95 protein-coding genes, 1 tRNA gene and 5 pseudogenes (1 of these 101 running past the window's edge) are annotated in these 115,343 nt (G+C 58.8%); 58 read left to right on the top strand and 43 right to left on the bottom strand.

Annotated elements, in window-relative coordinates:
- Both Q5Y75_RS15220 and Q5Y75_RS15215 read left to right on the top strand, forming a co-directional pair.
- Positions 1 to 1,043, top strand: the 3' portion of a protein-coding gene (locus Q5Y75_RS15220) for a 2Fe-2S iron-sulfur cluster-binding protein (protein WP_306198951.1). 31 nt of this gene lie to the left of the window's left edge; 1,043 of the gene's 1,074 nt are visible here — the last part of the coding sequence; the start codon falls outside the window, past its left edge; its stop codon occupies positions 1,041 to 1,043.
- A gap of 11 nt (positions 1,044 to 1,054) precedes the next feature.
- On the top strand, positions 1,055 to 1,813 hold the full coding sequence (locus Q5Y75_RS15215; protein WP_306198949.1) for a Phenylacetic acid catabolic protein: 759 nt from the start codon (positions 1,055 to 1,057) through the stop codon (positions 1,811 to 1,813).
- 61 nt (positions 1,814 to 1,874) lie between these two features.
- On the opposite strand, the gene Q5Y75_RS15210 is transcribed toward Q5Y75_RS15215, so the two are convergent.
- The 4 genes from Q5Y75_RS15210 to paaG are packed head-to-tail and all read right to left on the bottom strand — an operon-like array spanning position 1,875 to position 5,018.
- A complete protein-coding gene (locus Q5Y75_RS15210) occupies positions 1,875 to 2,471 on the bottom strand; it encodes a TetR/AcrR family transcriptional regulator (RefSeq protein WP_306198947.1) in 597 nt (198 codons plus the stop codon).
- Between the two features lie 4 nt (positions 2,472 to 2,475).
- Positions 2,476 to 3,786 carry a phenylacetate--CoA ligase PaaK gene (paaK, locus tag Q5Y75_RS15205; protein ID WP_306198945.1) on the bottom strand — a complete coding sequence of 437 codons (1,311 nt, stop codon included), beginning with the start codon at positions 3,784 to 3,786 and terminating at the stop codon, positions 2,476 to 2,478.
- A 15-nt stretch (positions 3,787 to 3,801) separates the two neighbouring features.
- Positions 3,802 to 4,230, bottom strand: coding sequence for a hydroxyphenylacetyl-CoA thioesterase PaaI (paaI, locus tag Q5Y75_RS15200; RefSeq protein ID WP_306198944.1), 429 nt, complete (start codon positions 4,228 to 4,230; stop codon positions 3,802 to 3,804).
- Positions 4,231 to 4,232: 2 nt separating this feature from the next.
- The gene (paaG, locus tag Q5Y75_RS15195) at positions 4,233 to 5,018 is read right to left on the bottom strand and encodes a 2-(1,2-epoxy-1,2-dihydrophenyl)acetyl-CoA isomerase PaaG (RefSeq protein ID WP_306198942.1); all 786 of its coding nucleotides are present in this window, start codon (positions 5,016 to 5,018) and stop codon (positions 4,233 to 4,235) included.
- A gap of 182 nt (positions 5,019 to 5,200) precedes the next feature.
- Here paaG and Q5Y75_RS15190 point away from each other — a divergent pair, with 182 nt between their 5' ends.
- The 8 genes from Q5Y75_RS15190 to Q5Y75_RS15155 all read left to right on the top strand — a co-directional run bounded on the left by Q5Y75_RS15190 (position 5,201) and on the right by Q5Y75_RS15155 (position 12,975).
- Positions 5,201 to 6,223, top strand: a complete 1,023-nt coding sequence (locus Q5Y75_RS15190; protein ID WP_306198939.1) for a TRAP transporter substrate-binding protein — start codon at positions 5,201 to 5,203, stop codon at positions 6,221 to 6,223.
- A 58-nt stretch (positions 6,224 to 6,281) separates the two neighbouring features.
- On the top strand, positions 6,282 to 6,788 hold the full coding sequence (locus tag Q5Y75_RS15185) for a TRAP transporter small permease (protein WP_306198938.1): 507 nt from the start codon (positions 6,282 to 6,284) through the stop codon (positions 6,786 to 6,788).
- Positions 6,785 to 8,137, top strand: a complete 1,353-nt coding sequence (locus Q5Y75_RS15180) for a TRAP transporter large permease (RefSeq protein WP_306198936.1) — start codon at positions 6,785 to 6,787, stop codon at positions 8,135 to 8,137. Before Q5Y75_RS15185 ends, Q5Y75_RS15180 begins: the two co-directional genes overlap by 4 nt.
- Before the next feature lie 46 nt (positions 8,138 to 8,183).
- On the top strand, positions 8,184 to 10,199 hold the full coding sequence (gene paaZ / locus Q5Y75_RS15175) for a phenylacetic acid degradation bifunctional protein PaaZ (RefSeq protein WP_306198934.1): 2,016 nt from the start codon (positions 8,184 to 8,186) through the stop codon (positions 10,197 to 10,199).
- An 80-nt stretch (positions 10,200 to 10,279) separates the two neighbouring features.
- A complete protein-coding gene (locus Q5Y75_RS15170) occupies positions 10,280 to 11,083 on the top strand; it encodes a PaaX family transcriptional regulator C-terminal domain-containing protein (protein ID WP_306198933.1) in 804 nt (267 codons plus the stop codon).
- 80 nt (positions 11,084 to 11,163) lie between these two features.
- Positions 11,164 to 12,135 carry an alpha/beta fold hydrolase gene (locus tag Q5Y75_RS15165; protein WP_306198932.1) on the top strand — a complete coding sequence of 324 codons (972 nt, stop codon included), beginning with the start codon at positions 11,164 to 11,166 and terminating at the stop codon, positions 12,133 to 12,135.
- A 90-nt stretch (positions 12,136 to 12,225) separates the two neighbouring features.
- Positions 12,226 to 12,302 (top strand) — tRNA-Met (locus Q5Y75_RS15160).
- Between the two features lie 238 nt (positions 12,303 to 12,540).
- A complete protein-coding gene (locus Q5Y75_RS15155; RefSeq protein ID WP_306198930.1) occupies positions 12,541 to 12,975 on the top strand; it encodes an EamA family transporter in 435 nt (144 codons plus the stop codon).
- Positions 12,976 to 13,195: 220 nt separating this feature from the next.
- Here Q5Y75_RS15155 and Q5Y75_RS15150 read toward each other — a convergent pair whose 3' ends face one another.
- Positions 13,196 to 13,429, bottom strand: a complete 234-nt coding sequence (locus tag Q5Y75_RS15150; RefSeq protein ID WP_306198928.1) for a hypothetical protein — start codon at positions 13,427 to 13,429, stop codon at positions 13,196 to 13,198.
- Positions 13,430 to 13,497: 68 nt separating this feature from the next.
- Here Q5Y75_RS15150 and Q5Y75_RS15145 point away from each other — a divergent pair, with 68 nt between their 5' ends.
- The gene (locus Q5Y75_RS15145) at positions 13,498 to 13,836 is read left to right on the top strand and encodes a hypothetical protein (RefSeq protein WP_306198926.1); all 339 of its coding nucleotides are present in this window, start codon (positions 13,498 to 13,500) and stop codon (positions 13,834 to 13,836) included.
- A 743-nt stretch (positions 13,837 to 14,579) separates the two neighbouring features.
- On the opposite strand, the gene Q5Y75_RS15140 is transcribed toward Q5Y75_RS15145, so the two are convergent.
- The gene (locus tag Q5Y75_RS15140; RefSeq protein WP_306198924.1) at positions 14,580 to 15,563 is read right to left on the bottom strand and encodes a helix-turn-helix domain-containing protein; all 984 of its coding nucleotides are present in this window, start codon (positions 15,561 to 15,563) and stop codon (positions 14,580 to 14,582) included.
- 111 nt (positions 15,564 to 15,674) lie between these two features.
- Here Q5Y75_RS15140 and Q5Y75_RS15135 point away from each other — a divergent pair, with 111 nt between their 5' ends.
- Positions 15,675 to 16,229: a hypothetical protein gene (locus Q5Y75_RS15135; RefSeq protein ID WP_306198922.1), complete on the top strand. Its 555-nt coding sequence runs from the start codon at positions 15,675 to 15,677 to the stop codon at positions 16,227 to 16,229.
- 82 nt (positions 16,230 to 16,311) lie between these two features.
- Positions 16,312 to 16,461, top strand: a complete 150-nt coding sequence (locus tag Q5Y75_RS15130) for a hypothetical protein (protein WP_306198920.1) — start codon at positions 16,312 to 16,314, stop codon at positions 16,459 to 16,461.
- Here the strand turns inward: Q5Y75_RS15130 and Q5Y75_RS15125 are convergent.
- Positions 16,458 to 16,811 (bottom strand): hypothetical protein, encoded by a 354-nt coding sequence (locus Q5Y75_RS15125; protein ID WP_306199218.1) that lies wholly within the window; start codon positions 16,809 to 16,811, stop codon positions 16,458 to 16,460. The genes Q5Y75_RS15130 and Q5Y75_RS15125 overlap by 4 nt on opposite strands.
- On the opposite strand from Q5Y75_RS15125, the gene Q5Y75_RS15120 reads away from it, so the two are divergent.
- From Q5Y75_RS15120 to Q5Y75_RS15100, 5 genes are all read left to right on the top strand, one after another.
- A complete protein-coding gene (locus tag Q5Y75_RS15120) occupies positions 16,729 to 17,505 on the top strand; it encodes an IS3 family transposase (protein ID WP_306198918.1) in 777 nt (258 codons plus the stop codon). The genes Q5Y75_RS15125 and Q5Y75_RS15120 overlap by 83 nt on opposite strands.
- A 398-nt stretch (positions 17,506 to 17,903) precedes the next feature.
- Complete coding sequence (locus tag Q5Y75_RS15115; protein WP_306198916.1) at positions 17,904 to 19,787, top strand: SLC13 family permease; 1,884 nt, start codon at positions 17,904 to 17,906, stop codon at positions 19,785 to 19,787.
- 388 nt (positions 19,788 to 20,175) lie between these two features.
- Complete coding sequence (locus Q5Y75_RS15110; RefSeq protein WP_306198913.1) at positions 20,176 to 23,628, top strand: thioesterase domain-containing protein; 3,453 nt, start codon at positions 20,176 to 20,178, stop codon at positions 23,626 to 23,628.
- A 14-nt stretch (positions 23,629 to 23,642) separates the two neighbouring features.
- A complete protein-coding gene (locus Q5Y75_RS15105; protein WP_306198911.1) occupies positions 23,643 to 26,504 on the top strand; it encodes a phospholipase D-like domain-containing protein in 2,862 nt (953 codons plus the stop codon).
- Positions 26,501 to 32,527, top strand: a complete 6,027-nt coding sequence (locus Q5Y75_RS15100) for a hypothetical protein (RefSeq protein ID WP_306198909.1) — start codon at positions 26,501 to 26,503, stop codon at positions 32,525 to 32,527. The genes Q5Y75_RS15105 and Q5Y75_RS15100 overlap by 4 nt, the downstream gene beginning before the upstream one ends.
- Positions 32,528 to 32,643: 116 nt before the next feature.
- Here Q5Y75_RS15100 and Q5Y75_RS15095 read toward each other — a convergent pair whose 3' ends face one another.
- The 4 genes from Q5Y75_RS15095 to Q5Y75_RS28520 all read right to left on the bottom strand — a co-directional run bounded on the left by Q5Y75_RS15095 (position 32,644) and on the right by Q5Y75_RS28520 (position 36,952).
- The gene (locus tag Q5Y75_RS15095; RefSeq protein WP_306198907.1) at positions 32,644 to 33,582 is read right to left on the bottom strand and encodes a HEAT repeat domain-containing protein; all 939 of its coding nucleotides are present in this window, start codon (positions 33,580 to 33,582) and stop codon (positions 32,644 to 32,646) included.
- A gap of 55 nt (positions 33,583 to 33,637) precedes the next feature.
- Complete coding sequence (locus Q5Y75_RS15090; protein ID WP_306198905.1) at positions 33,638 to 34,348, bottom strand: hypothetical protein; 711 nt, start codon at positions 34,346 to 34,348, stop codon at positions 33,638 to 33,640.
- 12 nt (positions 34,349 to 34,360) lie between these two features.
- Complete coding sequence (locus Q5Y75_RS15085; protein WP_306198903.1) at positions 34,361 to 35,752, bottom strand: hypothetical protein; 1,392 nt, start codon at positions 35,750 to 35,752, stop codon at positions 34,361 to 34,363.
- 783 nt (positions 35,753 to 36,535) lie between these two features.
- The gene (locus Q5Y75_RS28520; protein ID WP_371933272.1) at positions 36,536 to 36,952 is read right to left on the bottom strand and encodes a GFA family protein; all 417 of its coding nucleotides are present in this window, start codon (positions 36,950 to 36,952) and stop codon (positions 36,536 to 36,538) included.
- Positions 36,953 to 37,288: 336 nt separating this feature from the next.
- On the opposite strand from Q5Y75_RS28520, the gene Q5Y75_RS15080 reads away from it, so the two are divergent.
- The 3 genes from Q5Y75_RS15080 to Q5Y75_RS15070 all read left to right on the top strand — a co-directional run bounded on the left by Q5Y75_RS15080 (position 37,289) and on the right by Q5Y75_RS15070 (position 39,447).
- Entirely contained in the window at positions 37,289 to 37,501 is a 213-nt protein-coding gene (locus Q5Y75_RS15080) for a hypothetical protein (protein ID WP_306198900.1), read from the top strand.
- 260 nt (positions 37,502 to 37,761) lie between these two features.
- Positions 37,762 to 37,959 carry a hypothetical protein gene (locus Q5Y75_RS15075; protein ID WP_306198898.1) on the top strand — a complete coding sequence of 66 codons (198 nt, stop codon included), beginning with the start codon at positions 37,762 to 37,764 and terminating at the stop codon, positions 37,957 to 37,959.
- Positions 37,960 to 38,868: 909 nt separating this feature from the next.
- Complete coding sequence (locus Q5Y75_RS15070; RefSeq protein ID WP_306198897.1) at positions 38,869 to 39,447, top strand: XRE family transcriptional regulator; 579 nt, start codon at positions 38,869 to 38,871, stop codon at positions 39,445 to 39,447.
- A gap of 66 nt (positions 39,448 to 39,513) precedes the next feature.
- Here the strand turns inward: Q5Y75_RS15070 and Q5Y75_RS15065 are convergent, their stop codons facing one another.
- From Q5Y75_RS15065 to Q5Y75_RS15040, 6 genes are all read right to left on the bottom strand, one after another.
- On the bottom strand, positions 39,514 to 40,023 hold the full coding sequence (locus Q5Y75_RS15065) for an aminomethyltransferase family protein (protein ID WP_306198895.1): 510 nt from the start codon (positions 40,021 to 40,023) through the stop codon (positions 39,514 to 39,516).
- A gap of 1 nt (position 40,024) precedes the next feature.
- Complete coding sequence (locus Q5Y75_RS15060) at positions 40,025 to 42,895, bottom strand: 2Fe-2S iron-sulfur cluster-binding protein (RefSeq protein WP_306198894.1); 2,871 nt, start codon at positions 42,893 to 42,895, stop codon at positions 40,025 to 40,027.
- Positions 42,882 to 43,139, bottom strand: coding sequence for a sarcosine oxidase subunit delta (locus tag Q5Y75_RS15055; RefSeq protein WP_306198893.1), 258 nt, complete (start codon positions 43,137 to 43,139; stop codon positions 42,882 to 42,884). Before Q5Y75_RS15055 ends, Q5Y75_RS15060 begins: the two co-directional genes overlap by 14 nt.
- Before the next feature lie 13 nt (positions 43,140 to 43,152).
- A complete protein-coding gene (locus Q5Y75_RS15050; protein WP_306198891.1) occupies positions 43,153 to 44,403 on the bottom strand; it encodes an FAD-dependent oxidoreductase in 1,251 nt (416 codons plus the stop codon).
- A 171-nt stretch (positions 44,404 to 44,574) separates the two neighbouring features.
- A complete protein-coding gene (locus tag Q5Y75_RS15045; protein WP_306198890.1) occupies positions 44,575 to 45,624 on the bottom strand; it encodes an aromatic ring-hydroxylating dioxygenase subunit alpha in 1,050 nt (349 codons plus the stop codon).
- 97 nt (positions 45,625 to 45,721) lie between these two features.
- On the bottom strand, positions 45,722 to 46,651 hold the full coding sequence (locus tag Q5Y75_RS15040) for a LysR substrate-binding domain-containing protein (RefSeq protein WP_306198888.1): 930 nt from the start codon (positions 46,649 to 46,651) through the stop codon (positions 45,722 to 45,724).
- A 94-nt stretch (positions 46,652 to 46,745) separates the two neighbouring features.
- Between Q5Y75_RS15040 and Q5Y75_RS15035 the strand changes: the two genes are divergently transcribed.
- The 3 genes from Q5Y75_RS15035 (at position 46,746) to Q5Y75_RS15025 (ending at position 49,249) form a co-directional block, all read left to right on the top strand.
- Positions 46,746 to 47,831 (top strand): hypothetical protein, encoded by a 1,086-nt coding sequence (locus Q5Y75_RS15035; protein WP_306198886.1) that lies wholly within the window; start codon positions 46,746 to 46,748, stop codon positions 47,829 to 47,831.
- A gap of 152 nt (positions 47,832 to 47,983) precedes the next feature.
- Complete coding sequence (locus Q5Y75_RS15030) at positions 47,984 to 48,928, top strand: fatty acid desaturase family protein (protein WP_306198883.1); 945 nt, start codon at positions 47,984 to 47,986, stop codon at positions 48,926 to 48,928.
- Between the two features lie 3 nt (positions 48,929 to 48,931).
- Positions 48,932 to 49,249, top strand: coding sequence for a non-heme iron oxygenase ferredoxin subunit (locus tag Q5Y75_RS15025; RefSeq protein ID WP_306198881.1), 318 nt, complete (start codon positions 48,932 to 48,934; stop codon positions 49,247 to 49,249).
- Between the two features lie 3 nt (positions 49,250 to 49,252).
- Here Q5Y75_RS15025 and Q5Y75_RS15020 read toward each other — a convergent pair whose 3' ends face one another.
- The 4 genes from Q5Y75_RS15020 to Q5Y75_RS15005 are packed head-to-tail and all read right to left on the bottom strand — an operon-like array spanning position 49,253 to position 52,651.
- Positions 49,253 to 50,134, bottom strand: coding sequence for an amino acid ABC transporter permease (locus Q5Y75_RS15020; RefSeq protein ID WP_306198879.1), 882 nt, complete (start codon positions 50,132 to 50,134; stop codon positions 49,253 to 49,255).
- A gap of 56 nt (positions 50,135 to 50,190) precedes the next feature.
- Positions 50,191 to 51,024: a transporter substrate-binding domain-containing protein gene (locus Q5Y75_RS15015; protein ID WP_306198877.1), complete on the bottom strand. Its 834-nt coding sequence runs from the start codon at positions 51,022 to 51,024 to the stop codon at positions 50,191 to 50,193.
- A gap of 36 nt (positions 51,025 to 51,060) precedes the next feature.
- Entirely contained in the window at positions 51,061 to 51,903 is an 843-nt protein-coding gene (locus tag Q5Y75_RS15010; RefSeq protein WP_306198875.1) for an amino acid ABC transporter permease, read from the bottom strand.
- Between the two features lies 1 nt (position 51,904).
- Positions 51,905 to 52,651: an amino acid ABC transporter ATP-binding protein gene (locus Q5Y75_RS15005; protein ID WP_306198873.1), complete on the bottom strand. Its 747-nt coding sequence runs from the start codon at positions 52,649 to 52,651 to the stop codon at positions 51,905 to 51,907.
- 272 nt (positions 52,652 to 52,923) lie between these two features.
- Between Q5Y75_RS15005 and Q5Y75_RS15000 the strand changes: the two genes are divergently transcribed.
- The 9 genes and pseudogenes from Q5Y75_RS15000 to Q5Y75_RS14960 all read left to right on the top strand — a co-directional run bounded on the left by Q5Y75_RS15000 (position 52,924) and on the right by Q5Y75_RS14960 (position 64,033).
- Complete coding sequence (locus Q5Y75_RS15000; RefSeq protein WP_306198871.1) at positions 52,924 to 53,502, top strand: carboxymuconolactone decarboxylase family protein; 579 nt, start codon at positions 52,924 to 52,926, stop codon at positions 53,500 to 53,502.
- A gap of 11 nt (positions 53,503 to 53,513) precedes the next feature.
- On the top strand, positions 53,514 to 54,101 hold the full coding sequence (locus Q5Y75_RS14995) for a helix-turn-helix domain-containing protein (RefSeq protein WP_306198869.1): 588 nt from the start codon (positions 53,514 to 53,516) through the stop codon (positions 54,099 to 54,101).
- 12 nt (positions 54,102 to 54,113) lie between these two features.
- Entirely contained in the window at positions 54,114 to 55,496 is a 1,383-nt protein-coding gene (locus tag Q5Y75_RS14990) for an MATE family efflux transporter (protein WP_306198867.1), read from the top strand.
- A gap of 201 nt (positions 55,497 to 55,697) precedes the next feature.
- Complete coding sequence (locus Q5Y75_RS14985) at positions 55,698 to 55,940, top strand: hypothetical protein (RefSeq protein ID WP_306198865.1); 243 nt, start codon at positions 55,698 to 55,700, stop codon at positions 55,938 to 55,940.
- A gap of 73 nt (positions 55,941 to 56,013) precedes the next feature.
- Entirely contained in the window at positions 56,014 to 56,595 is a 582-nt protein-coding gene (locus Q5Y75_RS14980) for an ImuA family protein (RefSeq protein WP_306198863.1), read from the top strand.
- Positions 56,510 to 57,988, top strand: coding sequence for a Y-family DNA polymerase (locus Q5Y75_RS14975; RefSeq protein WP_306198861.1), 1,479 nt, complete (start codon positions 56,510 to 56,512; stop codon positions 57,986 to 57,988). The genes Q5Y75_RS14980 and Q5Y75_RS14975 overlap by 86 nt, the downstream gene beginning before the upstream one ends.
- On the top strand, positions 57,985 to 61,329 hold the full coding sequence (locus Q5Y75_RS14970) for an error-prone DNA polymerase (protein ID WP_306198859.1): 3,345 nt from the start codon (positions 57,985 to 57,987) through the stop codon (positions 61,327 to 61,329). The genes Q5Y75_RS14975 and Q5Y75_RS14970 overlap by 4 nt, the downstream gene beginning before the upstream one ends.
- A gap of 289 nt (positions 61,330 to 61,618) precedes the next feature.
- On the top strand, positions 61,619 to 62,941 hold the full coding sequence (locus Q5Y75_RS14965; protein ID WP_306199212.1) for a transposase: 1,323 nt from the start codon (positions 61,619 to 61,621) through the stop codon (positions 62,939 to 62,941).
- Positions 62,942 to 63,322: 381 nt separating this feature from the next.
- Positions 63,323 to 64,033: pseudogene (locus Q5Y75_RS14960) on the top strand (IS6 family transposase).
- 36 nt (positions 64,034 to 64,069) lie between these two features.
- Here Q5Y75_RS14960 and Q5Y75_RS28515 read toward each other — a convergent pair.
- From Q5Y75_RS28515 to Q5Y75_RS14925, 8 genes are all read right to left on the bottom strand, one after another.
- Complete coding sequence (locus Q5Y75_RS28515; RefSeq protein WP_371933271.1) at positions 64,070 to 64,306, bottom strand: cytochrome b; 237 nt, start codon at positions 64,304 to 64,306, stop codon at positions 64,070 to 64,072.
- Between the two features lie 619 nt (positions 64,307 to 64,925).
- Positions 64,926 to 66,182 carry an MSMEG_0569 family flavin-dependent oxidoreductase gene (locus Q5Y75_RS14955; RefSeq protein ID WP_306198857.1) on the bottom strand — a complete coding sequence of 419 codons (1,257 nt, stop codon included), beginning with the start codon at positions 66,180 to 66,182 and terminating at the stop codon, positions 64,926 to 64,928.
- Between the two features lie 10 nt (positions 66,183 to 66,192).
- Positions 66,193 to 66,471, bottom strand: a complete 279-nt coding sequence (locus Q5Y75_RS14950; protein WP_306198855.1) for an MSMEG_0570 family nitrogen starvation response protein — start codon at positions 66,469 to 66,471, stop codon at positions 66,193 to 66,195.
- Complete coding sequence (locus tag Q5Y75_RS14945) at positions 66,464 to 67,447, bottom strand: sll0787 family AIR synthase-like protein (protein ID WP_306198853.1); 984 nt, start codon at positions 67,445 to 67,447, stop codon at positions 66,464 to 66,466. The genes Q5Y75_RS14950 and Q5Y75_RS14945 overlap by 8 nt, the downstream gene beginning before the upstream one ends.
- A 14-nt stretch (positions 67,448 to 67,461) precedes the next feature.
- Entirely contained in the window at positions 67,462 to 68,031 is a 570-nt protein-coding gene (locus Q5Y75_RS14940) for an MSMEG_0567/Sll0786 family nitrogen starvation N-acetyltransferase (RefSeq protein WP_306198851.1), read from the bottom strand.
- Positions 68,028 to 69,128, bottom strand: coding sequence for an MSMEG_0568 family radical SAM protein (locus tag Q5Y75_RS14935; protein ID WP_306198849.1), 1,101 nt, complete (start codon positions 69,126 to 69,128; stop codon positions 68,028 to 68,030). Before Q5Y75_RS14935 ends, Q5Y75_RS14940 begins: the two co-directional genes overlap by 4 nt.
- Positions 69,121 to 70,101, bottom strand: a complete 981-nt coding sequence (locus Q5Y75_RS14930) for a Nit6803 family nitrilase (protein WP_306198847.1) — start codon at positions 70,099 to 70,101, stop codon at positions 69,121 to 69,123. The genes Q5Y75_RS14935 and Q5Y75_RS14930 overlap by 8 nt, the downstream gene beginning before the upstream one ends.
- A gap of 104 nt (positions 70,102 to 70,205) precedes the next feature.
- Complete coding sequence (locus Q5Y75_RS14925; RefSeq protein ID WP_306198845.1) at positions 70,206 to 70,688, bottom strand: MSMEG_0572/Sll0783 family nitrogen starvation response protein; 483 nt, start codon at positions 70,686 to 70,688, stop codon at positions 70,206 to 70,208.
- A 266-nt stretch (positions 70,689 to 70,954) separates the two neighbouring features.
- Between Q5Y75_RS14925 and Q5Y75_RS14920 the strand changes: the two genes are divergently transcribed.
- Entirely contained in the window at positions 70,955 to 72,325 is a 1,371-nt protein-coding gene (locus Q5Y75_RS14920; RefSeq protein ID WP_306198843.1) for an aminotransferase-like domain-containing protein, read from the top strand.
- 254 nt (positions 72,326 to 72,579) lie between these two features.
- On the opposite strand, the gene Q5Y75_RS14915 is transcribed toward Q5Y75_RS14920, so the two are convergent.
- The 3 genes from Q5Y75_RS14915 to Q5Y75_RS14905 form a co-directional block, all read right to left on the bottom strand.
- Positions 72,580 to 73,206, bottom strand: coding sequence for a ferric reductase-like transmembrane domain-containing protein (locus tag Q5Y75_RS14915; protein ID WP_306198841.1), 627 nt, complete (start codon positions 73,204 to 73,206; stop codon positions 72,580 to 72,582).
- Between the two features lie 2 nt (positions 73,207 to 73,208).
- Positions 73,209 to 73,697, bottom strand: coding sequence for a peptidase associated/transthyretin-like domain-containing protein (locus Q5Y75_RS14910; RefSeq protein ID WP_306198839.1), 489 nt, complete (start codon positions 73,695 to 73,697; stop codon positions 73,209 to 73,211).
- A 507-nt stretch (positions 73,698 to 74,204) separates the two neighbouring features.
- The gene (locus tag Q5Y75_RS14905) at positions 74,205 to 75,281 is read right to left on the bottom strand and encodes a LysR family transcriptional regulator (RefSeq protein WP_306198837.1); all 1,077 of its coding nucleotides are present in this window, start codon (positions 75,279 to 75,281) and stop codon (positions 74,205 to 74,207) included.
- Between Q5Y75_RS14905 and Q5Y75_RS14900 the strand changes: the two genes are divergently transcribed.
- Together Q5Y75_RS14900 and Q5Y75_RS14895 are read left to right on the top strand one after the other, a co-directional pair.
- Positions 75,255 to 76,091 (top strand): SDR family NAD(P)-dependent oxidoreductase, encoded by an 837-nt coding sequence (locus Q5Y75_RS14900; RefSeq protein WP_306198835.1) that lies wholly within the window; start codon positions 75,255 to 75,257, stop codon positions 76,089 to 76,091. The genes Q5Y75_RS14905 and Q5Y75_RS14900 overlap by 27 nt on opposite strands.
- 69 nt (positions 76,092 to 76,160) lie before the next feature.
- Positions 76,161 to 77,000, top strand: a complete 840-nt coding sequence (locus Q5Y75_RS14895; protein ID WP_306198832.1) for an SDR family NAD(P)-dependent oxidoreductase — start codon at positions 76,161 to 76,163, stop codon at positions 76,998 to 77,000.
- A gap of 352 nt (positions 77,001 to 77,352) precedes the next feature.
- Here the strand turns inward: Q5Y75_RS14895 and Q5Y75_RS14890 are convergent.
- Both Q5Y75_RS14890 and Q5Y75_RS14885 read right to left on the bottom strand, forming a co-directional pair.
- Positions 77,353 to 77,613 (bottom strand): annotated as a pseudogene (locus Q5Y75_RS14890) (ribonucleotide-diphosphate reductase subunit beta); the annotation flags it as partial.
- A gap of 11 nt (positions 77,614 to 77,624) precedes the next feature.
- Positions 77,625 to 77,795 (bottom strand): annotated as a pseudogene (locus Q5Y75_RS14885) (ribonucleotide reductase barrel domain-containing protein); the annotation flags it as partial.
- Between the two features lie 225 nt (positions 77,796 to 78,020).
- On the opposite strand from Q5Y75_RS14885, the gene Q5Y75_RS14880 reads away from it, so the two are divergent.
- From Q5Y75_RS14880 to Q5Y75_RS14815, 14 genes are all read left to right on the top strand, one after another.
- Entirely contained in the window at positions 78,021 to 79,100 is a 1,080-nt protein-coding gene (locus Q5Y75_RS14880; RefSeq protein WP_306198830.1) for a Gfo/Idh/MocA family protein, read from the top strand.
- A gap of 1 nt (position 79,101) precedes the next feature.
- A complete protein-coding gene (locus Q5Y75_RS14875; protein WP_306198827.1) occupies positions 79,102 to 80,673 on the top strand; it encodes an acyl CoA:acetate/3-ketoacid CoA transferase in 1,572 nt (523 codons plus the stop codon).
- Positions 80,670 to 81,437, top strand: a complete 768-nt coding sequence (locus Q5Y75_RS14870) for an enoyl-CoA hydratase/isomerase family protein (RefSeq protein WP_306198826.1) — start codon at positions 80,670 to 80,672, stop codon at positions 81,435 to 81,437. Before Q5Y75_RS14875 ends, Q5Y75_RS14870 begins: the two co-directional genes overlap by 4 nt.
- Positions 81,438 to 81,439: 2 nt before the next feature.
- On the top strand, positions 81,440 to 82,966 hold the full coding sequence (locus tag Q5Y75_RS14865; protein ID WP_306198824.1) for an aldehyde dehydrogenase family protein: 1,527 nt from the start codon (positions 81,440 to 81,442) through the stop codon (positions 82,964 to 82,966).
- Between the two features lie 52 nt (positions 82,967 to 83,018).
- The gene (locus Q5Y75_RS14860; protein ID WP_306198822.1) at positions 83,019 to 84,269 is read left to right on the top strand and encodes an ABC transporter substrate-binding protein; all 1,251 of its coding nucleotides are present in this window, start codon (positions 83,019 to 83,021) and stop codon (positions 84,267 to 84,269) included.
- Positions 84,270 to 84,339: 70 nt separating this feature from the next.
- Positions 84,340 to 85,257 carry a carbohydrate ABC transporter permease gene (locus Q5Y75_RS14855; protein ID WP_306198821.1) on the top strand — a complete coding sequence of 306 codons (918 nt, stop codon included), beginning with the start codon at positions 84,340 to 84,342 and terminating at the stop codon, positions 85,255 to 85,257.
- Positions 85,257 to 86,138: a carbohydrate ABC transporter permease gene (locus Q5Y75_RS14850; protein WP_306198819.1), complete on the top strand. Its 882-nt coding sequence runs from the start codon at positions 85,257 to 85,259 to the stop codon at positions 86,136 to 86,138. Before Q5Y75_RS14855 ends, Q5Y75_RS14850 begins: the two co-directional genes overlap by 1 nt.
- 4 nt (positions 86,139 to 86,142) lie before the next feature.
- Complete coding sequence (locus Q5Y75_RS14845; RefSeq protein WP_306198817.1) at positions 86,143 to 87,258, top strand: ABC transporter ATP-binding protein; 1,116 nt, start codon at positions 86,143 to 86,145, stop codon at positions 87,256 to 87,258.
- A complete protein-coding gene (locus Q5Y75_RS14840) occupies positions 87,258 to 88,754 on the top strand; it encodes an FAD-dependent oxidoreductase (protein WP_306198815.1) in 1,497 nt (498 codons plus the stop codon). The genes Q5Y75_RS14845 and Q5Y75_RS14840 overlap by 1 nt, the downstream gene beginning before the upstream one ends.
- Positions 88,751 to 89,506, top strand: coding sequence for a 3-ketoacyl-ACP reductase (locus Q5Y75_RS14835; RefSeq protein ID WP_306198813.1), 756 nt, complete (start codon positions 88,751 to 88,753; stop codon positions 89,504 to 89,506). Before Q5Y75_RS14840 ends, Q5Y75_RS14835 begins: the two co-directional genes overlap by 4 nt.
- 9 nt (positions 89,507 to 89,515) lie before the next feature.
- On the top strand, positions 89,516 to 91,108 hold the full coding sequence (locus Q5Y75_RS14830) for a GMC family oxidoreductase (protein ID WP_306198812.1): 1,593 nt from the start codon (positions 89,516 to 89,518) through the stop codon (positions 91,106 to 91,108).
- Positions 91,105 to 91,413: a Dabb family protein gene (locus Q5Y75_RS14825; RefSeq protein ID WP_306198810.1), complete on the top strand. Its 309-nt coding sequence runs from the start codon at positions 91,105 to 91,107 to the stop codon at positions 91,411 to 91,413. The genes Q5Y75_RS14830 and Q5Y75_RS14825 overlap by 4 nt, the downstream gene beginning before the upstream one ends.
- A gap of 9 nt (positions 91,414 to 91,422) precedes the next feature.
- Positions 91,423 to 92,586 carry a dihydrodipicolinate synthase family protein gene (locus Q5Y75_RS14820; RefSeq protein ID WP_306198808.1) on the top strand — a complete coding sequence of 388 codons (1,164 nt, stop codon included), beginning with the start codon at positions 91,423 to 91,425 and terminating at the stop codon, positions 92,584 to 92,586.
- Positions 92,586 to 93,599: a LacI family DNA-binding transcriptional regulator gene (locus Q5Y75_RS14815; protein ID WP_306198807.1), complete on the top strand. Its 1,014-nt coding sequence runs from the start codon at positions 92,586 to 92,588 to the stop codon at positions 93,597 to 93,599. Before Q5Y75_RS14820 ends, Q5Y75_RS14815 begins: the two co-directional genes overlap by 1 nt.
- Before the next feature lie 111 nt (positions 93,600 to 93,710).
- Here the strand turns inward: Q5Y75_RS14815 and Q5Y75_RS14810 are convergent.
- The 3 genes and pseudogenes from Q5Y75_RS14810 to Q5Y75_RS14800 form a co-directional block, all read right to left on the bottom strand.
- Positions 93,711 to 94,219 (bottom strand): annotated as a pseudogene (locus tag Q5Y75_RS14810) (IS5 family transposase); the annotation flags it as partial.
- A 35-nt stretch (positions 94,220 to 94,254) separates the two neighbouring features.
- Positions 94,255 to 94,665: a hypothetical protein gene (locus Q5Y75_RS14805; RefSeq protein WP_306198805.1), complete on the bottom strand. Its 411-nt coding sequence runs from the start codon at positions 94,663 to 94,665 to the stop codon at positions 94,255 to 94,257.
- Positions 94,666 to 94,702: 37 nt separating this feature from the next.
- Positions 94,703 to 95,071 carry an antibiotic biosynthesis monooxygenase family protein gene (locus Q5Y75_RS14800; protein ID WP_306198803.1) on the bottom strand — a complete coding sequence of 123 codons (369 nt, stop codon included), beginning with the start codon at positions 95,069 to 95,071 and terminating at the stop codon, positions 94,703 to 94,705.
- Positions 95,072 to 95,210: 139 nt separating this feature from the next.
- Between Q5Y75_RS14800 and Q5Y75_RS14795 the strand changes: the two genes are divergently transcribed.
- Positions 95,211 to 95,645 carry a MarR family winged helix-turn-helix transcriptional regulator gene (locus Q5Y75_RS14795; protein WP_306198802.1) on the top strand — a complete coding sequence of 145 codons (435 nt, stop codon included), beginning with the start codon at positions 95,211 to 95,213 and terminating at the stop codon, positions 95,643 to 95,645.
- A 408-nt stretch (positions 95,646 to 96,053) separates the two neighbouring features.
- Positions 96,054 to 96,968 carry a LysR substrate-binding domain-containing protein gene (locus Q5Y75_RS14790; protein WP_306198801.1) on the top strand — a complete coding sequence of 305 codons (915 nt, stop codon included), beginning with the start codon at positions 96,054 to 96,056 and terminating at the stop codon, positions 96,966 to 96,968.
- Between the two features lie 8 nt (positions 96,969 to 96,976).
- On the opposite strand, the gene Q5Y75_RS14785 is transcribed toward Q5Y75_RS14790, so the two are convergent.
- Positions 96,977 to 97,873: a LysR substrate-binding domain-containing protein gene (locus Q5Y75_RS14785; protein WP_306198799.1), complete on the bottom strand. Its 897-nt coding sequence runs from the start codon at positions 97,871 to 97,873 to the stop codon at positions 96,977 to 96,979.
- A 295-nt stretch (positions 97,874 to 98,168) separates the two neighbouring features.
- On the opposite strand from Q5Y75_RS14785, the gene cuyB reads away from it, so the two are divergent.
- Both cuyB and Q5Y75_RS14775 read left to right on the top strand, forming a co-directional pair.
- A complete protein-coding gene (gene cuyB / locus Q5Y75_RS14780) occupies positions 98,169 to 99,602 on the top strand; it encodes a cysteate racemase (RefSeq protein WP_306198798.1) in 1,434 nt (477 codons plus the stop codon).
- A 145-nt stretch (positions 99,603 to 99,747) separates the two neighbouring features.
- The gene (locus Q5Y75_RS14775; RefSeq protein ID WP_306198796.1) at positions 99,748 to 101,046 is read left to right on the top strand and encodes a dicarboxylate/amino acid:cation symporter; all 1,299 of its coding nucleotides are present in this window, start codon (positions 99,748 to 99,750) and stop codon (positions 101,044 to 101,046) included.
- A 466-nt stretch (positions 101,047 to 101,512) separates the two neighbouring features.
- On the opposite strand, the gene Q5Y75_RS14770 is transcribed toward Q5Y75_RS14775, so the two are convergent.
- From Q5Y75_RS14770 to Q5Y75_RS14760, 3 genes are all read right to left on the bottom strand, one after another.
- Entirely contained in the window at positions 101,513 to 104,656 is a 3,144-nt protein-coding gene (locus Q5Y75_RS14770) for an efflux RND transporter permease subunit (RefSeq protein ID WP_306198795.1), read from the bottom strand.
- A 1-nt stretch (position 104,657) separates the two neighbouring features.
- Positions 104,658 to 105,791: an efflux RND transporter periplasmic adaptor subunit gene (locus tag Q5Y75_RS14765; protein WP_306198792.1), complete on the bottom strand. Its 1,134-nt coding sequence runs from the start codon at positions 105,789 to 105,791 to the stop codon at positions 104,658 to 104,660.
- A gap of 323 nt (positions 105,792 to 106,114) precedes the next feature.
- Positions 106,115 to 107,134 carry a permease gene (locus Q5Y75_RS14760; RefSeq protein WP_306198789.1) on the bottom strand — a complete coding sequence of 340 codons (1,020 nt, stop codon included), beginning with the start codon at positions 107,132 to 107,134 and terminating at the stop codon, positions 106,115 to 106,117.
- A gap of 85 nt (positions 107,135 to 107,219) precedes the next feature.
- Here Q5Y75_RS14760 and Q5Y75_RS14755 point away from each other — a divergent pair, with 85 nt between their 5' ends.
- The gene (locus tag Q5Y75_RS14755; protein WP_306198786.1) at positions 107,220 to 108,077 is read left to right on the top strand and encodes a LysR substrate-binding domain-containing protein; all 858 of its coding nucleotides are present in this window, start codon (positions 107,220 to 107,222) and stop codon (positions 108,075 to 108,077) included.
- Between the two features lie 349 nt (positions 108,078 to 108,426).
- On the opposite strand, the pseudogene Q5Y75_RS14750 reads toward Q5Y75_RS14755, so the two are convergent.
- Together Q5Y75_RS14750 and Q5Y75_RS14745 are read right to left on the bottom strand one after the other, a co-directional pair.
- Positions 108,427 to 109,484, bottom strand: a pseudogene (locus tag Q5Y75_RS14750) (IS110 family RNA-guided transposase).
- Between the two features lie 272 nt (positions 109,485 to 109,756).
- Complete coding sequence (locus Q5Y75_RS14745) at positions 109,757 to 110,668, bottom strand: LysR family transcriptional regulator (RefSeq protein WP_306198783.1); 912 nt, start codon at positions 110,666 to 110,668, stop codon at positions 109,757 to 109,759.
- Between the two features lie 89 nt (positions 110,669 to 110,757).
- On the opposite strand from Q5Y75_RS14745, the gene Q5Y75_RS14740 reads away from it, so the two are divergent.
- From Q5Y75_RS14740 to Q5Y75_RS14730, 3 genes are all read left to right on the top strand, one after another.
- On the top strand, positions 110,758 to 111,771 hold the full coding sequence (locus tag Q5Y75_RS14740; protein ID WP_306198781.1) for a TAXI family TRAP transporter solute-binding subunit: 1,014 nt from the start codon (positions 110,758 to 110,760) through the stop codon (positions 111,769 to 111,771).
- A gap of 65 nt (positions 111,772 to 111,836) precedes the next feature.
- On the top strand, positions 111,837 to 113,753 hold the full coding sequence (locus tag Q5Y75_RS14735; protein ID WP_306198778.1) for a TRAP transporter permease: 1,917 nt from the start codon (positions 111,837 to 111,839) through the stop codon (positions 113,751 to 113,753).
- Positions 113,750 to 115,324, top strand: coding sequence for a sulfatase family protein (locus Q5Y75_RS14730; RefSeq protein WP_306198775.1), 1,575 nt, complete (start codon positions 113,750 to 113,752; stop codon positions 115,322 to 115,324). Before Q5Y75_RS14735 ends, Q5Y75_RS14730 begins: the two co-directional genes overlap by 4 nt.
- Positions 115,325 to 115,343: the final 19 nt, after the last annotated feature.

Raw genomic sequence — 115,343 nt, 5'->3', positions numbered from 1 at the left:
ACATCCACAAGACGATCCGCGATGCGGTTGTTGTCGCGCTGAAGCCTGCACCCGGGTCAGAAGAGGCGTTCGCCTTCACCCAAGGCCAATACCTGACCTTCCGCCACGATTTTGACGGGGAAGAGCTGCGGCGGTCCTATTCGATCTGCGCCGGGCTGGATGACGGCGTGCTGCGGGTCGGCATAAAGCGGGTCGAGGGCGGCGCATTTTCCGGCTTTGCCAATGAAGTGCTAAAGGTCGGCGATACGCTTCAGGCAATGCCCCCGATGGGCAGTTTTCACACCCCGCTCGATGGCGAGCTGCAGAGGCACTATCTGGGGTTTGCGGGCGGCTCCGGCATCACGCCGGTCCTGTCGATCCTCAAGACGACACTGGCCCGCGAGCCGAAATCGCGCTTCACGCTGGTCTATGCGAACCGGGGCGTAAGCACGATCATGTTCCGCGAAGAACTGGAAGACCTCAAGAACCTGCATATGGGTCGGCTGAACGTGATCCATATCCTGGAAAGCGACGCGCAGGAGATCGATCTGTTCACCGGGCTGGTGACGCAGGAGAAATGCGGCGAGCTGTTCCGCAGCTGGATCGATATCGAGGATGTGGACATTGCCTTCATCTGTGGACCTGAGCCGATGATGCTGGGCATCGCGGCAGCGTTGCGGGCCCATGGGATGGAGGACGCGCAGATCAAGTTCGAACTGTTCGCCAGCGCCCAGCCGGGCCGCCTGAAACGCAAAGTGACACCGGGCGATACCGCCAGCAGCGCCAATCAGGCCAGCACCGCAATCACGCTGGATGGCGCGACGCAGACGATCACCATGGGCAAGGATATCTCGATCCTCGATGCGGCGCTGCAAAACGCGATGGATGCGCCCTTTGCCTGCAAGGCGGGGGTCTGCTCGACCTGCCGTTGCCGGGTCACCGAAGGAGAGGTCGAAATGGTCGCCAATCACGCGCTTGAGGATTATGAGGTTGAAAAGGGCTATATCCTGTCCTGCCAGTCCTATCCGCTCACCGACCGCGTTGCGGTCGATTATGACCAGTGAGGAGAGCCCGCATGTCCGAGGAAATGACACTGGACGCCTATCTGGCCGCAGGCGGTATCCTGAGCAACCCCATCAACGTCCCGCCCCGCTACCGGGCGGAGTTGATGAAGCTGATGGCCACCTTCGTGGACAGCGAGTTGGCCGGATCGGCGGGCTTTGCCGATATCGTCAATGAGGCGCCGGGCATCAAGGAACGGATCGCCGCCGCCAAGATCGTGCTGGAGAAAGCCGCAAATGCCGATCGCGTGCTTGCGGTGATGGGCGCATTTGGCGTCGATGCGGACCGCTACGCCACCCATCACCCCTGGACCGCACGGCTGGCGCGCGATGCCGATATCGGCGCGACGCGTGGCGATCACGACATGCGGCTTGCGGTCTTCAACTACCCCCTGCTGGGCTGGAACGATGCCGTCGTGATGAACCTGCTGATGGGCCGGGCGGTGGCGGTCCAGCTGGCCGAGTTTTCGCTGGTCTCATATCAGCCGCTTGCCGAGGCCTTCCGCGCTATCGCGCCGATCGAGGCGCATCACGCGGAACTGGCCGAAGAAGGCTTGCGCAAGATATTGGAAACCAGTGACAAACCAGCGCTGCAATCCTCGGTCGACTATTGGTGGCCGCGCGTCGGGCAGAGCTTTGGGGTTGGGCAATCGCAGCGGTTCGAAACCCTGCGCGCCTATGGCCTGCGCCGCACGTCGAATACAGAGCTGCGCGCGCGATGGGCAGCGGAAACCGGGGCAAAACTCTCTGAGTTGGGTCTGCAGGCGCCCTAAGCACAACGCGCCACGGCGTCTGCAAACGCAGTGCAGGCGATTTCGAAATCGCTTGTCCGCGCTACAATCCCCGAATGCCACCCAAGGTCAGGTCGGCCACCAGCCCGGCGTAATCCTCGCGCGCCTCGGAACCCGCGCCGCTGTTCCACATGTAATACCAGTTGAGCATGCCAAAGACCGACATAGTCGCCCCGCGCAGCCGCGCGTCGTCTTGGGCAAAAACACCCGGAGCCACGGCCCGCAATGCATCGCTCATGAACCGCACCAGGTCGCGCTGGTACAGGCGCATCTGGCGTTGCTGATCCTCGGGCAGCGACGACATAGCGCCGATCTGCACCTGATGCTCATCGTCAGCCCCCTGATAGGCCAGCAAGATCTCGGCCACGATACGGCGCAGACGTGTTTCGGGATCGGCCCCGGTCAGGTCGATACCGGTCACCCGATCCCGCAGGGCGCTGAGATAGGTATCGAGGATATCGAACAGGATCGCATCCTTGCTGTCGTAATAGTGGTAGATATTGGCCTTCGATATCCCGCATTCCCGCGCCAGGATCGACATCGAGGCGCGGTCATAGCCGTCGCGCGCAAAGACGCGCGCCGCTGACTTCAGGATCTGGTTGCGTTTCTGGTCGTGGTCTTTTGCGATTGTCCGGGCCAAGCCTTCACTCCTTGTTCCGGTTATCGACGACGCGCCGGGCCTTGCCCTGCGAGCGTTCCACGTCACCGGGATCGCCTACGCTGATCTCGGTCGAGACACCAGCCACATCCTTGATCCGTTTGCTAAGCATGCGTGCCGACGCCGTGCGGCTCAACTCGTCAGCGGCATCCGGCATCGCCTCGACATGCACCCGCATCGCATCCATACGGCCTGCGGTGAACAGCTCGATCTGGTAATGCGGCGCAAGGCCGCCGGTGGCCATGACCTGCTCCTCGATCTGGCTGGGAAACACGTTCACCCCCCGCAGAATGATCATGTCGTCGCTGCGCCCGGTGATCTTTTCCATCCGCCGCATCGAGCGCGCCGTGCCGGGCAAGAGCCGGGTCAGATCGCGGGTGCGATAGCGCACCATCGGCAGGCCTTCCTTGGTGAGCGTGGTGAAGACCAGCTCGCCCATCTCGCCATCGGGCAGTACCTCGCCGGTCTCAGGGTCGATGATCTCGGGGTAAAAGTGGTCCTCCCAGATATGCAGCCCGTCTTTGGTTTCGACGCATTCATTGGCCACGCCCGGTCCCATGATCTCGCTCAGCCCATAGATATCGACCGCGTGCATATCAAAGGCCTGCTCGACCTCGGATCGCATCGCGTTTGTCCAGGGTTCGGCCCCGAAAATTCCCACCGAAAGCGAGCAGTCGCTCGGGTCGAGACCCTGCTTGTGGAACTGTTCCAGGATGTTGAGCATGTAGGACGGCGTGACCATGATCGTATCGGGGCGGAAATCCTGGATCAGGTTGACCTGCCGTTCGGTCATGCCACCCGAAATCGGGATTACCGTGCAGCCCAGCCGCTCGGCCCCGTAATGCGCGCCAAGACCGCCGGTGAACAGGCCATAGCCATAGGCCACATGCACCAGATCGCCAGGCCGCGTGCCGCTGGCGCGCATCGAGCGCGCCACCAGATCGGCCCAGGTATCGATATCGCGCTTGGTATAGCCCACGACTGTTGGCTTGCCGGTGGTGCCCGAGGAGGCATGGATGCGCAGGATCTGTTCGCGCGGCACGGCAAACAGGCCAAACGGGTAATTGTCGCGCAGGTCGGATTTGTACGTGAAAGGGAACTTCCCCAGATCGCTCAGCGATTGCAGGTCGTCCGGATGCACCCCGGCTTCGTCAAAGCGCTGCCGATACATCGGCACATTGTCATAAGCGTGGCGCAACGACCATTTCAGGCGCTCCAACTGCCGGGCGCGGATTTCATCTACCAAAGCGATCTCGATGGGATCGAGCGTGCCCCGGTCGGGGGTCAGATCCTTCATGGCGTCCTCCTCGTCTCAGTCTTCGTCAAAAAGCGTGCCACCGATCGCGCGCGAGCCGCCGCGGAACTCGGCGATCCGCTGGCCGCTCTGGTTGATGACACTCACATCATAGATGCCGCTACGCCCGGTCAGGCTGACCTCGCGCGCCTCGGCACGCAGGCGGTCGCCCAGCCGCCCCGGCGCGACATAGCTGATCGTATTGATCTGGGCGACGGTGGACCGGTTGCGGCTGTTGCAGGCAAAGGCAAAGGCGCTGTCGGCCAGCATAAAAGTGACGCCGCCATGGCAGATGCCATGCCCGTTGCAATGATGCTCGACCACCGTCAGTTCCAGCACCGCGCGGGCTTCGTCGACCTCAACAAGCTCCATCCCCGCCCATTTCGATGCCGCGTCGTCTGCCCACATAGCAGCGGCGGCTTTGGCGGCGCGTTCAGAAGGCGTCATGATCAGCGCCCCTGAAAGACCGGTGGCCGCTTGTTCAGGAAAGCGGATACGCCCTCTGCATAATCGGCGCTCTCACCGCAGATTTTCATCGCATCCGCCTCAAGATCCAGTTGGTCGGTCAGGCTGCTGGTCGCGGCGGTCTGGATGCACTGCTTCGTCAGGCCCAGACCCAGCGTCGGCCCCTGCGCCAGTCGCGCGGTCAGCGCGCGGGCCTCAACCATTAACGCGTCATCAGGCAGCGCTTTCCAGATCAGCCCCCACTCTTCCGCCTTCGCAGCACTCAGAGGTTCGGCGGTCAGCGCCAGTCCCTTGGCCCGTGCCTCGCCCAGCAAGCGCGGCAGATGCCAGCTGCCGCCGGTGTCGGGGATCAGCCCGACCTTGGCAAAGGACTGGATGAAGCGCGCGCTGCCCCCTGCCAGAACGATGTCACAGGCCAGCGCCAGATTGGCCCCGGCCCCTGCCGCATCCCCGTTGACGGCGCAGACAACCGGTAAATCCAGAGACCGGATCAGCCGCACGAGCGGCGCATAATAGGTCCGGACCGTGTGGCCCAGATCGGGCGGGCCGTCCATCTTGGCCGGATCGCGATCGCCCAGATCCTGCCCGGCACAAAACCCGCGCCCTGCCCCGGTCAGCAGGATCGCACGCGTGCCGTTCTTCTGCGTGCGCTCCAATGCGGTACGCAGGGCAAGGTGCATCTCTTCGGTGAAACTGTTCAGCCTGTCCGGGCGGTTGAGGGTGATTTCCACCCATTCACCATGATCTTGCGCAAGAATCGTATCCGACATGTCCCGCCTGCTTTGCGAATATTTCAACAAACTTCTTGCATAAACCGAACGGTTGGTCAATAAATTCATCAACACACCGAGCCCGCTTTTTGCGCAGGCCTGCAACGGACCTGTATTGATGGTTACAAAATGAACCATTACCGCGAAATGCAGGTGATCGATTTTCTGAGGGAGGAAACGAAATGGTCAAATTCACCAAACTGACAACGCTGCTTGCCGGGGCGGCCTTTGCCCTGTCCGGCACTGTGGCGCTGGCCGCCGATTATACGCTGACGATCTCAAGCTGGGCGCCGCCCACGCACGGCATCAACGCCAAGATGTGGCCCAAATTTGTCGAGATGGTCGAAGAGGCCACGGATGGTCAGGTCACAGCCGAACTGAAGCTGGGCATCGCCCCACCCCCGGCGCAGATGGACCTGATCATGGATGGCGCAGCCGATGCTTCGATCATCTTCCACGGCTATCAGCCGGGCCGTTTCGTCACCACCAAGCTGATCGAATTACCAGGTTACGAAGGCTCGGCCGAGGACGCCTCGGTCGCGTATTGGCGCGCCTATGACAAGTTCCTGCGCGACGCGGATGAACATCGCGGGGTGAAGGTCATCGCCCTGCATACCCATGGCCCGGCGCAGCTGCATTCCAACGCGGCAGTTACCTCGCTGGATGACATTTCCGGCCTCAAGGTCCGCATTCCCGGCGGTGTGGGCGGCGATGTTGGCTCGGCCCTAGGGGCGACCGGCATTCAGGTTCCTGCCCCGAAAGTGTATGAAACACTGGCTTCAAAAGCGGCGGATGGCGTGGTGATGCCATTTGAATCCCGCAAGGGCTTCAAACTGACCGAGGTGGCGCAGAACGTTTATGAAATGCCCGGCGGTCTTTATCGCGGGTCGTTTGCCTTCATCATGAATGAGGACAGCTTTGCCGACCTGCCCGAAGACCTGCAGAAAAAGCTGGATGATCAGGTCTTTGGCGAACCGCTGAGTCGCGAGATCGGCAAGATCTGGGATGAGATCGACGCCGAAGGCCGTGCCGCTACAGAAACGGCTGATGGCAACGCCATCAACGAAGCCTCCAGCGACGACCAGTCCAAATTCGCGACCATCGCCGAAGAGGTCCGCGAAAAGGTGATGGCCGAAATCTCCGAGGCGGGCGTGGACGCGAAAGCCGCCTATGACCAGATCAAGTCGGACATGTCCGGTAGCTGAGCGATCTGCGATCCGGCGGGTGCCCTCGCCGGATCGCGACCTGTGACGAGGCTTTTTCATGACATCCCTCCCCCGATTGGCGCGCAATCTGAGCGTTGTCCCGGTTGCGACCGCATGTGTCGCGCTGTTCATCCTGATGGTGATGACCTTCTGCGATGTGATCCTGCGCTCGGCCTTCAACGCGCCGATCGAGGCTGCGACCGAACTGACGCGCATCCTGATGGCCATCATGGTCTTTTCGGTGCTGCCCATCGTGTCGGTCACCAACGGCCATATCGCGGTTGACCTGACCGACAATGTCTTCCACCGCTACCGGCTCAGCCGCACACGGGATGCAGTGATCTACCTGGCGAGCGGTATCATGCTGATCTGGCCAGTGCAGCGGGTCTGGGTTCTGGCCGAGCGGGCCCGAGGGTATGGCGATGTCACGGAATACCTTTCGATCCCGGTCTACCTGATCGGCTGGTTCATCGCCACGGCCACCGCAATCACCGCCATTGCGATGGTGATCGTTGGTCTGATGCACATCTTCTACCCCGCCGCATTGAGGAACAGCACGCAATGACCGCAGCCCTGATCGGATTCTCGCTGGTTCTTGTGCTGGTGCTGGTGCGCCTGCCCATCGTCTTTGCGATGGGTCTGGTCGGAACGCTGGGCTTTGCTTATGAGCGCGGCGGCTCGATCTTTTCCGAGCGCGGGCTGAAGGCCGCCATGTCCATGGTCGGGCGGCAGATCACCGACACGGCACAGGATTACGGGCTGTCGGTTGTCCCGCTTTTCATACTGATGGGTCTCTTTGTGAACAAGGGCGGCATGGCGCGCGAGCTTTATGCGGTTTCAAACGCGTTTCTGGGCCATATGCGTGGCGGTATCGCGATGGCGACTGTGGCCGCCTGTGGCGGGTTCTCGGCCATCTGCGGATCGTCACTGGCCACAGCCGCCACCATGTCCAAGGTCGCCATGCCGGAAATGCGCCGCTATGGCTATTCCGACGAGTTGAGCACCGCGTCCATTGCTGCTGGTGGGACCTTGGGCATCCTGATCCCGCCCTCGGTCATTCTGGTGATCTACGGGCTGCTCACCGAGACTTCGATCGGCAAGCTGTTCATGGCGGGCATCATTCCCGGCCTGCTGGGCATCCTGTTTTACCTCTTTGCGGTGCGCTGGACCGTATGGCGCAACCCCGCCTCGGGTCCTGCGGGCGAACGCGCGGGCTGGCGCACGCGCCTCCGGGCGCTTGGGGCGGTTTGGGCGGTATTGCTGCTGTTCTTTCTGGTGATTGGCGGGCTGTACGGGGCCTTCGATTTCGAGCCGCTGAACCTGACCTTTTCCCCCACCGAGGCGGCGGGCATGGGCGCGGCGGGGGCCTTCCTGATCGCGCTGTTTCGGGGCGGGCTGACGCCGTCTTCCACCTTCGAGGTGCTGAAAGAGACCTGCTTTACCGCCGCCGCGCTATTCTCGGTGCTGATCGGGGCGCAGATCTTTTCCAACTTCATCAACCTTGCCGGTCTGCCCGAAGCGCTGATCGCCATGGTCACTGCATATGATGTTGCGCCGTTCGTTGTGATCCTAATGATCCTCGGCATCTACATCATCCTAGGCTGCGTCTTTGAATCGCTGTCGATGCTGCTGCTGACAGTGCCGATCTTCTTCCCGCTGGTGACCTCGCTCGGATATGACCCGATCTGGTTCGGGATCGTCGTGGTTGTGGTCACCGAAATCTCGCTGATCACCCCGCCCGTAGGCCTTAACGTCTTCATCCTGAAAGGTGTGGTCGGGGATGTATCGACCGGTACGATCTTTCGCGGAGTCACGCCGTTCTGGATCGCCGATATCTTCCGGCTGGCGCTGATCGTGCTGGTACCCGTGATCGTCCTCTACCTGCCACAGCAGATGGGCGCGCTGGGCCATTAGGCAGGCAGGCGGCTTGAGCGCCCCTGCCAAACGCAAAGGAGTTGCCATGACTGTCCTGCAAATCTCCAGCTACGCCGCCGGGTCCTGGGTCGCGCCGGGCAGCGGCGCGCGCGCCATCGCCTCGGCGATCACCGGGCAGCCCTTGGCCGAGGCTGGCAATGACGCGCTGGATGTGCAGGCCATGCTGGCTTATGCGCGCGACATTGGCGGTCCCGCTCTGCGGGCACTGACCTTTCATGACCGCGCGCGGATGCTGAAAGCGCTGGCGCAAGCGCTGAGCGATCACAAACAGGCGCTCTATGATCTGAGCTTCGACACCGGGGCCACCCAGAAGGATCACCTGATCGACATTGATGGTGGCATTGGCACCATGTTCGTCTTCGCCTCCAAAGGTCGGCGCGAGATGCCGGACGGACAGGTCTATCTGGACGGCGAAGTCGAACAGCTCAGCCGCAATGGGACGTTTCTGGGGCAACATATCTGTACCCCGCTGCAAGGTGTCGCCCTGCATATCAACGCCTACAATTTCCCGGTCTGGGGCATGCTGGAAAAGCTTGCGCCAACCTTGCTGGCGGGCGTGCCTGCCATTGTCAAACCCGCCACCTCCAGCTGTTATGTCGCGGAACGGGCCGTCCGGATCATGCTGGAAAGCGGCATCCTGCCTGACGGCGCGCTACAGCTTGTCTCCGGCGGTTTGGGTGACATGCTCGACCATCTCGGCGCGCAGGATGTGGTCAGCTTCACCGGCTCGGCCACAACCGCGCTGCAATTGCGCCAGACCCCGGCGATCATGCAGAACGCGGTACGCTTTGTGGCCGAACAGGACAGCCTGAACGCCTCGATCCTTGGCCCTGATGCCGCGCCTGGGACGCCGGAATTCGACCTCTTCATCAAAGAGGTGCATCGCGAGATGACCACAAAAGCCGGTCAGAAATGCACCGCCATCCGCCGCATCCTGACCCCAAGCGCCCATGTGGAGGCGGTCATCGAGGCGCTATGCACGCGCCTGGCGGATACCACCATTGGCGACCCCCGGCTTGAAGCGACGCATATGGGCGCGCTGATTTCCAACGCGCAAAAGGCCGATGTTCTGGCAAAAGCGGATATCATCGCTCAAGAGGCAGAACGGGTGTTCGGCGACCCGAACGCCTTTGACGGCAACCCCGGCGCCTTCCTGTCCCCGATGCTGTTCCATTGCCCCGACCCCGATCGCGCCTTGCGCGTTCGCGATACCGAGGCTTTTGGCCCCGTCTCGACGATCATGGGCTACCGCAATCTCGATCACGCGGTTGCGCTGACCAATCATGGCGGCGGCTCGCTGGTCACCTCGCTTATCACCAATGAGGCGGCAACTGCGGCCCATTTGGTGCAAGGCGTCGCCGCCTGGAACGGGCGCATTTACATCAACAACCGGACCTCGATGCGGGAAAGCACCGGCCATGGGTCCCCTCTGCCGCATATGGTGCATGGCGGTCCGGGTCGCGCAGGCGGCGGCGAAGAGATGGGCGGCGTGCGTGGCGTGAAGCACTACATGCAACGCACCGCCATTCAAGCCTCACCCGAGATCCTGTCCGCCATTGGCAAGACCTGGATCCCCGGCGCGCCGGAAATCGAAACTCCGGCCCACCCCTTCACCCGCAGCTTTGACGCGCTGGAGATCGGCGAAACGCTGCACACCCCAGCGCGCACGGTAACGCTGGATGATATCGAACATTTTGCGCAGTTCACCGGGGATACGTTCTATGCCCATACGGATGACGCCGCCGCCAAGCGGAATCCGTTTTTCCCCGGTCGCGTGGCCCATGGTTACCTGCTGCTGAGTTTTGCCGCCGGTCTTTTTGTGCAACCCGACGAAGGCCCGGTGCTGGCCAATACCGGCCTCGACACTCTGCGTTTCATGAAACCGGTCGGCGCCGGAGACAGCATCAAGGTGCGCCTGACGGTCAAGCAGAAAACCCGCCGCAACGCGGAATATGGCGAGGTGCGTTGGCACGTCACGCTGACCAACCAGAAGGACGAGAAGGTCGCCGAGTATGAATTGCTGACGATGAATGCGGGCTAGCCCTTTGTCAGGCAGCGCTATCGAGGGCAGCGCGGCAGTTTCACGTGGCACTTGGAGGGCGCAAAACCTAAACTTGTGGAATGACAAAACCCGACCCCTGGTTTGACACCGCTGTTACCCGACTTGCCGACCCGCAGGCCTTCAAGGTGTGGTCGGTGATCGTGTCGCTGTTCGGTGATCTGGCGCAACAGAAGGGCGACCGGGTCTCCGGAGCGGCGCTCACCACGATCCTGCAGCCGATGGGGTTGAAACCCGAAGCGATCCGCGTCGCGCTGCACCGGCTGCGCAAGGATGGCTGGATCGACAGCGACCGGATCGGACGCGGATCGGTACATTTCCTGACCGATTATGGCCGCGCCCAGTCCGCCGCTGTGACCCCGCGCATCTATGATGAGCACCCGACGCCCGCCTCGGACTGGCATCTGCTGATCGCCGAAGATGGCCGCGCCGCTGATACCCTCAACACGCTGCTGCTGACCGAGGACTATATCGCGCTGGGGCGTCACACCGCGCTTGGCCCCGGCCCGCTGCCAAGCGAGTGCGAGGACCTGATTGGCTTCACCGCAACCGCCCACGCCATTCCCCAATGGCTCAAAACCCGGCTCTTTCCCGACGACCTCGCGCAGGCCAGCGCCACATTGCGCGATGCCGCCAGCGCGGTCAGCGCCAATCAACCGCGGGCCGGGACTCTGAGCGCGGTCCAGATCGCCACGCTGCGCACATTGGTGATCCATCGCTGGCGTCGGATGGCCCTGCGCCACCCGGTCTTGCCACCGGTATTTCACCCCGGCGACTGGCCCGAACCAGAATGTCGGCGCAATGTTTTTCGGCTGCTGGCCGCTCTGCCGCGCCCTTCGGTTGTGGAAATCAATGACAGCCTCTGAGATAAACGGCCAAGTGCGAGTGGACAAGACCGCCCAGGGCGATAGGTTAAGCGCAAAGCATTTCAAACGGATTTTGCCGCATGATGACTTTGCTCTGGACAGTTCTTATCGTTCTGGCGCTGCTGGGCGCGGCATATCTCTGGACCCAAGCCATCACCCGCGAGGCCGAAACCGTTGTTCCGATGCCCGGAACCCGCCTCGACCTGCCCGGAGGGTCCATTCACTATGTCGAGGTCGGGTCGCGCGACGCGCCAACCCTGGTGCTGATCCATGGCCTGTCGGGCACGCTGCAGCATTTCACCTATGCCATGGTCGAGGATCTGGCCCGCGACCATCACGTGATCGCACTGGACCGGCCCGGCTGCGGCTATTCCACCCCGTTTGATGTCACCGCCAAAGGCCTTTCGGCGCAGGCCGAAGTGATCGGACTGTTTCTGGATCGTCTTGAGGTTCAGAACCCGGTGTTGGTCGGCCACTCCCTCGGTGGTGCGCTGGCCTTGGCGATGGCGCTGGAGCGACCGGACAAGACGGCAGGCATGGCCCTGCTCTGCCCCCTGACCCATCCGGTTGACGCAATCGCGGAGGTGTTTAAACCACTCACAATCAGCAGTCCGCGCCTGCGCAATTTTGTGGCGCAAACGCTTTACGGCCCATTTGGCAAACTGCTCCGAGGCCGCAACCTGCGCCTTGTCTTCGCTCCAGAACCCGCCACAGATGATTTCATGACCCGTGGCGGCGGCCTGCTGGCGCTGCGCCCCAGCGCCTTCTTGAGTTCATGCGTTGATCTGCAAGCCTCGGCGGGCAGCATCGAGGCACAGGCCGCACGGTATGGCACGCTGACAGTTCCGGGCGCAGTTCTCAATGCGGCAGGCGACGAAGTCCTCGACCCCGTCACGCAGGGCCGCCCTATGCGCCAATTTGGCCTGGGCTATGAGGAACTGGATAATCGAGGCCACATGATCCCGATCACCGCCCCCGCTAACTGCGCCGATTTCATCCGTCGAACTGCGGCTAGATGCCGGGCCGAAGGCGGGATGAGAACCGGAACATGAACCGCCGCAAGAGGGCACAAAAAACACGCCACCTTGCCACACTTCTCTCTTGACCCTCTCGGGCACCTCCCTTAAATCGCCTCTCACCGTGGCGGAGTAGCTCAGTTGGTTAGAGCAGCGGAATCATAATCCGCGTGTCGGGGGTTCAAGTCCCTCCTCCGCTACCAATAAAATCAAATACTTACGCATTGCGTGCTATCGACGCACACAGAAATTTGTGCGTTTTTTTGTGCGTTATGCAGAAAAAGAGCATGAATCGGTGGCAAGCTTTGCTTCGAATGTGTGGGGTGCTGGCCATAATAGCTATGCGGACAAATAGCGGAGGTCGCCTTGCAGAGCGACCGACCGTCGTTCAGGGTGCGATGCTACCTAATTAATCGGCCACAACCCTGGGGTGATCAAACCATGCAAACCCTCGCACAATCCTGGCTCACTTGGGCGCTACTCGCTGCTTTGTTTGCTGCGTTGACTGCCGTTTTTGCCAAAACCGGAGTTTCAAATGTTAACTCCAACTTTGCTACATTCTTGCGCACTGTCGTCGTAGTCATCGCGCTTGGAATGCTGGTTTGGGCGACAGGGGAAACTCAGCCTCTTTCAACACTTTCCATCAAAACAAGCGTGTTTCTCGTTCTTTCGGGGTTGGCGACTGGAGCGTCTTGGCTTTGCTATTTCCGAGCCCTTCAACTCGGAAAAGTTTCTCAGGTCGCGCCGGTAGACAAGCTTAGTGTCGTATTCGTTGCATTGATTGCAGCCGTGTTTCTTGGCGAGAAGATGTCTGCAACTAGCTGGGCTGGCGTAGGCTTCATCGGAGTCGGCGCAGTTCTTGTTGCGTTGGCGTAGTCTGGCTGGGAGAGGTCTGGGCTCAAGGTGGGTAACCGCTTAAAGTGCTACCGGGCCCCTAAAAGGAAGAACGGGCACGGCCGGTGCTTGCCCGTACCTTTTGAGGAATTTACTGAACCAACGCCTTACTGACGTAACCAATTAACAGTTTCAGCATGGCCCAAACACCGCTGACCTTCTGTGAGGTGGATCACGGTCGAGCAAAAAAAGGGTGCCGCTCTCATCCGTGGGCCACCACCAGCGGCGGATCATCCGGGAAAGACCGGATATCGAACCACTTGAAGCACGTCCCGTATGGGTTCCGCTTGTCGCCCATGCAAATGAAGCTGCCATTGGCTCCGTGGCGGATCAGTGCAGCCCTGAACGCCCGCAGGTCGATGAGCCACCAGTTTTGTAGCGACAAAACGATGTTGGGGATTGGGCCGACGTTAATCAGGATTAATCGTGTCCACACGAATCCTAACGGCTCATACGCCACAATCTGGATGTAAACGAGTTTCAAGTGACACGATTGGAAACACTATGAGCAAGGCAAAGAACCACCCTGAAGCCCTTGTCGGCCTCTATCAGCGGGCATGGAACGATCCGGCTTTTAGGACGCTTCTGGACACCAACCCAAAAGCCGCGCTGGCTGAACTGGGTGGCGATATCCCCGATGGGGTGAATATCAAGTGCGTGATGGATACCGAGAAGGTGAAGTATCTGCACATTACCGCCGCGCCAGCCGAGGGTGAAATCTCTGAACTGGACATGATGGCGGCACAGGGTGGCACCACGCCCGGATGCATTGCAACCGTAACGGTCGTATCGATAGTCAGTCTCACTGTTTCGGGCGCTATTTCAATCGCGGATACGTTTTGACCATGTATTTGCTGTGGTGACATGCGCTCTCGCAGCAGCCGATTGGACTGGCTGCTGGGTCGGTGTTTGCTCAAGTGTAGCCAATAGTGCCCCTCGCTTTAGGTGTCCTTGGTCAATGGGTTGGATATTGCGGACGATATGACCGTAACAAGCGAAATTGCCGAGATACAATTGGGTGTTGTCCCACCCTGTGCACCCAGTAAGTCTCGGTCGGTTAATAACATTAAGCAGACCTAATCAAACGCTGGGGCAAGATAAATCTTCAGACCCCAAACTTATCGCGCCACCGATTGAAATCCCACACAAGAATGACGGAGAAGAGATGCTGTACCCCCTTCACGTAGACATGGCCCTTTTCGCAATGAACGTCTCGCCAGCGAGGCTTGAAGAGGACTATCTGTCCTATTCCAAGCAGGTGTGCAAATCGATTGGTTTGACGCCACAGGAAGCTGCGCTGGTAATCATGGCGAAGGATCGTGATGCAGGTTGCTCTGACGGTACGGAGGAGGCAATTAAGGCCTGGCAAGACCAAGGAAGCATTGACCCATCTGAGCCTGCAGTGGCAGGGGCACTCTCGCGAATAGGACTGACTGTAAACTAAGAGTAGATGCAATGAGAACGACTGTTGGGGTGAGCGCTGCCCGGCGAAACTGTTCCAAAGGCGGAAGACAGTAGTGCGCGGGGATAAGCAAGTCGGTTCCAAGTCTATGAGGTCTAGCTATCGATTTCAGTTGCTTGTGCAATCAAGAGAATTGAGCTCGATATCGCGATGGTGGCGTTCCTACCCAGCGCCGAAACGCGCGAGAGAAGTGCGCTACGTCGCTATAGCCGAGTTGGAGTGCTATCTCGGTCAGACTAAGCTTGGTTGATCGAATAAGAACCATTGCGCGGTCCTTCAGAAGCCCTTCCAGTACTGTCGAAAAACTACAGCCTTCCGCGTCTAGAGTGCGCTGTAGCGTGCGGCGGCTCATATCGAGTTTGCGCGCAACCCAGTCGATTTTCGGATATCTCTCAAGTAATGCGATTGCCGAAAGCGCTGCGACATCCTCGCGACAGCCAATCGAGTTCGGGATCGGCGGCTCCGTAGCAAAGTCCGGACTCTCCCGCCTCAGACCAGTTGCCGTAAGCAGAGGCACATCAAACTCAACAGCCGAAACAGCAGCATCGTGTGTCACTGGCGCTTCGAACACGTTTTCAAGTTTTGCAGCTTGCTCTGGGCCAACACAAGTTGATCTGATTGCTCTGGGAGACCAATCACCGCCAGCAAAAATGCGCACTCCATCTATCAGATAGCTGACGCCCAAAAGCTCGTTCTGGAATCTCCCGTCACTTCCAGGATCAAGGAACTCGATTGACCAGCTTGCACACTCTCCAGAGACCTCGAACCGCAACACCGTAGCCGTTTGCAGGAATCGGTTTAACCCACGCGCAGAACGATCAATAGCTCCCGCGAGCGTCGGTGCTCCACCAACCCAAGCTCCGAAGGCGCTAAGCTTATTCATGCTCACATGACGACCGAGAGAGGCTCCAAAAAAAGGATCACCAATCTCTCGTCCTGCCTGGCTTAGCACATTGAATTGTTCGCTCAGCGGCAAAGGGAGTTCAGTGTTCTCCAACAGTGCTAGCGGCAAATCTACGTTTCGAAATACGCGGTCTATCGATCCGCCGCGTGTTTCGACAAAGTCAGATATCGGCCCAAGGGCGCTTGTTCGCGTGTAGCCCTTCATTCTGCCCCCTCCGTAATCAGAGAATGGCACCAAATGGCAAGAATACAAAGCCGCAATATGCGAACAGAGTGTCACTAAGTTCTCCGAGTGTGATCCAAATGGGAGGAAGCCATGAAGAAAACTAACATAACGCGGCGTGAGGGCCTGAGGGGGATCGGCACTGCCGCAGCTTCGCTTGCAGCAGGTAGCACCGCAGCGTCAGCGTCTCAGGGTGAAGCTATGTTTGATCAATCCAACATCAAATGGAACAGTCTCGAAGGTATCGATCATGTTTGGTACCATGTGTTGAAAGTTGATCCTGACGCAAAGATTGTGGACCTACTTCTAAAGTTCTCCGCAAACGAGAGGATTGTTTTGCATCGGCACCATGCTGACTACAGCACCTTCATTATCCAAGGAGAACTTCGCCTCTACAACGAGGCCGGTGAACTAACCGAAATTCGGCCCACGGCAAGCTTCGTTGAAAAACCCGGTGGCGGCGCACCTCATACAGAGGGCGGAGGCGATGTTGACTGCATTGCGTGGTTCAGCAATCGGGGTACCGATGACGTTATTTACGAAATACTAGGTCCAGACAACGTCACCTTGGCGACACTCGGGCTTGCCGACTTTCAAGCCCTTTGGGAGGCACAGGAAGCCCCCATTCAGCCAATAATACCTGGTTAGGATACGGCTTTCTGACCAAAGAATCGAGCTGAACAAAGAACCAAGCGACGTTGTGGGTGCGATCCATCCTAAGGCCATGCCCGTGATCCTGCAAACGCCGGAAGAGTTTGAGACGTGGCTGACAGCGCCTTGGGAAGAAGCTGATGGGCTGCAACGCGCATTGCCTGAGGGGCTGCTTGAAGTTGTCGCCCGTGGCGGCGCGACAGACGGATGGTTCGTTAGCTTGGCTTAGTTGCGCCAATGTGGAGACCACTCACTAGCAAGCTCAACCCTGCTCGCGTGGGCCAAATCTAGCGAAAGGCCCGTCAGTCCCCAAGCACTCGTGGGATCAAAGTCGGTATCGCCCGGTTCTCCGCCTTTTTCTTTAAGCTCTCTACCAAAGGCCACCATCGCGTCCCGAACTGAGTCGTTTTCGATCATGCCCATTACACCCCAATAGAGCTGCCAGAACTCAGTCTCATTTCGCGCGCTCGCCTCTCGCGCCACTGCAAGCTTGGAAGTGGCGCGCACAGCCTCCTCGCACCATTCGAGTTTCTTTTCCAGGAATGTAGAGAAGAACGATGATGCTCTTCGACTGGCCATGATCCGTCTGGGCAAGAGCTATGGCCGGTATGGCTACCGTAAGGTGGCGCAGCTGCTTCGGGTCGAGGGCTGGCGTGTCAACCACAAGAAGGTAGAACGGCTATGGCGGGAGGAAGGTCTGCAACTCCCGCAGCGGCACAAGAAGAAGCGTCGCCTCTACCACAAGGACAGCTCGATCATTCGGCTCCGACCGACGCATCCCAACCATGTCTGGAGCGTCGATTTCGTTCACGACAAGCTGAGCAATGGGCGGAGCTACAAGATGCTCACGGTTCTGGATGAATACACCCGCCAGGCGCTTGCAGTGGAAGTTCGGACCCGCATGGGCTCTGAAGATGTGCTGGAGGTTCTCTACGGGCTGTTCCTGCGCCACGGAAAGCCTGATTTCGTTCGAAGCGACAACGGCCCAGAGTTCTCTTCACGGGCAACCCAGAGTTGGCTCGAGAAGGTCGGTGTGAACCCGATCCGGATCTACCCGGGCTCTCCCTGGGAGAACGGATACAACGAGAGGTTCAATGGAACGCTCCGCCGCGAGGTTCTCAATTCCGACTGGTTCACAACGACCAAGCAGGCACAGATCGTGATCAATTGCTGGCTCAGGCAATACAACCACACCCGACCCCATCAGACCCTCAACATGCGCCCACCAGTCCCCGAAACTCTAGTCCGAAATGGCCCAGAACATGGGGGCTAGACAACATCACTTAGCACCACGTGTATTTTAAAGCGCTTCGCAGGGCACCCTTCGCGATCTCCGGTAAACATAGCGATGGACCAATTCAGATGGCGAGGCTCAAATCGTCTTGAAACGACTACATGTCAGACCACTTGAAACACGTCCCGTCCGGGTTCCACTTGTCACTCATGCGAATGAAGCTGCCGCCGGCACCATGCCAGATGAGAGCCGACCTGAAGTCGCGTAGGTCTATCAGCCACCAGTTGTCACAAGCCATCAATGCCTGCTTGACCACAGCACATCCAGTTGCTGTAGGCGTATTGCGGATTAGCACGGTGTTGCGAAAGCAGACGGTTTGAAATTTTGTTGCGCCAAGCCGCATGTGGATAGTAACAAAAGGCAAAAGGGCGCGCGAATTGGAAACGATCAGTCTTACACTTGAAATGTCAGTGGTACTTGGCCTGCTGGCACTTACCGTCTTTCTGTTTGTCTCGGAGGTCGTTCGCATTGATTTTGCGGCGATCATGGTCATGGTGCTGCTGGGGCTTCTCAGCCAGTTGCCAGGCCTTGGCTCACTTGCCGACGTTAGCCGATTGTTTGATGGTCTTGCCTCGAACGCCGTCGTTTCGATCATTGCCGTCATGATCATCGGGGCCGGTCTGGACAAGACCGGGTTGATGAGCAACGTGGCGGCCTTGATCTTGAGACGGGGCGGCAAGACCGAAACCAGAATCATCCCCATCGTTTCCGGCACGGTCGGGATCATATCTTCCTTCATGCAAAACGTTGGGGCTGCCGCATTGTTTCTGCCGGTCGTCAGCCGGATTTCGGTGCGCACCGAACTGCCGTTGAGCCGATTGCTGATGCCGATGGGGTTTTGCGCCATTCTCGGCGGCACCATGACGATGGTGGGATCTTCGCCTCTAATCCTGCTGAACGATCTGTTGAACAGCGCCAACCAGTCGCTACCGGCAGATCAGCAGATGGCTCCGTTCGGGTTGTTCTCCGTCACGCCCATCGGCATATGTCTGGTCGCGACAGGTATTCTCTATTTCACCTTCCTTGGCCGTTGGGTTCTGCCAAAGGGCAACAAGACCGGCGACGGAACCAGCGCGCAATCGTTGAAGGATTATCTTAAGAACATCTACGGCCTGAAGACCGATATCTTCGAAGTCACCATCCCCGCCGGGCATCCCTGTGTCGGCGAGACCTTTGATGATCTGATGCAGCGCTATCATGTATACGTGATCGGCAGCGCCTATCACGGACAGCGCTGGTTTGCCCCCGTTATTCAGACCGAGATCACGGCACCCTGCCGCCTGGCGATTCTCGGCCGCCAAAGGGTCATCCATCAGATGGTGGAAGAAGGCGGTTTCATCCTGCATGATGACCTTGATGTCTTTGCCGAGGACTATGCAGCGACAAAATCAGGGGTCGCCGAAATGGTCATCCCGCCGGGATCAGCGGTGATCGGCAAATGCGCTCATGATTTGGTCTTTCGCAAAACCTACGGTGCCAGCCTGCTCGCCATCCACCGCGATGAAGAAACCATGAGCTATGTGGAAACCGAAGATCACGCGCCCACGCCGGTCGGCGAGGTGCCTTTTCACGCTGGCGATACACTGGTCATTCACAGCACCTGGGAAGCCCTCACCCGGCTGACGCGCGACCGCAACTTTGTGGTGGTGACCACCGATTTCCCGCAGGAAGAGCTGCGCCCCAAGAAGGTGATCTGGGCGCTTATTTTCTTCCTGGTCGCCCTTGGGCTGATCCTGTTTTCCGACCTGCGCCTATCCTTGTGCCTGTTGACCGGGGCGGTGGGGATGATCCTGACGAAGGTTCTGGATATCGACGATGCTTACAATGCCGTCAGTTGGAGCACCGTGTTTCTCCTTGCCAGCCTGATCCCGCTGGGACAGGCCGTGCAATCTACAGGCACAGCGGCGTGGATTGCTCAGCAAATCCTCTCGCTTCTGGAGGGCTGGCCAATCTGGTCGCTTCAGGCTGGCATTGCCGTTCTTGCGACCATCTTCACGCTGATCATGTCCAATGTTGGTGCCACGGTTTTGCTCGTGCCTCTGGCGGTTTCGATCGCCTTTGCCGCCGGAGGCGACCCGGCGATCTTTGCGCTGACAGTGGCGATCTCCACATCAAATTCCTTTCTCATTCCAACCCATCAGGTGAACGCACTGATCATGGGACCGGCAGGCTATAAAGTGATTGACTTTGTGAAGAGCGGCGGGGTCATGACAATCCTGTTCCTGATCGTTTCACTGGTTGTGATGGGCGTTGTTTTTTGACCCGCGACCTCGCCTGCACCACCATTCGCTGACTCCCGGTCAGATAGCCCAGCCCACCCAGCCCTCATGTCTGAGGGCCGGCCCTTGCGGGTGGAGCGACCGGGAATAGCCGGCGGTTCTGGGTATGCTGTTGGCTGATGAAGGAATGTCGCTGGCTCCACTGCGGGATTGGACGTGGAAGAGCAATGCCGGAGTTGGTGGCGCAAAATACAATCTTCTGGTATAAGTTGTGTGTCGGTGTGGGGCAGTTTGGCCTCTGTTGGATGTTTTTTTGAGCCCAAGACCGGCCATCATATAAGACCACGCTTTTTTGCAGAGGTCACAAAACGAATTGTTAGGGTTTTACGCGATAGCGCATCGCGATGGCGGTGATCAGGACGGGATCCACTTGATTTGGACGCCGCCCTATCCCACGGGCTACGCCTTGAACGGGTTCACAATCGAGCGGAAGGTTTTTGAAGATCAGGAACGCTTCCAATGCTTTGATATCACGCCAATTGATTTCGAACGCGCCCGACTTCAGGGGTTTACCGACATTATCGAAGCGCGGGTTTGGGCAACTCCGACGGATCAGAAAGACCCGGCCAGCGGGCCCTGGACCTATCGGATCGTGTTGCGTCAGACGCATGATGACCTGCGCCTCAACAGTTCAGACGCCATCGCAGCGTTTGCGGCCCGCGCCGATGGCACAATTGTCGAGGGCCGGGCCTTCGTCGGATCTGCCTGCAGGCTGACCGGACCCAATATATCGATCATCTGGGTGGTGACGCCGACCCCTAGATCCCCGCTGCGGATCTGTGGCGCAGAAGTGGAGAAGGCCGATTGGGAAGGTGCGCAAGTTATCGCCACCGACATTCAGGTCCCATTCCAAGCCGTTAATCCAGCAACACCAGATCTCGACTCAGAAAGAGCTCTCGCCGTCACGCGGGCGCAGCCAAATCCGCTGAACGGTGAGTTCGCAGAGGTCTCGCGATACGGTAATGTGGCATATGGCAGGCATTTCGATGCAGCCGCCTTCCATGTCACCTCGCATGACCCGGACGCAGAGCGTAGCAATTGGGATACGACCCCGCTTGGGTTTGTTTTGGCAGCCACCGCCGTCGATCCAGCCTGGCGCCGGGCGCTTGGCTTCGGGTTCCTGGACAGGTTCGATCTCACCGATGGTCAGGCCTACGATTACCGGATTTCGGGCCATGTGCCTCGGGCCGACCGGGACGAGGCCAGGCATGATTTTCACACCGTTCCGCGTGGCCAATCCCTGCCCCGCAATTTCCGCCTCGGTGATCTTGAACTGCTATGCTTTGCTAACCCGGTCGTTGAGGTTGAAGAAGCGGGAGAGGAGCCGATCCCCCTCTGGAAGGGTATCCGATGCGATGGGCTCTGGCTGTTTCTGCCGGAACCAACCGATCGGATCGCCATGGACGGCTTTTCGGACGGTGCACTAGAGCTGACGGGCATGGTAAGCCATGCGCCGGTCACAACCATCGTTGAGCCGCTCAATGGCCGGACAGTATTTGATTTCGGCACACCCGTGCAGCAGATTCTCGTTAAGGGTCCAGGGTTCTTTTCCGGGTTCATGCCGCGCCCGCTGGCACCCGGGCTTGATCCCAAAGAGCCGGTCGAAATATCCGAATTCATCAGAGGCATCCGCTTTCAGGCGACCGCCCCTCCTGACCCCCCGACAGATATCGAGGCGATCAACCTTGGCAGCGCACTGCGCACCGCGCGCCGTCAACAACGCGACGACACAATCGGGTTTGAGGTGTCGTGGATGCCCCCGCTTCGGATGGATCCCGGAATTCTCAACTGGTGGCCTGCGGATGCAAGCACCGCGCCGCCCACTGATGTGGCAGGGTATCGTCTTGAGCGCAGCTGGGACGGTCAGCCCTTTGTTCCCCCCAATGCGGCGGGCGGGCTCCACATGCCATCACGCAATCGCGACCCCCGAACCGAAGCGCTTGTACCCGGGTCCGATATGCTTGCGGTCTATCCTCCGGCAAACGCAACCGGGCTCGCCGAGGCTGCCGAGGTCCGAGCCATCGACGCCTTCGATGATATACCTCCGCCTTTGGGAACAAATGTCACCTATGGCATATCAAGCGTCGACGCGATTGGGCGCGCATCCGCCAGGGCGCTGGCCCCGCCCGCGCGCTTGGAAAAGCGCACGCGCCCGCCTGTGCCCATCGCACCGCCAAGCCCCACGCCCGCCGATACCGAAGCAGACAGTTTGGTCACGCCCTCCGGCGTTCAGGTTCGCCTTTTGCAGGCCACTGACCCCGATCTCACACCCGCCGAAAGGGCGCGGGTAGACGCGGAAGGCGACATTGTCGTTCTGACCTGGGGTTGGGGGCCACAACAGCGCGAACTCGATCCCCTAGTCGAGGAGTTTCGCATATATGGCGCAGAGGGCCGGTTGGCCGATATCACCGCGACGATCACCTCCGCACCTGTTGCTCTGGCATCGGGTGGCTGGCGGCTTAGCTGCAATCTGTCGCGACCGGTTGAGGCAAATGAATTTGTCGGCACGCGGGTGATACTTGGGCTGGCCTATTCGATCGCCGCCCATGGGGCTGGCACATCAGCCATCATCGACCTTGAACCCGCAACAGCCGATCCAAGCCGCAGCCCGGTTGGCACAATTATGACTCTGATCCGCACCGATGGCGGAGCCGAAGACCCGGAGGCCTGGGATAATCGCCTCGGGACTGTGCCGCGCGTGCCGCTTCCGGCGGACCCGCAGGCAACCGAAAGCTACGAGATCGCCCTTCCCGCAGCCTGGATCAGCGTGTCGCCTGCCAGCCGCCGCCAGATTCGCAGCTTTGGTGTTAGTGCCGCCGATGGAGAGCCATACGTCACAGACAGGCGCGCGGCGATTGAACCCTCCCCGAGGCCCGGCAACGAGAGTCCGGTTTCAGGTGGTGAGGTGATAGCGCGCTACCGTGGACGCCCGACGCTCGCCATCGCCGATCTCGGACCTGTCGCCTCTGTAACGCTCGACCGCGCTGGCGCCGATCAGGTGCATCTGGACTTCGAACCGGCCAATTACCTTCCATCCGCAGCCCCCGCAGCGCAACCCAGGATGCGCATCGAACGGGCGCCAGCCAGCGCCGTGTTGCCGAGGATCGTCATAGAGGCCAGCGGTATCAGCCTTATGGACAGTGCCGGTGCCAAGACGCCCTGGGCCCTGTCACCCTCTGACGAGGCGGCCCTGCGCATAGAAGCTTCGGAGCGCGCGATTTCGGACCGGTTTCTGGCACACGCGGCGGCGCGGCTTACCGATATCGGAGAGAAGTTCCAAATTGTTGCGGACGCAAACCCGTCCATCTCGACGCGCGACATGCTTCCCAATTCCGCAGGTCGGTGGGTGTATCGACTAAGGGCACTCGACGCTGGTGGCAGAGCGTCGCTTGAGGGGCAGGTGCTAGAACTCGTGGTGCGAATTCCGCAGCCCGCGCGTGCAATTCTGCCTCAGTTGACGGGCCTTGATCTGCAAGCGGGCATCGCAACAGTGAACCTGCAGGTTCGCGGGTCCGGCGCACGGGTCTTTCTGGTGACCAGCAACGACTCGCGCGTCTCAGTGGCGAGGGCGGAAATGTCTACCATTCGCAATCGGCCCGATCTGGATATCAGCGATCGTTTCTTTGTGCGGGATGATCGCGGGACGCTTTTGACATCCACCGAAGTCACTCCGATCGCGGACGGCACTGTCAGCCAGGTATTTGCGGTCCCAGATCGTGCCCATTTCCATGTGTGGGCCTACGCCGTGAGCGCGGACGGGGTGCCATCGCGGCTTGTCGGCCCTCTTCACGCCTTCCGCGGTTACCCGGCGGAGGGTGTATAATGCTGAGGAGCCCGTTGACATCGAGCACAGGCTGGACCTGGGACCTTGGCCTGGCAACCGATTTGCCCAAGAAGTTGAAGGCGGCCTTTCCCTCGACTGCGCGCGGGGCCGCAGGGGCAACGGAACCTGTCGTGCGCCCGCTTGCGATTGTTAACCTAACGGGCGTGTCAACAGGGTTTGTCTATCCGTTCACCGGGCCGCTAAACCATCATCAGAACGGGACCACACACTGGGTCTGGGGGCGTGCGGCGGACCCCGCAAGACACCCGGCACTATTGGCACTGCTGACTCTTGGTAACCCGCTGATCGCGCTACGCTTCACCGACCCGACAGTGGCTGCCAGCGACGCCTTTCCGTCCGAGGGCCAAACGAGCGGGACCGCCATCGAACTGACCAGCGGGACGGCGATTTCGGTCGATGGGCTATCAATCGTCGCCGCTTACCCGCTGGCCCCCGGCCTTGATACGCTTGCGGTGCTGCGCGATCTTCGCGACAAGCTGACCGCAGCCGGGATCGCGGAAACGTCTTTTGCGGATCTTGTCACCTCCATGGACAGCATTGCAGCACCAATGCGGCTGCTGGAGCCGAGCGGAACGCCTGTCACAGGTCGCGAGGTTACGCTGACGCATTCCGGCGGAACGACCACCGCCACGCTCGATACAAGCCATCGCGGGGATATCCTGTCCGCAACCGGGATCGCCCGGTCTGGCCTAGGTGCTGCCCCCACGTTGGCAATTGCCGCTGCCGGCGAGGAAATCACCGCGCGCGCGCCCAGCGGTGCTGCGGCCTCCGGCGCGTTACCCTTAACGGGGACAGAGGCTCATATCGATTTCGCGTCGCTCAATGAATGGTTTGCGCCGCAAGGTTCAACGGCGCTCCAGCGTTTCAATCGCGGGTGTCGGGTGACGCCTTTCATCAATGGCCCCGAGTTTTTCGACCACCTCTTTACAGAGCTCCATGCGACCACCTTGCCTGTCCCGCCGGGCAGCCCCAATCCGCTTCTCTATCTTGCAGGCTATGCGATCGATCATTCCGCGAAACTCGCCTCCATTGCCTCGGCTTTACCGAACCGTTCCCTGATTGATGTCACCGACATGCTCAGCTCAGACGGGGCGGAAGCCCGGTTTCTCGCCTTGCAATTCATGCAACTTGAACCGGGTTTCCTCGACGATGTGGAAGTTGGCGCGCGCGTTGCGGCCCTCATCCTCGCGATTGCCGGAGGTATTGCGACTTTTTTCCAGGATTCAAAATCCTGGGATCAGCTCAGCTTCTTTGGCCATACCCAGGCGCTTGCGGCCGTGCTTTTCTTCGGGGCAGGCAGCCTCAACGACATCCTCGAAAAACTTGAGCCAAACCGGGGGGCCATTGACGCGCTTGCGGCGCTGCCCGGCGTGGAGGCGCATCTTGATCCCTACCCTGCCGAATGTCCCGACAACCCCGCCTGTGTGCCGTCGAATGAGTTCGTTTCGCTGGTCCACGGAGCGCAAAAACGCTTCAACGCCTTCCACCAGAAAATAGCTGTCCTGCGCAATGATGCCGGTCTGCACGCCTATTGCGGCGGGATTGACCTGAACCCCAACCGCCTTGATGACCGCGATCATGGCAGGCGCGCGCCCTACCATGATGTGCACGCCCGTGTTGACGGTCTGGCGGCAGGCGAATTGGCCCGGACGTTTTCCGAGAGATGGGCCGAAACCGGCGGCACGGGGCTTGAGATCGATACTCCGGGTGCGTTGGCTGGCCTGCCGACAGATGGGCCCGACATCGTTCAGGTGGCACGCACCTATTTTGGCCCGTCGGCGACGGATGCCTCGCGTGCCCTTCCTTACGCCGCAACCGGCGAGCGGACCATTCTCGACACAACGCTGGCCGCCATACGGCGCGCCCGGCGATACATCTACATCGAAGACCAGTACCTGACCCCGCCGCTTGAATATCGCGCCGCACTTGTCGCTGCTGCGGCATGGGTGTCCGGCCCGCTTATCATCGTGGTGCCCGAAACGCCGGACCAACCCTTTGGCTTCGCCCCCCGGCAGAACTTCATCATGGATCTCGAAGCCGCCTGGGGCGATCGGCTGAAGGTTGGCACGATGCGCGGCCAGTTTTCGCGCAGCCAGACCAACCGGACAACCGCCGTCGGGCGGCTTTGGCTGATGGAGGATGTCGAGGACACCGGCGACGAGATTACCGTCGGCCCACCCTCTCGTGTTCCGGATGCACCGTTCTGGCTGGTCGTCGATAACGAGGCGATGCGGGTTCTGGGCAAAGCCGCAGCAACAACCACGACCGTGAGCGTTCGTCTGAGGGTCGATCGGGGCGACACAACAAATCTGTTCGACGACGCCAAGGGAACAAAACGCGCCAAGCACAAAAAACACACCCCTGCCACTGCGGGCATCTTTGCAGGTATCTATGTGCATTCCAAAATGATGCTGATCGACGACTGTTTCGCATCGATCGGGTCGGCAAACCTCAATCGGCGCGGGTTTTACTCTGACGGCGAGTGCAACATCTTCGCGCTGCGCGAAGACCTCGCCCATGGCAACAACTGGATTCGCGAATTGCGCACGCGTCTGTGGAGCGAGTTGGCAGGCGTGTCTGAATCCTTCGGTGCCACGGCATTCGCGGATCCTTCGCGAAATCTTGACCTGTTTGACCGCAAGTTTATGGTCGGCAACCGCTTCAGCCCATTTGCAGCCCAACCCTATCGGTCCGAATTCGATGTGCAGGCCGACTTCACGGCGTCTTCGTCGAAACTGGCGGGGCTTGGCTTCATACTGAAGGCGGCAACCGGAATGGGCCAGGTTATTGCCGGAACCAATTCCGAGCCGCTGTTTGATAGCTTCATCGATCCGTCGAGCGAGGTTGCGCCATGAGGTTCACGGATCTTTTCCTGAGTTTCGGCAGCGCCTGGCCGCGGGAGTTCATCAACACCGAATGGCCGCCTGATAGTAGTGGCGATATCGCAGGCATCTTGGCTGAAATCGATAACGCCGTCCGTATTCACGACGCCGCGACTGACATCGGCGCCGACGGCACGGTGAGCCTGGTGGGCGAAATGAAGCTGGTGACTGTTCCGGCCCGAACCGAATTTGTCAGCGGCATCTTCCCTTCGATCCGGTTTGCCTTTGCGGGCGAAATCGACTGGTCCTCGAAGTTCCACTTTGCGATCCAGCCAACCGGGGCGTTCACGCTGCACATAGACGAACTTCCCCTTGAGGTGCTTCTGCCCGCCGACCTGCTTGCGGCCCATCCTGATGAAGACCTGCGCGAGACCGACAAGGATATTACCCTGACCGAGAGCGCCGACCGCTCTGTCATCAAACGCGATTTCCGCCTGCTGATCGAGCCCGAGGGCACGCTGCGGCTGGAAGCACATTTGCCGATCTCAATTGGTCCCTGTCGCTTGATGGGCATTCCCATGAAGGCGGTGCACGACCTGACTTTCATTGCGTCGCCGGGGCGCGCGTTCAATGTTCATGACTGGATTGTCCGCCCGATGGATGCGGGGGACTTTCCGCCCATCGCGGGAGGGGGTCTTGGATTTGGCGGGATCGAAGTGGATTGGGAGGCCGAAAATAGCCCGATGGCGAGCCTGGGGGAGGCGCTGCATATCGATCCAAATGCGGAACTCGTGCTTGAGGATGTGGTTCTGCCCGCGCTCTTCCTCCCGCCTATCCCACGGCATGGAACCATCGGGCTCAGGCGCGTGATCGACCCCGGTGAATCGCTCGAAGATCACCTGACCTTCGAAGGCGCGCCGATCAACATCCCGCTTGGCGACAGCGCCAGCCTTTTCTTCAATCAACTCTACTTCCGCACTCCCGATATCGAAAAAGACCTAATCGAAGGCTTGAGCCTTGAGGCCGGAATCTCGGTCGCCTTCGGAGATGATGACGATAACAGATGGGAGTTCGAGATCGGCCTAATCGATGGCGACGTCCTCAGGGTCAGCGTCGCCCGGCCGCTGCCACCTGCCGGGTCGGAAGACATCCCGCTTATCCATCTAGATCTGTGGAAGATCGTACTCGACATCATGCGATTGCGCGCAGGCGTTTCGCTGCAGGAGCTGACCAAAGACGAGCCCGATGCGGGCAAAGCCGTTCAGGTTCTTGGTGACATCCTGATCCGCGAAAAGCCCGATGAAGAAAGCGAAGACAGCCCCGTTGACGTGGAAACTCCAGACGGCAAGCCTTTCGAAGTTGCGCTGACCGATATCGGCTGGGATCGCGGCGATATTTCGGGCAACATTGTGAGCCCGAACGGCGCGTCTCTGACCGTGGGGCCATTTGCGCTTGAGATTTACGAGATGGGTCTCGTCGCGGAACATGGCGCCACTTATTTCAGTATCTCGGGCGGCATTCGGCAGGACACGTCGCCATTCGAAGGCAAGGTCTGGTTCACGCGGTTACGCGGGCCGCTGGCGGGAAACCCGGACGCGCCGGGCTTCAAGCTCGACGGTTTCGGGGCCGAGTTGAAGGTGGAAGACGTGGTCGAGGTGTCGATCCACGGGCTGTTCCGCAACGAACTTTTGCCTGATGGAACCAGAATCAAGGAACACGGCCTCGGCGGCAAGATCGTCATTTATTGCGGGGGCAACAAGTGGGGCCTGTCCTGTGACGTCTTCTGGGGCGACAGGATTCCGCCGGATGATCCGGCTACGAATTATCTTTTGTTTCAGGTCGTATTGTTTGGCGCCATCCCCATGGGGCCCATGGAACTTCAGCAGATCGAAGCGCTTTATGCCGACGCGTTGACGCCAAAGCTCAAGTCGGAAGACCGGGAAGCGGGCGAGTTGAAATACTATTCCTGGCTCAAGAAATCACGACCCACGGCGATCGCCGAGAACCGCGGGCTGTCGCAGTGGAAACCTGAAAACGGCGCCTGGGCTTTCGGCGCAGGGTTTGGCATTGGCTTCCCGGGCGTGGGTGACAATTGCAAGCTGGTGGCCTTCGGGCTGGGCTTTGACAGCGAAGAGGCCGCCGGGCTTGTCATCGTGGTCGAGTTCTTTCTGTTCAAGGCAAAGAAACCACTCGCATTGGGGATCTTCGAGTACGACTTCAAGCGGGACGCATTTGTCCTGCAGATCAAGATCGACATTGATCTGCAGGAACTCATCGACAACTTCCCGGAGCAGCTGAAGATCAAGCTGGGCGGGGAACTCACCTTCGGTAACAAGCCCGGTATCGTTGCCTTTGGGCGGATCGAGAAGCAGGATACATGGCTTGGGGCAACGATCGAGATTGACCTCAGCGACATTTTTGAACTGAAGATCCGCGCCGCGTTTTGTTTCGAATGGGTCGACGGCGAACATACTAGCGTCGGTTTCATCTTCTCGCTGAAAATCCTCGGAGATATCCGGGTCGTGCGCCTAGAGGGATGGGGGTCGCTTTTGGCGATCCTGCGCTGGATGGCCTCGGGCACCGGCGACTTCGTGGCGCGGCTTTTGCTTGAGGCGGGTTTTGCGCTCACGCTCTTCGGATTCCTGCGTTTTGGTATCTCGATGTCACTGCTGGCCGATTGGCTGGCCCATACACCGGATTTCTTCGTCTTTCGCGCAACCTTCCGGATCGAAACGCCGTGGTTCCTGCCCGATGTCTCATTCACCTGCGAGGTTGTCGAAGGAAGCCTCGAACCCCCTGCGCGTGGGGTGCTGACGGCCCCACTTCTCGAAGCGACGGGATCGTCCGAGCAGGGCATCGCAAAAGCAGAGGTCAACCGGCTCGACGGGCTCGCGGGCTCCGAGACGCCCGCCCTCTTCAGCCATGACGACCTCCCCAATTCCGGCGCGGCCTGGCAAGGGGCGGCCACACCGCTGCCTTTGCATGGAAAGCTGGAGATACGGTTCTCGGCCATGGTCGCAGATCGCCTTGGCATCGGCGAAATCGACCCCGATCTTGGCGTACAAAGCACCGGTGATGACGACGTCAAACTCACCACGCGATATCACCTGACCGGACTTGAGGTCAGACGCCGCCCGATTGCTGGCGGGGCATGGGAGACTGTCGAACAGATCACCTCTGCGGCTGATACGCGCAAGTTCCGCTGGAACTGGGATCTTGATACCCGTACCGGCGGCAAGACGGCGTCAAAGAAACTGATCCTGAATGGATCGACCCCGTTCTCTGTCGGCTACTCCAACCCTGCCGCCGACGCCGAAATCCTGACCGAAAACCCCGCGTTCCCATGCTGCGCACGACGCGAACCCGACGTGGCCCGGTTTGATTTTTGCGATGATGCGCTGGGCGTAGAGCCCCTTGGCGTCGCCCGCGCGCTGTTCTGGATCGAACGCGATGGATTCGCGCCAATCCGCGTGCGCGGTGGCGCCCATGTGGTGGTGCCACCAGCCCGGCCAGGAGCAGATTGCCCGCAGGTGGGCAGCTTTGCCCTTGGACCCGCACCGGTATTGTCATTGACCTCGGAAGAAGACCTATATGAGGCCGCGCTCAATTTCACCTCGGCAGGGCGGCAGCTTGATTTGGTCATCATCGCCCGAAATGCCGAAGGTGACATGGTTTTCAACCACATAGACGCCATTTCAGGCGGCAGCGCTTTCTCGACTTTGCGGGTGGCGCCGGGTCAACCTTTCCGCTCCCTGTCGGTCTATCTGTCACCCTCGTTCGATGACCAGGAAGACGAAACCGAGAAACTCCTGATCCACCACGCCTTTGTGCTGGATTGGGTCGAGTGTGTTACCTGGGACGACAAAGCGCAAGCGGAGGCGGACGCTGATCGCTGCGACCGTACCGACAGCGAGGGCGACGGCGACGTCACGCCCTTCCTTCCGCAGCATGAATATGAGGTGGCGATCACCACCCAGATCGGCGTGCGCCATTCTGATACCGAATGGGTCGAGAAACCGGTAACGGAGCATGTGCGCTTCCAGACCTCCGGCCCACCGGGATTGAACGAGACCTCCGAACCGGGAACCGAGTTGCAGCCCCATGTCGTCGATGCGCGCGCAGGTGGGCGAGGGTTGCTCTACCGATCCGAAAGCGTGCATCTCGTGCTGTCATCCGACCTCAAAGTCTTCGGCCCCGGACTGCCCGGAACAGATGAATTCGGCTACCGCCTGCCCGTCACACTGACAGTTGCAACAGCATTTGAGGCCAATACCGATCAGCAAAGTGCCAAAAGCAGCTTTGAGGGCAGGGAATGGTTCCTGGAACGCCGCGCCAGCGCTCTTCCACGCCTCGCCATCGTTCTGAGGGATCCTGTCTTCGCGCTCGCCACCGATGAGCTCAAACTTCGGCTGCGGGATCTGACAGATGCCGGGACCGGGACCTGTACGCCCGAAGAACACTGGAAAGAAACCCGCCCGCGTCTTGGCGTTGACCCTTTCGATGCGCGCGGTCGCCCAATATGGCAATCGCGCTCGACCTACCGAGCCTCAATGCGGCTCGAAGGAAGCCCGCTGGTAGATCGAAAACCATTCGAAACCGCTGATCTGGCTGCGTTCCTGACAACGACCGGAAGCTGGGCGGTCGAAGACGGTTTCCTGCGGGCAACGGGTGAGGCGACGGCGCGTTTCGGGGAAGCGGATTGGGACTACCTGCATCTGGAACTTGCGGCTGATCTTGAAACCGGCGACCAGATCAGCGCCGCCGCTTTGGTCGATTCTGGCAATGATGGCGGCGGCCTGCGCTTCCTGCTGTCACGCGGAGCGGGCGACACCGGCACGCTCGAGGCTCGCCCGGCAAGCGGCGGCGCGGCTCTTGGATCGGTGGCGCTTTCGAACCTGAGTGACACCGTAAACCTGCAGATTGACACATTTGCCGACCGGATTCGGGTGCGAGCCGGTGGCGAGGCTCTTAGCATTGACCGTGAGGATCGGGCCGGGGGTCTTTGCGAGATTGGCGCTCGCGACGCAGCCATACGGTCGCTTGTGGTGCGCGGGATCGAAATGGTCGGGTTTGACTTCAAAACCAGCGCCTATGAGACATTCGAGGACCATATCGCTTCGGCTGGAGAGCCCGGCGCCATCGCGATTGGAAGCGGCGCAGAAAGCCTTGCCACGCTTATGCCCAGGCTCGGCGGAGAGATAGATGCGGCGATGGCACCTGACGCCGACGATGCAGAACGCGAACGGGTGTTTAACGCAGCCGCTGCCGCTCTGGCTCAACCGCTTCGCGAAACAACCGACCGGCTGCATCTGGATGTGGCAACGAACGGGTCCGATCGCTGGCTCCTGCTCGAGTCGCCGGAGCCGATGGATTTTGTGGAAGAGATATCCCTGTCGCTTCAACGCCGCGTCGTCATCCGCACCCCCATCGACTTCGATCTGGGAGGTCGGCTCCGCGATTCAATCGCAACCATTTTCGATCGTCTCCCCTTTGCGCGCCCTCCCGTCATTCGTCCACCCCGTCGGTTCGATCTGCCCGGGCAAGGCCCGTTCAGGATGCGGGCCATCAGTCGGACATTGCCAACATCCCAACTTCCGCGACTGGGCACCTTCGGTCGGCGCCTGTTTGAGCGACCCGAACCTTTGCAACTGGCCCCTGGCCACAAGCGCCAGGATACGTTTCGGCTGGAGTTTGCAAACAACTCGCTGACGGTCACAGACGAAACCACCGGCAGGATCACCCGGTTCAAGCCCCCGAAACTGTCGGCAAAGGATCGCGCCGCCCTCTCGGATGCGATCATCCGTTTCGACCGGTTCGGGCGGATCATTGAGTGGCTTGGCAGATCTCGCGTGGAATGGCACACCACACCGCTGCGCGTGATTCAAAACGCCGAGAAGTCGAAAGTCCTGCTGCTGCCAACGAGCGCCAACGCCTTGCCAAACGGCGACTGGCGTATGAACCTTCACTTCGTGCGAAGATGGTTTACAACCTCCGCCCCCGTCGGACCGGATAATTCCTATATTGCGGATGCACAGTTTGAGTTTCTGATCACCTGACGCGGAACGCGCTGATCTGCAAAGCAATATGCCGAAAACTGCTGGCCCCGTTCCGACAACAGGAATCCGGGTTCTTCCCGCTCTGGCATCCATTTTCCATAGTCATGAAACACCAATTATATGAGGTCCGCCCTGCGGCGTCCCTTTAGGGTGGAACGATAGAGCATCTTGACGAGCTGCAAGCGTCCGTCACAAATCTCGCCGCTCATATTGGCTTGCAACATAGTTGGTGAGGTCGTATCGAATTCGAAATACCAAGACCCGCTGCGCTGTTGTAGCCGACCTCTCATAACGATTTCAGAGGCGGTATCAATCAGAGCCATATGCCGCCACGTTCCTTTGTCCTCGGCAGGGTCCGCAAAAAGCAGATAGCCCTCAAACCACTTGTCATCAGAGGGATCCCATTCCGCGAGCACACCCATCAGCACCGGCGCCTCAGGTGCTGTAGAGAGTTGTTCCGCAATGCCGCGCACTGGCAAAAACTGCCAGTCCAGTCCCAGCCCTTCGATGATCTGCGCATCACCGGGAACAAACGAAACATCCATTGGATCGTCTTCGAACGCGCTCAAAGCTGCGCGGACATCGACCTTTCGCGCTGAACGGATTATCGCAAGCTCGCCGCAATCATCATCAATCTTCACCGGCTCTTCACATGGCCAGCCAGCAAAGCCTGCGCCCTTCAGGTGATGTCGGGCAGATAACAAGAGCACGGCAAATTTCGCGTCACGCTCCACCCGTCCGTTGGAACAGCGTTCAGCGCGCTTGATGGCATCACGCGCAGAGATATCGCCCAGACGCCCGAGCGCGCGTAGAGTTTCGCGAAGAACAGCTGTTTCTGGGTCCGCAAGAGTCCGGACAAGAATTTCGGTCAGATTTGAGGGCCTGGTTCCGGAAAAAAGGCGCACCGCTTGGGCACGCAATGACGCATTCCGCGTTTGATCCTGAAACACATCCGCTAGATCGTAAGCGACATCAGCATGTCGCTGGCCTGCAAGCAAGGCCAGGGCCGTCCCGACCGCTAGACGGTCACTGCGCCCCTCCAGGATGGCGCGCAATTCCGAAGCGCTGAAGTCTGACGGTCGGTTCAATATGATTGTCACGTTACATCTCCTAAAAGCTGCAGCCGTCCTGAATAAAGCAATCGCGGCGCATGCCGCGCCCCTGGCTGACGGTCAGGGATGTGCCGGAGCCACCTGATTCCATGAGGTTCCCCGAGATGTTGCGATGTATGCGCCCGAGCCCATGGCCCAGCTCATGGGCAAGAAGCCGGGGCATCTGAGGGCCTGTGATCGGGCCCCCGTTGTGCCTGAAGCCGATGACGCAGCCATTGAACACGTAGTGGTTCTTGAAACAGGTCGGAACGGCACAGATGCCCGCCTTGTTCTCGCCGCCGGAGGTCACATTGTATTGCGGCACCATGAACACATCCATCGCATCGTCGCTGGACCCGCGAAAGCGGCGTGTCAGGCGCTTGGCTTCTCTCTTGCTGGTGATCACCTCGGCCCCATCCGCCTGCTCACGGGTGATCTCGTGATAGCGCACGCGCCCGATGCCGATCCCGACCTGGCCCAGAATATCGCGCGCGCCTTGAATACCGAAAGCAAGGTCCTGCAAATCGTTGGCGGCAAAGTCATCACGCACGACCAAGATGATGTCCAGATGCAGATGATCGCCCCGCAGCGCCTCGATCTGATCGCGGACCGAAACGGTCCCCAGCCCGACGGGACGCCCATCAAGGAAGCCAAACAGGTGCCGAAGGAGGGATGCTTCCTCCGTTGGCGCATCTACGCAGGCCAAAACGTCTCTCAGTGAAACATCCATCTTGAACCCCCTTTATTGAAGGCAGATCAAGATCTGGACCATCCCGCGCCCCTCGGACAACGTTCCAAGCGATTTGCCGATGACAGCCCCTGTCGCCCGAGCCCGATCCGAGACCCGCATCGCGTGGCCTTCGATCGGTGAGGTCGTGAGCAGGTCGCCAACATTGATGCTGCCAAGCGCGGAATCCGCCTTCACGAACACGCGGCCCAATACCGCCAGATGGCACCGACTGCCCTCTTTGGCATCTGCGTCCTGCCCTAGGATAACCCCAGGACGCAGGCCGCCTGCCCCCGAGACGACGCCAGCGACAGCGGTGTCATACTCCGAAGTCGAGGGATGCAGCTTTCCGCCCTCACCTATGACCATCACTGTGCCGGGCCCGTTTTCGCGCGCCTGATCGCCCAGATCAAATTCTTCCGCGCAATCGGCGACGTTGTTGGTAAAGCGCACGTCCCCTGACAGGTTCATGTTGCCAGTGTTTCCACTGAGGTGAATCGTGTTGTTGCCGTTGTCGTTCTTAACAAAAAGATCACCGGAGGTTCCGAACCGGCCAAGGCCGACATTTCCCGTGGCTCCGTTCAGCACCACGGTCTCCTGGCCGCCATCATCCCTGAGCGCGAGCAATCCGGAATTGCCCGATCCTCCGAAACGGGCCTCGCCCGTGGATCCGTTCAACGTAAACGTATCCGTCCCGGAGCCATCTTTGACAAACAGCGCTCCGGCCTCACCACCGCCGGGCGCTCCCAGCCCGACATTACCGGTCTCACCGTTCAAAACGATGGTGACGGTGCCGTCTGCCCGGCGCATCTCAAGCCGTGAATCCGTGCCGTGCCCACCCATGCGCCCATGGCCGACTTCACCGTTGAACACGACGGTTCCGTCACTGGAGTCGTTGCGCAGTTCCAATCTGCCACGGGCTCCGCTGCCGCCAATGGTTGCATTCCCATTGTCCCGCAATTGGGCGCGGAGTTGACCGGAGTCCGTCCGCACTTCGGTACGGCCCGACGCGATGACAGCACCACTGGACCCATCGATCTGGACCCCTTCATTGTTGCCCACGACGCGAATGGTGCCGGGATTGTCCGACTGCCCGACGCGCACCGAGCGCCCGTCCGCGTTGAGGTGAATTGTTGCATCACCCAAATTCTGGCTCGTATTGGATGCGTCGAATAGAAAGATATCGCCGTCAGATCCAGCACCGCCAAGCAGGATGTTGCCCGTTCCGCCTTGAATTTGAACGATATTGCTCAAATCCGATCGCCGAAGCCGGATGATACCCAGATTGGCATCAAGCCGCATCAACTCGTTGCCGCTGTCATCAAGCAACACAAGGTCTTGACCGGGCTCCAGAACCAGATCATCCGATGGCGCTTGTATATCACCAATGTCCGTATCGACAGGCATCTTCAAAATCCTTTGTGATAAATCAGTTCTGCAATTATAGCACGAATCCTGTGCGCGATCAGCGGCAGTCTCCCAGCGTCCCAGCATGGTTTTCGGTTGGAGTTTGTGCTGACCCGGACAGTCTTGAGACTTGTCCGGGATCAGCCTCTGTTAGCCTGATCTGTAGACTGCGCGATTGGCAACCCACGCGTTCTCTATTTTGCCTTGCATTTAAGTAAACGAGAAATGGCTGCGGCGCATGTCCAAACAGTATGGACAATGATAGCCCGCGTGTCGGGCTGATCAAGCTGGCCTCCTGAAAACAAGAACGGGCACGACCTGTTGCGTGCCCGTACCTTTTGGGGAAACAATTAAACCAACGTCTTACTGACGTAACCATCTAACAATTCCATCATGACACAAAACACTGTTGGCCTTCTGTGAAATGGATCACGGTTGGACAAAAAATCCGTGCCTCTCCTGCAATCGGCACCACAAATGGCGGATCATTCGAGAGCCGCCGAATATCGAAACACTAGAAGCGCGTCCCGTCCGGGTTTCGATTGCCACCTATCCTAACGAAGCTGCCATTTGAGCCATGACGGATCAGAGCCGCTCGGGACGCCCGCAAGTCGATGAGCCGCCAGTTTTCCCGCGTGCCCGCAGAACACCCGGTCTCCGTATGCCCGCCCCCAAAATACCCGCCGCCAAGTCTCGCCTGAAGCGAGTGCATTACCGCCTGAGCCCTCTAGGTTTTGTGAGGCGTGCAAGATCACCAAGCCGAGCTTTGAGTAGGAGTCAAAGCTACTGGCGCGGCGTCGGCGACCCCTCCGGAAAACTCTCAAACTCTGCCGGGAAGCTCACCCAAGGGCGCTTTTCTTTCGCCCAGACGACACGGCTAGGGTCCGGGCGTGGACTGTCAAAAGCCCCGATGAGCACGCCAACATGTTCGGGACGGAAGTCCAATGTCCAATAGACCGTTGTTCCACAATGCGGGCAGAAGTAGTTTTCGACATCCCGACCGGATTCTGCCTTGCGGGACCAACTCATTTGCTCACCATTAATCGAAACCGCAGATTTCGGAATATAGGCCACTGTCGCAAAGGCTGATCCGGTTCGCTTTTGACACGCGGAACAATTGCAGGCGATACAAATGTCGGCGTCCGCGCTCGCCTCCAGAGTCAGCGCTCCACATTGACAAGATGCACGAGACAAAGCCATTTTTTTCCTCCCCGTAACTAACAGCAGATAGAGGATAGTACGAATGCTGGCAGTCTGTCATTGTGGGATCATTGATTGAGACGCCACCGAGCCCGCCATCTTCCCTTTCACAGGTTCCCCTTGCAGGTGATACCTTTGATAATCCTAAGCAGGGAGCGAGCGTAGCAGGGTCTCAGAGACCACTTGCCGTGTCTTTTGTGCGGATGAGTAGTCTAATTGCTGTGTAAGGCTTGAAGCAGCACGGATCGCCGACGATCTTTGATCTGGCGATACTCTTGATACCACCGCCTTGCTGCTGCAGGGCAAAAGGTGGCATTAAACAAGGAAGCAAGACGCATGAGTCAGTTCTTCAGACTAGGTTTGCTGATTTGCGGCGCGACATTTCTGGCAGCCTGTGATACCGGACCAAATGGATTTGGCACCGCGCCTCCGGGCGTGTCGCAAGCCGATTGGGACGCAGAACAGAAGGCCAAGCGCGAAGCCTTCTACAAGTGCATGAGCGGTCCCAGACCCGGCGGAGACTCCGAGAAGTGCTACGCGCTCAAGTGAAGCGAACCAGCAAGACGCCATTGTCATGATCGGTGCCTTGGAGCGGGTCGCAGGCCTCATGGAAGGGCCGGTTTCACGACGACCTGCCACGAAATTCTCCTCGCCTCCTGAATTCCCCTGCGTTTTCGCAAATGACCGGTTTTATGCGCCTGCATCAGATTCCAGCACAATTGGCTCTCGTAAGTCGAGACCCGGCGCGCAGCTTTTGAGATGCGTCGAGAATCTGGTATCAGGGCTTAAAGCGATCCAAGGAGTTCAGAATGCCCCAATACAACGATATGTTCGAATTGACGGTAGAAGACATGGACCTGATCGAAAGGTCGTTGCGCAATCTTCCTGAGGCGTTGCCTCCAGAAGGGCGAGAGGAAACAGAACGCCAGATTCACGATTTGTTGGGGCGTTTGCACAACCAGAAGATCTTTTACCGGCCCAAAAGTGGCGTTTATATCGGTGGATAGCGACGGTGTTGTGCGCGCGCCGGGGATAAGGTGAGCGCTCCACTCTGAGAGTGCCGCGCGGCCTCGCGAGCGAAACCGGGCACGTCTGCGGCCCATGAACGCATAGCTTATGTGAAATTGTTCACTGCGCCCGCCCCGGTGGTCCTGCTAGCTCGTTAACCATTGTGAAACTGCTCGGGAAGGTCACCATGAAACTCAGCGCCCTGGAAGCCATTTGCTTGTTATTTGCGAGCGGGGTAGCCGCCTCTGGGTTCGTTGGGGCCGCAAACGCTCTGATTTCTGCCGTATGAACCTGCAGGTCCCGCTGCGGCCTTTGGTTGCAACAATAACCTTCATTTGGCATTATTGTTAACCATACTGGCAGGGAATTGCAGAAACCGGCCAAAATACTGGAACGATATTGACCAAGCGAAATACATTTGGCCAACAAGGACACAAGAGAGAGAACCCTGGTATTCATGCAGACACCTTTTCCTCAGATTTTATCCAAGTCCCTTGACGCGCTGGACACTCAAGCCAGATGCGCCGACGCAGTGCATTTGCTGTCAGAATCCCACATTCCAAGGGACGTGGCCGAATGGCTCTCGGAAACCGTAGAGAGGCTCGTGCGCGACGACGAACTGGCACTGGACCTGCATATCTGCTTGTCCATGGCCTCAAACGGCAACGCCCACGGATAGAGCCTGCGTATCGTGCCGCGAAGGCTGATCCGGTCTCGGTTCAGGCCCCCTCCAACGCCATCCACGTGCATGCGATCCGCGAATCCAGTTTTGGCTGGGACCGGCCCGGGCAGCGTTTTTGAGAGGACCCTTGACGATTTTTCCCAAGCGGGCACTGATTGGACCCGCAGGGCCGCAACGCGTTCTTGCGGCATCCACGTCCATGGCTTCATGATCGGCGACACAGGCATTGGCTAAAAAGACGGATACCGAAAGCGAGGTCGGTCAGACGCTTCAGCGGCTGCGTCTGGAGCGCGACCTGACGCTGGCCGATCTGGCCGGACAGGCGCAGCTTTCGACCGCGATGATCAGCCGGATCGAAAACGGCCACGTTTCGCCCTCGCTTGGCACGCTGCAATCGCTGGCGGACGCATTGGATGTTTCGCTGATGGCATTGTTTACCCATTCCGAGCATACGGCCGATGTGCATCACGTCAAAGCCGGGGAAGGGTTGCGGTCGCGGCGCATTACACAAGGCCATGCGCATGATTACATGCTGCTGGGCAAGCATGGTGGACCCGGCGGCAGCTTTCAGTCTGCGCGCATTTGCATCTTTCGCGAAGACTCGGAAAATCTACCGCGTTATCAGCACGAAGGGCATGTCTTTATCTACATGATCGCCGGAGACGCGACCTATCGCTGCGGCACCGAAGACTTCGCCATGTCAGCAGGCGACACGCTGAGTTTTGATGCCATGCTGCAGCATGGTTTCCGCGAGATTCTGAGCGATATGATCGAGATCATCACGGTCTCGACGCGCCCGCAATGATCGCGGTTCCATAGCGTCTTTCGGGGTTGGCACAATACACATATGTGAGTGATTGAATGGGATACATCAGACCGGTTTCTGCCGACAAGACAGGGTCAGATAATCTTCAACCATATCGCCAAAGCTCTGTTCAACGGCACATTCGAATCCGCCCTCGCAGCGCAGCACCAAGGCCTTTAGGCCGAACAGTTCGGAATAGGTCACCGCATCCGCGCCGAACACGGTCTCATGCAGGTCCAGCGGGCAGGCGATGGCCATCACCTGGGACGCGTCCGGCCCGGTGATGCGAAAGAAGCTCAGTGTGTCCGAAACGCGCACGATGCTGATCTCTGCAGGACAAGCGTCGGGTTTTAGCTGCGCCTCCAGCACCTCTTCCTGCGCCAGCGGAGCGCGGGCGAGCCAGTGCTTGCGCCCGATATGGTAGAGCTCCACCCCTCCCCCGCCTGTACGGGTGTTGGGATGGTCCGGCAATGGCGGCAACATGTCCCCGGCCCAGTTGCGCAGTGCATCTGCCGCCCCTTTGAGATCGAAAACAGCGCTCAGGCCGCAACGCTGGAGGGTCACGTCATAGCGCATGTCAGGACCTCAACCGTGTGCCATCGGGGTCGTGAAAGACCGGTTTCGTGATACTGACCGGGATCACCTCATCCTGCAGCCGGACATGGGCGGTTTCGCCTTGCCTTGCGTGGCCGTTCTCCAGCAGGGCCAATCCGACCCAGCGCTGGTTCACCACGCTCCAGACGCAGGCCGTGACCAGACCCTCTGTCGCCTCTTTGCAACCTGCAGGAGTCAGCGGCGCGCCTTCGGGGATTTGCCGGTTGGGGTCCTGCGGCAGGATGCCCACCAATTCGCGCCGGGTCGCCCCACCCGCGCGACGCAGCATCACCGCGCGTTTGCCCAGATAATCAGGCTTTGTCTTCGACATGACCCATCCCATCCCCAGATCGTAGGCATCGACAGTGCCGTCCACCTCATGACCCAGCGACAGAAACCCCTTCTCGACCCGCAGCACATGGTTCGACTCCGAACCCACAGGCAGGATGGCGAAGGGCGCGCCAGCTTCCATCACCTTGTTCCAGAGGGCCATCAGATGGCGCGGGGCGACGTTGACCTCATAAGACAGCTCTCCGGTAAAGCTGACCCGCGCGACGCGCGCCGGAAACCCGGCGACCATACCGTCGCGAATTGACATGAAGGGGAAGGCCTGCGGCGACAGATCGATGTCGGTGCCCAGCGCCTGCATCACATCACGCGCATGTGGGCCGCAGATGGTGGCGTTGTTCCATTGGCTGGTGACGGTGGTGATCATCGCATGCCAGTCGGCAAACTCGGTCTGTAACAGCTTTTCCATATGCTGGTTCACCACATCCGCATGCCCGGTCGATGTCGAGAGCAGCCAGCGGTGGTCATCCAGCCGGAACGCCACCCCGTCATCCAGGATCAGCCCGTCATCCGACAGCATCAGCCCATAGCGCCCCTCGCCGGGTTTCAGGCTGGACATCACGTTGGAATAGATGAAGTCGAGGAAGCGCGGAACATCCCGGCCCTTCAACTCGAATGTGCCAAGGGGCGAGCCGTCATAGACGCCGACAGCCTCGCGCACGGCGCGGCACTCGCGGTTCACCGCCTCCTGCAAGCTCTCGCCGGGCTTGGGGAAGTAGCCGGGTCGCTGCCAGCGGGCGCCTGCCTCATACATCACCGCGCCATTGTCCACGTTCCATTGCGTCACCGGTGTGTGCCGATAGGGTAACAAAACGGTGCCCTCTCGCAGCCCCGCAATCGCGCCAAATGACACCGGTGTATAGGGCGACCGGAAGGTGGTTGTGCCGATCTGCTCAATGGGCACGCCCTGCTGCATCGCAACGGTGCCGATGATGTTGATATTGCCGGTCTTCCCCTGATCCACCCCCATGCCGCCGGTGGTGTAGCGTTTGACATGCTCGATATTGGCATAGCCTTCGCGCAGGGCCAGATGCACGTCGCTGACCAAGACATCGTTCTGAATATCCAGAAACGCTCTGCCGCGCTGCACCGGCACATCCACACGCCAGAGCGGTTCAATCGCATAAGGCAGGTCGGCACCGCCCGCGACGATCCGGTCCAGCGTCAGATCCCCCGCTGCGGCCCCTACGGCGCGGCAGTTCTGCACGGCGCTGTCGGGCAGAAACGCGGCCAGATCCTCGTCATAGCGCAGCGAACTGCGGGACTGCGACCACAGATGCACCGTCGGATTCCAACCGCCGGAATGGGCAAGCACATCACATCTGATCCATTTGGCGAGGTCACCCGACAGTGGCGCGGCCAGCACTGCACGCACCCGCTTGTGACCAAAGATGCCCGCAGCCACGGTCGCGGGATGCACCGGCAAGTCGGGCACCAGATCCAGCGCCGCTTGCGGGATATGTCTGCGGCTATCAAGGATGGCCGTCACGATGAGCCCCGCCGCCGCCAGATCAGCCGCGACCGCATAGGCGCTGTTATTGTTGGTAAACAGCGCCACCCGTTTGCCGGGGGCAACTCCCCAGCGGTTGACATAGGCCTGCACCGAGGCGGCCAGCATCACGCCGGGCCGGTCATTACCGCCAAACACCATGGCGCGTTCGCTGGCCCCGGTGGCAATCACCACCTCACCCGCGCGCACCCGCCAGCTGCGCTCAAGAATGCTGTCCTGTTCAGGGCAGCGTTCATTCACCATCAGCAGGTTATGCTCGCGATAGGCCCAGACGGTGGCGTTTTGCAGATGGGTGACATTCTCCATCCCGCACAATTCGGCGACCGCGTTAGCCACCCAGTCCAGTGCCGGTCGTCCCCCGATACTCAGGGTGCGGTTCAGCAGACTGCCCCCGGCTTCGCTCCCCTCATCAGCCAGGAACACCCGCTTGCCCGCGCGCCCGGCCTCAAGCGCGGCCTGCAACCCGGCCGGGCCTGCGCCTGCGATCAGCACATCCGCATGGGCACGGCGCGCCTCGAAATGGCCCGAGGACGGCGGCTGCGCCGGGGCAGGAGCCAGACCGGCCGCCTTGCGGATCGACGGCTCGAACAGGTGCCAGCCGGGCCATTTGAACGTCTTGTAGTAAAACCCGGCAGGCAGGAACCGGGCCAGCACCTGCGCCACGCCGCCCAGATCGAAACCGGGCGACGGCCAGCAATTGACCGAGCGCGCGCTCAGCCCCTCACGCAGCAGCACCGCGGTGGCCGGACAATTGCCTGCGGCATCCTCGCCCTCCAGCTGCACCAGCGTCGCCGGTTCCTCGGGGCCGTGCCCGACGATGCCGCGCGGGCGGTGATACTTGAAACTGCGGGCGGTGACGCGCACGCCGTTGGCCATCAGGGCCGAGGCCAGCGTATCGCCGTCAAAGCCCTGATAGTCCTTGCCATTGAAACGGAACCGGAGCGGCCGATCGCGGTTGATACGCCCGCCGGTGGTCAGGCGGCTACTCAATCTCATCGGGGGCCTCCACGATGTCATGGGTTCGCGTGTCGCGCCAGATCGTGAGCCACTCGCCGCACCCGCGCGCGTGCCACCAATGTTCCTGCACCGGTCCCAACGGGTTTGGCACCACGGTCAGGTAATCCACCCAGTCCGCGTCGCTGACCACATTGGGGTCGGGTCGAGCCGCGCGCACCGGGCCCCCATAGATGAACTCGCTTTCGCTACGCGCGCCGCAGAAGGGACAGGGAATGAGCAACATGATCGGGTCCCTTCTATCGCGCTGTAGTGGTGCCAGCTTCCATCACGAAATCCAGATGCCGGAACCGGTCAAGGGTGAAGGCGGCCATCAGCGGGTGCGGCGCGCCCTTGGCGACCAGATGTGCCAGGGTCAGGCCGCCCGCCGGGATCGCCTTGTAGCCGCCCCACCATCCGGCGGTGACGAACAGGCCCGGCACCTCGGTCTGATCCATGATGGGTGAGGCGTCATGGGCGATATCCAGATGCCCGCCCCATTGGCGCAACAGCTTGAGCTTCTTGAAGCGCGGGAACAGCGACAGCATCGCGCTGACCGTATCCTCGAACACATGCTGCTTGATGTCGCGGCGAAAGCTCTGCCCCATGTCCGGCGCGCCGCCGATCACCATCTCGCCCTTGTCGGACTGACTGAAATAGAACCCGCTATCGGGGCAGTTCACGATCACGTCGATCAGCGGCTGCACCGGCTCGGACACAAACGCCGTCAGGTTCATCGTGCGCAACGGCAGCCGCAAGCCCGCCGTTTCGGTCAGCGTCGTGGTATGGCCCGAAACCGCCACCACCACCTTATTGGCCCGCACCGTTCCACGGCTGGTAGCGACCCCTTCGATCGCGCCTTGCGCACCGCGCAGCAGAGAGTGCACCGCAGTCTGTTGGTGGATCTCGACCCCCATCGCATCCGCCGCGCGGGCATATCCCCAAGCCACCGCATCATGCCGGTTCACGCCCGCATCGGTATGGACCATGCCGCAAATCACCGGCAGACGCGCCTCCGGCCCGCCCCCGGTCAGGGCCGGAATACGGCGGCGCAGCTCTGCGGTCGTAATCTGTTCATAGGTCGAGCCATAGATATCCATCACCAGTTGCCGCCGCCGCAGCTCGCGCAGCTTGGGCCAGGTCTGGACCACATCCACCATGGTGCGCTTGGAATGCATCATGTTGAAGTTCAACTCGCGGGTGAGCCCTTCGTACATGGCGACGGATTTGACATAGAACGGGATCGAAGCGTCCCGCATGTAATTCGACCGGATCGTCACCGTATTGCGCGCGATATTGCCGCCACCCAGCCAGCCACGCTCCAGCACGGCGATATTGATGACGCCGAACTCCTTTGCCAGATAATAGGCTGTCGCCAGCCCATGGCCCCCTGCCCCGATCACCACCACGTCATAGCGATCCTTCAAGGGTGGGCTGCGCCAGGCCAGCGGCCAGTTCCGATGTCCCGAAAGCGCATTACGCGCAAGCGAGAAGAGGGAGTATTTTTGCATATTCGTAACAATATTGACCACAGGTCACATTGCGTCAACGGGTTTAGGCGCTGAAGTACCTCATGCCGCGTCCGGGCGGCTTTGCCCCTGACCAACCGCCGATGTATGCAGCTTTTTGATGATCTTTCAGAGAGCTTGACGTCATGCGGCAGGCTCATCCGCAGCTTGGCCTCAGACCTGTGTCAGGGCCACGTCGTGATCATTGGCTTCGGCCTTGATGGCGCGCTCCAGCACCCGGCGGAACTGCTTGGCCCCGGCATCCAACCCCAGGTCGATATGGGGCGTTTTGGCGTGTTTCATACCCAGATGTACCTTTTCCAGCACATCCTTATCCTCCAGAAACGCCATCCGCGCGCCGTCATTCATGAAAGTCGACACTTCGGCATTGTCGGGATCGGAATTGCGGTGCTGAAACCAGAAATACCGGGTCCGGTCCGCATCAATCGGCGTCATGAAATTGTAAGAGATATTGATGAATGTCTCCTCAACCGGCGCCTTGTCATAGCCACCTGTACCCACCGGGGTATAGATCGACTTGTTCAGTGCAATCGCGGGCAGGCACATCTCGTAATGCTGCAGACGGTCGCAATCGCCCTCAAACGCCACCAGCTTGGCATAATAGGGTGAGGGCGGCTTGTTCTCGATCCAGCGCGAGACGATGACACCGCGATCGGTCTTTTCGACATTCAAAGGCTCTTCGTCGGTCCCGGCCCCGGCAAACGAGGTGACATGGACCCAGGCTACATGGCTGGGATCAAGCAGGTTGTCGCAGACCCACAGGTAGTGACAGTCGATATCCATCACCCCGCCATCGGTCAGGCCCCAACTGGCATCGTCGTAATTCTCGACCGGGAGTATCTTGTCGGGATCAGCCAGCGCCGGATCGCCCATCCAGATCCACAACAGGCGATAGCGGTCGACCACCGGATAGGATTTGACCACCGCCCGGCGCGGGGTCATGCCACGCTGGGTGGGGCTGTCGATGCAGGCGCCCGAACAGTCAAAGGTCAGCCCGTGATAGCCGCATTCCACGTTATCCCCCTTCAGGTTGCCCTCTGACAGCGGCAACTTGCGGTGCGGGCAGGCATTTTCCAGCGCAACCGGGCTACCGTCCTGCTGCCGGTAGAGCACGATATTCTCGCCCAGAAAGGTCTCTGCCCGCAGCGCGCGCCCGATATCCGCGCTCCAAGCTGCGACATACCAGCAGTTTCTCAGAAACATGAAAGCGCTCTCCGTCTGGTCAGATGGCTGGGGGTAGTATGGCGCAGCGTCGGCCCCTTGCGCCATGCCCGATTGATAATGACACATATAAGGAACACTAATCCAACCGACCCGCAGGTGGCGGAATATCGGGCTGCGCATCGGCCTCGGAGCGGATCCAGTTCAGAAACTCGCTTACCTTCTGGCTGTCCCTGCTCTCGTGTCGCCGCACCAGCCAGTAAGACAGCGGCGATTGCGTCAACTGCGCAAAAGGCCGGACCAGCCGCCCATCGCTCAGCGCGTCGACGACCAGAGGTTCGCGTCCAAGGGCGACACCCAACCCTGCGATGGCGGCCTGCACCACCATGTTGGACTGCCCCAACCGCCGCGTGCGCAAGGGCGATGGCAGGGTCAGGCCGCATTGCTTTGCCCAGAACTCCCAAGTGGGGCTGGCAGCGCCGTGATGCAGGTTTTCGTCCACCAGCAAACTGTGACGGGTCAGGTCACCGATCCCGCACAACTCTGGCAACAGGGCCGGGGCGCAGACCGGGAACAGCCGTTCGACCATCAGCAGGTCAACCTGATAGCCGGGAAACTCTCCCAACCCATAGCGAATGCCGATATCCGCATCAGCGCCGGAAAACGGCTGCTGGCCGGTATCGGTCGCGATCGAGATCGACAGGTCGGGATGCGCCAGATCGAAGTGAATGAGCCGCGGAAACAACCAGGTGAAGGCAAAGCCGGGCAGGCAGGAGATCACGATCGTGTGGTCGGTGCGGGTCTTGTCGCGCAGCTGCGTGCAGACATCCGAGATCCGCCCCAGCCCCTCGGATATGGCAAGCGCCAGTTGCTCACCCTCGCGGGTCGGGCGCGACTGCCGCGCGCCACGCACCAGCAGATCGCGGCCAAGCCATTCCTCCAGCGTACGCACATGCTGGCTGACCGCGCTCTGGCTGACCCCCAGCTCTGCCGCGGCCGAGGAAAACCCCGCATGACGCACAACGGCCTCAAAGGCGCGCAGAGCAGAATAGGGCAGGTTCAGGATCATATTAGTCACCCTAATGCTTACCATTATCACTTTCAAATGGATCAGAGCCCGTACCGGGCAGTATTTTACAAGCACTTCACAGAAGGAGTGGTTGATGTCAGAGATGACGCCCGAACGGGGTGCGTGCAATCTGCTGGTGAACTGTGCCCACGCGCGGGCCGGTGACCGGCTGCTGATTGCCTATGAACCGCCCGAGTTCGGCTATTTCGATGCCGACAGCGTTGATATCGTCACCCGCACCGCCCGGTCGCTGGGCCTATCGGTCGATGCGGTGGATGTGGGGTTCAACCCCGACAATCCGCACTTGCCTGACGACCTTCTGGCCCGGTTCGAGGCCGCCGACATCATTCTGTTCCTCGCTCGCCTTGGCGATCAGCTGCGGTTCTCGGACATGCCACAGGGCAAGAAGATCATCGTCAGCTTTGCCCTGACGCGAGAGCTGTTCGGTTCAGGGTTTTCCAATGGCCATCACGACGCCTTCATGGAGATCAAATCCGGGATCAACACGGTGCTGGATGCCGCAGAAGAAGTGCGGGTCACCTGCCCGCTCGGCACCGATGTGCGTGGCCGCCCAGTGATGGATCTTACCCCCTCGGGCGACACCTCGATCCTGCGGTTTCCGATGTCGGTCTTCACCCCGGTGCCTGCATACAGCTTTTCCGGGCGCGTCGCGGTCGGGTTCCTGACCGGCACCGGCTCAAAATACTATGACAATTACACGATCGAATTTGACCACCCGGTCTTTGCTCATATGGAACAGGGGCGTCTGACTCAGTTTACAGGCGATCCCGCCAACGCGGCACGGGCCGAGGCCCAATATGACCGGGTGGCCGGGCAGTTCGGCATCGACCGTAATTGCGTGCATTCCTGGCATGCAGGCATCCATCCCGGATGCGGATATCCCTGGGATATGCGCGAAAATTTCGAGCGTTGGGGCGGGGCCGCCTTCGGCAATCCGCGCTTGCTGCACTTTCACACCTGCGGCGCTTATGCGCCCGGTGAGATCAGCTGGAACGTGATCGACCCCACCATCGTGATCGACGGCGTGACCTATTGGGACGCTGGCGTATTCCATGCCGAACGCCTGCCCGAGGGGCCATCGATTCTGGCCCGGCATTCCTGCGCGGCGGCGCTCTTTGCCGATCCTGATCCCGATATCGGGCTGCGCATCGCGATCTGAGCTGCCGGGCTTGATCGAATCGCGCCGCGCCGGAATAATCCCTTGCTAATAGGGCCGGTTCGAGGTGGCCCTATGGTGCGGAGCACTCCCGTCTCCGGTGCCGGTCTATGCGTCGAGGGTCCGCCCCCGCACCGGCAAATTGTGGAACTCACATGTCCAACGCAATCGTCACGCCGCTGACTCAGGCCCTGGCCGAAGGGAAATTGACACGCGAAGAGCTTAAGGGATTCATGCAGCGCTCGAATGGGCCGGGGCTACGTCATCTGGCGCTTTGGGTGCTGCTGCTGGGTGTCACCACCACCCTGATCACGCTGGCCTGGAACTCCTGGCTGATCTGGCCTGCCATGTTCGCGCAAGGAGTCTTTCTGGTGCATCATTTCTCTCTGCAGCATGAATGCGTGCATTACACCGTGTTCCGGACCCGCTGGCTCAATGATCTGGTCGGCCAGATCTGCGGGTTGATCATCGTCCTGCCGCATCGGTTTTTCCGCTACGAGCATTGCGACCACCACACCTATACCCAGCTCACCGGCGAGGACCCCGAGCTGATACCCCTGCCCTGGACGCTTGGTCAGTACCTGCTGTACCTGTCCGCCCTGCCTTATTGGCGCGGCAAGTTCACCGAGCTGTTCCGCCATGCCTGCGGAAAGCTCAACGCGGCAGAACTGCGCTTCATCCCCAAGGTTGAACACAAGGCGGTCTATCGCGACGCGCGGCGGATGCTGGCGATCTATGCGGCGCTGTTTCTGACCATGGCGCTGACCGGCTGGTGGGGCCTGATCTGGTACTGGATCATCCCGCTGTTTCTGGGTGAGCCGGTGATGCGGTTCGTGCGGATGACCGAACATGTAGGGCGGCCCAACGTCGCCCAAATGTCGGAAAATACCCGTACAAATCTGGTCTCGGCCCCGGTGCGGTTTCTGTGCTGGAACATGAACTACCACGCCGAGCATCACTATGTCGCCTCAGTACCGTTCCATGCGCTGCCGCGACTGCATGACAAGCTGAAGGATCACATCTTTGTCGAACCCGGCGGCTATCTTGCCGCCCATCGCGACATCCTTCGACAGATCCTGCGTCAGAAACCCGAGCACTAAGCCATGGCGACGAAAAAACCCTGGCGGGACGTGATCGAAGTCACCCGGCTTGAAAAGAACTGGGTCACGCGGGTCGAGGTCGGATCACGCATCATCGCGCTCTATGATACGCCCAGCGGTATCTATGCCTCGCTGGCGCTGTGCAATCATGGTGGCGCGGACCTGTGTGACGGCTATTTCGACGGGCATGTGATCGAATGCCCGCTGCATCAGGGCGCGTTCGATGTGCGCGATGGCAGGCCGGTGTCGGCCCCGGCCACCCGGGCGATGCGGATGTTCGAGGCGCGGGTGGAAAACGGCATGGTGCAGGTCAGGATGTGAGGCTCAGCGCTTTTCCGACTTCTTCTCCAGCCGCGCAAAGATGCGGCTGAGGCCGAAGCAGACGATGAAATAGAACGCTGCCGTAGTGATCCACGCCTCGAAGATCATTCGGGACGAGGCCACAAGCTCGACCGTCTTGTAGGTCAGTTCCTGCACCGAGATCAGCGACAGGATCGAACTGTCCTTTATCAACGAGATGAACTGATTGGCCAGCGGCGGCACCACCTTCTTCATCGCCTGCGGCAGCACTACATAGCGCAGCTCCTGCATGTGGCTCATGCCGATGGAGCGCGCTGCCTCGCGCTGGCCCTTTGGGATCGACTGGATACCGGCGCGCACGATCTCGCCCACAAAGGCGCTTTCGAACAGGGCCAGAACGATCACGCCCGACACCAGCGACGGAAAGCGGCGCATCTCGCCAAAGAAGAAGGTCCAGATCTGGTTGTCCTCTTGCCGCGCGATCCCGCGCGCCCAGCGCTCAAGGTTCAGCGCGTCGATCAGTTGTTGCGACAGGAAAAAAAAGAAGATGAAGACCACCACCACCGGCGGCACGTTGCGCAGAAACTCAAGATAGGTCCGCGCCAGCATCCGAATGGTAAGATTGGCGGAACAGCGTGCAACCCCCAGAATGGTGCCCAGAATCAGCGCCAAAATACCGGAATAGATGCTGATGCGGATCGTCGCGACCAAACCCTGCAACAGCAGGTTGGCGAAATACTCCTCGCGGCCGGTATGCCAGCCGACGATATAGCCGGGGATCAGCTCCCATCGCCATTTATAGTTGAGCGTGCCCTCGATCGAGAGCCAGATATACCCGAAAAACGCCGCCAGAACCGCCACGATCACATAGTCGGGCCATCTGAGTCTCTTCAGGAAGGATTGCACCGGGCAAGCTCCGCATCAGGGTCCGGGGGCCGCATCGCCGCCCCCGGTGATTTCGGTTACTGGGCGACCTGATCGGCCCAGTCTTCGGTGCCGAACCAGTAGGCGTGGCGCTGTTCCAGCCAGCCCGAGCGCCATTGCTGGGCGATCCAGTTGTTGAAGAAGTTCATCGCATCCGGGTCCCCCTTGCGCACGCCAAAGGCCTCGCCGCGCGGGTCATAAAGGTTTTCGAACGGAACGATCAGCGTCTCGGGGTTACGGCCCGCCTCACGGTTCGGCGTCGGCTGCGCCGCCATCGAGGCATGGGCATTGCCGTTCAGCACCTCCTGGGTCGAGGCCCCGTCCTCGTCAAACAGCAACAGCGTGGCGTCGGGAAAGTTCTGCGCGATCACCGTTGCGGGCGTTGCGCCGCGACGGGCGGCGAAGGTGACATCGGGGCTGTTGAAATCCTCCAGCGCCATGCCTTCGGTCATCGACTTGTTGGCCAGGATGGCAAGACCGGAATAGGCATAAGGGTCGGTGAAATTGATCGTCAGATTGCGCTGCGCGGTCACCGACATGCCCGAGATGATCACATCGAAATTACCCGAGACCAGTGCCGGAATGATCCCGTCCCAGGCGGTTGGCACGAACTCGACCTCGACGCCCATATCCTCGGCCAGCTTGCGCCCGACATCCAGTTCAAACCCGATCAGATCGCCGTTCTTGTCACGCATCGACCAGGGCACGAACAGGGACAGGCCGATCCGGATCACCCCATCCTGCTTGATGGTTTCAATCACGCTTTCGCTGGACAAGCCCTGTGTCGCGCTCTGCGCCCAGGCCGAGGTTGCCATTCCGGTTGCCACAACAGCGCCCAGTGCGGCCCCGAGCATTCTGCGAGTAAGCTTCATCTTGGTTCTCCTTGTTGTCCGGTCAGTTTTTCAGATTTATTGGTCGACGGCATATTTCTTCTCCAGATGGGACACGCCGATCGACAGGATCAGGGTCACCACCAGATAGACCAGAGCGATGGTGAACCAGATTTCGAAACTCATGTAGGTATCGGAAATGATGTTGCGCCCGAAAGTGGTCAGTTCGGCCACCGCGATTACGCTGACAATGGCCGAGGATTTGATCAGATGCACAACCTCGCCCGTCATCGGCGGCAGCATGAACCGCACCGATTGCGGCAGGATGATATAAAGGTAGGTCTGATAGGGGCTCATCCCGATGGATTTGGCGGCCTCCCACTGGCCCGCCGGGATGGCGTTGATACCGGCGCGCAGAATTTCTGAGATCAGCGCCGAATGGAACACCGCAAGCGTCAGGATGCTGGCGAAATAGCGATCAAAGCCAAAGATCGGCCCCAGCACGTAATAGAACAGGTAGAGCAGCACCAGCAGCGGGATGTTGCGGATCAGTTCCAGATATCCGACCGCAACCGCCGCCCCGATCACCAGACCAGACAGGCGCAGCAACGCCACCAGCAGGCCGATCGCCGTGGCCAGCAGAAAGGCGGTGACCGAAAGTTTGATCGTGGCAACCAGCCCGATGGGAATCTCGCCCCATTCGAACCCGACCTCGGTATTGCGATAGAGGAATTGCGGCACCCGGTACCATTGCCAGTTATACCCCATCCCCTGCGCCCCGGTGTAGGCGCCATAAGCGATCAGCCCGACGATGATCGCGTAAATGGCGACCGAGACCGGAACCGATCCGAAAAACCGCTTGTGAAACGGCAGCTTGGGTAATGCCTGCCCGCGGGACCGTGATATGCCCAGATCGCTCACCTCAATGGGCCAGAATCTGATCCAGGAACAGGCGGCAGCGCTCGCTGGAGGGTTGGGTGAAGAATTGCTCGGGCGGCGAGATTTCGACGATCTGGCCCGCCTCCATGAAGACCATCGTGTCGGCCACCTTTCGGGCGAATCCCATCTCATGGGTGACGACGACCATGGTCATCCCGGTCTCAGCCAGTTCGACCATCACGTCCAGCACCTCGTTGATCATCTCGGGATCAAGCGCCGAGGTCGGCTCGTCAAACAGCATGATCCGGGTTTCCATGCAGAGCGACCGCGCAATGGCCACGCGCTGCTGCTGGCCGCCGGAGAGCTGGGCGGGATACTTGTCTGCCTGTTCGGGAATATGCACCCGGTCGAGATAGTTGCGCGCGGTCTCTTCGGCCTGTGCCTTTGGGATCTTGCGCACCTTCATCGGGCCGATCATCAGGTTTTCCAGAACGGTGAGATGCGGGAACAGATTGAACTGCTGGAACACCATGCCCACTTCCTGACGCAGCTCACGGATATCCTTGGCGCCCTCATAGACTTCGATCCCGTCGATCACCAGGCGCCCGGAATTGTGCCATTCCAGCCCGTTGAAACAGCGGATCAACGTGGATTTGCCCGACCCCGAAGGGCCGCAGATCACCACTTTCTCGCCCTGATGAACCGTCAGATCGATGTTCTTCAGCGCCTGAAACGTGCCATAGAATTTGTCCAGATTGCTGACTTCGATCATCGGGGCGGGGCGGGTCATGCCGCGCCTGTCATCTTCGGGGGCAATTTGGTCGCCTGCCAGTGATCCAGAGCGCCCGCCGCGCAGCCCCCAAACAGACAGGGACCGGTCGCATGGCGGACCCCCGGCTGGCGATGCGAACGGGTGGAGCAATCGGGCAAGGCCTCAGAACCCCCAAATAGTTGCGCTCTAATCAATATGGTTGCTTAATACGCAATACTCGTCAATAAAAAACTCAGCGATCCGTGTGACGCTGCCCAAGATTTGTGCTGAACCCAAGGGAGGAGCCGCAAATGTCTGCCTGGATCAGGATGATACAAGACGAAGAGGCGGACGACCAGTTGAAGGTCATGCTGGATCTTGCGCGCACACCGCATGGAACGGTGGACAATGTGATGCGGGTCCATTCGCTGCGGCCCAACACGATGAAGGGTCATGTGGTTCTCTACCGGGCCTGCCTGCACGACGGTGCCAACACCGTGCCGATGTGGCTGCAAGAGGTGATCAGCTCCTATGTCTCGACACTGAATAACTGCCACTACTCCTACGCCAACCACTGGGCCAACGCCCGGCATCTGATCGGCGATGATGCCCGCGCCGACCTGATAGAGGCAGCGCTGCAGGCGCGCAGCCCCAGCGACGCTTTTGAGGGGGCAGAGCTTGCCGCATTGACCTATGCTGAGAAACTGACCCACTCGCCCGGGAGCATGGAAGAAGCGGATGTGACCGCGCTGAAATCCGCGGGCTGGGGGGATGGAGAAATCCTCGAAATCAACCAGATCGTTGGGTATTTCAATTACGCCAACCGGTTGTTGAACGGGCTGGGCGTCACCACCCAGGGCGATGTTGTGGGCTATTACAGCAGCGATTGACAGGACGGATCATGCAGGGCGACGCACCGGGAAGACAGATCGACCGCGCCATCGGCGCTTCGCTGAAGGAATTGCGCCAGACCCGCAAGCAGTCGGCCCGCCGACTGGCCGAGCTGTCGGGGATTTCCGCCGCCATGGTCAGCCGCATCGAAAACGGGCTGGTCTCGCCGTCGATCGACACGCTGGCCGCGTTGGCCGAGGCGCTTGAGGTTCCCATCGTCTCGCTCTTCCGCAAAGCCCGCACCGATCACACCGACTACACCTTGGTGCGCCATGGCGAGGGTCTGAAATCGACCCGGATCGCCGGGGGGCACAGCCACGAATATGTCAATCTGGCGATGCATGCCCGCAAGGACCTCCGGTTTCAGGCCCGCCGCGTGACGCTCCTGCGCGAGGGCGGGCGGCCCCCCACTTATGTGGGCCACGGGGTGGTCTTTGTGCAGGCGCTTGAGGGCGAGGCCGTCTATCGCTATGGCGAGACCCGGTTCACGCTGACCGCAGGCGACAGTATCAGCGTCGATGCCGAGCTGAACCATGGCTTCGTCGAGGTGCTGACGCCCGAATTTGTCTTCCTGACCGTCCAGGCCGAACGCCCGTGACGGGCTGCTGACATGGCCGCTCCTGTCGAGCTTGACCTGACACGCGGGCCGATCTCGGGGCATTTTCGCGCCCTGGCCATACCCGGTGCGATCGGGATGGTGTTCAACACGCTCTACAACATCGTGGACATGTTCTTTGCCGGGCTGCTCTCGACCAGCGCCCAGGCTGGTCTGGCGCTGGGGTTTCAGGCCTTTTTCGTGGCCATCTCGGTCGGCATTGGCCTGGGCGCCGCAATGAGCGCGCTTGTCGGCAACGCGCTCGGCGCCGGAGAGACCCGCAAGGCCCGGCGGCTGGCCGCGCAGGGCCTGAGCTATGGGCTTGTGGCAGCCGGGCTGCTGGCGCTGGCAGGGCTCTGGTACGGACCGGCGCTGATCCGGCTGGTCTCGGTACCGGGCGAATATCGCGATGCGGGGCTGCGTTATTTCCACTGGCTTTTGCTGGCGTTGCCCGGGTTTCTGCTGGCCTTCGGGTGCAATGGCATCCTGCAGGCGCATGGCGACGCGGTGTCGATGCAGCGCGCGCTCATGGTCGCGTTCTTTGCCAATATCGGGCTCAATCCGCTGCTGATCTATGGCATTCCCGGCCTGATCCCGGGCATCGGATTCGACGGGCTGGCGGTATCGACCGTGCTGAGCCAGACCGGGGTGATGCTGTTCATGATCCGGCAGGTTCTCAGGCGGCGGCGTATGCGGCGGCTCAGGCTGGCAAACCTTGTTCCGCGCCTGACCGCATTTGCCGAGATTTCAGTACAGACCCTGCCCACCGCCGTGTCCTTCATGGTGATGCTGCTGTCGGGGTTTGTTATGCAGTTCGCGCTGAAGCTGTTCGGCGAGCATGCCATCGCCGGGTTCGGGATCGCCATCCGGCTGGAACAGATCCTGCTGCTGCCCGTTCTGGGCGTCACCGGAGCGCTGTTGCCAATCGCCTCGCAGAACTTCGGCGCGCGGGATTACGAACGGGTCCGAATGGCGGTGTTCTATTGCTGGAAGGTGGGCTTCGTTATGACCGCCATCGCGGGCCCCGCACTCTGGATCTTTGGCCGATCCCTGCTGGGATTGTTCACCGATGACCCCGAAGTCATCCGTGTCGGGCTGAGCTATCTGCGCGTCGATAGCGTGATCTTGCCGGTCTATATGATGCTGTTCTCGATCAACTCTTTGCTGCAAGCCTTCAAAAGGCCCATCTGGACAGTCTGGATCAGCCTCTATCGGCAAGCCTTTGGAGTGGCGTTTTTTGTGTGGCTTTTTATCGGCGTCTGGAGGTTTGACGAAATCGGAGTCTGGTTCGGAACCGCCGCCGCCGTGGTCACCGGATGGATGATTGCCCTGCTGATGACGACATATGTTGCCCGACACGAGATCGGCGGCCTGTGGAACCCGCCGCGCCGGGCCTGACCCCCTGCCGGGAGGCGTATGTTTGCGCTCAGGCTGTTGGGAATCCGGCCAAAGCGTACCGCGTTCCGGCCACGCTCTTGATGGGCCTTTTCTACTGCTTACCTGCGGTTTGTTCTTCACGGGACAGGGCTGGGCGAGGGTTCGCGACCTGATGACCTCAGCTTCCCGTGAAGAGAAGCCAACCCGTGAAAGGACCAATGGATGCTCTGGAATAACAAAGTTGCGGACGCTGTACAGAAGCGGACCCATGACCTGCTGGATATCATTAAGGCCGGGCAGGATGCCCGCCTGAAGGGATTGACGCTGGACGACAACCCCTACTGCATCCTCTCCGAACGTCCCTTCATGTTCATGTGGGACAAGGGCTGGAAAGCGGAAGACTGGGCGCAGGCGGCCAATCCTGAAATGGCGCTTGAGCCGATTACGCCGAAAGTGACCCACTGAACCTGCATGAACATGGCATCCTGTGGCAGAGACGCTCTCGCATCTCTGTCCCGATTGCCTATACTCAGCGCTGATGACTGACGCTGCGATCCCGTATTATCCGCCGAAAAAGCACCGCACCCATGAGGCCTGCGGCGCCGGAGCGGTGTTTTTCGCCCTCGTTCTGGCCGCCCGTCTGGGCGGGCCGGTGATCTGGGTGCGCGAAGCCTGGCAGACGGCGCAGCTGACCCCGTCGGGGTTTCACCCGATCCTCGACCCGGCCCATCTGCTGATCGCCTCGGCCAAAGACCAGATCGAGGCCCTGGCGGTAACCGAAGAGGCGCTACGCTCGGGCGCGGTGTCGCTGGTGGTGGCCGAGTTGAGCAAACCGCTTGATCTGACCGCCGGGCGGCGGCTGCAATTGGCTGCTCGCGACGGCAAGGCCACTGCACTGGCGCTGATCCCCGAAGGCATGGGCAGCAACGCGGCCGAAACGCGCTGGTCCTGTGCCCCTCAATTTCACCCGGAGGACTCGACTCGGCACCGTTGGGAGCTTATTAAGAACAAATCAGGAACATTGGGGGTCTGGGATGTTCGATGGGATCACTCGGCGCGTCGTATCGCTGTGGTTCCCCCGGTTGGCCAGCGACCGGGTTCTGCGGGCGCGCCCGGCTGAGGGGCCATTTGCCCTGACCCTGATCCAGAGCAATGCCAACCGTCTCTATTGCCTGAACCGGGCGGCCGAGGATCAGGGCCTGAACCGGGGCATGTCTTATGCGGACGCCCGCGCCTTCTGCCCCGACTTGATCAGCCAGCCCGCCCATCCGCAGGCCGATGAGCGGTTTTTGATCGCCCTGCGCCGCTGGGCCACGCGCTATTGTCCCTGGGTCGGGCTGGAGGGGCGCGACGGGCTGGTGCTGGATGTCACCGGGGCGACCCATCTGTTGGGCGGCGAGGCAGCCCTGATCGAGGATATCCGCCAACGCTTCGCACGAGCCGGGATTTCAGTTCGGATCGGCATGGGGGATACCCGCGGAGCCGCCTGGGCGCTGGCCCGCCATGGCGGCGGCGTGGCCGCTGCGGGGGATATGCTGGCGGCCATCGGCAAACTCCCGGTGGCGGCGCTGCGGCTGGAGGAGAACATCTCCGTTGCCTTACAACGGCTGGGCCTGCGCACCATTGCCGATCTGTCCCATGCCCCCCGCGCGCCGCTGGCGCGCCGGTTCGGAGCGGGGCTGATGATGCGGCTGGATCAGGCGCTGGGGACCCAGCCCGAGGATATCTCTCCGCTCGCCGATCCGCCCCATTACGGCACCCGCATGACCCTGCCCGAACCCATTGGCCTGACATCGGATGTGATGGCGGGCACCGCGCGCCTGCTGGGCCAGCTTTGTACCAAGCTGAAAGCGCAGGAGGCCGGCGCGCGGGTGCTGACCCTGACCCTGCGCCGGGTCGATCAGGACAGCCAGCAGGTGGAGTTGCGGCTGGCCCGCCCCCTGCGCGACCCGCACCGCATCCTGCCGCTGTTTCAACGCGGCGTGGACGCGGTGGATGCAGGGTTCGGCATTGATCAACTGCGGCTTGAGGCTACGCAGGTCGAACCGTTGCCGGTTCAGCAGGTCAGCCATGTCTCGGTCGGGCGGCAGGACAAACTGGATGACCTCATCACCCGGATCGGCACACGGATCGGGCTGGAGAATGTGCAGCGTTTCCTGCCCGCCGACAGCCATATCCCCGAACGCAGCTTCCTGATTGCCCCTGCCGCATATTCGCAACCCGAACGCGGGTGGAGCGCCCCGCGCCCGCGCCCGCTCTGCCTGTTCCCACCCGAACCCATCGCAGGCACCGGACCGCATCCGCCGCGCCAGTTCCGCTGGCGGCGCATGTCGCTGACCATCGGGCGCGCCACCGGGCCGGAACGCATCGCGCCGGAATGGTGGCTGAGCGATGAGAGCTGGCGGTCGGGCCTGCGCGATTACTGGCAGGTGGAAACCCGGCAGGGTCGCAGGCTCTGGCTGTTTCATACCCCGCAAAACCCCGGCTGGTTCGTGCAGGGAGAGTTCGCATGACCCCTCCCGAGCCCCAGATCCTGCCGCCCGAACCGACCTATGCGGAACTCTGCGTGACAACAAATTTCACCTTCCTCACCGGGGCCTCCCACCCCGAGGAAATGGTGACACGCGCCACGGAACTGGGCCTGAGCGCTATCGCCATCACCGACCGCAACTCGCTGGCCGGTGTGGTGCGGGCGTTCCGGGCGCTCAAGGAACTCAAACGCGGGGTTGAAGAGAAAATCCGCATCCCCTCGCAGCACCGCACCGATAGCTGCTCGCGGCAGGAAATCGGCAACCCGAGCGACATTCCCCGCCCCGAAACTGCGCATCTGCCCAAGCTGATCGTAGGCTGCCGTCTGGTCTTGCGCGACAGCCCCGCCCATTGGCTCGCCCTGCCCCGCGACCGCGCCGCTTATCAGCGGCTGACCCGGCTACTGACCCTCGGCAAACGCCGTGCCGAAAAAGGCGCGTGCGATCTGGACCTGCGCGACCTGCTGGGGGCCGGTCAGGGCATGATCCTGATCGCCCTGCCGCAAGGCCCGCTGAAACCCAACATAAGCGCGATCCGGCAGGTGCAACGCCGCTTTCCCGGCCATGTCTTTCTAGGCGCGGCCCCACGCTATGACGGCTCGGATCAGGCCCATTTCGGTGCCTGCGCTACGCTGGCGCAGCGCTGCGCGACCCCGATGGTGGCGGTGGGCGATGTGCTGATGCATCGCGGCAGTCGCAGGCAGTTGGCTGATGTGCTGACCTGCATGCGCGCGCATGTCACCATCGACCGGATCGGCACCCGCGCCCTGCCCAATGCGGAACGCCGCCTGAAAGGCGCGGTGGATATGGCCCGCCTTTTCCGCCACCACCCCGCCGCCCTGCGCCGCACGCTGGAGATTGCGGCCAAATGCAGCTTCGACCTGAGCGAACTCAGCTATGAATATCCCGATGAGATCAGCGATGGCGAAGCTCCACAAACCCGGCTGGAGCGGTTGACCCATGAAGGGCTGCACCGCCGGTACCCGCAAGGCGCGCCCAAGCGGGTGCATGACCTCATGGAAAAGGAGTTGAAGCTGGTCGCGGAACTTGGCTATCCGGCTTATTTCCTGACCGTGCATGACATCGTGCAATATGCGCGCTCCATCGGCATTCTCTGCCAGGGGCGCGGATCAGCGGCGAATTCCGTCCTGTGCTACCTGCTGGGCATCACCGATGTCAGTCCAGATATGATCGCCATGGTGTTCGAACGCTTCGTCTCCAAATACCGGGGCGAGCCGCCCGATATCGACGTGGACTTCGAACATGAACGCCGCGAAGAGGTGATCCAGCATATCTACAAGACATATGGCCGTCACCGCGCGGGGCTCTGCGCGACGGTGATCCATTTCCGCTCGCGCGCCGCGATCCGCGAGGTGGGCAAGGTGATGGGGCTCAGCCAGGACGTGACCGCCAGCCTCTCGGGCCAGATCTGGGGTATGTCCAATGGCGGGGCCGATCCCGAGCGTATCCGGGAACTGGGCCTCGACCCCGATGACCGGCGGCTGGCCCAGACCATCCGCCTGATCGGCGAAATCATCGGCTTTCCCCGGCATCTGAGCCAACATGTGGGCGGGTTTGTCATCACCAAGGGGCGGCTGGATGAGCTATGTCCCATCGAAAACGCCGCCATGGACGACCGCACAGTTATCGAATGGGACAAGGACGATATCGATGCGCTGAACATCCTCAAGGTCGATGTGCTGGGGCTGGGCATGCTCAGCTGTATCCGCAAGGCGTTTGACCTGATGCGTGAACATGAGCGCGAAGACCTGACCATCGACACCGTCAAGCAAGGCGACACTGCCACCTATGACATGCTCTGCAAGGCGGATGCGGTGGGAGTGTTTCAGGTGGAAAGCCGGGCGCAAATGAACTTCTTGCCCCGAATGCGCCCCCGTGAATTCTACGATTTGGTGATCGAGGTCGCCATCGTCCGCCCCGGCCCCATTCAGGGTGGCATGGTCCAGCCCTACATCAAGCGGCGGCAAGGGCTGGAACAGCCCGAACCGATGTGCCCCAAGCTGGACAAGGTCATGGAAAAGACCCTGGGCGTGCCGCTGTTTCAGGAACATGCCATGCAGATCGCCGTGGTCGCCGCAGGGTTCACCCCGGAAGAGGCCGACCGCCTGCGCCGCTCGCTCGCCTCGTTCCGGCGCATGGGCACCATCGGCGCCTTTCGGGACCGCTTCATTGAGGGCATGCTGCAAAACGGCTACGAGTTGGAGTTCGCCAAACGCTGTTTCAGCCAGATCGAGGGCTTCGCCGATTACGGCTTTCCCGAAAGCCATGCCGCCGCCTTTGCCATGCTGGTTTATGTCTCGGCCTGGCTGAAATGCCACCACCCGGCGGTGTTTGCCTGCGCGCTGCTCAATTCGCAGCCAATGGGGTTCTACGCTCCGGCCCAGATCGTGCGCGACGCGCGTGAACACAGTGTTGAGGTGCGGCCAATCTGCGTCAATGCCTCGACCTGGGACAACACGCTGGAACGCCGCGCCGATGGCACGCTGGCGCTGCGGCTGGGGTTCCGCCAGATCAAGGGCTTCAAGGAAGAGGATGCGGAGTGGATCGTGACGGCGCGCGGCAATGGCTATCGCGATCCCGAGGCGCTGTGGCTGCGCGCCGGGATCAGACCGGCGGTGCTGGAGCGGCTGGCCGAGGCGGATGCGTTTTCGGACATGGGCCTGACCCGCCGCGACGCGCTCTGGCAGGTCAAGGCGATCAGAGGGCAGCAGCCGCTACCGCTGTTCAACGACCCGATCGACGGGGAAAGCATCAACGAACCGCAGGTCGATCTGCCGGTCATGCATCTGGGTGAGGAGGTGGTGGAGGATTACGTCTCGATGCGGCTCACCTTGCGCGCCCATCCGATGGAGCTGCTGCGCCCCTCGATGCCCGGTCTGACACCGCATGACCAACTGGCTACCGCGCCACTCAGCCGCACCCATGTCTGCGGTCTGGTCATCACCCGCCAGCGCCCCGGCACCGCCTCGGGCGTGATCTTTCTGACGCTGGAGGATGAGACCGGGGTCAGCAATGTGGTGGTCTGGCCCAAGATATATGACCGCTTCCGGCGCGTCGTGATGGGCGGGCGGCTGTTGCGCGTCACCGGCTATCTGCAGCGCGAAGGCATCGTGGTGCATCTGATCGCGCAGGATATTCAGGACATGTCCCACCGCCTGACCGAACTGGGTCACCCGATGGACGAGGCCATCGGCATCACCCAGCCGCAAGCCGACGACGCCCCGCGCCCACAACGCCAACCACCCCGCGCCATGCATCCGCGCGAACAGGCCAAGCGGCTGTTCCCCAGCCGGGATTTTCACTGAGATATATCGGAGGGAGTATGGAAAGTTGCGCATCTTTGACTCAATTCGGCGATTTTTCCGAATCCGCTCAATGGGCCGCGTCACGCAATACTGATCCAAACGTCAAGCATTCCTGACCCAAACCGGGCGTTCAAGATGTCGCTGCGGATCTACACAGCCTCTCCGGATAGTGTTGAAAAAGTCGATTGATTGGTTGGTCGGTCGCTGATTCACTCGTTTTGAGAGTGGAGGTGGGGCGATGATGGGAGCGAGGCAGCTGGCGCAGGGTGCGCTGTTCTAGGAGTTTTCAATCGAGGAATTTGTGCCCGAGGATCACTCGCTACGCGGCATTGATCGTTTTCTGGATCTGTCTGTCGTTCGACCGCTTCTGGCACCATCGTACAGCACGCATGGTCGTCCTTCGATTAACCCTGAGTTGATGATCCGGATGCTGTTGTTGGGCTATTGCCAAGGCATTCGATCCGAGCGCCGCCTCTGCGAAGAGGTGCATGTTAATCTGGCGTACAGATGGTTTTGCAGGCTTGACTTGACTGACCCAGTGCCTGACCATTCGACCTTCTCAAAGAACCGGCATGGGCGTTTCCGGGAGAGCGGTTTGTTCCGGCAGCTCTTCGAGACAGTTTTGCAGCGCTGCATTGATGAGGGCTTGGTTGGCAGCGAGAGCTTCGGCATCGATGCCAGCCTGATCCCGGCGAATGCGAACCAGACACGCGGGATCGACAGTAAGGAAGGCCTGCCATCCAACCTAACAACCCGCGTCGTTGAGGAATTTCTCGAGACACTTGATGACGCGGCATTCGGAGCCTCGACCAAAGTCGTTCCCAAATACATCTCGCCTGTCGATCCTGCGGCGCGCTGGACGGGGGCAGACGGTGGAGCAGCGTTCTTCGCTTACTCGACCAACTATATGGTGGATTTGGACAATGCCGTGATTGTTGATGTTGAGCCATCTGTTACGATCCGAACCGCTGAGGCCTTTGCCGCAAGGCGTATGATCGACAGGATCACAGACCGCTTTAACATTACCCCGGACAAATTGGTTGGCGACACCGGCTACGGTTCAGCAGAAATGTTGGGCTGGTTGGTGGAAGAGCGCGGCATCGCTCCACACATTCCGGTCTGGGACAAATCCAAACGGACGGACGGCACATTCTCACGCGAAGACTTCGTCTACGACCCCGCTGCCGATAGCTACACATGCCCCGGCAACAAGGAACTGAGAACGTATCGCAGGACCTTCTCCAAACCGCGAAAGCCCAACGGCGGTAAAGACGGGTTCATTAAATATCGAGCCTCAAAACACGATTGCGACGCCTGCCCGCTCAAACCGCAATGTTGCCCAGGGGACCCTGGCAGGCGAGTGATGAGATCCGTACACGAAGCTGCACGAGATGTGGCCCGCAACATACGCAAAACCGATGCCTACATGACCTTGTTCATTCAGAGGCGGAAAGTCGAGATGCTCTTCGCCCATCTGAAGCGATACATCGGCGTGCCGATGCTGCGGATTCGAGGACCCAAAGGCGCATATGAACAGTTCCAACTCGCAGCAACTGCTCAAAACCTCAGGAAACTCGCCAAGCTGGTTCCGCGACAACAACCAATAGGCTGAAAGGAACGGCAAAGCTGCTTTGAGCGCAACCCACCGGCAGCCCCAACGTCAACTTCTTCAACACTATCCGGACGGTTCTGCCGTTGGCTGCTGGCGCACCAACGGCAGCTTTGGTTTGTCTTACGCCAATACATGCCAAAAATCTAAGTCCACCGAACTCGGATCAAACATCTCCAGCATGGGGGTGCAATCTTTGTTGCCCACAAACCCTGCACAAATTTCGCGGGCGGCAACCGATGTCTCTACAAATGCGATTTCCGAATAAGTGCTCTCATCTACCCGAGCTACGAAGTGGGACTTCGCCGGTGTTGTCACATTAACTGCCGTTCGGTTGCTCATGCACGCATTTGGACGTAGGTGACATCGATGAAGTGATCATCAATCTGCTACAAAGGTTACCGATTTCCTCCTCAGATCATTGCGCACGCGGTGTGTCTATACGTTCGCTTCAATCTGAGCCTGCGGGAAGTTGAAGAGATGCTGCTGCAACGCGGGATCGATGCCTATTGCGAAACTGTCCGGCGTTGGGTCATCAAGTTCGGGCCGGCGTTCGCGCCAAACTTGTTCGGGCCGGCGTTCGCTCGAAACTTGCGGCAGAGACAGAACCGCCCAGGTGATGTCTGGCATCTGGATGAAGTTGCCGTGAGAATATCGGGTCGCAAGTATCGGCTTTGGCGCGCAGTCGATCAGCACGGCGTGCTAGACGAAATCCTCCAACCAAAACGCAACAAATGGACGGCAAAACGACTGTTGCGCCGCGTGATCAAGTGTGATGGTTTCATTCCCAAGCGGATCATCACAGACAAACTACGCTCGTATGACGCCGCCAAACGAGAGATCGCGACAGGGTTGGATCATTGGTCGCACAAGGGCTTGAACAATCGAGCCAAGAACAGCCATCTTCCATTTCGAAAGCGGGAACGGACGATGTAAGGCCATCGCTCTTCGGGCGGACTACAGCGGTTCGTGGCGACCCAATCAGCCAACCGCAATTGCTTCAGCGTGCCCGCCCGCCGCCGCGCCGCCTCAACAATCCGATATCACCGACTAGAGGCATTTGACGCTTGGAGTGCTGCCACACAGGCCGCTTGAAATCCAAAAAACCAGGATCTCTATGTGGATCGAGAGTTAACGTGACAATACCAGATTTACTAAACTCCAGGCGCTCCGCAGCATCACAAGCATAAAGAGCGTCACTCCCAGATCAGTGTGGTAACGCCACAAGGCATCTCGGATTTCATTCCCACGTGGTAGCAAGGCTCGCGCAGTTGCAGACGTATACTGGGCCAGAAACAGGACTGCCATGCCCCTGTGGAACGTCCGAATCACAGAACCATAACGGTTTGGATGATCGATCAATTGCATAAAGCTACCTCCAATGGCTGGGGTACTCAAAAAATGATTTCACCAGAAAGCGAATTTCAGTCTGCATCCTTGGGGTAGAACGCAGAATACAGACCTTTCCGTCGTTCAAGTCTCTAATCGCGTTTGAGAAGTGGCCGACTTCATTGCAAGAACTATCGGGCGAGCACAAGTCAATGACCCTACTGATTGTGAAAAGGCCGCCTCTGCCGCCCAACAGATGTAGTACCGGTTCACTTTCGTGAAAGCGGGCTGACGCGCACCAGCGTTGCCTGGGCAGCTGACATGGTTTCGGCTGCACGCCGCCCTAAGCTGACCTCCACAACTCGGTCAAGACGCTGCGTCGTGGCCCGTCGATCCGGACATTCGCTGCTGACGCGAAACTTGAGACCGATCGAACTCACGGTTTGCGGGACCAAGTTGCCTTATTTTTTTCGCCCCACCAGTATGTGAATAAGAGAGCCAAAGCCATATCGAAATCGGATTTGAGCCAATGCAAGGTTGGATTGCAATAATTTGGAGTTTCTTCAAGCAAACCCCCAAGCAAGTCATATTAGAGCTATTGCTCGGATTCGTTGCGGGCTTAATGGTCTTCAAACTCCGCTCGCTGCTTGGCGTCCGATCAGGACGCAACCAACAGTCCTGATTTTATGTACGCCTCAATTGCCTCTGCAAGGTACCGCGCATCTTCATCGATCCCCAGGAACCGCCCCGATCCCCAGGTGTTCAGCCAACCCAGCCCTACGAAGTAAAACCCGTCCTCGCGGCAAATCCCTCGGTCGTAGACCGGTCTTCCGCGCGGATCGAAGACATCAACATCGATCCAGTCATAGTCTGGTCGAAAACCGATGGCCCAAAGAATCGAGGTAATCCCCTCGACCTCACAATCAATCTCGGTGATCTCCTGCGCGGGATGCCAGAATTTCTCAAAGGCGGGTTCTGCGGGTGCGTCTATGTTGTTTTTCTCGATATAGGCATCAATCGCCTGCCGGATACCGATATAGCTGTCATCCGCATCATCAAGGTTGGTCCCAAGATCCGGTAGAAATCGGATCCTCTGACCCTCCATCCCGGCGACCGAACCGTAGAGTGAAACACCCTCCAGCGCGAATTTGCGCAGGTCGATCTCGTGCCCGCCATCGCGGCCGGTCATATAGTGGTTGGTTTTGGTCAGGGCGTGTTCCGGGTTGGGATGCTGGTCGATGGTGATGTGGTAATGGCCCATCTCATACAACCAGTCGGTCGCATCCCGCCCGCGATACTTTCGCGGAGAGCGGGGGGCCGGGCCAACCGCCAGATGCACCTTGCGCCCCTGAAGGTGCATGTCTTCCATCAACTGCACCCCGGACTGTCCGGTGCCCACGACAAGTGTCGCACCCTCGGGCATTTGCTCGGGTCTGCGGTAGTCGACCGAGTGCACCTGGACAATGGACGGGTCAAGTTGATCAGTATATGGCGGCACAATCGGGTTGTCATATCCGCCTGTGGCAATCACCACCTGATCGGTTGTGAAGTTACCCTTGCTACTGTCCACAAGATATCCGCCGCCGGGGCGTTTGGTGATCCGGGTGACAGAGCAATCCTCGATGATTGGCGGGTTAAAGGTTTCAGCGAACGCATCAAGGTAATCGGTGATCTCATCTTTGACCATGAACCCATCCGGATCGTTTCCCTTGTACGGGAAATCCGGCAGGCGGCATTGCCAGTTCGGCGTCACAAGACAAAAGCTGTCCCAACGGTTGACGCGCCAGGAATGGAACTTGCCGAACCGCTCAAGCACCACATGGTCAATGCCCTTTCGGCACAGGTAGTAGCTGACCGACAGACCGGCCTGACCACCCCCGACGATGACAACGGTTTTTTGTTCACGATGGGTCATGTCATTCTCCTCAGGAGATCGAGAGGCAGGTGATTTCAGCCGGTGTTTTGAAAGTGCTTGCCTTACGCTTAATCCGGGCCAGTTGGACATCGGCGCTGGTGCAACGATAGCCGAATTTGGCCTCGACCCGAGTGCTGGCCTGTTCCAAGGCCTCGCGGCAACGGGCCAGGAAATCGTCCAACGGATAGGTCGCGCCAGCGGTCAGGAATTCATGTACGATGGTCGATGGGGAGTAGCACTCCTCGGTCTGATCGTCCGGCCAACGAATGGTGAAACGGGTCTCAGGCATGCGGGGCCTCTTTTCCGGAAAGGTTCAGGTAGGGCGAGCGGGCATAGTCCCAGAACAGCGCTGATCCTTCCCGGCCCGTCAGGTGAACGGCATTGCCTTCGGTCACGTCACCGCAGATCGTGGCGGCCACACCGCGGTCTTGAAATGCCTCGCAAACGGCATCGGCGCGATCTTCGCTTGCGCTCAGCAGAAAGCCAAAGCTGGGAAAGCTGCGCAGCCAGCGATGCAGATCAACGTGGTCTGGGCGCGGCAGAGCCTCGACCTGAATGTCGATGCCGACGCCCGAGGCCTCGGCCAGCATCAGAGCGGTGCCCACGATGCCCCCCTGGCTGATATCCTTGCCTGCCGTGACATGACCGGCCTCAGCCAACGTGGGCAGGATTTCCATATTCTCGCGCAGCATCGCGGGCGGTGTGGTCAGCGCCGCGTTCCAGTTGTCAAACGGCTCGCGATAGCTGCCGCGTAAGTCGACGGCGCAGATCAGCACATCGTCGGGCTTGGCAATAAAGCTGGATATCACCCGTTTCGCATGACCAAGGATCGAGACGGACAGCTGCAGATCATCGGTCCGCAGGTTGGTATGCCCCCCGACGATTGGAACGCCATAGGTCTGCGATGCAGCCTTCATACCGGCCAAAACCGGCTGTGCCTGCTCTGCACTCGGCGCCCAAATCGCATTGGTCACGCAGCGTGGCCGTCCACCCATCGACAGGATATCCGAGATGTTGACCATGACCCCACACCATCCGGCAAACCACGGGTCGGCCTGTACGAACGCGTTGATGAAGCCTTCGCAAGCGAACAGATCATAGCCGTCTTTGGTCGGCAGCACGGCACAGTCATCGCCGGGCTGGCCGTCGCTAGACTGGGTCAGGCCCAGCGTTGCAGTGCTTTGTGCGATGTCGAGCTTACCCCTGACCGATGGGTGCTCTCGCAGCTCGCGCACCATTTGGCGCAGGGGGATATGCGGTTTCACAGCAGTTGCCCCCATCACACAGCAGCCTGACGCGGCGCGAGGGTTTTCCATCCGGCAAAGGGGTCCGGGATTGGCGGGTATGCAGCCAGATCAGCCTGCATCTCCATATGCGGCACGCCATGGATTTCGACCTCGCGCAGCACGCGCCAGTGCAACCTTTCGAACAAGGCCACGTTCTGCATCTGGATATGCGCCAGAAAGCGGTCACATCCCCGCCCATGTGCGGTGCAGACCGCCAGTTGGATCAATTCCGATCCAAGGCGGCTCTGCCGCCGATGGCTGGGGGCAACGGCAAGCCGTGATCCCCGCCAGCTGCGGGGGCTATATTCGTGAATGCGCACGGTGCCCACCACCTGATCCGCCTCAGCGGCGAAGGTGCTGATGGCAACCAGCGGCATGGCAACATCGTCGACACCGTCCCGGTCATGCCGGTCAAAGATCCCTTGCTCCTCAACAAAGACCTGATGGCGCAGTTCGCGGGCCCCCTCCAGCTCCCAAGGATGCGCGGCGGCCCGGATGAGGTAGTCCGGCGATAGAAAAATCTGGGCCGACGACAGAAAGGTGTGGGTATCAAGGAAGCTCATGACACTCTCTGCTTTTCGTATGTGGAAAGCGCTGAACATGCCCCGCATTTGGCGCACCCGGCCTTGACGGTTTCGGCGCTCATGCCCGCGTTCAGGATCATTTGCGAAAGAGGCCGAAGGAGGCTGGCCATGAAACCCGACCCCGGTGCCGGGTGGCTTTCCAGTGGTGTCCCCGACACGGGCACAAACGGCACCACGAAGGGGTAAACGCCGATGCGACACAGCTCGGCCGAGGTTTCGAGTATGGCCTCACGCGTATCGCCCAGACCGGCCAGGATGTAGGTCGAGACCTGACCCCGGCCAAAGACCTGAACGGCAGCCCGGAAGCTGTCGAAATACTTCTCTAGGCTCACCTGCGCCTTGCCCGGCATGATGCGCGCGCGCACCTCGGGGGTAACGGACTCAAGATGCATCCCCAGCGCATCGACTCCCGCCTTGTGCATGCGTTCGTGCCAGATGTTGTCTTCTGGCGGTTCGCATTGGCCCTGAATGGGTAGATCTACGGCAGCTTTGACGGCCGCCGCGCTTTCGACCATCACAGCCGCCCCGCGATCCTTGCCCGCAGGCGTGCCGGTGGTCATCACCATATGGCGCACCCCGTCCAGCTCAACCGCAGCCTTTGCAACCTCGGCCAGTTGCTGTGGAGTTTTGTGGGCGATGGTGCGCCCGGCAGCCAAAGACTGACCGATCGAGCAGAACTTGCAGGTTTTCTTCCGGCTCTCATATCGGATGCAGGTTTGCAGCACAGTCGTTGCCAGGACATCGCGCGAATGCAGGGTTGCGATCTTGCTGTATTCGATGCCATCGGCTGTTTTATGGTCATAGAATTTCGGCCTGTTCGGAAACCGGATTTTTCCCATCGGTTCGCCCGATTTGGTCACCTCAGCCAATCCATCAGAGCCCGGAGCTTGCACCACATAAGGGCTGTCAAAGGCGGGGGCGGTGTGGACGGGCACCATCACCGTGGTCTCGCCCACGGTCACCGCCTTGTGGTCGGTCGGACCGGCGCCGCCACGGCGGCTTTCCAGGCCCGCTGTCGGATCGACCAGCCGCATTCCGCGCGTCTGCAATTCGTTGATCAGTTCGGCGTCAGACATCTTCGGCCTCCATGTCCGGGGTTGCATTCAAATCGTCTGGAGTCTCAATCCGACGCACGGGCTGCGCTGGCCGTGCGTCATGCACCAGATGCAGCAGTTCCGGGCGGGCATAGTGCCCGACACTGTCCATCATTCGCTTGCGCTTGGTGACTAGCTTCATGTCAAGATCACCGATCAGGATGCCCTCGCCCTCGGTCAGCGGTGGCACTACATGGCGCCCCTCGGGCGAGATGATGCAGGTCATGCAGCCGTCTCGCAGACCCTTTTGCAGCTTGGGGTCGTCCGAGATGCTGGTGATCTGCTCTTCAGTCAGCCAGCCGGTGGAATTGACCACGAAGCACCCTGCCTCCAACGCGTGATGGCGCATTGTCACCTCGATCTGTTCGCCAAAGATCGGCCCTACAAGGCTGCCCGGGAAATGGCCTACATGTATCTCTTCGTACTGGGACATCAGAGCATAGCGGGCCAGCGGATTGTAATGCTCCCAACAGGCCAGCGCACCGACACGACCCACTTTGGTTTCAACCACCTTGAGGCCCGCGCCATCACCCTGACCCCAGATCATGCGCTCATGATATGTCGGGGTGATCTTGCGGCGTTTCAGCGCCAGCGATCCGTCCGCGTCGAAAATCAGCTGCGTGTTAAAAAGCGAGCCATTGTCCCGCTCATTCACGCCCAACACTACAACAACGCCCCGCTTGCGCGCGGCATCGGCAACGGCTTGCGTTTCCGATGAGGGGACTAAGACCGCTTCATTGTAGAGACGCAGGTGTTCCGGCCCCTGCTGAATTGGCGGCAGGACAAATGAGAAATAGGGGTAGTAGGGCACGAATGTTTCCGGGAAAACGATCAGCCCAGCCCCCTTTTCGGCGGCTTCCGCAATCGCATTCAATACGCGTTCAATTGTCCCTGAACGGCCTGCCAGTTCAGGTGCGATCTGGACTGCGGCGGCGCGAATAATGGGGTCGGACATGGGGCCATCCTTTGTCGAGAAGTGGGCGACGACGTTGCCGCCCGGGTCGGAGTGGAACGAAAACCACCGAGGCAACGCCGTTGCCGCCCCGGCGGTGCCGGGGATCAAAGGGTCCAGGTATCGAGGATCAGCGCGTTGTCCCGCACATGCAGCAGCTTCAGGTCCAGCACATCCTGTGGCGCGATCGGAGTGATGCCCGGCAACAGTGAAGGCTCGCCATGGCCCATCAGCATTTGCAGCGCGAACCGGCAGGCATAGACCTTGCCACCTTCGCTCATAAATTTCTTCAGGTTCGCGGCGTAGTTTTGTGCGCCCGGAAAGGCCTCGTCGCCCAGGGTCGGAAAGCCGCGCTGAACACCCAGTGATACACCGGGGCCGTACAGCAGCACCGAAGTCTCAAACCCTTTGCGCTGCAGCCGGATCGCCTGAAGGATGTTGACCAACCCGATCGAGCCCTCAAAGGCCACCGTGTGAAAGGTCACAAGGGCTTTCTGGCCCTCTTCGGCCTGTACATCTTCAAAGACCTTTTCTTCGTAGTTGACGAAAAAATCACCGTCCTTATGGGCTGCTGTTGTTACTTCGGGCATCGCGTTCTCCTGTCGCTCGCTTGGGTATTGCCCTAAGCTAGACAGCCGTTCGCCGGGGTCGCCACAATTGCATACAATAATGCAATCAATGTAATTGTATTGATTGTATGAATATGCCTACTGGTTGGGCAGATGAGCAGGGTTGCCGTGAATTTATAGGCTAAAATTGACTAAATGACCTTTAACAAGGCTTGAATCCACAGTGAATATTGTCTGCAAATTATGCATACAATATCAAGTATCCAAAGCGAATCCGCAGACAGACTATGGAAAACTGGCCCCAAAGAATCGAACAATCCGGCAAGCCACGCTATCTGGCGATCGCGGATTGCATCGCACAAGACATGAAAGACCGTGTGTTACTGCCCGGTGATCGACTACCGCCACAACGGCGGCTGGCCGATATGATCGGCGTGGATTTCACAACCGTGTCCCGCGGCTATACCGAAGCGATCAGCCGCGGCCTTGTGGAGTCCCATGTAGGGCGGGGCACGTTCGTGTTGCCCCAGCAAAGCGTCAGCAACACCAGCGACGAACGGCGGGCGCTGGCCAATGATCTGACCATGAACGCCCCTCCGGAACCGACTGACCCCGAACTGTTGGAACGGATGCGAGCTGGCCTGTGCGCAGTGTCGGATGATTTGGTCCATTTGCTGCGCTATCAGAGCCCGATCGGAGGTGAAATTGACAAAGAAGCCGCCTCGATCTGGTTGTCGATGCGGGGGCTTGTGCCCAATCTGGACCGGATCGCCGTCACACCGGGTGCGCATGCGACCATGTTGGCCATCCTGACCGTCCTGGCACAGCCCGGAGACTGCGTGCTGTGCGAAGACATCACTTATACCGGGTTCAAGAAGATTGCCGCGCAGCTGGGTCTCAAGCTGGTGGGCCTCCCGATGGACAGGGACGGCATTCTGCCCGGCGCATTGGAGGATGCTATTCAAAGGCATGCCCCCAAAGCGCTGTACCTGAACCCGACGCTGCACAATCCGACGACGATCACGATACCGCAGGATCGCCGGCTTGAGATTGCCAATGTCATGAAACGGCATGATCTACCTCTGATCGAAGATGACGCCTATGGGTTTGTCCTACCTGACGCGCCTCCTCCTATGGCCACCAGTGCCCCGGAATTGACCTGGTATATCGGTGGCCTTGCCAAATGTATCGGAGCGGGTCTGCGACTGGCCTATTCGGTGGCGCCGAATGCGCGCGCCGGGTTTGCGATGGAAAATGGCATCCGGGCCGTGTCGGTCATGTCATCGCCCGTCTCGATGGCGCTGGCCACACAATGGGTTCTGGATGGCACGGCCGACCAAATCCGTCGCTTTATCCGCAAGGAAAGCGCCGTCCGGCAGGGTATCGCCGCGCAGACGATCACCGAAACGGAGTTCCTAGCCCATCCGCATGCCTTCAATATCTGGCTTCGATTGCCGGATGGTGTGACGTGCGCGACCCTGATGTCCCATATGTCTAACCATGAAATCGGCATCTCGCCCGAAAGTGCGTTTCGGACGGTGGGCACACAGGAGCAGAATGTGCGGGTCTGTTTGGGCGGGCGTATACGGCGCGAGGCCCTGCCGCAGACACTCGCCCATTTGAACAACCAGATTTGGCAACTGGCGCGGCAGATATAGGTGGGTAAATCTGGGCCCGTCATCACTGATGATCATCTGCACCGCGATGGTCTGCGCCGTTACCTGTTTAGATTTATGGTAAAAGAGGCACCGTGTGCTAAGCAAGACATCTATTCTAAAGTAACGGGCCGACCGGCCCGCAGCTGACCTTGGAAAAGGTAGCCGAATGCCGCAGTCGCAGCCGTCTTTGCTGCCATTCGCCGCGCGTACAAAATGTCGAAGGGCGCCGACGTCAGGATTGCGGGATAAGGCAATTACTCCTGCGCCTGCGTCTCCCGCACTCTCAACACCCCGGCCCAAGGCCGAAGTCTACTGACCGCAAGAACCAACACCGCGCCTAAAACCGCACATATCATGATTTTGGAACCGGTCCCCATAGTGCCCTCGATCATGAGCGCGTGCGCCACAGTTCCGGCAACGACCACGATCGCGGCCATGGTGTGAGCAAGGCGCCAGACTTGCGGGCGCAATCGCAAACTCTTCCTGAACCCGGCCAGGAGAGCTGCAGCGGCCAATGCCCACATTGCGATAACGCCGAAAGCCGAGAAGGCCGTAGGCGCAGTGAAGGTCATCGCGTCAATCATGTCAGGGGGGCTCGTTATCCAGAGACCGGCAACATGAACGGCAACGGCGAACACCAAGGCCGCGCCGGTCCAGCGATGAATCCTGCGCCCGACCGGCATCGGCAGCCCGGGAAGGAACCCTGCCGCCAGCAAAGGCTGTAACAACAAAAGCGCCAGAGCGATCACGCCCGCGAGGCCCGCCGTGATGTAGATTGCGCTGCGATATTGAAGCAACTCGCTGCCCGCCGCCACCACCACTGGCACGGTTGTGACGCCCGCAAGCGCAGCCCAGATTAGGATGGCCCTGAATGCAGCCACGGTCAGGCGGGTTGCAAAACAAAATCCGCGCTTAGGCTCGTGTCTCGAGAGCTGGCCATGACAGGACGAAGAAACACCGTCTCGAATTCGCCACTGTCATAGGCGAGGTGCCCGTGCGGTTGTCCAAATGCCGGTACGATTTGCGGCATCTCCAATTGGAAGACACCGTCAGCGTTGGTCAGGGTCGCACCGTGGCTCCAGGGGTCACGCTCGTGTCCTTCTGTCGTGTGCGCCCAGATCTGGATGCGAATGCCCTTAAGAGGCGCGCCGTCACCCGCGCGCCGAACGGTGCCAGACATCAAGAATCCTCCGCCTCCGATCCGATCGACCACGGGAGCGCCGGGTCGGTAATTATTGGACCCGCCGCGCATAGACGTTGTCGGAGCCAAGCTTTGCGCGCGGACTGGCAGCACCAAGGCGTTCGCGGTTGCCAGCACGGCTGCAGTCCCAGTTGTGATAAGGATACGACGGTCCATCAGAGTATCGCTCATAGTGAAGCTTCCCTTGGGTCAAAGCGCGTTGATTTGTGCATTCTAGCGTAAATCAGTGCTGATGCATGAATACTGGTCGATGTCGCACAGGTTTGTGATCAGCCCGCGCGTGAGGCCCGCAGTCACGTCGAAAAGTGCGAGTTGAAAAGGCACTTGTCACTGCCAGACCGCTAAGGATCCATGCTCCGGTTCTTCCGAATGCTCGAAGTACCATGACACGTCCCTTATTGCGCGAATACAGCCCTGAAAGCACGGTACTGATTTCCGCACCGCAAATCCACCGCAGCTCAGCATCAAGACTTAGTAATTTTCCACGTGGCTCTTGGCCCAGAGCCGTAATTGGCTGATGCGTTACGCCGCTGCACTGCGTCTCTGAAACCAGACTTTCGATGCATGCGCGGATCACGAGAAGCTGAATGACAAACCCGCGGCACCACCCGTCCTTCAAGTCGCTATCGGCAGTGATCCTTTGAGTATTGAGGTTATTCTGTACCCAGTTTCGAGATCCTAAAGAAGCGCCGGGATCAGCGTCTCAGCCAGCGACGCGACAGCATCGACGCGGGCGATGCGACGCGTTCCCGGGCGATAGGTCAAAAACACCGAATATTGCCGCGACACATAGTCGGGAAGACATCTGACCAGACGACCATCGGTCAGGGCGTCGGTGAGCATAAACTCAGGCAGAAACGCGTAGCCTTGTCCTGTGACGGCGAGATCGAACAACACCGGGAAGCTCCGGGTCGCAAACGGCCCGCTGACCTGCACCGGTGATGCGACCTTGGACGAGAAGAAAGTCCAGGTGGTTTCCGTTACATCACTGCGGAATGTCAGGCAGGGTTTGTCGCTGAGGTCGTTTGGCGTGCTCACCGGGGAACGAGCCGCAAGTTCTGGCGCAGCAACCAACCAGCAGGTGAAACTGCCCAGTTCTTTTGCAACCAGCCGGTCATCGTCGAACGTGCCTATCCGAAAGGCCAGATCCGTGCTCGGGTCCTGCATGTCTTCAAAGTCATAAGCCGGACGCATGACCAAAGTGAGATTGGGAAATCTGTCTCGCACTGCCGGAAGCAGCGTCGAAACGATGAGCGACCCGAATTCAGCGGTGGCCGCGAAATTGACCTGACCCGATACATCTCCGGTTTCTTCGCGGGCGATGTCGTCCAAAAGGTCTATGTCGGCCAGAATAGATTTAATGCGCTGATGCAGGCGGATGCCCGTGGGCGTAAGCTTGACTGATCTGCCGCTGCGTTCGACCAGTTTGACCCCAAAATGCTCTTCAAGCCGCGAGATATGCCGGCTGACCCCGGATTTCGCCATGTTCAGATGGTCGGCCGCAACACTGATACCCCCCAAACGCGCGACGGTGTCAAAGCTGACGAGGGCAGGCATACCAATTGTTCTAATATTCGCAACCATTGGTTCATTCTGATACGTCTGTTGCTTTTTATTGGCAACACCTAACTTCGGCTCATCAGAGGGTCCCAGCCCGGGATCACAAGCAGGAGATAGCAAATGAACATTCTCGTCACAGGGGCCAGCAGCGGGTTTGGCAATCTGATCGTGGCAGACCTGATCAAGGCCGGACATCGTGTTGCCGGAACCGTCCGCGATCCGGAAGGACGCAATCAAGACGCAGCAAAGGCGCTACGTGATATCGGTGTCGAAGTGGTCGATATCGACGTGACCGAAGACGCATCGGTCGAAGCAGGTGTCGCCGCGGTCGAGGCTGCCTTTGGCCATGTCGACGTTCTGGTCAACAATGCGGGTGCGGGCGCCCATGGCCTTCAGGAGAACTTCTCGGGCGAAGACTTCCAGCGTATCTTCGACGTCAACGTCTTTGGTGTCCAACGCATGACACGTACGGTGCTGCCGAAGATGAGAGAGCGGCGATCCGGGCTGATCTTGAATGTCACCAGCCTTCTTGGTCGTGTCACCATTCCGTTCCTGGGGCCCTACAATGCCGCAAAATGGGCGGTCGAGGCCATGAGCGAGAACTATCGCTGGGAGTTGAGCCAATTCGGTGTGGACGTGGCCGTGATCGAGCCGGGCGGATTTCCGACGAATTTCTTCGCCAACCTGATCGCTCCAACGTCGCGCGACCAGGACGCAAGTTATGGCGAATTCGCTGGCGCGCCGGAGGCCATGCTTCAAGGCATGGGCGAGTCGCTGGCGAATAACCCATTGCAGGTGCCGCAAATCGTGGCGGACGCGGTGCTGGAGGTTATCCATACGCCCGCAGGTCAACGCAAATTCCGCAATGAAGTGGACAAGAGCGGCATGGCGGAGCCCGTTATCCCGATGAACAAGCAGGCGGAAGCGGCCACCAAGGCGCTCTTTACTGCCTATGGGATGGACGGCATGATGACGTTAAACACCGCCGTCGCTGACGCAGCGTGACATCCGCGGCAGGCCCTGATACGCGTCCGGGCTTGCCGCCTGAATTCCGCAAACGAAAAGGTGCACTGTATGACCCATCCCGCTTTCAACTCTGATTCAGTTGCAGTCATCACTGGTGGGGCATCCGGCATCGGTCTCGCTGCCGCATTGAAATTCGCTCAGATGGGTATGCGCGTGGTTGTCGTCGACCGGGATGCAGCAAAGCTGTCCGCCGCCGCAGATCAAATCAGAGCCGCCGGTGCTGCGGATGTGATGACCGCCGAGGTCGATGTCAGCGATCGCGCGCAACTGGAAGCGCTTGAAAAGCAGGTGACGGACCGTTTCGGTGGCACGGATATCCTGATGAACAACGCCGGTGTGGGCGGCAAGTCATTCACATTGGATACCGCGCAACCATGGGAGAAAATGCTGGGCGTCAATCTCTGGGGTCCGATCCACGGCACGCAGGTCTTTGCCCCGAACATGATCGCCAGAGGCAGACCGGGTGCAATCATCAACACCGGCTCGAAACAGGGTATCACCACCCCGCCCGGAAACCCGGCCTACAACGTTTCAAAAGCGGCTTTGAAGGCCTTTACCGAGGCGCTGTCACACGAGTTAAGAACCGGCCCGGGCCACAAAATAACAGCCCACCTGCTGGTTCCCGGCTTTGTCTACACAGGCATGATCTCGGCACCGGAAAAACCCGCCTCTGCCTGGACCGCTGAGCAGACCGTTGATTTCTTCGTCGACAGTGTGAACCGGGGTGATTTTTACATCCTTTGCCCGGACAACGATGTAACGCGGGATATCGACGAAAAGCGCATAGCGTGGAACCTGGCAGATCTGATCGAAAATCGCCCTGCGCTCAGCCGCTGGCATCCGGACTACAAGGATGCCTTCGCGTCCTTTATGGCTGGCGAGGATTAATGGTATCAGTTGATGCTCCAAGCGCAGAATAGCGGATTGCAAAGATAAAGAACTTGATCGGCCCGAAGCTGCCGTCGGCCGGGACTTTAGAATGCTGCGGTCGCAGCCCGCTTTGCGGTCATTCGATGCTGTGGAATGGCGAGCATCTTTGACTCGACCGGCGACTTTCTTGAGTCTGCTCAACGGGCTGCGCCACGCATTGCTGACCCGAACGCCAAGCATTTCTGTACCTCTCAATCCTGCCCTACTCGCTGTAATGTCAGCTATTAGCCAGGCATTTAAGTGCAGTAATTGTTATGCATATCTGCGCTCCATGACAGATGAGCAACTAGGCCTCGTTCTTAAGGCGCTTTACCGCGTCTGGCATCAGAGGCGGGGCGCCGACCGTATTCTGAATTGTGTCAAGCAAGGTCAGGCCCGTGAAGAAGCGGATCATCAGTTGTTTCTCGTGACCCGTCAACTTGGCCCAGCTTTGGATGTCGTTGGACAGCGGCACCTTTTCGGGCAGCCAGAGATTTACCGTCAGGCGGTTCCAGACCTCAAGGTCCTTTTCATCTTCCAGCCGGTTCCAGTTGATGGCGCGGGGGATCTTGGTTTGGATCATACCTTTCATTTCACTTCCCCCTACAGCGTGCAGGATACGCAGCCCTGCACCTCGGTCCCTTCAAGGGTTTCCTGGCGCAGGCGCACGTAGTAGATGGTTTTGGTACCCTTCTTCCACGCGTATATTTGCGCGCGGTTGATATCGCGGGTCGTGGCCTCGACCAGGAAGAACAGGGTCAATGACAGCCCCTGAAGGGCGGCTGTGCAACGGGCATGTCGGATGATCAGGTTCGCGCGGGGCTCCTTGCAATATCAAGCGACACCGAGAGATGATGATTCACTCCGCCTTTCTTTAATCCGTCTAGCGAAGCAATAAGCACATGTAAGTGATTGACTATACGGAATGAGTTGCACTGAACCTGCCTTGGCTTTCTATGACTTCTGGCTGGCGTTGACAAAAAGAAGGGAAAATACCCGTTGACAAATTGGAACGTTCCAGCGATTAGTTCTGCTAAGAATTTGGAACGTTCCAAATCACGGAGAAAGAGGGTATCAGCGATGCAGTGGGCATTGATTGGCGCGAGCACAATTGCTTCGCAATTCATGATTGATGCAATCCGGGCGCAAGCTGGCAACCGCGTCGCATCCGTGCTCAGCAGTAGCGCGGAGCGCGGGAAAGCCTATGCTGGCGAACATGATATCCCTGAAGCATTCACCGACCTGGATGAACAGCTCGCTCAAGACGTAGACGCTGTCTACATCTCGACCACGAACGAGAAGCACTTCCCGCAGGCAATGGCCGCAATCGAAGCTGGAAAGCATGTCTTGTGCGAAAAGCCATTGGCCATGACCGTTGAGGATGCGATCACCATGGTACGTGCAGCCGAAGCTGCCGGTGTCCAATTTGCGACAAACCACCATTTGCGCAATGCGGGCTCGCACCTGAAAATAAAAGACCTGATAGCGTCAGGACGGGTCGGAAAAGTGCAGGCCATCCGTGTGGCGCATGCCGTGTATCTGCCGCCTCATCTGCAGGGCTGGCGGATCGACAACCCCGAGGCGGGTGGCGGCGTCATTCCCGATATCGTGGTGCATGATGCCGACACCGTACGTTTCCACCTCGATGAAGACCCCGCGGAGGTCATGGCCATGGAGCGGGCTGACAGCCTTGGGCAGGGCGTGGAAGACAGCGTGATGAGCGTCTGGCAAATGCCGTCCGGTGTGACGGTCCAGACGCACGAAGGTTTCACGATCCGGCACGCGGGTACCGGGTTCGAGGTGCATGGCACCGAAGGATCCATTTTCGCCAGGAACGTTATGACCCAGCAATCGATCGGTGAGATCAGGCTGGTGACGGAATCGGGCCAAGAAACCGTACCCTTCAGTGACCACAATCTCTACACACGCGCTGTTGGTCTATATGTGGACGCCTGCGCCGGAAAAGGCACGCCTGCGGCGACCGGTGTCGACGGCGTGAAATCGCTGGCCGTGGCAGCAGCGGTCAAGAAATCCGCAACATCTGGCGCCCGCGTGGCCGTCGATTACGGAGGCATCTGAGATGGGGAAAATCGTCGACGCAAGCGACGCGGTCGCGCGCATCAAGGACGAAGATGTCGTTACTGTATCGTCGTCTTCCGGTCTGGGCTGCCCGGATCTCGTACTCAAAGCGCTTGGTGAGCGCTTCGAGGCGGAAGGGCGTCCCCGCAACCTGACCACGCTGCACCCCATCGCCGCAGGCGACATGTACGGGATCAAGGGCGTCGACCATATCGCCAAGGAGGGCCTGTTGAGCCGCATTTTGGCGGGCTCGTATCCGAGCGGTCCGTCTTCGATGGAGATGCCCGAGATCTGGCGGATGATCGTTGACAACAGGATTGCCGCCTACAACGTACCCTCGGGGATCATGTTCGACATGCATCGGGATGTAGCGGCGCGGCGCCCTGGCGTGCTGACACAGGTGGGGATGGAAACCTTCGTTGATCCGGCGCGGGAAGGCTGCGCGATGAACGACCGCGCCGCGTCGTCGCCCATTGTGCATCGACACGAAATGGGCGGCGAGACCTGGTTGCATTTCCCCAACATCGTGCCGAATGTCGCGATTATTCGCGCAACCACGGCGGATGAGACCGGCAACCTGACCTTCGAACATGAAGGGGCGACGCTCGGCGCCCTTGATCAGGCGATTGCCGTGCGCAACCACGGCGGCATTGTCATCGCACAGGTCAAGCGCCTGACTGCGTCGGGGTCTCTGCGGCCACATGATGTGCATGTGCCCGGCCATCTTGTCGACGTCGTTGTCGTTGATCACGACCAGAAGCAGACAACGGAAACTGCCTATGACCCGGCGATTTCCGGTGAAATAATGCGCCCTTGGAACAGCTTCTCGAACGCAGAACCCGGGATCGAAAAGATCATTGCGCGCCGCGCAGCGATGGAATTGTCCATGGGTGACAGCGCGAATCTCGGTTTTGGCATCTCGGCAAACGTGCCGCGCATCCTTCTGGAGGAAGGCTACCCGCAGGCAGTGACCTGGGCGATCGAACAGGGCGCTGTCGGCGGCGTGCCGCTGACCGGTTTTGCTTTTGGATGCGCCTCGAACGCCGACGCGATCCTGCCCTCGCCGCAGCAGTTCATGTATTTTCAGGGCGGTGGCTTCGATATCTCGTTCTTGTCTTTCCTCGAAGTAGATCGCGACGGAAACGTGAATGTCTCTAAACTGGGAAAGAAGCCCTATCTCACCGCAGGCTGTGGTGGCTTTGTGGACATCACGGCAAACGCCAAGAAGATTGTCTTCTCGGGTTACTTCGAGGCTGGCGCAAAGCTCGACCTGAGCACCGAGGGCATTCGCGTGGCGCAAAAGGGCAAGTTCACCAAAATGGTCGACGAGGTGGAGCATGTGACTTTTGCAGGTCGCCGCGCCCGGTCCCGTGGGCAGGAGGCGCTCTACGTCACCGAGCGCTGCGTGATGCGATTGGAAGAGGACGGCCTGGTCGCGACCGAGATCATGCCGGGCATCGAACCAGACACGGATATTGTACAAGCTTCCGAAGGGCGCGTTCGGGTCTGTGGCAACGCCTCGCCTATGCCGGTTTCGCTGCTTGCAGACGGCCCGATGGGGCTGACGCTGTGAGCGCGGTTTACCTTCATATCGAAGGCCCGGTTGCCGAGATCAGGCTCGACAACCCCACCAAACTGAACGCGCTGAACCTCGCGATGATTGAGCAGTTGGACGCGCACGCGGCCGCTATCGAGGCCGACAAATCCGTGCGTGCGGTCCTGCTGACCGCAACGGGCAAGCGCGCCTTTTGCGTTGGCGCCGATATCAAGGAGTGGGCCGTGCTGGACGGGCGCAGCTTTGCGCGGGACTGGGTGCGCATGGGGCACCGTGTCTTTGATCGTATTGCGCGATTACCCGCGCCGGTCATTGGTGTCTTGCATGGCCATGCGTTCGGCGGCGGCCTGGAACTTGCGGCCACCTGCGATATGCGCGTGGCAGGGCCGAAGGCGACATTTGCCCTACCGGAAACGGGCGTTGGCATCGTGCCCGGTTGGTCTGGCACTCAACGCATCGCCACGCAGTTGCCGTCGGCCGTGCTAAAGGAAATGGCCCTAACCGGCGCGAGGCTGAGCGCGGAGCGCGCTTACCAGCTTGGCTTCTTGAACGCTGTGTCCGAAGATCCCCTGGGCGCAGCTAGGGAAATCGCCGAGCGCATTTCCGGCAATGCGCCACAGGCGACCGAGACGGCAAAATGGATGATTGCCGCAGCCTTGGGCGAAGATCGCGCCGCCAATATGGAAATCATAGCGGGTGCCGCTCTCGCAGACTCTGCCGAAAAGGCAGAGGGAGTCGCGGCCTTTAGTGAAAAACGAAAACCAGACTTCGGGAAAATTTGACCGTGAGCACACATGATTTGACCCTGATTGCCGGAAGCGCTGCGACCAATAACGAAGCGCAGGTGCTCTCGCTGCGGCATTTGATCGATGGCGAATGGGTTTCTTCGGCCTCGGGCGAGACCTTTGAGCGCCGCTCGCCATCCACGGGACAACTGGTCAGTAGCGTTGCGAAAGGAGGAATGGCCGAGGCTGAACAGGCGATTGCCGCCGCGCGCAGGGCGTTCGACGACGGTCGCTGGTCCGATATTCCGGGCGCCGACCGTGCCAAGTTCCTGAACAAGGTCGCCGACCTGATCGATGAAAACCGCGCGAGGATAGCGCTTTATGAAACACTGGAAAGCGGCAAGCCCATCGCGCAGGCCGAAGCCGAGATTCAGGGCGCCGCAGACATCTGGCGCTATGCGGCGACGCTTGCGTGGAACATCCGGGGTGACAGCCAGAACGCGCTTGGACCCGATATGCTGGGCATGGTGCTGAAAGAACCCATCGGAGTGGTCTCGCTGATCACGCCGTGGAATTTCCCGTTCCTCATCATCTCGCAGAAGCTGCCTTTTGCACTGGCGGCAGGCTGCACGGCGGTCGTGAAACCCTCAGAGATGACGTCAGCGACAACGGTGATCCTGGGCGAGTTGCTTGTCGAGGCGGGCCTGCCCGCTGGGGTCGCGAATATCGTACTGGGCTATGGCGATCCGATTGGCGCAATGATGACCACGCATCCGGACGTCGATATGGTTTCATTCACCGGATCAACCGCAGTTGGTAAAGCGATCGTGGCCGCGACGGCGAAGACCCTGAAGAAAGTGTCACTTGAGCTCGGCGGGAAAAACCCGCAGGTTATCTTTCCTGACGCCGATCTTGATCAGGCCGCCGACGCCATCGTTTTCGGAGTCTATTTCAATGCGGGCGAATGCTGTAATTCTGGCTCGCGGATCATTGTGCACGAAGATGTGGCCGATGCGCTCAACGACAAAGTTGTGGCCCTGTCACGCAAGGTGCCATTTGGCGATCCGCTCAACCGCGAAACGAAGGTAGGTGCGATCATTTCACCTGAACACCAGTCAAAAATCGATGGCTACGTGAAGGGTGCGGCGCGTGAAGGCGCCGAGGTGCTGCTCGGCGGGGCGGCAATCGAACTGGATGGGTTGGACGGACAGTTTTATCAGCCTACGGTCGTCGCCAGCGTCACGCCCGAAATGGCGATTGCGAATGAAGAGGTCTTCGGGCCGGTGCTGTCGGTCCTGACATTCAAGACATTTGAGGAAGCCATCGCGTTGGTCAACGGCGCGTCCTATGGGTTGTCAGCGGGTGTCTGGAGCGAGAACGTACACACCTGCCTTGAATTCGCGCGCAAAGCTCAGGCGGGGACCGTCTGGACAAATACCTGGATGGACGGATTTCCGGAGTTGCCATTCGGTGGCGTGAAAGAAAGCGGGCTCGGGCGCGAGCTGGGGCATAACGGGATCGATGAGTTCTTGGAGACCAAAACTGTTCAGATGCGCATCGGCAAAACGCGGCAGATGTGGGTCTGACAAATCGATGCGAAGGGATTCGCAACGACACTACGCAAAACGGGAGGAAACCATGCGTAAATTGATGAAAACAACAACGTCCGCCCTCGCGGCACTTGCAATTGCGGGCAGTGTTGCACAGGCCGCAGAAGTTGAAGTGCTTCACTGGTGGACGTCTGGCGGTGAAGCCGCGGCGCTCAATGTGCTTAAGGGCGACCTTGAATCGCAGGGCATTGGCTGGCAGGACATGCCGGTTGCTGGCGGCGGCGGAACCGAAGCGATGACCGTTCTGCGCGCCCGTGTCACGTCGGGCGACGCGCCGACAGCTGTTCAGGCCCTTGGCTTCGACATCCTCGATTGGGGTGCGCAAGGCGCGCTGGCGGATTTGAACGAAGTTGCAGCCCAGGAAGGCTGGGACGATGTTGTGCCGGCAGCGCTTCAGGCTTTTGCAAAATATGACGGCAAGTGGATCTCGGCTCCCGTCAACGTGCATTCCACAAACTGGGTCTGGGCGAACAAAGCCGTTCTGGACGCGAATGGCATCGCCGTCCCGGAAACATGGGAAGACTTCGTTGCGGCCGTTGAGACGCTGAGCGCCGCAGGCGTCACACCGATCGCACATGGTGGTCAGGCTTGGCAGGATGCGACCGTTTTTGACGCTGTCGCGATGTCCACAGGCGGGCCGGACTTTTACAAAGCAGCCTTCATCGATATGGACGAAGAGGCGCTTGGTTCGGACACCATGAAACAAGCCTTCGACCGCATGGCTTTCATCCGCGCGAACGTGGACGACAATTTCTCTGGCCGCGACTGGAACCTCGCAACCGCAATGGTCATCAACGGCGAAGCGGGTTTCCAAATGATGGGCGACTGGGCCAAGGGTGAATTCCTGAACGCTGATAAGGTTCCCGGGCAGGACTTCCTGTGCTTCCGGTTCCCGGGCACGCAAGATCAGGTCACCTTCAACGCTGACCAGTTCATGATGTTCGATCAGGGCGGCGTTGTGTCAGAAGAACAAGCGGCACTGGCATCGGCCATCCTCTCGCCATCGTTCCAGTCTGCCTTCAACGTGGTCAAGGGCTCCGTTCCTGCGCGCACCGACGTGTCGGACGCCGATTTTGACGCGTGCGGCAAGCAGGGCATGAAGGATCTGGCCGCGGCGGCTGCGTCCGGCAACCTCTTTGGTTCCATGGCACATGGCCACGCCAATCCGGCTGGTGTGAAGAACGCGATCTACGACGTCGTGACCGCGCACTTCAACGGTGAATACGACAGCGAAACGGCGGTTGAAGAACTCGTCGACGCTGTGTCGATCGCTCAGTAATCCTCCCGTGGGGTGGCCTTTCGGGCTGCCCCGCACTCCACTCGCCGATACCTACCTGGGGGAACATGCCATGTCGGCCCGACCCGATGCGGATTTCCAGACACGCCTTCAGAACCTGCTGCCGAAGCTCGTTTTGTCGCCGTCTCTCGCGCTGATCTTCTTCTTCGTGTACGGTTTCATCCTGTTCACGATATACGTTTCCTTCACGGATAGCCGCATTCTGCCCTTCGTCGGCAATGGCGGCGTGCCCGCTTATGACTTGATTGGCTTTTCCAACTACCAGAAACTCTTTAGTCTCTCGCATTGGGAAATCGCGCTGACCAACATGGCGATCTTTGCGGGGCTCTACATCGTGATCTGTTCAGCCCTGGGCCTGATGCTCGCGATTTTCCTGGACCAGAAAATTCGTGGCGAAGGCGTTCTGCGTCCCCTCTACCTTTACCCGATGGCGCTCAGCTTCATCGTGACGGGCACCGCCTGGAAATGGTTCCTCGATCCAGCGATCGGGCTTGAAAACATCGTGCAGACATGGGGCTGGACCAGCTTCACCTTCGATTGGATCAAAAACCGCGACTTTGCGATTTACACCGTCGTCCTGGCCGCTGTCTGGCAGTCCAGCGGTTTCGTTATGGCAATGTTCCTCGCGGGCTTGCGCGGCATTGACAACGAGATCCTCAAAGCGGCGCAAATGGATGGTGCGTCCAACTGGAACCTCTACCGCAGGATCATCATCCCGCAGCTGCGCCCTGCGTTCCTGTCGGCTTTCGTGATCCTCGCGCACCTCGCGATCAAAACCTTCGACCTTGTCATCGCGATGACCGGTGGCGGACCGGGCCGGGCAACAGAGCTGCCAGCGACCTTCATGTATTCCTACACTTTCAGTCGCAACCAGATGGGCATCGGGGCGTCTTCTGCGGTGATCATGCTGATGACCATCGCGGCAATTATGATCCCCTATCTCTACGCTGAACTCCGGGAGAAGAAGTGATGGCTGTCTCAAGCACTGATACCGCAATCCGCACAGGGCGCGTGACCCGGACACTGATCTATCTCGTTCTGGTGCTCTTTGCCCTCTTCTACCTGCTGCCGCTCTACGTGATGATGGTGAACTCGCTCAAACCTCTGCCCGAGATCACCGGTGGCGGTATGATGTCCCTACCGCAGATCTGGACCATTGAACCCTGGCTGAAGGCCTGGTCAACCGCGCAGATCGGCGTCGAGCCCACAGGCCTACGGCCTTACTTCTGGAACTCAATTTCGATGGTTGTTCCGGCGGTGGCAATCTCGACGATCCTGGGCGCGCTCAATGGTTACGTACTTACCAAATGGCGCTTCCGCTTCGACACCATCCTCTTTGGGCTGATGCTCTTTGCCTGCTTCATTCCCTTCCAGATCGTGCTGATCCCGATGGCCGCTGTGCTCGGCTTTCTTGGCCTCGCCGGTTCGACGGCCGGTCTGGTTCTGGTGCACGTGGTTTACGGTCTCGGGTTCTCGACACTCTATTTCCGCAACTACTACGCGGTCTTTCCGACCGAATTGGTGCGCGCGGCACAGATAGACGGGGCCAGTTTCTTCCAGATATTCTGGCGTATTCTTCTGCCGTCGTCGGGCCCGATCGCGGTGGTTTGTGTCATCTGGCAGTTCACGAATATCTGGAATGACTTCCTCTTTGGCGCTTCGTTCGCGAGCGGAGAGGGAGCCCCGATGACCGTGGCGCTCAACAATCTCGTGCAATCATCGACCGGCGTGAAAGAGTACAACGTTCATTTTGCCGGGGCGATCCTCGCCGCTCTTCCAACCTTGCTCGTCTACATCGTGGCCGGCCGCTACTTCGTCCGCGGTCTGATGGCCGGCTCCGTGAAAGGATAAGAATATGGGCTTTCTCGATATCGACAACGCGACCAAATCCTACGGGTCTGTCGAAGTCCTGCACAAAGTCGACATCTCGGTACAGGAAGGCGAGTTCCTCGTTCTCGTCGGCCCGTCCGGCTGTGGCAAATCCACGTTGCTCAACATGATCGCCGGGCTTGAGGACATCACCAGCGGCGAGATCCGTATCAAGGACGCGGTGATGAACGGGGTGCACCCGTCAAACCGAAACATCGCCATGGTGTTCCAGTCTTATGCGCTCTACCCCAACATGACGGTGGGGCAGAACATCACCTTTGGGCTCGAAATGCACGGGGTGCCCAAGCCGGAGCGTGACAAAGCGATGGCAGACGTAGCGAAGCTCCTGCAGATCGAACTATTGCTCGAACGCAAGCCGGGCCAACTGTCCGGTGGTCAGCGGCAGCGTGTTGCGATGGGCCGTGCTCTGGTGCGGAACCCGGACGTGTTTCTCTTTGACGAACCGCTTTCGAACCTTGACGCCAAGCTGCGCGTCGACATGCGCACCGAAATCAAAAAGCTGCACCAGAACCTTGGCACCACGATCGTCTATGTGACCCACGACCAGATCGAAGCGATGACGCTGTCAACACGGATTGCGGTTATGAACGGTGGGTATGTCCAACAACTCGGCACGCCTAAAGAGATCTATGACACGCCGGCCAACCTGTTTGTCGCAACCTTCATGGGATCGCCGTCGATGAACCTGATCGACGCGAATGTTCGTGTGGATGGCAACGCCGTCTATGCGGACACGCATGACGACAAAGGAGGAGAGATTAGTCTGGCCTTCTTCGAGCCGAGCGCAGGTCTCAAGAGCTATGAAGGGCAAGCGGTCACACTGGGCATTCGCCCTGAATCGCTCACGGATGTAGAAGGCGCCGACCAGCGCTCCACCCATGTGGAGCAGGTAAAAAACACTGTAACCGTGACCGAACCTGCAGGGTCCGATACCTTCGTGACCACCACGATCGGCGGCGCGGAATGTGTCGGGCGCATGCGGGCCGACGCGGATGTCGCTGCGGGTCGTGAGACAACCTTTGCGATCAACATGGAAAAGGCCGTGGTTTTTGACCCCAAGACTGAGGCGCGCATCCTCTGATGGACACGGACGTTCTCATCATCGGGTCCGGAATGGGCGGCGCGACATGTGCGGCTGCCCTAGCGCCTTCGGGTGCCCGGATCACAATTCTGGAACGTGGTGAACGGATCAAAGACACCGCAGACACACGGGACGCTTTTTCTATTTTCAATTTTGGAACGTTCCGAAACGATGAAACCTGGGATGACTCCAAGGGAAACACCTTCAATCCCGGGAACTATTACTTCGTGGGGGGCAATTCGAAACTCTACGGCGCTGTCATGTTCCGCTACAGGTCAAAGGATTTTTGCGCCCTGCAACATATGGGCGGGACATCGCCCGGCTGGCCGATTTCCTATGAAGACTTCGAGCCCTGGTATCAGAAGGCCGAAGACATGTACGAGGTGCGAGGCTCTCTCGACGAAGATCCCACCGAGCCTCCGCATTCGGGTTCATATGCGTTTCCGCCCGTGCCGCACGAACCTGCCATTGCAGATGCGGCCAGGCGATTGGCCGGACAGGGTCTGACGCCTGCGCATTTGCCCCTAGGCGTGGATATCGACGCCTGGCTCGCAGGTGGCGCCACACCGTGGGATGCATTTCCCAACACCGGTGACGGCAAGAAAGACGCGGAAAGCGTGGGACTTAAGATCGCTCTGCGGCACAACTCGGTCCGGCTGGAGACGGGATGCAAAGTAACTCGGCTCCTCACCCGCGCAGATGGCCAGATCGAGGGCGCAGAATTCATCAAGGACAGCGGCCCGTGCCGCATCGCGGCAAAAACAGTGGTGCTTTCAGCGGGCGCGGTGAATTCAGCAGCGCTTTTGCTGCGGTCCGCGAATGACAGCTTTCCAACTGGTCTTGCCAATCGCTCAGATCAGGTCGGGCGGAATTTCATGAACCATAACACCCATGCGGTGATGTCGCTTCATCCGTTCCGTAAGAATCCGTCCGTCTATCAAAAGACCTTGTGTTTCAACGATTTCTACCTTTCGGGCGGCCCGGGAGGCGAACCGCTGGGCAACATCCAGCTACTGGGCAAGATAACCGCGCCAATCCTTGCCAGCCAGGTCAGATTACCAGGGCCAGCAGCACGCTGGCTCGCGGGACGTTCGATCGACTGGTATTTGATGAGCGAGGATCTGCCCGATCCGGAAAGCCGGGTCACAGTCAGGGGCGATCGCATTGTTCTGGACTGGAAACGCTCCAATTGGGAGGCGCATCTGCATCTGCTGCGCCGCTTCAAGTCGATCCTGCGCAAAGCGGGATGGCCGCTCGTCCTGAGCCGCGCCTTTGACCGGACAGTGCCGTCCCACCAATGTGGAACCGCTCGCTTCGGCACAGACCCAGACAAAAGCGTTCTGGACATATGGTGCCGCACACATGACCACCCAAACCTCTTTGTCGTCGATGCAAGCTTCCTGCCGAACTCGGCCGCGGTGAACCCTGCACTCACAATAGCCGCACAAGCGCTGCGCGTCGCAGACCACATCAAGCAAACGGACCTGGCGGCATGAGCGGCGTAGCACTTATAACAGGCGGCCAGCGGGGCATCGGGCTCGGGATTGCGCGGGCGCTGGCGGGCGCTGGCTGTCGCGTGGCACTTGCGGCAGAACGGCCTGAAGACGATCCCGATGTCATTGCGGCCCTCAGCACGTTGCCCGGTTCGACCTATCACCAGCACGACCTGCGCGACTTGGATCGTATCGCAGAGTTGTTTGACGCGGTCGAAGCCGCCCACGGGGCCATTACAACCCTGGTTTCCAACGCAGGCATCACCTCTCCGTCGCGCGGTGACATGTTGGATATCCTTCCGGAAAGTTTCGATCTGGTTATGGATGTAAACCTCAGGGGCGCCTTCTTCCTTGCTCAAGAAGCGGCCCGGCGGATGTCAGCGTCGCATACCGGCGTTTACCGGTCGATCCTTTTTGTCACGTCCGTCAGCGCCGAAATGGTGTCGATCGAGCGCGCCGAATACTGCCTGTCGAAATCCGGGGCGGCGATGATGGCACAGCTCTTCGCGGCGCGACTCTCCGAGGACGGCATCGGCGTCTTCGAACTCCGGCCCGGGATCATCGCGACCGAAATGACGGCAGGCGTGCGCGACCGCTACGACAGCCGGATCAAAGACGGGCTGGTGCCGGCAAAACGCTGGGGCCAACCAAGCGACATCGGCCAAGTGGTCGTGCCACTTGCCAGAGGACAACTGGCCTATTCGACCGGGGCAGTCATCCCTGTCGATGGCGGTCTGAGTATTCATCGGCTTTGAGAGGGAACCATGGCCGAAACATTTGACTTCATCATCGTGGGCGGTGGCTCTGCCGGCTGTGTTCTTGCTGCGCGCCTCTCTGAGAACCCAGACACAACGGTTTGCCTGCTTGAAGCGGGCGGCAGCGACCGTCACCCTTTCTACCACCTGCCGGCGGGCTTCGCGAAGATGACCAAGGGGATCGGGTCCTGGGGATGGGAAACGACACCGCAACGCCACATGAAAAACCGCGTCTTCAACTATACGCAGGCGAAGGTGATCGGCGGTGGCTCGGCCATCAACGCCCAGATTTACACGCGCGGCAACGCGTTGGATTATGACGAATGGCGTCAGATGGGCTGCGACGGGTGGTCCTATGAAGACGTGCTGCCATACTTCCGGCGTGCCGAGGACAACGACACCTACAATAACCGATATCACGGTCAGGGCGGACCCCTGGGGGTGTCGCAACCTGCCGCCCCACTGCCCATCTGTGACGCCTATTTCGAAGCCGCCGCCGCCGTCGGCATCCCAAAGAATGAGGATGTAAATGGCGAGAAACAGGATGGCGCGGCCTATTATCAGCTGACACAGAAAGACGCGCGCCGGTCTTCAGCAGCGATGGCCTATCTGAACCCCAATCTCGGGCGAAGAAACCTGACCCGGAAACTCGGCGCGCAGGTGCGCCGGATCATCGTGGAAGGCGGGCGCGCCAGGGGTGTCGAGATGCTGGACGGCAGCAAGATCATGGCCGAGGTCGAGGTGATCCTGTCGTCCGGCGCGATCGGCTCGCCGCGGCTACTTCAGCTCTCCGGGATCGGCCCCGCAGACCATCTGAACAATCTCGGGATCGACACGGTTCTCGACCAGCCGCAAGTCGGCGAAAACCTGCAGGATCACCTTGATCTTTATTGCATTTGCGAGGTCTCGGGTCCGCACACCTACGACCGGTTCGCCAAACTGCACTTATCCGCCATCGCCGGTCTGCAATACATCTTCACGCGCAAGGGGCCTGTCGCGTCCAGCCTCTTTGAAACGGGCGGATTCTGGTATGCCGATCCTGACGCACGTTCTCCTGATATCCAGTTCCATCTCGGGCTGGGAACCGGCATCGAAAAAGGCGTGGAAGCGATGCCGCAAGGAGGGGTGACACTGAACTCCTGCTACCTGCGTCCACGGTCACGCGGCACGGTCCGGTTGCAAAGCAGTGATCCCGCCAAGGCACCGCTGATCGACCCGAACTACCTGCAAGATCCGCAGGACCGCGAGATGTCGATCCGTGGTTTGAAGATCACGCAGAAAATCCTGTCTCAGGGGCCGCTCAAACCCTTTATCAAGGCGGAACGGTTGCCCGGACCCGGGGTCGCTTCGGACGAGGATTATTTCAACTTCATCTGCGAGCATTCCAAGACCTCGCACCACTGTGCCGGGACTTGCCGCATGGGTGCCGACGACGCGGCGGTTGTGGACCCGCGCCTGCGTTTCAACGGCATCGAACAGCTGCGCGTGGTCGACAATTCGATCATGCCGACTGTCATCTCCTCCAACACCAACGCCGCGGCCATCATGATCGCCGAGAAAGCCTCCGACATGATCCGCCATGATCACGGGATAGCCATATGATCCGCCATATCGTTCTGACCAAGTTCAAGCCGGAGGCAACGGAGGAAAGGATTGCCGAGATTTATCGGGGCCTGTCCGCGTTGACTGAAACGTTGCCCGGGGCGCAGGGATTCACAGGTGGCCGCTCAGAAAGCCCCGAACAGATCGAGCGCGGCTACATGCACGGGTTCGTCATCGACTTCGACGGCTGGGATGCGCTGCAGACCTACACGGACAACCCGGATCACAAGGCGCTTGGTGCCCAACTTGTCGAAAACGCCGTGGGCGGGGTCGACGGCATCCTTGTGCTTGATCTGGATGTGTAGGAGGGACCGATGCTGACGCTCCCCACATATGCCGGCACGCTTGAGCCCTATGCGCTGTCGGGCACCCCTATCGCCCCGCGCGCGCCAAAGAACGCCTTCAATCGAACCGCATTCGCGGCGGCGCATGTGGTGTCGGACCCGCTTGCCGAACGGGATCCATGGTTGGGCCAACCCGCCGTTGACTGGGACAATACGCTAAAATTCCGTCACTACCTGTTTGATCAGGGGTTGGGATTGGCCGAAGCGATGGATACCGCCCAGCGCGGCATGGGTGTTGACTGGTTGACCGCAAAGGAATTGATCGAACGCACGATGGTTGAGGCCAAGGCGCATCCACTAAGCCCTCGGGTCGCCTGTGGCGCTGGCACCGATCATGTCGCGACCGGGAATCTGACGACCGCTGATGCACTCATTGCCGCCTATTGCGAACAGATGGAGGCGATCGAGAAAGCCGGTGGCCAGATCATCATCATGGCCAGCCGTGCCATGGCCGCTCAGGGGAACGGGCCGGAATTCTATGCGCAAGTCTATGGGCACCTGATCGAGCAGGCTGCAGATCCCGTGATCCTGCATTGGCTCGGCGACATGTTCGACCCAGCATTGAAAGGGTATTGGGGGCATGATGATCTGGACGCGGCGACAGAGGCGGTGCTGGCTCTCCTCAAAGATCACGCGCCCAGAATCGACGGGATCAAGATCAGCCTTCTTGAGCAATCCCGGGAAGAGGCTTTCCGAGCGCGGCTGCCAGACGGCGTTCGCCTCTACACGGGCGATGACTTCAACTACACGGCGCTCATCGAAGGGGATGGCAGGCATTTCTCGCATGCTCTGTTGGGCATTTTTGCGGCCATCGCACCGGCCGCGGCGCAGGCCCTCGAAGCCCTGGCCGAAGGAGACAACGGGCGCTTTCACGAGCTGCTTGCGCCCACCGTGCCGCTAAGCCGTGAGATATTCAAGGCACCGACCCAGTTCTACAAAGCCGGGATCGCATTTCTGGCGTGGCTCAATGGCGCACAAAGCCACTTCATCATGCCCCAAGGCTTCCAGTCGAGCCGCGAAATCGCGCATTATGCGGAAGTGTTCCGCCTGGCGGACACCGCAGGCATGTTGAGCAAACCAGCTCTTGCCGACCAAAGAATGCGACAACTCCTTGGGCTTTACGGGATAGGCTGATGGCTGTGGACAAGAAACCGACGATCAAGGACGTGGCCTCTCACGCCCGGGTTTCCAAATCGACGGTCTCGCTTGTCTTGCAGAACTCGCCCCTGGTGAAAGACCGAACCCGCAAAGCAGTGCAGGAGGCGATGATCTCCCTGGGATATGTGCGCAACCGCGCGGCAGCGACATTGCGCGGGTCGGGGACGGGTCTGGTCGGGTTGATCATAAACGACCTGCGAAACCCGTTCTTCACCGAATTTGCAACGTCGGTGCAAATGGCGCTGGCAGATCGCGGGCTGGCCACGGTGATCGCCAACTGTGATGAGAACCCGGACATCCAGACGCGAACGATCATGTCGATGCTAGAGCATGATGTCTCGGGACTGATCATCTCGCCCTGTCATGGAAACGGCCGCGAGGGGTTTCAGGCCATAGAACGCATGGGCCTGCCTGCACTGCAGGTGTTGCGACAGATCGAGACGGGCGCAGCACCCCTACCCTTCTTCAGTCACGATTATCGCTCCGGCAGCTACATGGCGGTCCATCATCTGCTCTCACAGGGATTCGAAAGGATCGCATTTGTTGGCGGCCTTGAGGGATTGGCCATTACCCAAGAGCGTATGTCCGGCTATCTTGACGAAATGGCGCGACATGGTTTGCCAACGGCAATCTTTCATGGACCATCGACACGCGCATTCGGCCGGAAGACAGTGCGGCGCCTGCTTAATGACTATCCCGACATAGAAGCGGCGATCTGTTTCAATGACCTTGTTGCGATGGGCATGCATTCTGGTTTGACAGTAGAAGGGCGCACGTTGGGGAAGGATTTCTTTCTGGTTGGCTTTGACGACATCGAAGAAGCACAGCTAGTATACCCGGCTCTTTCGACAATCCGCTGTAATGTCAAAGAATTCGGCATTTTGAGCGCCAAGAAACTCTACGAGATGATAGAAACGGGCACGGAGCCGACAATTGAGGAAGCACTACCTGTGGAGCTTGTGATCAGAGCGTCCAGCCGGCGGTCATGAAGGCTAGCAAAGAAAACCAAATTGATGAGTTCAGCTGGGTCCTGCGCAGTGCATGGAGGCTTTGTTGCACAAATCGGTTCGTGAGCGGACTTCCCCTTTCCCCGGACGGACTTATGCTACGGGTTCTCTGACAGGCATACCAAGAGTCGTGTAGCGGTTGAGAACCGCGACGCGGATCTGGATTTCCACGACTTGCCGCTCAAACTCTCTCGCCATCAGAGATTGGCCGAAGAGTTTGGTGCAGTTCATCTTGCTCTCGACGCGGCTTCGGCGGTGGTATCCGCTCCATCGTCGCCAGATCGCGTGGCCGAGATAACGCGAAGCATTGACCGCTTCGTTGCGGGAGATGGCCCCGGCACTCGTGGGTTTCCAGGGTTTGGCATTTTTGCGTAGTGGGATTACGGCATGAGCCCCCGCGCCGCAATCGCGTCATGGCATTTTGCGCCTATCGTAAGCACCGTCTGCGGTCACTGACCCGACGCTCTGATCGGGTGGGATTTATCGAGTAGCTCCGGCAGTATCGGCGCGTCACCCACATTGCTGGTCGTGACCTCTAGGGCCCGCACTTCCAGCGTTTCTTCGTCAATTCCGATGTGTATCTTGCGCCAGAGGCGGCGCTTAGGGTTGAGCGAACGACAACCGACAAAGGGTCGGTCTATCGGAACGTGAAAGAGGTATGAGCATCATGAATGTTTCGCCCCCAATCCGCGACTTCGCGACAATACTCGCTGAAATCGAAAACACTGACCGACCGGGCTGCCTCGATCGCTGGCGAGAGATATTTGAGCGGCCGCCGCCAAAATACGCCGTTCAGCGCAATGACGGGCATTCGGGTTTTCTTAGCCTTCGTAAGCGCATCCTTGCGTTTCCGGCCCATTGCCATGCCCGATCCGCCAGCAATCGCCATTGCCGGGATGAGGATGAACATGCCTTTCAGGATCAATGCCTTGACGGTTGCGACTGTTTCATGGCCCGCAAAGAGTTCGCTGGTGGCCGTTGATGTCCAGAAGAGGAGGATCATCACAAAGCCGATGACACCCGCGATGGCGTGTACCTTTGTTTTCATGGCGGTTCCTTCAAATTGGCTTTTGGAAAGGGCTTCTTCAGGCCGCGCAGCAATTCGGCACCGCAACCTTCTCGAACAGGTGGGGTGCGGTCACGGCACTTGAGGGATAGTGGCTGAGCTGCTGCTGAAACTCGGGGTTTGAAAACGCAGTGCGAAAGTCCGCAACAGACTCCCAGACCGCGTAGTTCATATACATGCTGCCGTCACCAACGGCTTTATGCAGTTGAGTGCTGATGTAACCCGGCTGCTTTTTCATCCATTCGGCATCGCTCTTCCAAGCTTCAACGAGGGCGTCTTGGTCAAGAGGATCGACTGTAAAGAGGTTGACGAGAACGACGGGTCCAGCGTCGATACCCAATTGCCGTTCAATGGGAAACTCGGGGTCGAGGGGTTTGAAACTGACCATTGCGGTACTCCTTGAAAGTAGCTTCAATCTGGTGTCATGTTGTCATACTTAGGAAGTATCAAACACAATGACAACACGTTGTCAAATGAAATGAGGAATCGACATGCCGGATGCGCGAAGGACTGAAGAAGGAGAAGCCGTGACAGCACTGATACTGGACGTGTTTCGGCTGAACGGTCGATTGCAGCTTGCCGGTGATCGCCTCGTATCAGAACTCGGCCTGACAAGTGCCCGATGGCAGATCCTCGGCGCCATTGCCTATTCTGATCGACCGGAATCCGTTGCCTGGCATGCACGGACGATGGGCGTTCACCGGCAAGGCGTACAACGGATCATCAATGAATTGAGCAAAGAAGGCATAGTGGAGTTTCAGCCGAACCCACACCACAAGCGGGCGCACTTGGTCGTTATGACTCGAAAGGGGCAGGAGTTATACGAAGCCGCGATTGCGAGGCAAGTCCCGTGGGTTAATGAGCTGTCAAACGGTCTGTCGTCAAATGACATCGCAACAGCGCAGCAGGTTATTGCTCGTCTAAAGACTGGTCTTGAAGAAACCTCAATGCGGCAGGATTAGAGTCTGACCCAAAGATGACGCTCGTGAAGAGTGCAGCTTCGGTCATTCAGGGCTCGAAGTAGACAACGGAGCATACACAGAATCTGAACCACTGAGCCGCCGCGCCTCGTTGAGGACGGCCCATACCAGCCATTCATCAAGTCAGCCTACGCCGCAACGCAGTTTCACCGAACCGGTCATTGGCTGCGAATGCATAGGTCTGCCATTCCTCGGAGCAGCAATATGTTGTGATCTCGAAACTGGAAATCAGGGCTGTACTTTGGCGGCATCACTTTGAGAGTGGCGCAAATGGGAGTTGTCCCTAAAGTGCTATTCTTGCTCGACATAATTTGCAATGCGCTTGCAAAGATCGCAGCGCCCGGTAGGAGCTTCTTCGGCTAACGTTGATCTGTCAGAAGGAGGGAGGCAATGGAGGTCGATTGGTTAGAGGATTACTTAGCGCTGGCCACCGTCGGGGTGTTTTCCCAAGCTGCGCAGGCTCGAAACATCAGCCAACCGGCCTTTACACGTCGCATCAAGAACCTAGAGCATTGGGTCGGAACACCCCTTTTTGACCGTAGCGTGCATCCTGTCACCCTGACGATGGCGGGGCGCGCGTTCCGCGCAACGGCAAGTGAAACGATCAAGATGCTCCGTTTCGCAAGAGAGGATTTGCTGCAGCACGCGGCAAACGACCAAGCTGTCCTGCGCCTGTCGGCCCTTCACACGCTCTCGGTTTCCTTTGTCCCGTCTTGGCTCAAACGGTTGTCAAATGTGAACACCCCTCTCCAGACGGCTTTTACTGTTGGATCCTATGCAGATTGCGTTGAAGTGCTCCGAACAGGATCTGTGGATTTCATGCTGTCTTATGAACATCCGTCCATGGAAGTCTGGGCCAATGATGGGTGGTTTCCATCGGTAAGGCTTGCGGAAGATCGCCTGATTGCAGTCTCCTGCCCCGACACACATGGCAGGCCGATGTTTCATTTCGAGAGGCCAGGCAAAGTGCCATGGCTTGCCTATTCTTCCGACAGCTTTCTTGGCCGCCTGAACCAAAGTATTGTTTCAAAGTCTGGATTGTCCGACAGCCTTACAGTGACTAGCGAGAACTCGTTTTCCGAAGCACAGAAGGCAGCGTGCATAGAAGGGCTCGGTATCGCGTGGCTACCTGAGATGTCGATCAAGGCTCAATTGTCCGATGGCCTCTTGGTGCCAGTTGGCGACAGTTGCATTGAACATCAGATGTCTGTGCGTCTCTTTCGCAATATGGGCAAAAGCAGGCCAGCTGTTGAACATTTTTGGGCATTGGTCAAAGGCGCATGCATAGACGAAAATCTGGCATGAGGCGGACCTTAGCCATCCCGCTGTGAGAGCTTCCAAAAACGCTCTAGTTGCGGTCTGGACCGCTCAATCGAACGATAAAGTCTAATGCTGATGTTTGCTTCAAAGTCAGCCTGACTGACTTTGACAAGTTTGCCATCGGCCAATTCGGTCTTCACAGAACTTTCTGGCAGAAAAGCCAAGCCGTGCCCCTCAAGGCAGGCGGATTTGAGCGCTTCGGCCACGGAGTTTTCGTAGACAGGGTTTAGTGTTTGCTGAATTTGGCAGCGGTCTATGCAAACCTGTGTGATCCGTCCAAGAAACGTATCTGGAGGATATGTCAGAAAAGGAACGTCTCCTGAAGCGGTCAGATCGAAGGTTGGTGTTCCAGTGGAATCACATGCGCTGACAGCGATGATCCTATCCGTTGAAATGACGGCAGAGGGATATCGGCTCTCGTCTGAGATTGTCGGCACAGTCGGGTGCGCGTAGCACAGCATGAAATCTGCGCTCCCGGTCAGTATAGCTTCCGCACAACCTGAGAAGTTCTCGGCAACAAGTCGAGATTTGATCGGTCCGAGATATTCCGACATTTCGCTTAACCAAGCTGGGAAGAATGAGATCGCAAGCGTATGCAGCGCAACAAAATCGAGCCTGTCGGCTTCCCTCTGCGTCAGCCCGCGAATGTCATGCTTGCTTTCCTTGAGTGCATTCACGGTGTCGAAAGCCGTTTTCTTGAACGCCTCTCCTGCGGGGGTCAACTGCACAGGGTGCACGCTGCGGTCAAAAAGGGGCGTTCCGGCCCAATGCTCTAGGTTTTTGATGCGGCGGGTGAAAGCTGACTGACTGATGTTTCGCGCATCTGCGGCCCGCGCGAAGATGCCTGCCGATGACAACGCCAAAAAGTCCTCGAGCCAATCAATTTCCATCCTTACCTCCTACTTAACTGTATGTTGTATAGGCATTGCAAAACTTGCAACCGCTATGTGTCTGATCATATGGCGCTGTTCTGTAGCTCCATCTATGCCAGTGCTGGTCGACCCAAAGGCAAGCCATGACCGCACTCCGAACATTACGAGAACGCCTAGATTTCGTTGAGACTGTTAAAATTACCGATATTGCTTCGCCGTTAGCTGCGCGCGGGAGAACCGTCAGAACGCCGGATTTACAGGCGCGGGACATTCTATTTCAGTTGCGGCGGATCGCCGACAAAGGTGGCTTTCCATGAGCGCCAAAACCTTACGTCTCGGAATTGTCGGCGGATTGGGCGCCCTTGCCGGAGCCGATTTGCTCTACCGGATTGTCGATGCCACACCGGTCAAATCCGAAGTCGATCATCGCGAGCTAATATTCGAGCAGAAGCCAATGCGCGAACCGGTCAGCGCCATGGAACCTGGATACTCACCGACGCATCGCAAGCTCTACGTGTTTGATACTTTGTCGCGTCTGGAGCGGGACGGCTGTGACGCGGCCCTTCTTCCTTGCTTCATCACCCATTGCTTTCTTGATGAACTGGAAGATGAGCTTCAACTGAAGCTCGTCAGCATGACGGAGGCCATAAAACTGTATATTGATTGCCTCTCGCCGCAGCCCCAGAAGATCGGTGTCCTGGCTACACCTTTCGTCCGAGAATGTGGCCTGTTTGACAAGCTGTTTGGCGATGATGTTGACGTCATCTACCCGAGCCGCAGTATGGAATGGGCGGTCATGGAGGCAATTTACGGGGCGCAAGGGTTCAAATCCGGTCGCCGCGACGACGCAATTCTGGCCCCAATCAATGCCGTCCTTGCTGACTTGGCCAAATCTGGTGCGACGGTTTTTGTGCCTGGAATGACAGAGCTTCCTCTTCTGTTTGATCGGTTTGCGCCGTGCCACGGTATTGAGCTAGTAGATACGGCGGCAGCCTATGCACGCTTTGCACTTGACGTGACAGAGCAGCGTCACCATCGGCCGTTCAAGGTCGGTGTTCTTGGTGGGGTTGGCCCCGCGGCAACTGTAGATTTCCTGGGCAAGCTGGTTGCAGCCACGGAAGCCCATAGAGATCAGGATCACATTAAGATTCTGGTGGAGCAAAATCCACAAATACCTGACCGTACGGACAACCTCGCAGGTACTGGCGCGGATCCGACTGTTGCGCTTTATTCTACCGCCAAAAAGCTTGAGCGAGGCGGGGCGGATATGATTGCGATACCTTGCAATACCGCCCACGCCTATGTCGATCGTATCCAAAGTTATCTTGATATCCCAATCGTGAGTATTCTCTCGGCCACCACTGAATACATAATTGACGCCGTGCCCAAGGCGCGTCGCGTCGGAATTCTTGCCACCGACGGCACGATTGGCAGCGGGCTTTATCAAGAAGCTCTTGGCAAGGTCGATCTAGAGCCTCTGGTGCCCGATGAGGTGCATCAGAGGCTTGTCATGGAAGCGATCTACGGCGCAGAGGGCGTAAAAGCTGGCTTCACAGAAGGGCCGTGCGCCGACCAAATCGCGGGTGCAATTACACATTTGGTAGAACGTGGTGCCGATGCGATCATTCTGGGTTGCACAGAGCTTCCTTTGATCGTGTCTGGAGACACCGACCACAACGGTGCCGTTGCCGTCGATCCAACGAATGTCCTTGCGCGCAAATGTGTCCGGCTCGCGCAGCCCACTTAGCAAGGCTATTACAAAAACCAATAGGCGTTGCAGAATTTGCAATGGGCTTTCCTTCTTTATGGGCCGGAGGGTCTTAACAACCTGATAGTTATAATTGTGAGGGGCTCGTCTTGGGTGGCCCTTGTCAAAAAAAGGGGACTTGTTCATGGACACAGCCAGCCAAAAGACCGGGTTATTCGCCACCTGGAGAAACCTGTTTTTGTGGAAGCAAATTGTCATAGCACTCGTACTTGGAGTGATTGTAGGTATCCTGCTCAACGCCACCGGGAACGAGGCTATCGCTAGCACGATCAAATATATCGGCACACTCTTCTTGTCGTTGATCAAGATGCTGATCGTGCCACTGATCTTCGTGTCGCTTGTCTGCGGCATGACCTCGGTGAGCGATATGGCCCGGATGGGTCGGATCGGGCTTAAATCTGTTGCGTTCTATTTATGCACGACCGCATTTGCGATCACGATTGGGCTGGCGCTTGGCGCGCTTTTCCAGCCTGGTGTCGGCATTGATATGGGCACTGCTACCGCGATGGAGCCCAAAACTGCGCCGCCCTTCATCGAACAGCTGATCGCTATCGTACCAACGAACCCCATTGCCGCCGCAGCAGATGGCAAAGTGCTTCAGATCATCTTCTTTGCCATAATGTTTGGTCTTTCGATTAACCTCGTGGGCGATGCCGGCAAACCGATCCGCGACTTTTTCGAGTCGCTCAACACAGTCGTTCTCAAGCTCACCGAAATCGTGATTTCGTTCGCACCATATGGTGTGTTCGCTCTGATGGCTTGGGTGGCTGGGACATACGGTCTCGACTTGCTCTTGCCACTTGGGACGATCATCGCCGCGCTCTACATCGGCTGCATCCTGCATGCGATCTTTGTATACGGTGGTTTGGTCACGGTCTTGGGGCGGCTCAATCCCGTACGCTTCTTCCAGGGTATTGTTGAGCCTCAGATTGTAGCGTTCACGAGCACATCGTCTTCAGGCACGCTGCCCGTGACGATGACAGCTGTGCAAAAAAACCTCGGTGTTGATCGCTCGGTTGCTAGCTTCACCCTGCCGCTTGGCGCAACCATCAACATGGATGGCACAGCCATGTATCAGGGCGTTGCCGCACTCTTCGTGGCGCAAGCCTTCGGTGTTGATCTGGGAATGTCCGAGTACATCACCATTATCCTGACCGCAACTTTGGCCTCCATCGGCACAGCTGGTGTCCCCGGTGCTGGCCTCGTGATGCTCTCCCTCGTACTGACATCTGTCGGCCTGCCTCTGGAAGGTGTGGCGATCATCGCGGGTATTGACCGTATTCTCGATATGGCGCGGACATCGCTCAATGTGACAGGTGATTGTGCCTGTACGGTCTTGATCGCGAAATCTGAGGATCAGATTGACATGGAAGTCTATGATACACCCCATGTTCTTGAGACACCGAAGGTTACAGAGGCGTAGCGCTAAGCTTCCAAAGCAAGCAAAGCGACCGCCTCTTCGAAGGCGGTCGTTTCAGTTTTTGATAGTGTAGCCAAACCAATCTGCGAGTTCTTTGAATTTGCGCTGTTGTTATAGAGATCCCGCCAATTAGAGAAGCTTTGGATCACGAAAGATGCCAATGCAGATAACGCGGCACTGAGCCAGCTCCCGCGGCGTGACCGCCGCATCCAAAAGTTGAGAGCGGTGGTGCATATCCACGCAAAATTTGCAAGCCTCTAGTCAGGTGAAAAGGCGTTTGGGCCCATGGAAATGCCTGCAGCAATCAAACAGACGGCCCATACCGGTCACTCGACACAGTACCGATTTTCTGCATTTGCAGCCCGCATTCCGGTCATTCGCCGCGCCCGCAAATTCTGTGGTTCGACGAATTCACAGATCGCGGGACTCTTCGGACATTAGCGATGAGCAACTCGGTGCAAGCGCTGGCTTACACCATGACTTGTCGCATTGGGAAAACCGTGCGCATGGCAACATAGAAAACAGGTGTAAAAAACAGTCCAAGCAGAGTCACACCCGACATGCCAAAGAACACGGTAGTTCCAAGAGCCTGTCGCATCTCTGACCCAGGACCGACTGCGATCATCAAGGGCACAACGCCGAGTATAAACGCGAATGCAGTCATCAATATTGGCCGCAACCGCAATTGGCTGGCTTCGACGGCGGCATCGATAGCTGACAATCCACGTTCTTCCTGCGCTTGTTTTGCGAATTCCACGATGAGAATGGCATTCTTTGCGGCAAGCCCGACGAGGACAATCAATCCAACTTGCGTCAGGATATTGTTGTCCATCCCTCGATACATCACCCCCAGCATCGCGCCCAGTACCGCGAGAGGAACGATCAAAATAATGACCATCGGAAGCGTCCAGCTTTCGTAGAGCGCCGCGAGAAACAGAAAGGCAAACAGCACCGAAAAGGCAAAAATGTACGCTGCCGTATTGCCCTGATTGCGTTCCTGTAGAGCGAGCTCGGTCCATTCAAAATCCAGGCCTGGCGGCATGACGGCTTCTGCGAGTGCCTCCATTTCCAGCAATGCCTGGCCCGTTGACACACCGGGTGCCGGCGACCCCTGAACCGGCACCGACACCTGTTGATTGTAGCGTTGAACCAAGGCGGGGCCTGCGGTCTCGCGGACGGTAACCAGGGTGCCCAACGGAACCAATGCTCCTGTTGCAGAACGGACGCGTAGACTTCGAATATCACTCTGGTTAAGACGGAACGGCTCATCCGCCTGAGCGCGCACCTGAAAAAGACGCCCAAAAGCATTAAAATCGTTCACATAAGCCGACCCTAGGTTGATCGAGAGTGCTTCGAATATTTCGCCAATCGGAACGTTGAGCATTTGTGCCCGAACACGATTGATCTCAAGGTACAGCTGTGGTGATCCTGAGGAAAAGGTTGTGAACACGCCCTGAACTTTGTCCGACTGGCTAGCACTGCCCATGACAGCATAGGCAGATTGCAACACGCGGGACATATCCGCGCTTTCAAGTTCCTGAAGCTGGAGCTTGAATCCACCACCAGTACCAACCCCGCGGACCGCCGGCGGCGCAATGGCGATGATAAAGGCTTCGCGCAGGGCCTGCATCCGGCCGAAAAGCTGGCCCACAATTGCACCTGCACTCAGCCCGCTTTCCTGACGGCTCTCAAAGCTCTCAAAGGTGGTGAAAATCACACCCTGATTGCTTGCATTGGTAAAGGTCGCCCCAGAAAAGCCCGCAAATGCCACGGCATTTGTGACCCCGGGTGTTTCCAATGCTATCTCAGTCGCTTGCTCGATGATATCGTCGGTCCGGTCCAGTGCTGCACCGTCTGGCAGTTGCACCACGACGATGGCGTATCCCTGGTCCATTTCCGGGATGAATCCGGTCGGTACTTTTGTCGTGATCCAGTATGTTCCGCCCATCAATCCGGCAAAGACCAAAAGGACGACGCTGCGCATCCCGGTCGAACTGGACAATGCGCGTACGGTCCGACCATAAGCGGACGCCAACGCATCAAACCCATTGTTGAACCCATTGCTGAGCGGGTCGGTGACAAAGGCTAGCGGGTTCTTTGTTGGTGCACTGGAGGTTGGCTTCAAGATCACGGCAGCCATCGCCGGCGAAAGACTGAGTGAATTGATGGTCGAAATAACTGTTGCAACGGAAATCGTCACAGCAAATTGCCTGTAGAATTGGCCGGTAATGCCAGGAACCAGAGCAGCTGGCACAAAGACAGCAATCAGAACCAGTGTCGTCCCGATGATCGCATTTTGGACTTCGTCCATGGTGCGGGCGGACGCATCCTTTGGAGACATGCCGTTTTTGATGTTTCGTTCGACGTTTTCGACCACAACGATGGCATCATCCACGACAATTCCGATAGCCAGAATGAGCCCGAACAGCGTCAGCAAGTTCAGAGAGAACCCAAGCGCCAGCATCACGGCAAATGTCCCGATAAGTGATACAGGAATGGCGATCAACGGTATGATGGCTGTTCGCCAACTCTGAAGAAAGACGACGATCACGACAACAACCAGCAATACCGCTTCGAACAGCGTTCGATAGACCGCGTTCACTGAGGCTTCGATGAATTCTGTGGGGTTGTAGACCACCTGATATTCAAGCCCGGAAGGAAAATCCTGAGACAGCTCTCCGACAACGGCCAAAATCTCATCCGCCGACGCCAATGCGTTCGAACCCGGTCGCTGAAAGATGCCAAGCGCTACGGCTGGTTTGTTGTTCAGGTACGAGTTGGTCACGTAGGAGCGCGCTCCGATTTCAACCCGCGCCACATCCCTGACCCGTACAACACGCCCGTCGTCTGTCGACTTGACAATAACGCGACCGAATTGGCGTGGATCTTCCAATCGGCCTTGCGTTGTGAGCGTCACCTGAAAGGCGCTGTCCGTCGCATTGGGGGGCGATCCCAGCGACCCGCCTGAAACCTGAACGTTTTGTTCGCGCAGTGCCGCGACAACGTCTCCTGACGTTAACCCGAGAGAGCCCAGCCGGTCCGGATCTAGCCACACGCGAGCGGAAAACTCACGCTCGCCGAAAATAATCAGATCACCAACACCATCAAGGCGCACAAGGCGATCCCTGACTCGCGAACGGGCGTAGTTGGACACATAAAGCTGGTCAAAAGTCTCATCCGGCGACAGCATATGGATGACCATCATCAGATCGGGCGAAGACTTGTTCGTCGTAACGCCGAGCGATCTGACCTCCTGCGGCAAGCGCGGTTCTGCGATGGCAACACGGTTTTGGACAAGAACCTGAGCCGCATCGAGATTGGTGCCAAGTTCAAACGTGATCGTCAGCGACATGGATCCGTCGGCGGTCGAATATGACGACATATAGAGCATGCCCTCAACGCCGTTGATCTCTTGTTCAAGCGGTGTTGCCACCGTGGCGGCAATTGTTTCGGCGTCTGCCCCAGGATAGTTCGCCCTTACCACAATCGATGGAGGGGCAATTTCCGGGTATTGCTCAACGGGCAGTTCGAAATACGCGATCAACCCAACGATGGTTGTTACAACCGCGACCACGATCGCAAAGATGGGGCGGGTGACAAAAAAACGTCCCATTTCAGTTTTCTGCGACCAGCGGCAGTTCGATCAATTCCGCAGCGACGACGCTGCCCGGGCGGGCGCGAACAAGACCTTCGATAACCAGCGTCTCCGACCCATCCAAACCTTCACGCACGACCCTGTAGCCATCTATCCTGGGGCCCGGTCGGATCTCCTTCGGTACGACATTGCCGTCAGCATCCACGGTCATCACAAGTCTCCGGTTCTGATCCGAAGCAATCGCTTCATCCGGGATCAGGATGCCCTCGTAGGGAAGCGACCCCGGAACATTGACGCGTCCGAACAAACCGGGCGTCAAAAGCTCATCCGGGTTGCGAAGAACCGCGCGCACGCGCATCGTGCCGGTTTCATCGTCAATGCGGTTTTCCGAGAAATCCAGTATTCCATTCTGGGATGGAATGCTTCGGTCAGCCACTGTGACCTGGACTTGAAGATTGTCCGCGCCTTCTTGCAAAACGGATCCCCGTGCGCGCGCGTCCCGCGCATACGCCAGAAAATAGCGTTCATCTATGTCGAAATAGAAATAGATCGGGTCGGTGGAGACGATCGATGTCAACAGGGTGTCTTGGGCGATGACCAGGTTTCCCGGATCAACCCGGGCCTGATCGATACGCCCCGACATTGGCGCACGGATTTCCGAGTACTCCAGATCAAGCTCGGCCAATTCCAGGGCAGCCCGTGCTTGTTCCAGTGCACCTTGCGACGCCAGAAAAGCTTCGCGGCGTTGGTCCACCACACTCTCCGCGATATTGCCGTTTCTGATCAAAGTCTCGGCGCGTTCGAGTTGATCAGTTGTGAAGGCACTCGTTGCTTCAGCAATACTGATCTGCGCGCGAGCTTGTCTCAATGCAGTGCGAAACTGACGCTGGTCGATTGTAAAGAGCAAATCGCCCTCTTCGACGAGACTTCCGTCCTTGAAATGCACCTGGTCAAGAAAACCGGAAACCCGCGCTCTGATATCTACGTCAGCCGCGGCGCCGAAGCGACCGACAAACTCATCATCTTCAACTATGGACTTCACAACCGGTTTTGCCACCGTCACGGGTGGAGGACCCTGCTGAGCCACAAGAACGCCGGATAGGGCGATCAAAACAACAGTGGCGATGGGAAAAACCCTGATGATCATGTTCATGCCCCCGAGACTGATGATGATTTAAGGCCAATTCTGCCATCGAACACTCTAGAGTGTTCTAGCACAAGGGGTGCAGTTCGCTTGATGCTAATGACCAGTTTGCTCTATTTTTGGGCTGCAGGTATAGAACCGCGACTAATTTCCTTGCAGTAAGCAATGCATAAGTCGGCCCATACCGGTCACTCGACACGGTACCGATTTTCTGCATTCGGCCCGCATTCCGGTCATTCGCCGCGCCAGCGAGATCTGTGGTTGGGCGAATTTACAGATCGCGGGACTTTGTTGCCGTTCGCTGAACGTCTGCGGCCCGTTAACACTGCATCTCAGACGATCCACCCAAAGACATACCCCACCCCGAGCGACCCCAGAACTGCAAGCAGCAGATAGAGCATGAACGGTTGCAATTTAAGCACCGGTGCGATGGCCATAGCGCCCCAGATGCTAACCGCGCCGCCCGAAACAAGGAACGCCATCGCTGCGCCTTCGGACATGCCGTTGTCGATCAACCCTCGTGTCAGCGGGAGCGCAGCGTAACCGTCGATATAGGCCGGGGCACCGACGAAGACAGCGGCGGGTATGGCCCACCATTTGTCTTCGCCAACATATGCTGCCAGTGCGCCCGGTGTAAGGGCCGCGTTCAAGGCATACTCCGCGGCAAATGCCGGTATCAGGCAAATCAGGATAAGCCGCGTGGTTGCCCAGACCTGTTTGCCGAACGATCTCCGTCGCGCCTCAGACCGCCAGACCCAAGGATCAAAGGGCTGATCTTCGCCGCATCGTACAGTACTTAGCTGGCGCGCCAGGCCATTGTCCCGAAGCGCGTTCATCGCCCACGGTGTCTTGGCGAACAGGCCGGTGATCGCGCCGCCGAATAGACCCAATCCGAAGGCGGCAAGTGTCTTGCCAATCGCAAAGCTCAGACCAAGGGTTGCCGCTGTTGTCGCGAGCATTGCGGGGTCCGTTATCGGAGAGGACAGCCAGAAGGCCATGATCGGAGCGAGCGGCACGCCCGCAGCCAGCAATCCGGCCATCAAAGGCAGCACGGTCACACCGCATACGGGCGTGATGGCTCCAATGAACGACGCAGCCAAAACCGTTCTCAGTGTCTTTCCCTCGAAGGCACCCGCGATGTGGGTATCCGCGCCGCTTGCGATGATCCAGGCTGCAAGCACGATGCCCGGAATGACGATGGGGGCCACGTCAATCAGGCCCCATAGGACAAACTTTGTTGCGTTTGCGGCGTGTTCCGGCCAGGCAAGACAGACGCCTGCCAACAGCAAAGACAGGCCCCACACCAGGGGTTTCCGGTTAGATGGTTGGTGGGCAGCTGTCTGATCTGACATGGGATACTCCTCTGACCTTGAAAAATAGTGCGGCACAAGGCATCTGTGAAACGCATAGTTTCGATTTCCGACATTGGAAAAACAGATGGAAAACCTGGATAGCGATCTTCTGCGAACCTTCGTCGCCGTGGCTGATGCCGGAAGCGTCACGGACGGTGCTGCCCGCATCCACCGGTCGCAATCTGCGACAAGTCTTCAGATCAAGCGCCTCGAAGCGATCTTGGGTCAGCCGGTCTTTGACAGGCATGGTCGCGGGGTGGTCCTGAACGACACGGGACGAAAGCTCTTTCCAGTCGCGCAGGAAGTGACGTCACGTCTCGACGCGGCACTACGGGAGATTTCACAGAACACAGTAAGCGGCAAACTACGTTTGGGTATACCCGACGATCACGGGCGCGCCAGACTTGCGGCGATCATTGCGACCTTTGCCCGTCAACATCCAAAAGTCGAACTGGATGTCACCTGCGCCTTGAGCACAAGTTTTCCAGAAGCCCTCGATAAAGGGGCGCTGGACCTTGCGGTCTATGAGGTCGAAAGCCCGTCCAGTCACGAGGAGGTTGTTTATGAAGACCCGACATGTTGGGTGTCGTCGGCGCACCGGTACTTTCGGGCCGATGAAAGCCTTCCAGTAGCCTTGTTCGATCATGCGTGCTGGTGGCGCGACGCGGCGGTCATTTCATTGCAAGCCCGTGGAAAGCCATATCGCGTTGTCTACTCCAGCCAAAGCGTCTCTGGTGTGATTGCAGCAGTAGAAGCCGGGATCGCAGTGGGTCTGCTCGGTCGCTCCTCGCTGCACGGCGGTCTATCGGTGGTGAACGATGCATTGGGCCTCGGAAACACGCCTGCCTCCAAGCTGGTGATGGCATCCAGCAAGCCGAATGAACAAGGGCCTCAGGACGCTATGAAGGCCGCGATCCGAGCCGCATTTATGGCCAACCCATAAAAAAACCGACCTTCGCTGCGCTCTGTCGAATGGGCAGGTCGGGCTCGGCGCAGACCTCGATGCTATTGCAACAAGGCCCCTGCCCCGCTGTCAGATGATCACGCAGACCGGCCCAAATGTATGTACCTGCTGCTGTTCGCAAATGATTTCTGGCATGTTTTCGGAAATCGCTCATATGTATCCGGCCTACTTGTCGACAAGCGGGTCGTGGCCTTGTTGGGGTTACGCTCGCACCGTGATCTCATTAGCGGACATGTCGTTGTTGACCATTTGGGCCGTCAGATTCTGGGGGCGTATTTTTCCGTTCCATGCTTTCGATCTATCGCGAACTCCTTTGGGCCGTGTCGGCTTAAACGCCGATGGCAACCTCATCTCGTGGAATGTCAAATGCTGTTTTGTGTCTCAAGATGCTCCACGCCATGCGCGCGAGCTTGTTCGCCAGCGCGACGGCAGCTTTGTTTCGATGCATGCGCTCTGTGGCACGGGTCAGCCAGTCTCCGAAGCTGAAATCCGGCCAACGGTGCGGCCGCATCATGATGATCTTTGCGGCCTGAACGAACAGCATCCTGAGATATCTGCTGCCGCGCTTGGAGATGCGGCCAAGTACCGTTCGTCCTCCGGTGCTGTATTGTCGGGGCACAATCCAACCTAGGCCGCGAAGTCGCGCCCACGATCAAAGGCCTCGCCTTCACCAATCGCCGCAACCATGGCTGTCGAGGTCATCGGACCAATGCCAGGAACCGTCATCACATTGACGCAGTTCTCTTCTGTTCGACTGATCTCTTCAATTTCTGCTGAGACTTTCTCGATCCGGTCGTCCATCCACATCCAGTCACCGTAGAGACCGATCAGGATCGACCGCATGCGCGGCGATATCTCGTCTTTGCGTTCTTCAAGGATCGTTTCGAATGAATTCTTCAGGGCGCGCAGGCCTTTGTGCACTGTGATGCCCTGTTCAATCAAAAAGGCGCGGATCTGATTGATCGTTGCCGTCCGGCGAGACACCAATCGTGATCTGACCCGGTGCAGAGCTTGAAGATCGAGCTGACCCTGGCTTTTCTCGGACACGGTTTGCAGATTGGGCCGAAGCGCGGCCTCGGCGATCGCCTCTGCATCGTTATAGTCGTTCTGCTGACCTTTACTGAATGGCTTCACATAAATCGCTGGGATGATCCAGGGCTCAAAGCCCATCTCGCGCAGTCTCAGGCTGACAAAGTGGGCGCTCAGGCATGCCTCCATGCCCACGATACAGCGCGGCAGCTTCTCGAACGTTGCCGACGGCGCCAGTCGCTTGATTTGCTTGCGCAGAACCCGCTGCCCCGACAGATCAAATGCCACAATGTAAAATGTGTCCTTGCCGATATCGATGCCGATCGACATCAGCTCATCAAAGTCGTTCTTCGCCATGCTACTTCTCCAGTTCGCAGAAATAGGCAAAGCCTAACCTGCTGGGTGAAGCAGCCGGTACATCCCATTAGCGGAACTTGAGCATAGCGGCCGAATGCTGCGTCCGCAGCCCGCATTGCAGACATTAGTTTCGTCCGCAAAACTTAACTCAGGTTGAACGAATGGAGCTTGTGACAAAGCGGATTGTGAAAATTACTCGAGAACTATTTTAGAGTAAGAAAATATGCTTGCTGCAGAACGCAGATAGAGCGGTCTCGTAAAACACTCTAAGCTCAGATAGGAAAATGAACTGCAAGCGATTTCTTGAGTGTGTGCAAGAAGCGATCTTCAATTCTGCTTGCGGAAATTCCTACACGCCGAATGACCCCTAGAGGCCGATGAAACTGCTGATGATCGAAATTCAGAAAGAGCAGTCGGTCTTCCAAGTATGGTGCGGTCGTTGCCCTCGGCATAGTTGTAATCAAATCGGTTTCGGAAACGATCTCCAGGACTGATCGAATGGAGTCTGTTTCGCAGCCGATCCGCATGGAGCGGACACCTGAGGCAATCATAGCTGCTTCGGTTTGCTGGCGCAGCAAACTCCCTCGAGAATGCGCAAGCCAAATCTGCGCTTCAAGATCTGACGCCATGACCCGTTTAAGAGCGGTCAGGGGATGACCTATGCGACACATCACCCCGACACCGTCGTCAATAAGTTCTTCGAACTCCAGCCCGTCGACAGGTTCAGCCAAGCTTTCCGGGCCGAACACGAGGTCCACCTCACCTCGCTCTAGCAGTGTCCGAAGTTCATGGACAAGACCGGTTCTGATTTCGACGCTGCAATTGGGATTTGTCTTGATAAATTGCGTCAAAGCATTGCTCAGAAAACGCCCGGACACGATCGGAGGCGCGCCTATTCGTAGTTCACCGATCGAGCCATTTGCAGACTGGTCTGCAAGAACTCCTGCTTGCTCTTCCGCCAATCGGATGGCCAACCCGTTTCGCGCCAGCCTTAGCGCCAAGTTATTTGGAATAGACCGCCGCCCCACTTTTTGAAAAAGCGGCGTACCCAGTCGATCCTCTAACGCCTTCATGTTCCGGCTAAGTGCTGGCTGCGTGGTACCCAACCGGCTCGCGGCAGACTGATAGGAACCAGCTTCGACGATAACAGAGAGTTGGGCGAGATGCTTGGGGTCAAGTTTCATATCTAATTGTTATGTATAAGGCGTAAAGATTGATTATTCCATATGGATTTACACTGCTAAATTGATCAGCAATTGACTGGGAGGAGTCCATGTTTCTGTTCAAATCGTTAGGTCGTACGCTTGTGGCGGCGACCTTTGCTTTCGCTGCCGCAAATGCCGGTTCTGCTGAGATATTCAAAGGAGAAACGGCAGGGGTTGGTGATCCGGTCCACACAGTGTTCGTTGCGTTTTCAAACCAGGCCGGCAAGTCCGGCGTGGAGATCCAGGTCAACGCAGGTCAGACACTGACCAAATCGATGCTGAGGGGCGCAAAAGGCGAAATCGATTTTTTCTCGACTGTGCCATCGCTGGTCAATCTCATGGCTGGTCAAAAGCGGATGTATGAAAAAGTCGAGGGTGCGCCTGAACTCTCCAAGAACATCCGCGCAATCCTTGGGTTTAAGGCCGGAGCTTATCATCCAGTTACGCTGGCGGGTTCAGGGATTGAGACTTGGAACGATATCAAGGGCAAAACCGTTTTCACGGGTCCGCCGGCCGGGTCTGCATCGGCAACGTCTGAAGCGCTGATCAAGAACATTACAGGCTATGTTGCTGGAGAGGACTACCAAGCCGTGCGGCTCGGCTGGGGAGAAGGATATGCGGCACTTGCCGACGGCAAAATAGATATGATGGTGCGGCCTGCCGAGATCGGCTCTGCCAACATCGAACGCTTTGGCCTGTCAGGGGAATTCCGCGTCCTGTCAATCCCTGAGGATAAAGTCTCCAGCGAGGAGATGCAGTCGCTGTTCGGACGACCGGGCCGAGGCATGATGCAGTTCAATGGCGACGTCTACAAAGGGCAGCTTACCGAAGGCGAGATTACAGCTCTGGGCTTTACACAGTTTGTGGGTACACACGCGGATGTTTCCGAGGATGTGGTTTACAACGCGACCAAGGCTTTCTGGGAAAATCTGGATGAGGTGCACGCAACCGCGTTCTTCCTCAAGGACGTGACCAAAGACACGGCCTTTACCTCGGTCAATGTACCGCTGCACCCCGGTGCGCTGCGTTATTACGACGAAGCTGGTTTTGACGTGCCGGACGACCTTCGCCCCGGTTCGTAAGTCCTGTGCCAGGCTGGTCTAACAGCTTGGCAATTCCCATTTCGCTTTGAATGAGAGAAACTCCGATGACCCACGCGGTTTCGATGCCCCCTGTCTCGATGAGACTATTCGCTCTGGCCTCGATGGTCGCCTGTTGCGCACTCGGGCTGATCACCCTCTACTCATCTGGAGTTGGGTTGATAGACCCTAAGGTTCACCGGGCTGTCGGTTTTGCACTGGCTCTGATCGTTGCAGTCGCAGTCTCGCAAAAGCGTCAGTCGATCTATGGTGAGCTGAGCCGCACGCGTGTCCTGATCGACGTCGCCCTCATCATTGTCGGGATGTGGGCGATCTGGTCTTTTTATTTCGTGCAGACCGAGATGGAAACAGCGCTTTACGACGTAACCACGAAAGATGCATGGCCGGCGTTGGCAGGTTTGGCAGTGTTCCTTGAGCTGTGTCGCCGCCTTTGGGGATGGGGATTGTTTGCGGTTGGTACGCTTGGCGTCATATACCTTTTGTTTGGGCAGGACTTACCCGGCATTATGGCACATGCGGGTTTCTCACTGAAGGAAGTTGCCGAAGCACTTTGGTATAACACCAACAAGGGCGTGTTCGGTTCGATCACAAACATCGTTCTCAGCACCGTATTTGTATTCATCATTTTCGGCGTGCTGCTCGAAGGAACCGGCGCAGGCGATACGCTGCTGAAATTCGCTTTCCTTGCCACTCGACGCACGCGGGGTGGTCCGGCGCATGCTGCCATTCTGGCTTCATCCATGTTTGGCACAATGTCAGGTTCGACCGTGGCCAATATCGTGGGCACCGGTACGTTTACGATCCCTATGATCAAGAAACGAGGCTTTTCACCGACTTTTGCAGCCGGGATTGAGGCCACGGCCTCATCCGGGGGGCAAATCATGCCACCTATCATGGGCGCCGCAGCACTGGTCATGGCGGACCTGACCGGCGTTGGATACTTGAACATCATCATCGCTGCCCTGTTCCCGGCGCTGTTTTACTACTTCAGCTTGTTCGCCGCAGTGACGGTTGAGGCGCGCCGCCAAGGTATCGAGGTCCAGCCTATGACCGTTGACGATCAGATCACGCGCACGGACCTTATAAACTCTGTCCTGTTCGTCGGGCCCATTCTTGTCGTGATCGGCTCCTTGCTAGCGGGGTTGTCCACCTCTGCCGCAGGCTTCTACGCCGTTGTGGTTCTGTTGGTTTTGTCTGCAATCAACCCGGAAGTTAGGGCCAATCCAAAACGTATCTGGGACTCTTTTCTCAAAGGCGCGGAATCGGGCGCGCTGCTTTTGATCGCCATTGCCGCGATTGGCATTCTGGTCGGGTCGCTCGACAGTACCGGCCTTGGCCTGAAGCTGGCGAATGTGATTGCAACGATCCGTGGTGAAAGCCTGTTCTCGGCGCTGCTGGTCGCCATGGTGGGGGCTCTGGTTCTTGGGATGGGCATGCCCACACTACCCGCCTATCTGATTATCATACTTGTGATGGGCCCTGCCATTCAGGAACTGGGTGTTTCGATGCTGACCGCACACATGTTCGTCTTCTATTACGGCGTTGCCTCATCCCTGACACCTCCTGTTGCCATCGCCGCCTATGCAGCAGCCCCTATCGCGCAGGCCAATCCTCTGATGACAGCCTTCATGTCGTTCCGGCTGGGCATGGCAAAGTTCATCATACCCTTTGTCTTTGCTTTCTATCCGACCATCCTGGTTATCGAGCAATTCAGTCTGCTGCCTTTCCTTTGGATCGTGGCACGCACCTGCTTTTGCATCTGGCTATTCTCATCGGCCTTGTCGGGTTTCGACAGGCGCAAGCTGACAATCCCTGAAATCGTTGTGCGTTTTGGCACCGCGTTTGCTTGTCTGGCTACCGATCCGTTGATCCAGATCCCAGCGATTGGCATCGGATTGGCGCTGGTCGCATATGATTTCCTAACCGCTCGATCCACGCCCGAAGCTTCAAAGGCATCCCAATGAGCAAACGACCAAACTTCCTGTTCATCATTACGGATCAACATCGAGCGGATCACTTGGGCTGTTACGGCAATGACACTGTAAAAACGCCCCATATCGACAGTCTCGCTGCGAAAGGAACGCGCTGGGATAGGTTCTATGTTGCCAATCCCATCTGTATGCCCAACCGCGCATCCATTATGACCGGGCGCATGTGTTCAGTACATGGTGCACGCCACAACGGCATTCCCCTTTCAAAGGATCACACCACCTTTGTCGAACTCTTGCGCGATGCCGGGTACAACACCGGCCTGATCGGCAAATCCCACCTACAGAGTTTTACCGGTTTGCCCGCGACCAATCAGTTCGAGCCACAGGACGGTTTGACAACGCCGTCCATCGCTCTGCGGGACGCCTATAAGAACAACAGGCATTCATCTGAATATGATCTTGAAGTTGCCCCCAAATGGGACAGGCCACTGTCCGAGCGTTTGACAGGCCATTTTTATGGGTTCGATCATGTAGAGGTTACTGCCGATCACGGCGACCAGGCCTCTGGTGACTATCTGCTGTGGGCCCGAACACAGCATCCTGACTTTGATGATTTGACTGGTCCTGACAACGCGTTGCCAGACAACCGGATAAATGCGCCTCAAGCTTGGCGAACGGCTGTACCGGAAGAGCTTTACTCTACCGCATGGATTCCCGACCGGGCCGAGGCCTGGCTGACCGAACAGGCACGGCAGGAGGCGCCATTCTTTCTGCAGATGTCCTTTCCAGATCCGCACCACCCGTTCACCCCACCAGGACGGTATTGGGATATGTATGACCCGGCAGACATGATGTTGCCCGCCTCGTTTGGACATGGTGACCTGCCACCGATCAAAGCCATGAAAGAAGCGATGGAAAAGGGAACCGATCCTCGCAACAGCCAGAACCCCTTTGCTGTCAGCGAGGATGAGGCCCGCGCGATCATAGCGCTGACCTATGGGATGATCACCATGATCGATGATGCGATCGGGCGGGTGCTGGCCCGGCTTGAGGCTTTGGGACTGGCAGAGGATACCGTGGTGATTTTCACCTCTGACCACGGTGATTACATGGGCGATCACGGTCTGATGCTGAAGCTCTTGCTGCACTACCAAAGCATCATCCGCGTACCATTTATCTGGAAAGACCCAAAAACAACGCAGGCCGCGGTTGATACCGGCTTAGGTTCTTCGATCGACATTGCAGCTACAATTCTATCCCGGGCGGGCATACAGGCCTTTAATGGCATTCAGGGACGCGATCTGCTCACATCAAAGCCTCCAAAGGCCGTGCTGGTGGAAGAGGACAGCCAACGAACCATGACAGGCTTCGATCGGCCACAGCGCGTGCGAACCGTTGTAACCGACAGATACAGAATGTCCTTACGCGAGGGAGAAAACTGGAACGAGCTCTACGACTTGGAAAATGACCCTTACGAGTTGCGAAACTTGTTCGACGATCAGTCAGCAGAAGTAGAATGTGTTCGCCAAAGTGTCATGGAAACGATGCTTCGAAGAATGATTAACTTGCAGGACCGTGCACCGTTTCCGGCTTACCGTGCCTAATTGAGTATATCAGACAAAT

It is taken from the genome of Ruegeria discodermiae, from assembly GCF_030758345.1.
GTDB lineage: Bacteria > Pseudomonadota > Alphaproteobacteria > Rhodobacterales > Rhodobacteraceae > Ruegeria_C.
The sequence above is the reverse complement of the archived record's forward strand: the minus strand, read 5'-3'. Positions and strand labels throughout refer to the sequence as shown.

Bases quoted from the DNA above. Each gene is read 5' to 3' on its own strand.
- Q5Y75_RS15080 (WP_306198900.1), top strand. From the start codon at position 37,289: ATGAGTCAGTTCTTCAGACTAGGTTTGCTGATTTGCGGCGCGACATTT.
- Q5Y75_RS14930 (WP_306198847.1), bottom strand. From the start codon at position 70,101: ATGTCCGACCCCATTATTCGCGCCGCCGCAGTCCAGATCGCACCTGAA.
- Q5Y75_RS14905 (WP_306198837.1), bottom strand. From the start codon at position 75,281: ATGTCCGGCCTTGATCAGGTCTGCCACGATCAGATTGCCAAACCCGCT.
- Q5Y75_RS14820 (WP_306198808.1), top strand. From the start codon at position 91,423: ATGCTGACGCTCCCCACATATGCCGGCACGCTTGAGCCCTATGCGCTG.
- Q5Y75_RS15140 (WP_306198924.1), bottom strand. From the start codon at position 15,563: ATGAAGGGCTACACGCGAACAAGCGCCCTTGGGCCGATATCTGACTTT.
- Q5Y75_RS15090 (WP_306198905.1), bottom strand. From the start codon at position 34,348: ATGGATGTTTCACTGAGAGACGTTTTGGCCTGCGTAGATGCGCCAACG.
- Q5Y75_RS15055 (WP_306198893.1), bottom strand. From the start codon at position 43,139: ATGTTGCTCATTCCCTGTCCCTTCTGCGGCGCGCGTAGCGAAAGCGAG.
- paaZ (WP_306198934.1), top strand. From the start codon at position 8,184: ATGACTGTCCTGCAAATCTCCAGCTACGCCGCCGGGTCCTGGGTCGCG.
- paaI (WP_306198944.1), bottom strand. From the start codon at position 4,230: ATGACGCCTTCTGAACGCGCCGCCAAAGCCGCCGCTGCTATGTGGGCA.
- Q5Y75_RS15060 (WP_306198894.1), bottom strand. From the start codon at position 42,895: ATGAGATTGAGTAGCCGCCTGACCACCGGCGGGCGTATCAACCGCGAT.
- Q5Y75_RS14745 (WP_306198783.1), bottom strand. From the start codon at position 110,668: ATGAAACTTGACCCCAAGCATCTCGCCCAACTCTCTGTTATCGTCGAA.
- Q5Y75_RS14985 (WP_306198865.1), top strand. From the start codon at position 55,698: ATGCTCTGGAATAACAAAGTTGCGGACGCTGTACAGAAGCGGACCCAT.
- Q5Y75_RS15190 (WP_306198939.1), top strand. From the start codon at position 5,201: ATGGTCAAATTCACCAAACTGACAACGCTGCTTGCCGGGGCGGCCTTT.
- Q5Y75_RS14730 (WP_306198775.1), top strand. From the start codon at position 113,750: ATGAGCAAACGACCAAACTTCCTGTTCATCATTACGGATCAACATCGA.
- Q5Y75_RS14855 (WP_306198821.1), top strand. From the start codon at position 84,340: ATGTCGGCCCGACCCGATGCGGATTTCCAGACACGCCTTCAGAACCTG.
- Q5Y75_RS15155 (WP_306198930.1), top strand. From the start codon at position 12,541: ATGCAAACCCTCGCACAATCCTGGCTCACTTGGGCGCTACTCGCTGCT.
- Q5Y75_RS14860 (WP_306198822.1), top strand. From the start codon at position 83,019: ATGCGTAAATTGATGAAAACAACAACGTCCGCCCTCGCGGCACTTGCA.
- Q5Y75_RS15085 (WP_306198903.1), bottom strand. From the start codon at position 35,752: ATGCCTGTCGATACGGACATTGGTGATATACAAGCGCCATCGGATGAT.
- Q5Y75_RS15025 (WP_306198881.1), top strand. From the start codon at position 48,932: ATGGCGACGAAAAAACCCTGGCGGGACGTGATCGAAGTCACCCGGCTT.
- Q5Y75_RS14790 (WP_306198801.1), top strand. From the start codon at position 96,054: ATGGAGGTCGATTGGTTAGAGGATTACTTAGCGCTGGCCACCGTCGGG.
- Q5Y75_RS15145 (WP_306198926.1), top strand. From the start codon at position 13,498: ATGAGCAAGGCAAAGAACCACCCTGAAGCCCTTGTCGGCCTCTATCAG.
- Q5Y75_RS15035 (WP_306198886.1), top strand. From the start codon at position 46,746: ATGTCAGAGATGACGCCCGAACGGGGTGCGTGCAATCTGCTGGTGAAC.
- Q5Y75_RS15050 (WP_306198891.1), bottom strand. From the start codon at position 44,403: ATGCAAAAATACTCCCTCTTCTCGCTTGCGCGTAATGCGCTTTCGGGA.
- Q5Y75_RS14975 (WP_306198861.1), top strand. From the start codon at position 56,510: ATGTTCGATGGGATCACTCGGCGCGTCGTATCGCTGTGGTTCCCCCGG.
- Q5Y75_RS14850 (WP_306198819.1), top strand. From the start codon at position 85,257: ATGGCTGTCTCAAGCACTGATACCGCAATCCGCACAGGGCGCGTGACC.
- Q5Y75_RS15135 (WP_306198922.1), top strand. From the start codon at position 15,675: ATGAAGAAAACTAACATAACGCGGCGTGAGGGCCTGAGGGGGATCGGC.
- Q5Y75_RS15045 (WP_306198890.1), bottom strand. From the start codon at position 45,624: ATGTTTCTGAGAAACTGCTGGTATGTCGCAGCTTGGAGCGCGGATATC.
- Q5Y75_RS28515 (WP_371933271.1), bottom strand. From the start codon at position 64,306: ATGCAATTGATCGATCATCCAAACCGTTATGGTTCTGTGATTCGGACG.
- Q5Y75_RS14760 (WP_306198789.1), bottom strand. From the start codon at position 107,134: ATGTCAGATCAGACAGCTGCCCACCAACCATCTAACCGGAAACCCCTG.
- cuyB (WP_306198798.1), top strand. From the start codon at position 98,169: ATGAGCGCCAAAACCTTACGTCTCGGAATTGTCGGCGGATTGGGCGCC.
- Q5Y75_RS14990 (WP_306198867.1), top strand. From the start codon at position 54,114: ATGGCCGCTCCTGTCGAGCTTGACCTGACACGCGGGCCGATCTCGGGG.
- paaG (WP_306198942.1), bottom strand. From the start codon at position 5,018: ATGTCGGATACGATTCTTGCGCAAGATCATGGTGAATGGGTGGAAATC.
- Q5Y75_RS14740 (WP_306198781.1), top strand. From the start codon at position 110,758: ATGTTTCTGTTCAAATCGTTAGGTCGTACGCTTGTGGCGGCGACCTTT.
- Q5Y75_RS14875 (WP_306198827.1), top strand. From the start codon at position 79,102: ATGGGGAAAATCGTCGACGCAAGCGACGCGGTCGCGCGCATCAAGGAC.
- Q5Y75_RS15075 (WP_306198898.1), top strand. From the start codon at position 37,762: ATGCCCCAATACAACGATATGTTCGAATTGACGGTAGAAGACATGGAC.
- Q5Y75_RS15165 (WP_306198932.1), top strand. From the start codon at position 11,164: ATGATGACTTTGCTCTGGACAGTTCTTATCGTTCTGGCGCTGCTGGGC.
- Q5Y75_RS14840 (WP_306198815.1), top strand. From the start codon at position 87,258: ATGGACACGGACGTTCTCATCATCGGGTCCGGAATGGGCGGCGCGACA.
- Q5Y75_RS14950 (WP_306198855.1), bottom strand. From the start codon at position 66,471: ATGCCTGAGACCCGTTTCACCATTCGTTGGCCGGACGATCAGACCGAG.
- Q5Y75_RS15040 (WP_306198888.1), bottom strand. From the start codon at position 46,651: ATGATCCTGAACCTGCCCTATTCTGCTCTGCGCGCCTTTGAGGCCGTT.
- Q5Y75_RS14830 (WP_306198812.1), top strand. From the start codon at position 89,516: ATGGCCGAAACATTTGACTTCATCATCGTGGGCGGTGGCTCTGCCGGC.
- Q5Y75_RS15125 (WP_306199218.1), bottom strand. From the start codon at position 16,811: ATGGCCAGTCGAAGAGCATCATCGTTCTTCTCTACATTCCTGGAAAAG.
- Q5Y75_RS14765 (WP_306198792.1), bottom strand. From the start codon at position 105,791: ATGAACATGATCATCAGGGTTTTTCCCATCGCCACTGTTGTTTTGATC.
- Q5Y75_RS14735 (WP_306198778.1), top strand. From the start codon at position 111,837: ATGACCCACGCGGTTTCGATGCCCCCTGTCTCGATGAGACTATTCGCT.
- Q5Y75_RS14910 (WP_306198839.1), bottom strand. From the start codon at position 73,697: ATGAGCGATACTCTGATGGACCGTCGTATCCTTATCACAACTGGGACT.
- Q5Y75_RS15180 (WP_306198936.1), top strand. From the start codon at position 6,785: ATGACCGCAGCCCTGATCGGATTCTCGCTGGTTCTTGTGCTGGTGCTG.
- Q5Y75_RS15185 (WP_306198938.1), top strand. From the start codon at position 6,282: ATGACATCCCTCCCCCGATTGGCGCGCAATCTGAGCGTTGTCCCGGTT.
- Q5Y75_RS14920 (WP_306198843.1), top strand. From the start codon at position 70,955: ATGGAAAACTGGCCCCAAAGAATCGAACAATCCGGCAAGCCACGCTAT.
- Q5Y75_RS15065 (WP_306198895.1), bottom strand. From the start codon at position 40,023: ATGCGCTATGACGTGACCCTCCAGCGTTGCGGCCTGAGCGCTGTTTTC.
- Q5Y75_RS14835 (WP_306198813.1), top strand. From the start codon at position 88,751: ATGAGCGGCGTAGCACTTATAACAGGCGGCCAGCGGGGCATCGGGCTC.
- Q5Y75_RS14935 (WP_306198849.1), bottom strand. From the start codon at position 69,128: ATGTCTGACGCCGAACTGATCAACGAATTGCAGACGCGCGGAATGCGG.
- Q5Y75_RS14925 (WP_306198845.1), bottom strand. From the start codon at position 70,688: ATGCCCGAAGTAACAACAGCAGCCCATAAGGACGGTGATTTTTTCGTC.
- Q5Y75_RS15030 (WP_306198883.1), top strand. From the start codon at position 47,984: ATGTCCAACGCAATCGTCACGCCGCTGACTCAGGCCCTGGCCGAAGGG.
- Q5Y75_RS15170 (WP_306198933.1), top strand. From the start codon at position 10,280: ATGACAAAACCCGACCCCTGGTTTGACACCGCTGTTACCCGACTTGCC.
- Q5Y75_RS14845 (WP_306198817.1), top strand. From the start codon at position 86,143: ATGGGCTTTCTCGATATCGACAACGCGACCAAATCCTACGGGTCTGTC.
- Q5Y75_RS14800 (WP_306198803.1), bottom strand. From the start codon at position 95,071: ATGGTCAGTTTCAAACCCCTCGACCCCGAGTTTCCCATTGAACGGCAA.
- Q5Y75_RS14785 (WP_306198799.1), bottom strand. From the start codon at position 97,873: ATGGAAATTGATTGGCTCGAGGACTTTTTGGCGTTGTCATCGGCAGGC.
- Q5Y75_RS14770 (WP_306198795.1), bottom strand. From the start codon at position 104,656: ATGGGACGTTTTTTTGTCACCCGCCCCATCTTTGCGATCGTGGTCGCG.
- Q5Y75_RS14815 (WP_306198807.1), top strand. From the start codon at position 92,586: ATGGCTGTGGACAAGAAACCGACGATCAAGGACGTGGCCTCTCACGCC.
- Q5Y75_RS14980 (WP_306198863.1), top strand. From the start codon at position 56,014: ATGACTGACGCTGCGATCCCGTATTATCCGCCGAAAAAGCACCGCACC.
- Q5Y75_RS15000 (WP_306198871.1), top strand. From the start codon at position 52,924: ATGTCTGCCTGGATCAGGATGATACAAGACGAAGAGGCGGACGACCAG.
- Q5Y75_RS15100 (WP_306198909.1), top strand. From the start codon at position 26,501: ATGAGGTTCACGGATCTTTTCCTGAGTTTCGGCAGCGCCTGGCCGCGG.
- Q5Y75_RS15005 (WP_306198873.1), bottom strand. From the start codon at position 52,651: ATGACCCGCCCCGCCCCGATGATCGAAGTCAGCAATCTGGACAAATTC.
- Q5Y75_RS14775 (WP_306198796.1), top strand. From the start codon at position 99,748: ATGGACACAGCCAGCCAAAAGACCGGGTTATTCGCCACCTGGAGAAAC.
- Q5Y75_RS14995 (WP_306198869.1), top strand. From the start codon at position 53,514: ATGCAGGGCGACGCACCGGGAAGACAGATCGACCGCGCCATCGGCGCT.
- Q5Y75_RS15215 (WP_306198949.1), top strand. From the start codon at position 1,055: ATGTCCGAGGAAATGACACTGGACGCCTATCTGGCCGCAGGCGGTATC.
- Q5Y75_RS28520 (WP_371933272.1), bottom strand. From the start codon at position 36,952: ATGGCTTTGTCTCGTGCATCTTGTCAATGTGGAGCGCTGACTCTGGAG.
- Q5Y75_RS14805 (WP_306198805.1), bottom strand. From the start codon at position 94,665: ATGAAAACAAAGGTACACGCCATCGCGGGTGTCATCGGCTTTGTGATG.
- Q5Y75_RS14955 (WP_306198857.1), bottom strand. From the start codon at position 66,182: ATGACCCATCGTGAACAAAAAACCGTTGTCATCGTCGGGGGTGGTCAG.
- Q5Y75_RS14895 (WP_306198832.1), top strand. From the start codon at position 76,161: ATGACCCATCCCGCTTTCAACTCTGATTCAGTTGCAGTCATCACTGGT.
- paaK (WP_306198945.1), bottom strand. From the start codon at position 3,786: ATGAAGGATCTGACCCCCGACCGGGGCACGCTCGATCCCATCGAGATC.
- Q5Y75_RS14970 (WP_306198859.1), top strand. From the start codon at position 57,985: ATGACCCCTCCCGAGCCCCAGATCCTGCCGCCCGAACCGACCTATGCG.
- Q5Y75_RS14940 (WP_306198851.1), bottom strand. From the start codon at position 68,031: ATGAGCTTCCTTGATACCCACACCTTTCTGTCGTCGGCCCAGATTTTT.
- Q5Y75_RS15015 (WP_306198877.1), bottom strand. From the start codon at position 51,024: ATGAAGCTTACTCGCAGAATGCTCGGGGCCGCACTGGGCGCTGTTGTG.
- Q5Y75_RS14825 (WP_306198810.1), top strand. From the start codon at position 91,105: ATGATCCGCCATATCGTTCTGACCAAGTTCAAGCCGGAGGCAACGGAG.
- Q5Y75_RS14755 (WP_306198786.1), top strand. From the start codon at position 107,220: ATGGAAAACCTGGATAGCGATCTTCTGCGAACCTTCGTCGCCGTGGCT.